The sequence below is a fragment of the Celerinatantimonas marina genome (assembly GCF_046054165.1).
In the GTDB taxonomy this organism is placed as follows: Bacteria; Pseudomonadota; Gammaproteobacteria; order Enterobacterales; family Celerinatantimonadaceae; genus Celerinatantimonas.
Window position 1 is genome coordinate 1 of sequence record NZ_JBFNXK010000002.1, and the last position, 115,343, is coordinate 115,343.

Sequence of the window (115,343 nt, forward strand, 5' to 3'; positions counted from 1 at the left end):
GCTCAAACTACAAGCCATCCTTGAAGGCTATGAACTCGCTTTGTCTCTTGAACAGGACTTGTGATCAAGAGACAGGCTTAAAAGCTGGTTTTTTAGACATTCGGTTAAACCGACAGATACATGGTACGTATTTATACTTTAAACAATGATTCGATAGAAAGCCCTTGTGCTCCTAACATGTCACGTAACCGACGCAATGCTTCAACCTGAATTTGCCGAACTCGTTCCCGGGTTAGACCAATTTCATGTCCCACATCTTCCAAGGTAGAAGCTTCATAACCTAATAATCCAAAACGGCGAGCTAACACTTCACGCTGTTTGCCATTGAGTTCTTCCAACCACCGGACAATGCTCGATTTTATATCATCATCCTGAGTTGAATCTTCTGGTCCGAATTCTTTTTCATCGGCAATAATATCCAGTAACGCCTTATCGTTATCCCCACCCAATGGGGTATCAATCGAACCAATGCGCTCATTTAAACGCAACATTTTACTGACATCATCAACCGGTTTATCCAAACGAGCCGCGATTTCTTCAGCCGTCGGTTCATGATCCAGCTCCTGAGCCAACTCCCGTGCCGTACGCAGATAAACATTGAGTTCTTTAACGATATGAATAGGTAAGCGGATTGTGCGAGTTTGATTCATAATCGCACGTTCAATGGTCTGTCGGATCCACCAAGTCGCATAAGTTGAAAAACGAAATCCCCGTTCCGGATCAAATTTTTCAACAGCTCGGATTAATCCAAGATTCCCTTCTTCAATCAAGTCAAGTAGGGCAAGACCCCGATTATTATAGCGGCGGGCAATTTTGACAACTAACCGTAGATTACTTTCAATCATGCGCTGACGAGAAGCTTCGTCACCGCGTAGTGCCCGACGGGCAAAGAGGACTTCCTCTTCAGCAGACAACAATGGAGAATAACCAATTTCTCCCAGATACATCTGCGTGGCATCCAGACTTTTAGCCTGATCCATCGCCATTAATTCATCATGCAGATCCGTATCATCTAAGTGGTTATCAACCGCAGAATCCTTTGCAGCAAATGCATAATCACTAAACTGAGCAATTGTCACATCAACAGTACTTTTAGCTTGGCTCATAGGTAACCCTCCCTGAAGCCTGACTGCCAAGCATAACCGGGCAGACAAGTTTAATGTTTCGGTAGATACCGTAATGGATCAACCGATTTACCTTTGTACCGAATTTCAAAATGAAGCCGAACACTTACGGTGCCCGTTTCACCCATATCGGCAATATGCTGTCCCGCTTTGACTGTTTGATGTTCTTTCACCAAAATCCGACTATTGTGTGCATAAGCACTCAAATAATCATCATTATGCTTTATAATAATCAAATTTCCGTAACCCCGCAGTGCATTTCCTGCATAAACCACTCGCCCGGCGGCTGCCGAATGAATAGCTTGATTACGTTTACCGGCAATATCTATACCCTTGTTGCCTGTTACTCTACTGGAAAATCCGCTGATTAAACGCCCAGTCGTCGGCCACATCCAGTGACTAATGGTCGCCCCACGACTGTTTTTTTCCAGTGTTTTCTTCTCTAGGGCTCGTTTAGCATATTCGTTTGATTTTCTAGATACAAGCCGTGATCTGTTTTTTATTTCGACTGGCTCACGCTTTTTTGTTGTTTTTACCGAAGAAGGTGGGGTCTTGATCGCAGTTTTAGATGCTGGCCAATGCAATCTAATTCGTTGCCCAGGATAGATAGTATAAGGTTTTTGAAGATGATTTATGGCAGCAACTTGCTGGATACTCAATCCGGAACGCCAGGCTATTGAATATAACGTATCCCCCCGACGGACCTTATAAAAAGTATCTTGTAATGTTCCTTTGCTATGCTCACTATAGCTTCCGGCAGTGGTAACGACGGGGACTGGACGAGGACCAAAACTACAGGCACACAGCTGCAGTAAACCAATAACTATTATGCATCCTCGTATACTCAGCATCCGCCAATAATTCGTCCATTTATCGAAGTAGTAAAAATGCAATCACTGCCGCTGCAACAATTATCCATCCTAAAATATCAATATAATCCCGGAGTTTCTCTTCCATCCGTTTGCCCCCCCAACGCATGAGAGCCGCGACCAAAAAGAAACGCATTCCCCGACCAACAATTGAAGCCAGTATGAATGGCCAGAATAACATCTGTAATAATCCAGCACTAATTGTAAATACTTTATAAGGAATCGGAGAAAATCCTGCAATAAAAATCACCCAGATCCCCCAATCGGCAAACCAGGTTTCAACAGTTTGCATTCGATGCTCATAACCAACAGCCTGAATGATCGGCTGCAACACATCATAAAAATATCGCCCTAAATAATATCCGATGACCGCCCCAGCCACCGAGAACACCGTAGCTAACAACGCAAAAAACCAAGCTTTTTTCGGGCGAGTTAACGCCATCGGGGCCAGCATGACATCCACAGGAATCGGCCAAAAAATCGATTCAATAAAACTCATAATGGCCAGATAAATCGGAGCATTTCTGTGCTGTGACCAGCGCAGCGCCCAGTCATATAACGATCTGAATATTCTCAAGCAAGTTCACCGCTGACTAATGGGACAAAACGAACCGGTTCTATACTAGACTGGACAACTTCCTGCCCCCGGCGTTCAATACAATACAAATGTTGATTTTGTTCACCTAACGGGATGATCAATTGCCCGAGATCACTCAATTGTTCAATCAGTAACTCCGGTAATGTCTGAGCCGCTGCCGTTACAATAATCGCGTCAAATGGAGCCTTGGCGGCCCATCCTTGCCAACCATCGCCATGCTTGGTAAACACATTATGTAAATCTAAATTTTTTAGTCGTCGTTTGGCCTGAAATTGTAATACCTTGATCCGTTCCACTGAATAAACTTCTTCGATCAGTTGTGCCAAAACTGCTGTCTGAAAACCGGATCCCGTGCCGATTTCCAGCACTTTTCGGACTGGTCGTCGCAGTAATAATTCTGTCATCCGAGCCACAATATAAGGCTGTGATAACGTTTGCCCTTGACCAATCGGCAGTGCTGCATTATCCCAAGCCTGATGAGCCAAAGCTTCATCAACGAACGATTCGCGAGGTATATTGGCGATGGCCATTAACACCTGTTCGTTCTGAATTCCTTGTTCCCGCAGTTGTTGACATAAATGAAGGCTCTGCGAGGTTGTCCCCAATTGCATAGCAATTAAATCTCCAACGGTTTAATCCAATCACTGACGAAAGGTAACTGTGTTTGATTCGTCATATCAACACTTAAAGGTGTCACCGAAACATAACCTTGCTCAATAGCCGAAAAATCAGTTCCGGGTCCAGCATCAGCCAGTTCCCCAGGAGGACCAATCCAATAAATGGCCTGACCCCGCGGATCCTCATCCACAATGACAGGCTCCGCATGATGACGATTGCCAAGACGCGTCACTCGAATACCTCGAATATCTTCGTAGGGACAATCGGGCACATTCACGTTCAATATCACACCGGATTCTAACGGATATTCCATCACATGCCGGACTAAATGTACGGCCACAGCCGCAGCGGTCTGATAGTGCGTTGGTTGACTTCCCACAAGGGAGAGTGCTATTGCTGGAATGCCCATCATCCGTCCTTCGGTTGCAGCAGCAACGGTTCCGGAATAGACAACGTCATCCCCCAAATTAGCCCCACGGTTAATACCACTCACCACCAATTCAGGTTGCTGTTTGAGCAGCGCGTTAATGGCTAAATGAACACAATCGGTGGGGGTACCATTGACCGAAAGGTAATCGTTTTCTAATTTCTGAACTCGTAAAGGTTGCTCTAATGTTAATGAATTACTGGCACCACTACAGTTTCTATCCGGTGCAATAGTTGTGACTTCGGCAATGGTCGCAAGAGCATCACTTAACGCCCGAATCCCCGGGGCGTGCACTCCATCATCATTACTCACAAGTATTTTCATTTACTCTCCTCAAAGGGGATATTCACTAACTCACGAAGTATGCTGGTGGCATAGCATCCCGGCGGTAAATTAAAATGCATCCACATATTATTCTCTGATTCAGTTTGCCATTGCAACTGCATCGGCCTAACTAATAGCGGGCGACGCTCCTGAGAAAGCCGAGCTTTTGCCAATCCATCAACCCAATCTGCATAAGGTTCCAACTGCTGTTTCTCAAAACTAAGCGCTTCTTTAGAACAAGTCAGATCACCATCACCCACCAGCGGGGCTGATATTTGTACATCCCCCTCGGCTAACCGCTTAGTTATTTCATCTGTAATCGGATCCGCAACAAAAAACGAATGTTTCCCCTGCAGCATCAGACAATCGCCGGTCATGAGGGTATCGGCCAATCCCGCATTAATTCGAGCACTGACTAACTGATTAAAAACAAAACTACGCGCGGCCGACAAATAAAGACTCCGCTTGCTTTTATTTTTGATCCGTTTACCAGCAAACATCGCTCGTGCTTGCTCAAGATTTTGTCCGTGATGACCAAAGCGCTGCGGTCCAAAATAATTGGGCACTCCATGTTGGGAAAGCCACTGTAAACGCTGTTCAAGAGCAGCTATATCACTAACTTGGCGAAGACGAATGCTAAATTCATTATGCGAAAGAGCTCCCCGACGTAACTTACGATTGTGGCGACTGATCTGCAGTACAGCTAGTGACTTGGGTAATGATTTGAAATCAGGTATAGGATCATTTTTAGGCTGCTGAACACTAAACCACTGTCGGGTAATACCTTGCCGATCTTTTAGCCCCGCATAACTTACAACACCCACGGCAACTTTAAACAATCGGGCTAACTGCTCCGCCACCCAAACAGTATTTTCGCCACGCTTTTCAATCTCCAGCAACCAATGCTCCCCTTCTCCCGAAGGGGAAAAAGGAAGCACTTCCACGACCTGAAAATCTTCAACCTGTTGTTTAAACAATGCAGTTACAACTGGAGTAGCGGATAAATAAGCTAATTCAGTCATACACTCTCAACCAATACCACACAATGACTGGCTATTCCTTCTTTGCGGCCAGTAAACCCGAGTGATTCCGTGGTAGTTGCCTTAATATTGACTTGATCAATAGAACATTCTAAACATTGACTAATTTGCTCACGCATGGCTTCAATATGCGGGGCCATTTTAGGCGTCTGCGCAATAATCGTCAGATCCAAATTTCCCAGAATAAAACCACACTCCCGAACCAAGCGATAAACTTGTTTTAACAACTCCCGGCTATCAGCACCAGCATAAGCGGGATCCGTATCGGGAAAATGTTGGCCGATGTCACCCAGAGCCAAAGCCCCAAGCAGTGCATCACATAGAGCATGCAAAGCCACATCTCCATCGGAATGAGCGATAAAACCAAAGGTATAAGGAACTTTAACGCCAGCGATCGTCAACGGACCTTCCCCACCAAAACAATGAACATCGAAACCATGACCAATTCGAATCATTAAGACCTCTGCTGTCGGCTAATAAGAAATTCGGCTAAAGACAGATCTTCCGGATGAGTCACCTTAATATTATCGTGACTGCCAGGGATTAACTCAACAGGATACCCAGCCCACTCCATGGCAGAAGCCTCATCGGTCATATTAACACCCGCCTTAAGCGCACCACGAATATTATTCAGCAGGATTTGACAAGCAAAACTCTGCGGAGTTTGCGCATGCCATAAATAATCTCGATTAATCGTGGTTTCAATCACTCGCTGAGCATTACTACGCTTCATCGTATCGCGTACCGGACATGCCAGAATAGCCCCTTGATCTCGTTCAGCAGCTTCAATAATAGCAACTAATTCACGCTGGCTTAAGCAAGGACGAGCCGCATCATGAACTAAAACCCAATCATCGGGAGCTATCGTTTCTAAAGCCGCCATCACCGAATGAACCCGATCCGCCCCTCCGATAACCGTTTTCACTTTAGGATGATTGGCTAATTCAAGAGTCTTAAACCAATGATCATCTGCACTTAGCGCGATGACGATCTGGTGAATACAATCGAGTGACAAAAATGGCTTTACACTGTAGGACAACATCGGTTGTCCTAAAATTTTCAGATACTGCTTGGGACAATCAGCGGCCATTCTTTGGCCTATTCCGGCCGCAGGAATTACAACAGAATAATTTTTTTTAGTCATTATGGTCTTTAGCAGGAATAAATCGATAAAAAGTTTCTCCCTGACGGATCATGCCTAATTCCATGCGCGCATGTTCTTCAATGGCCGCATCCCCGTGACGCAAATCATCAATTTCTGCTTTTAGCACTCGATTGCGTAAAACCAGCTGTTGATTCTGTTGCTGTTGGGATGTCACCTGATGCTTGACCTCAAAATAGTCGGTTAATGAGTTTTTCCCCAACCACAGATCATATTGCAGCAACGTAAACATGCCGATCAAAATCAAGGTTAACAAACGCATGGAGCCTCCTCAGAATTAGCTGTGATCATCCCATATTCCTTATTAAGACTCCACTATCTGGGGCTGTTTATCTTTAATAGCCAATTAAATCAATTTAAATGAACCTTATTTACAACTAGGGAAACCCGTACAGAAAACAAAGCTCAAAACGCTCTATTTAAACTTAAATCTTATCCAATAAAAAGCCCCGGTTTGCGTGATGCAATCCGGGGCTCCAATCAGCTATTCAGCAATAACCGTCGAAACGGTTCGCTCATTACTGACCTTGAACTTCTTTCAAACCATTGAAAGGAGCTTTTTCACCCAGAGCTTCTTCGATACGAATCAGCTGGTTGTATTTAGCGATACGGTCACTACGGCTCATAGAACCAGTTTTGATCTGGCCTGCAGCAGTACCGACAGCCAAGTCAGCAATAGTTGAATCTTCAGTTTCACCTGAACGGTGAGAGATAACCGCTGTGTAGCCTGCATCTTTCGCCATTTTAATGGCAGCCAGAGTTTCAGTCAGTGAACCGATCTGGTTGAATTTAATCAGGATTGAGTTAGCAATGCCTTTTTCAATCCCTTCTTTGAAGATTTTAGTGTTGGTTACATATAAGTCATCACCAACCAACTGGATTTTGTCGCCCAGAACTTTAGTCTGATATGCGAAACCATCCCAGTCTGATTCATCCTGACCATCTTCGATAGAAACGATAGGATATTCTTTAGTCAGTTCTTCCAGGTAATGAGTGAATTCTTCAGAAGTGAAAGTTTTACCTTCACCTTTCAATTCATATTTACCAGTTTCTTTGTTGTAGAATTCTGAAGATGCACAGTCCATAGCCAGAGTAATATCTTTACCCAGTACATAGCCAGCAGCAGCAACAGCTTCTTTGATTACAGCCAACGCTTCAGCGTTAGAAGCCAAGTTAGGAGCGAAACCACCTTCGTCACCTACAGCAGTGTTCAGACCACGGCCTTTCAATACTTTAGCCAAGTTGTGGAATACTTCTGAACCGATACGCAGAGCTTCGCGCAAAGTTTTAGCACCAACAGGTTGAATCATGAATTCTTGGATATCAACGTTGTTGTCAGCGTGTTCACCACCGTTAAGGATGTTCATCATTGGCAGAGGCATAGAATATTTGCCATGAGTGCCGTTCAGAACAGAGATATGTTCGTATAGAGGCATACCTTTAGCAGCTGCAGCAGCTTTTGCACTAGCAAGAGAAACAGCTAGGATTGCGTTAGCACCGAAGTTAGATTTGTTTTCAGTACCGTCTAAGTCGATCATGATTTTATCGATGTTAGCTTGATCTTCAGCATCTTTACCGATCAGCGCTTCAGCGATTGGGCCATTTACAGCGCCAACAGCTTTAAGAACACCTTTGCCCATGAAACGAGATTTGTCGCCATCACGCAGCTCTAAAGCTTCACGAGAACCAGTTGATGCACCAGATGGAGCAGCGGCCATACCTACAAAACCACCTTCCAAATGAACTTCTGCTTCAACTGTTGGGTTACCACGTGAGTCGATAATTTCACGACCAATGACTTTTACGATGTTAGCCATTTTGTACTTTCCTCTAGTTATAGATAACGAGTTTAGAATTTGTTTTACAATCAAGAGTTACGAATTTTATTGTAACTTCCCGCTGCTGCAACAAAGCCCTCAAACAACGGATGACCATCCCGAGGCGTTGACGTAAATTCTGGATGGAATTGCGCCGCAATAAACCACGGATGATCTGGGTTTTCAATAATTTCAACCAGCTTTTTATCTGCCGAAAGACCTGTTACTTTTAATCCGGCTGCTTCAAGCTGCGGCAACAGATTATTATTCACTTCATAACGGTGACGATGACGTTCATAAATTGTCGAACTACCATACAATTCACGAACTTTGCTGCCCTTGGTCAAATGACATAACTGAGCCCCAAGGCGCATCGTTCCACCTAAATCAGATTTTTCATCACGGACTTCAACTTTACCTTCTTCGTTGGTCCATTCAGTAATCAATCCAACAACCGGATACGGTGTCTGTGGATCAAATTCAGTCGAATGTGCATTTTCTAAACCTGCCACATTCCGAGCGAACTCAATCAATGCAACCTGCATCCCCAAACAAATCCCCAAGTATGGAATTTTGTTCTCACGGGCATACTGCGCTGCCAAAATTTTGCCTTCAATACCACGAGAACCAAACCCACCAGGGACGAGAATGGCATCTAAATCAGCAAGCAGATCCGTTCCTTTAATTTCGACATCTTGAGAATCAATATATTTAATTTTGACACTCAATCGATTTTTCAAACCGCCATGTTTCAGTGCTTCATTAACCGATTTATAAGCATCTGGCAATTCGACATATTTACCGACCATCCCGATAACAATTTCGTTAGTCGGATTGGCTTCTTCATAAATTACCTGTTCCCATTCACTCAAATCAGCTTCAGGGCAATCTAGGTTAAAGCGCTGAGTCACTAACTGATCCAACCCTTGAGATTTCAACAAGGCTGGGATTTTATAGATACTATCAACATCCCGCAGTGTAATCACCGCCCGTTCAACCACATTGGTAAACAGCGCAATTTTACTCCGTTCATGAGCTGGGACGGGATGTTCACTCCGACAAATCAGAATATCCGGTTGGATACCAATAGACCGCAGTTCTTTGACCGAATGCTGAGTCGGTTTGGTTTTCACTTCACCGGATGCAGCCAGATACGGAACCAATGTCAGATGCATAAACATGGTATTTTCACGACCCAGTTCGGTGGCTAACTGCCGAATCGCTTCTAAAAACGGTTGTGATTCGATATCACCTACAGTACCGCCGATTTCAACCAATGCGACATCGACCCCTTCCCCACCAGCAATCACCCGCTCTTTGATGGCATTCGTGATATGAGGAATGACCTGAATGGTTGCACCCAGATAATCACCACGACGCTCTTTACGCAGCACATCGGCATAAATACGACCGGTCGTGAAATTATTCCGGCGGGACATTTTAGTCCGGATAAAGCGCTCATAGTGACCTAAATCAAGATCGGTTTCCGCCCCATCTTCGGTAACGAACACTTCCCCATGCTGGATCGGACTCATTGTTCCAGGATCCACATTAATATAGGGATCCAATTTCATGATAGTGACTTTTAAACCACGGGCTTCGAGAATCGCTGCGAGCGATGCAGCAGCAATACCTTTCCCAAGCGAGGACACAACGCCCCCGGTAACAAATATATATTTAGTAGTCATGCCGAACCTGAAAATAAGGATAAAAACGGTGAATTAAGGAATTCCAAAAGACGGGACAATAGTATATCAGCGACATTGCCTCTCCACAATTCAAACCATTCAATCCGAGCGGTCTTTTTACATTTAAAAGCGCGTCCGCTATCAAAATTGGACGATCAATAATGTAACAAAGCGATTATGCCACTATCTTGTTACAAATCAATTTTTGTAATTTTCTTTCAATTTTACCTGCAAGTATTACAACAAACCCTTTTAAAACTAGTCAATAATTCCTGAACCATATCACATTTTATAAAAAAATTAGTTGTATCAGGCCACTAATATAGCTCTTTTGTTGCCTCTGAAACTCATTTTTTCATATATTTTTCAATTAATTAACTCTTGTTTATTTGTAAAATTTCATACTTTCTACTATTTGCCTGTTATTTTTTCACCAACTAGCTTTAAAGTCTCACCCTAATACATGAGTATAATAATGATTAACAAAATCAATACGCTGGGTGGATACTTTCATGAGTACCAAAAAAGTATCTCTAATCCGGAACAATTCTGGGCCCAACAAGCCGAAGAATTCTTTTGGCGCAATCACTGGACCCAAGTCACCGACTGGGATTTTTCAACCCCTAAAATTCAGTGGTTTGTCGATGCGAAGCTCAATATTACTGAAAATATATTTGAACGAAATTTATATACTCATGGTGATCAACCGGCTATCTATTGGGAGCCTAATGATCCACAACGTCCTGAGCGAGTACTAACCTATCGACAACTATTAGCGCAGGTCAACCAATTTGCAAATGCTTTAAAAGACGAAGGGATCCGCAAAGGGGATACGGTCACTATTTATATGCCGATGATCCCTGAATTAGCGATTGCCGTACTGGCTTGTGCCCGAATCGGTGCCATCCACTCGGTTGTTTTTGCTGGATTCTCAGCCAATGCGCTACAAGATCGGATTAAAAATTCAGGCTCTCGAATCGTCCTAACAGCCGATGGTGGTTTTCGGGGCCATAAAACTATTCCGCTCAAATCAATTGTGGATGAAGCACTTCAGGGACTTGATCAAGTTACAACAGTTGTGATTTTTGAACATACCCAACAACCCATAGACTGTCATCCTGAACGGGATATTTCATGGCATGATTTCATCACCGGCAAAAGCAAAGATTGCACTGCTGAAGTGATGGATAGTGAAGATCCATTGTTTATCATTTATACCTCAGGCTCTACAGGCCAACCCAAAGGCATTGTCCACTCAAGCGGTGGCTATATGGTCTATAGCGCTTATACATTCAAAAATATTTTCCAATATTGCAATGGGGATGTTTATTTTTGTACCGCTGACATTGGCTGGATCACTGGCCACTCTTATCTCATCTATGGACCACTGTTAAATGCTGCCAAAGTCGTCATGTTTGAAGGGGTTCCCAACTGGCCCGATCCAGGCCGAATGTGGGAAATTATCGAAAAATATCAGGTTAATCAATTCTATACGGCTCCAACAGCTATCCGTTCACTATTGGCATCTGGAACTGAGTTCCTCGAGGATAAAGATTTATCCTCACTAAAAGTTATCGGCACCGTTGGAGAACCCATCAACGAAGACGCCTGGCACTGGGTTCATGATCATGTTGGGCAAAACCGTTGCCCCATTGTCGATACTTGGTGGCAAACAGAAACTGGAGGTATGATGATCGCCCCTCTGGCCGGAATTACCCCCACTAAACCGTCATTTGCAACTCTGCCGGTACCAGGAATTCAGCCCGCCGTCGTCGATGCCGAAGGCAACGAACTCTCAGGCAATTCGGTGACTGGAAATTTATGTATTCGCTACCCTTGGCCGGGCATGGCCCGGAGTATTTGGGGCGATCACCAGCGTTATAAAAAAACATATTTCACACCTTTTGCCGGCTATTATTTTTCAGGGGATGGTGTTCGCCGGGATGAAGATGGCTATTACCGGATCCTTGGGCGAGTGGACGATGTGATCAATGTCTCGGGACATCGTCTCGGTACGGCTGAAATTGAAAATGCAATCAACGAACATCCACTGGTGAATGAATCGGCGATCGTCGGATATCCGCACCCGATTAAAGGCCAAGGTATTTATGCCTTTGTTGTCTGTCCACAAACTTCAACTGGAGGCGAGGAAGGGGTGAAACAAAGTATCCAACGCGGCGTGTCCAAGCGAATTGGTGCGATTGCCAAGCCCGATCTGATCCAAATTGTACCGGGATTACCCAAAACCCGGAGCGGTAAAATTATGCGACGGATTTTACGCAAAATTGCCGAAGGGGATGCCACCGATCTAGGTGACACCTCGACACTCTTAGATGAACAGGTCGTCCAACAGATTATCGATGAGGCTTTAGTTCCGGTGAAACGTTAAACTAAAGCGGAGCCCGTCGCATATTTGGGGATGCGGCGGATTTCTTTTATCACTTTCATCGCGTTTTTTAGACCAGATACGTTTTAAACCAATCCGCTTCTAGCCTTGCTTTTCTGTGAGTTTGACCTGTTTCCAAGCGGCTTCCAAGGTCTCGCTATCACATTCAGCAACCGATTTACCTTGTTGTTTGATCCCCTGTTCTAGTGCTCTAAAGCGCCGTTCAAATTTCTCATTGGCCTGACGTAGTAGGCTTTCACTATCAAACTTATGCTTGCGAGCCAAATTAACACAGCTAAACATCAGATCACCGATCTCTTCAGCCAGAGCGTCCCGACGCCCCAATTGCTGTTCAACTTTTACTTCTTCTAACTCTTCGGCTACTTTCTCGATGACCTGTTCCGCATGCTCCCAATCAAAACCGACATTGGCACAACGCTTCTGTAACTTTTGTGCCCGACTCAATGCTGGCAAACTCAGTGGCACATCATCCAGCACACTCACAGCAGCTTTTAACTGGCGTTCTTTAGCTTTTTCAGCTTCCCAGTTTGCAGTCAACGCGGCTTCAGAATGAAAAGACTGCTCACCAAAGACATGGGGATGACGGCGAATTAATTTTTCACAAATACCTTCAATGATTGAAGAAAAATCAAACAACTGTTGTTCTTTACCCAATTGCGCATAGAACACCACTTGAAACAATAAATCGCCGAGTTCCAAACGTAAATCGGCATAATCTCTCAATCGAATCGCTTCAGCGACTTCATACACTTCTTCAATCGAACAAGGCACCACCGAATCAAACGTCTGTTTGCGATCCCAAGGACAGCCCATTTCAGGGTCTCGAAGCTTTTGCATGATCGCTAGAAGTGAATCGAGGGTATAAGGAGCAGACAAGTCAGACATAACAGTTCTCAACTTTTAACCGAATAATTGCCATCCATCATCAAGCTTTATGAACTAAACCACAAAATAATCACGCATTAAAATTTAATATGAAACGGCTTTTTAAAAAAGGATGGTTATATTCAACTCTGAGGATATCTTATGCGTTTCAATCATCATACCCCGTCACCTTCATCTGAACAATGTGCCGATCCATTAAAACGAAGGTCCTTAAAAGCAGGTCTACTCGGAATTACTGGACTTGCAATTGGCTCTGCTCTTCCCAGTGTGAGTTTAGCCAAGGCCCCTGATGTCAACAGCAATACCCCATCCAAAAGTGCTGCCGGTAGTAATCTGATGCATTGGGATGAGCCCACTTACCAAGCCATTCTGAGTCGTATCAAAGCGCCTCAATTTCCCAATAAAGATTTTAATATCACCGACTACGGTGCTAAAGCCAACCAAGACATCACTAAAGCGGTGGCAAAAGCGATCCAGGCTTGTCATAACGCCGGTGGAGGTCGTGTTGTCATTCCCGCGGGGACTTATCACACAGGCGCGATTCATCTGCTCAGTAACGTCAACCTATATATCGCCAAAAACGCCACACTACTGTTCTCAACCGATCAAAAAGATTATCCAAACGTTCTGACTCGTTTCGAAGGTACAGAGTTGATTAATAGCTCTCCGCTCATTTACGCCTATAAGCAAACCAATATTGCAGTGACCGGTGAAGGCACTGTCGATGGTCAAGCCTCAACAGCCAACTGGTGGGCATGGAAAGATAAATCCAAACCCAAACCCTATGGACAAGATGCTGATGCCAATAAATTGTTGGAAATGGCCGACTCAGATGTTCCCGTAAAAGATCGGGTCTTTGGCCGTGGTCACCATCTGCGTCCCTGCTTTATCGAGCCACATACGTCCAGCAATATTCTGATTGAAGGCATTACCATTAAAAATTCGCCGATGTGGGAGATCCATCCAACCCTGTCACAAAATATCACCATCCGTAACGTCACCATCGAATCACATGGCCCAAATAACGATGGTTGCGATCCAGAATGCTGTAAAGATGTGCTGATCGAAGGCTGTAAATTCAATACTGGAGATGACTGTATCGCGATTAAATCGGGTAAAAACCATGATGGTCGCCGCGTCAACCAACCTTCCGATGGAATTATCATTCGCAACTGTAAAATGCTCGATGGCCATGGCGGCGTTGTTATGGGCAGTGAATGTTCCGGCCATATCCGACATGTATTCATCGAAGACTGTGATATGAGTAGTAAAAACCTGCAACGGGCACTACGCTTTAAAGATAATGCCGTGCGAGGAGGCCACATCGAGCATATTTATATGCGTAACACCCATGTGGGGACCGTGCTGGAATCTTTCCTAACAATTGATCTGCATTATGCGGAAGGGGCCAATGGGAAATTTATGCCCGTGATCCAAGATATTCATATAACGGGAATTCAAAGTGATAACAGCCCACGGATCATGTTCATTGTGTCATTTGAAGGTGCGGTACTCGATCAAATCCACTTTGAAGACTGCCACTTCAAAAATACCGAGTTCAGTGACGTCATCGACGTTTCCGGTGAGATCACCATGAAAAACGTGCAGGCGATCCCGAAAACAATGACCAAATCCCTCGGGACCATCTAACCGTTCTCGTCCTGTAAGCCCGCCCGTTAATGCAGTCGGCGGGCATCCAAAATACCAGGCAATTGATTGACTTTTCCCAGCACCCGAGAAAGCGTATCCAAATTATAGACTTCGACCTCAATATCCATCGTTGCAGTTTGTGTTTTAAGATCGGAGCGAGTATTCATCCCCAGCACATTTACTTTATCATTCGCTAACACAGTCGTAATATCTCGTAGCAAGCCACTGCGATCATTGGCCATGACACGAATGGTAAGCGAATATCCCCCTGAGTAATTTTCGCCCCAAATGGCGTCAATCACCCGTTCCGGAGACCGCATTTTTAGCTCTTTTAACTGCTCGCAGTTTTCGCTATGGATACTGATCCCCCGCCCTTGAGTAATAAACCCTTGGATTTTATCCCCAGGGATCGGCTGACAACAGCGAGCAATGTGGGTCAGTAAGTTGCCTACGCCTTCGACCACAATATGATCTTTGGCCTGCGCTTTTTTCGCCTGATGCTTCGCCTGAGCCGAATTTTTCTCCAACTGTTCCAGCGCCTGACGATCTTCTTCTTCCGCCGAAGGCTGATGCAACTGAGCTTGCAAATGATTAATTAGCTGATTGATACGAACGTCACCGGCACCGATCGCGGCCAACAGATCATCATGCGATTGAACATTGAAACGTTCAATACACGGATCAACATCCGCCATCTTCAAGCCATGACGAGCCAGCTCCGTATCGAGGATCTCTTTACCTGCAATAATGTTTTTATCGCGATCCTGTTTTTTAAACCACGTTGAAATCTTACTGCGAGCCCGAGATGTTTTCACATACCCTAAATTGGGGTTGAGCCAGTCACGACTCGGATTGGGTTCTTTCTGAGTAATAATTTCAATCTGTTCACCGGTTTGTAGCTGGTAAGTAAACGGTACGATTCGCCCCCCAATTTTGGCGCCAATACACCGATGTCCCACCAAACTATGAACGTAATAGGCAAAATCCAGAGGCGTGGAGCCCGCAGGCAGATCCACGATTTCCCCCTTCGGAGTAAAAACGTAGACCCGATCATCGAAGACCTGCGAGCGCAGTTCATCCATCATCGTGCCATTTTCAGTCATATCTTCCTGCCATTTCAGCAGTTTTCGCAGCCAAGCGATCTTATCTTCATAATCGTTCTTCGCTGTGCTGGTATTTCCCTCTTTATACTTCCAGTGAGCCGCGACCCCCAGTTCCGCATCATCATGCATCTTCCGAGTACGGATCTGGATCTCAACCGTTTTTCCAGCTGGACCCATCACCACGGTGTGAATAGACTGATATCCATTGGGCTTAGGGTTAGCAACGTAGTCATCAAATTCGCTCGGCAGGTGGTGCCACAAAGTATGCACAACACCTAAAGCACCATAGCAATCCTGTAGCCGTTCGGCGATAATCCGCACCGCCCGCACATCAAATAACTCATCAAACGCCAAATGCTTTTTCTGCATTTTTCGCCAGATACTATAAATATGCTTTGGACGACCATACACTTCGGCGCGGATCTCCGACGCTTTCATCTCTTTAGATAACGTCGCTACAAAATCCTCGATATATTTTTCTCGATCGAGGCGTTTTTCATCCAACTGTTTCGCTATCTGTTTATAGGTATCCGGATGCTGATAACGGAACATTAAATCTTCCAGTTCCCATTTGAGCTGCCCGATCCCAAGCCGGTTTGCCAACGGAGCATAGATATCTTGGCTCTCTTTGGCCGCGACCACTCGCACATCTTCCGGAGCATCTTTAACGCTGCGCAAATAGCAGATCCGTTCGGCAATTTTAATCACAATGGCGCGGACATCACCGACCATGGCCAACAACATCCGGCGCACATTATCGATCTGGATGGGGGACAGCTCAGCTGTTTCGCTGCGCAAATCATGGATAGCATCCATCTGCCCTACTTTACCCTGCAATTCGATCACTTCCGGACGAAACCGCTCAGCCAGTTGCTCATCATTAAACAAATGACGCTGCGCAAATGGAAACACCAGTGCCGCTTCCAGGGTCGTAATATCCATATTCAGCGTGATCAGAATTTCCACCATCTCCTTGCCTTTGTTCAGGCAATTTTGGATCGTCTGTTTATCCTCATCCAACTGACGAAACGATTCACAGATCGCCAATAAAGCCTGCCGCTCACCAAAAGCAATATTCAGCGTTTCCGCCCATTCATGCTCGTTGGTCAACAACTCTTTATTGATGTGTGTTTCGCGGATAGAAACCATAAAATACCCTTTTACTTAAGCAACCGTAAATAATACTGCTGTTTCAACATGACTGGTCTGGGCAAACATATCAATCAAAGCCCATCGCTTAAACTGATATCCTGCACTGTATAACTGTGCAATATCCCGAGCCATCGTTGCCGGATCACAAGCAATATATACTACGGCTTTCGGACGGGCCTTCGCAACCAACCCTAATGCGGTTTTTGCACCAGCTCTCGCAGGATCGAGTAGAACTTTATCAATCTGGGTCAAATGCTGCCTTAAAGCCGCCGGGTCATTTAAATCACCACTAACGGCTTCCACATTATTTAGACCATTGGCTTGAGCATTCTGTTGGACTTTGACTGCCATCGATGCCACACCTTCAATAGCGGTTACATGAGCAGCCCGTTTTGCCAAAGGCAGCGTAAAATTACCAATGCCACTATACAAATCCAGAATTCGCTCTTGCGGCTGTGGGTCCAGCCAGTCCGTCGCCAGAGCAACCAGTTGTTGATTCAGCGAGGCATTAACCTGAATAAAATCTCCCGGTTCGAACTGGAGCGACACATCATCCACCTCATAGTAACAATGCTCACCTTGTAACCACTGCCGGTTTATTCCATCATCCATAACCAAACTGATATTCTGGCTGACGGCAAAATTCACTAATTGTTCAATCAATGGTGTCGTAAGTGGATGAGTCACTCGAACCAAGACCACCCGTTTGGGTAATGCATCGATCAACTCGACATGCCCTAATCCGGCGGCACGAGGCCACTGCCGAAATAACTGTTGTAAAGGCGCAATCAGGGCACTTAAAGATTGATTTAATGTATCGCAATGTTGAACCGTCACCAGCTGTTTTGATTTGGCCATACGAAACCCCAACAACCATCCTTGTTGACGCTCATACCAAGTTGCCAGCCGACAACAACGGCGATAGTTCCAAGCTGCCTCCGTAATCAGCATCGGTTCAGGAAGATCCGTATAGCCACTCAACTGTTCAATCAATTTTTGAACTTCAGTTCGTTTAAAGCTAATTTGCTGATCTGACGTTAATATTTGTGACTGACATCCGCCACACTCCTGAAAATACTCACATCGAGGCTGAATACGCAAAGAGCCGGCCTGCAACACCTTGATTAATTGCCCCTGATGATTCGATAACGGTTTGATCCGTACGCGTTCACCGGGAAGTACCCGCTCGACAAAAAATGTATTTTGCTGATGATGAACAATGCCACATAGCTTATGATCCATACCAGAAACAACACTATCAAATACCGGCTGTGTTTTTTTAGCCGCTGTTTTTGCCTTATAAAATTGAACCATGAGATCTCTACAGATGTCGGTGCATACCAATTACTGGGCGGTTATGTCATCATATCCCAGTCGATTAAAGCTATTCTCCCATAAGATAAGATTATGACCAAATACGGACTCAGAGCACGTGTTTATATCCTGACAATTTTGCCAACACTACTTATTGGAGGGTTGCTTGCCAGCTATTTTAGCTTTAATCGGAACCAACAGTTGGAACAATTTGCCATTCAGCAAGGGATTGATGTCATCGAACCCTTGGCGATCGCCAGTGAATTTGGGCTATCCCGGCACAGCCGGGAACGAGTCAAACAAGTGATTAGTATCAGTCACCGCAAGCAATCCCCCCAAATCCATAGCATCGCTGTTTTTGATGATACCAACCAACTATTTGTCACTAGCAATTACCACAGTAATCTACGTCTGCTTCAGGTTCCCCAAGGGCGACCACTGCCGACGATTACTGAAATTATCGAACATCCTGATTATATTATTGTCCGGGCCCCTATTTGGGCTGATGGTGAAGATAGTTTCAGTAGTTATACCAATGCTCGCCCCGAACTCCTCGGCTATATTGCACTGCGACTGGATAAAGAACGGGCCCTACTTTTACAGTTCAGAGATACCACCATCGCGGTATTTATCGTCATCTTTGGCTTATTTCTCAGTGTTCTATTTTCGTATCAGCTCGTCAGGAATGTGACTCGCCCAATTGGGAATATGGTTCGGGTTGTCGATCGCATTCGTCAGGGACGACTGGATGCCCGGGTCGATAACAGTGAATACCCCGGAGAACTGGAAATGTTAAAACGGGGGATTAATGCAATGGCTAAATCCCTGGCTGAATATCATGAAGAGATGCACCAGAGTATCGATCAAGCAACCAGTGATCTGCGTGAAACCTTAGAACAGATTGAAATTCAAAATATTGATTTGGATATCGCTAAAAAAGAAGCGCAGCAAGCTGCTCGCGTCAAATCTGAATTCTTGGCCAATATGAGCCATGAACTGCGAACTCCACTCAACGGGGTATTGGGATTCGCTCGTCAGCTCCAGAAAACTCCTTTAAATCGAGAACAACGAGATTTCCTACAAACCATCGAAAACTCAGCCACCAACCTGCTCTCGATCATCAACGACATCCTTGATTTTTCAAAACTGGAAGCCGGTCAACTCAGTCTGGAACGCATTGCATTTCATCTCTTTGATACCACGACCGAAGTCGTAACACTGCTGGCACATACAGCCCATGACAAACATCTGGAGCTGGTGCTGGATATTGATCCTTCACTGCCTTCAGGGATTTACGGTGATCCACTTCGCTACCAGCAAGTCCTCACTAATCTCATCGGCAATGCACTAAAATTCACAACCAAGGGCTCAGTTGAAGTTCACCTAAGTGCACATCCCGATAGCCAAGATCGACAACTCATCCTACAAATATCCATCAAAGATACCGGGATCGGGATCCCCAAAGATCAACAAAAAATTCTGTTCCAGGCTTTCCGACAGGCGGATACCAGTATCAGTCGCCAATATGGCGGAACTGGTTTAGGACTTGTGATCACCCGCCGCTTGATCCAACAAATGGGTGGCGATATCACGCTCGAATCAGAACCGGGACAAGGTTCTGTTTTCTCATTTACTATTACTTGTGAAATTGCCGATTTAACACTCGGTGATCCATTACCGCTCGATGCTATTGCCCATCAAACGCTCTACTTGTTCGAACCTATGGAAAAAACTCGGCAGAGCTTGGAAAACATCTTCCGGCGCTGGCCACTGCAGTTAGTCAGCTTTGACAGCTTTCAGGCCTTGAAAACAACACTGCAACAGCAAAATAACCCTCATTCCATTAGTGTATTACTGGGAGCCACATTCCAACAATCACAAGAAGAGCTACAGCAACAAGTTCAGGAAGTTGCCCCCTTAACGCATAATTTATTAATCGCTGTTCTCAGCCATGATCCCCAGTTTGTCACTGCATTGCTGCAATCAGGTGCCACCCATTGTTTAGTTAAACCAATCCAATATCGTAAATTGGCCGAACAGCTCAGTAATCAAACCCAGCAGGCTGAACCCGAATTATCCGAGCGGGCTCGACCAGATTGTCATCAGCTCAACGTGCTAGCGGTCGATGACAACCCAGCGAATTTAAAATTAATTACCACGATGCTCTATGATCTGGTCACTGGCGTAGACGGTTGTATGAGCGGAACCGAAGCACTGGAGAAAATTGCTCAACATCATTACGATCTAATTTTTATGGATATTCAAATGCCGGGGATGGATGGCATCAGCACCAGCGCCGCCATTAAACAATCCTATCCAGATTTTAAAGCCCCCATTGTAGCCGTAACCGCGCATGCTAGTCCTGGAGATAAAGAACGGTTGCTCAAAGAAGGATTGGACGATTATATGTCTAAACCTATCGATGAAACCGAACTCGTTAAAGTCATCGAGCGCTGTTGCCCTGACGCGATCAAAATCAGTTCGAAAAACAGACCAAAACTCTCGCCAGAAGCGATTAAACTCGCTGAAAAAGTATTTACATCCAGCCCCGTTTATAATTGGAATTTAGCATTAGAACGCTCAGGAAAACGTCAAGCTCTCGCGGAAGAAATGCTCAAAATGCTGAAAGATTCACTCCCCGGGACCCGGCAGAAAATCGAACAAGCTTTAGCCGGAAAACTTCCCGCTGACGATTTAGAAAAAGTGATTCATAAATTTCACGGAGGGTGTGCCTATACCGGAGCGAAGCAGTTGCAAACGGTGGCAAAACAGATCGAAACAGCCTTAAGACAGGGGCAAAATTGTACTGATGTTGAACCGGAATTACTGGAATTACTGGACGAAATGCATCAACTTGAAATGTTTGATAGCACACCGCCTTGGAAACAATTTCCCATTTAAAGTGCTATCGCACGAACAAGACCATTGCAGCGCTGATCTCCAGCGATGCATATGGCAATGGAATTGCTGCTGGCATAACGCCCAGCAGCTTTATACGCAACGAATCGCTAACCGGTTACTCATATTAGACAATCGCAGATATCCGGAAATCGATGTTTTTTGGTTTATCACTTATTTATTTTGATAAGGTTCTTCTAAAAATTTGCCTGCGAGAACCAATCCCCGGTTACGGGAACAAAACCAATTGTAAAAAGGATACCCCAATAAGCCGAAGGCGCCCATGATCACCGCATTACTAAAGGGTGAAATGATAGCGGATACAATCGCCTGGCTGATAGCAATAGGCCCACCTAAAATCGCCCATACCAATGTAAAAACACCGATCACAACCCCGATCCCAAAACCGACTAACGCCAGAAGTTTCACTAAACTCATCAAATTTAACTGAACTCGATACTGAGATATCACCCGGTTACTCCATTTCGTTTAAGTTAACATGTACTTCGCTCACCAATGACCGTGGCAAGAGCATAATTTCGTTCATCACTAATCGATAAAAACCAATGATCAATGGCTTTTTCAGCAGCAATTTGAGCGGCTTTTCCGGTTAATGTTAAATACGGTTTTCCTGCCGCATCATTCCGTACAATAAAATCCTGAAACGTGACCCCCTGAGCGATACCCGTTCCTAGCGCTTTAGCGGCGGCCTCTTTCGCTGCAAACCGCTTGGCTAAAAAGCGTACAGGTTGCGGATGCGATTGCCAACAGAGAAACTCATCTTCAGCCAATATCCGCTGTGCCAAACGTACCGATGATTTTACAATACGATCAATCTGAATAATATCCGTCCCTAATCCGACTACCGCCATCCTCGCCACTCCTGATACCACACGATCCCAATCCTATGATTCATCATGATGCATCCTTCTATCCGTCATGGCTCGATGCTGCAACAACAACTCCCGGCTTTGCAATACACGCCCCGACAGTAAATCATCCAAGATTTCCCGGCACAACCGTTTTGCCCAATGACACTGCTGCTCGTCATTGGCATCAAAGTGACTCAGTTGCTGTAAAATATATCCGGGATATCCTGTAGCCGCCGCACGATTTTCAATCCACCCCTCTCCGGAAACAAAACAATAATAGGCATCGGTATGAATATCTACATCCTGAGGTAAAGCATATCCTAGAGCCGTCAATAAGCTCAATTCAAACTGCCGCAAAATAGCAGCACTCGATTGTTCACCGCGGGCCAATGCCAATAATGCTGACTGGTATTTTTGATAAAGTAAAGGGAACGCCTCGGCCTCAGGCAGCAAATGATAAAGCAGTTCATTTACATAAAAACCGCAGTAGAGTGCTTCACCTGAAAGTGGAAATGCAATCGATTCCGCTTCAACCTGAGTGAGGGTTTTTAGGGATGAACGTCCCTTTATTTCAATCAACAAAGGGACGAAAGGTTGCAGAATACCTTGGTCACTGGCTTTGACTCTAACAACGGCACTCATCTTGCCAAATTGCCAGCTTAACACCTGAATAAGCGCACTGGATTCTCGATAGGGCCGGCGATGAAGCACAAATGCGGGAGTCAGTGCCATAAGTTATAACGGATCATCTCCATAACCGAGACTACGCAACGCCCGGTCATCATCCGCCCATCCTGATTTGACTTTCACCCAGATTTCCAGAAAAACTTTATTATCGAATAAACGTTCCATATCCAATCGCGCTTCCCGGCCAATGACTTTCAGCTTTTCACCTTTATTGCCAATAATCATTTTTTTCTGACCCGAACGCTCAACTAGAATCAGCGCATTAATTTGATACACTCCATTTTCCTGCATCCGGAATTGCTCAATTTCGACCGTTGTCGAATAGGGAAGCTCCTGACCGGTAAAGCGCATCAGTTTTTCTCGGATGATTTCAGATGCCATAAACCGGGAAGAACGATCCGTAATGTAATCTTCAGGAAAGAAAAATACATTATCCGGTAATGACTGCTGCGCCCATTCAATTAATTTTTCTACATTATTGCCGTGTTTAGCACTCATGGGCAGAATTTGAAAAAAATCCGCTTTTTTAGCTAAAACCTGCAGATGAGGCAACAATACAGCATCCCGATCCACAATATTATCGACTTTATTGACCGCAAGCACGACCGGGGCTTTCACATGGCGCAGCTTATTGAGCACCATTTCATCATCCGCAGTCCAACGCGTTCCATCCACCACAAAGATCACCATCGAAACATCCGCTAACGAACTACTCGCCGCACGGTTCATTAAACGGTTAATCGCCCGCTGCTCTTCGATATGTAATCCCGGTGTATCAATGAAAATAGTCTGATATTGATCTTCGGTATGGATCCCCAGAATACGGTGCCGGGTTGTCTGCGGCTTTTTCGAGGTAATACTGACTTTTTGCCCCAATAATCGGTTCAATAGCGTTGATTTACCAACATTAGGCCGGCCAACAATCGCAACAAACCCACAGTGAGTACCATAAGTCGGGACATCATTCATGCCTTAAATTCCTCAAGTATGCGACGCGCCGCGTCTTGCTCCGCTTTTCGGCGGCTGGTTCCGGTCCCTTGAATAGGCTGATCGATCAGCTCTACTTTACAGCTTACCGTAAATTGCTGGTTATGCGCTTCACCGTGAACTTCTACGACATCATACTCCGGAAGCGGTAACTTCTGCCCTTGCAGATACTCCTGCAAACGTGTCTTCGGATCTTTTTGATCATTACCCGGTTTAATGGTCGACAAGCGACTCTCATACCATTTTAGCAGCAACGGTTGAATAACATCTCGACCACTATCTAAATAAATCGCTCCGATAATCGCCTCGACCGCATCCGCTAAGATCGATTCACGGCGAAACCCTCCACTTTTGAGTTCTCCCGGGCCTAAATAAAGATAATCCCCCAACTGAAACTCACGACCAAATTCAGCCAATGTTTTCCCTTTGACTAAGGTGGCCCGCATCCGCGACAAATCACCTTCCGGAGATTGTGGGAACTGCTGATACAACGCATCAGCAATCACCCAACTTAAAATCGCATCCCCTAAAAATTCAAGTCGCTCATTATGATGAGCATTAGCACTACGATGTGTTAGTGCCTGAGTTAACAACTGATGATTTTTAAATGTATATCCTAATGATCGTTGTAAGCGATCGATTCCTTCAACCATTAATGAATGGCTCCAATTCGATTAAAGCGTACACCCGACGGGATCCAACTAGGCAACCGCGAGTTAGGCTCATGATTAAATTCAAAACTAATCCATATAGCAACGGCTCGGCCAACTAGATTATGGGTGGGTACAAATCCCCAATAACGGCTATCCGCACTATTATCCCGATTATCCCCCATCACAAAATATTCGCCATCGGGAACAATAAATTCATCCGGTTCAGTACCAGGTTGTTGATAATAATAATTGACCCGGTCATCCAGTGCCGGATTGACTAAAATATGATGCTGTACTTTTCCTAACTGTTCCTGATAACTATCCAATGGATAAGGCCCCATATGGAAAGTACCACTACCTAAGTATTTCTCAGGAACGGGAGTCGCAGCGGGACACTCCGAAGATTCACATTTAGGCTGAATAAACAACTGCTTATTGCGATAAATCACCCGATCTCCCGGCAATCCGACCACTCGTTTAATGTAATCAACTTTCGGATTATGAGGATACTTAAACACCACAATATCCCCTCGCTTAGGATGACCCGTCGGAATGATCGTGTCATTGAAGATCGGATCTTTTAAGCCATAAGCAAATTTTTCAACCAAAATAAAATCACCCACCAGCAACGTTGGCATCATCGACCCTGAAGGGATCTGAAACGGCTCATACACAAATGATCGTAAAATCAAAACAAACGCTAAGACCGGAAACACTGAGCGACAGTTTTCAATCCACCCCGGCTGTTTAAATGCTTCCGTGGCACTTTCAGGAAGCTCTCCATCGACAGCCCCCTTAGCAAGTTTTAAAGCATCCTGCCGACGCTTTGACCAAAGGAAACGATCTAACAACCAGATCACACCGGTAAAGAGTGTGACGATCACCAAAACGATAGAGAAATAAGCAGCCATGTTTAATCCTTACCAATATGAAGAATGGCAAGGAAAGCTTCCTGAGGAACTTCAACATTGCCGACCTGTTTCATACGTTTTTTACCTTCTTTCTGTTTCGCTAATAGTTTTTTCTTACGACTCACATCGCCACCATAGCATTTGGCCAACACATTCTTACGCAGCTGTTTGACCGTACTCCGGGCAATAATATGGTTACCAATAGCGGCCTGAATCGCAATATCAAACATCTGCCGAGGAATGAGCTCTTTCATTTTTTCGACCACTTCCCGTCCCCGATATGCCGCATTGTCACGGTGAGTAATCAAGGCTAACGCATCAACCCGATCACTATTGATTAAAATATCTACCCGCACCATATCCGAGGCTTCAAAACGTTTGAAGTTATAATCGAGTGATGCATAACCACGACTGGTCGATTTAAGCCGGTCAAAGAAATCCAGGACCACTTCCGCCATCGGAATTTCATAGGTCAGTGCGACCTGATTTCCGTGATAGGCCATATTGGTTTGAAGCCCTCGTTTTTCGACGCAAAGTGTAATGACATTGCCTAAATATTCTTTCGGAACCAAAATGTTAACTTCAGCAATGGGCTCTCGAATTTCTTCAATATTATTGATCGGAGGTAACTTAGCCGGACTATCCACAAACTCGGTAGTCCCATTGGTATTCAATATCTCATAGACTACGGTCGGGGCAGTGGTAATCAAATCCAGATCATATTCACGCTCAAGGCGCTCCTGAATGATCTCCATGTGCAATAAGCCCAAGAAACCACAGCGGAAACCAAATCCTAAAGCAGCCGATGTTTCAGGCTCATAAAACAGCGAAGAATCATTTAGGCTCAATTTACCTAATGCATCCCGAAACGCTTCATAATCATCGGAACTGACTGGAAACAATCCGGCATAAACTTGAGGTTTAACCTTTTTAAATCCAGGTAAGGGTCGATCGGTTGGATTTCTAGCCAGTGTCAGCGTATCCCCCACGGGAGCTCCGTGAACTTCTTTGATCCCGGCGATAACAAATCCAACTTCACCCGCGCGCAACACCCCGGTTTCAGTCAATTTAGGGGTGAAAATCCCTACTTTATCAATAATGTGCGTTTGACCCGTCGACATCACTTTCATTTTGTCTCCAGAGCGAACGACACCATTTTTAACCCGGACTAATGAAACGACACCCTGATAATTATCAAACCAAGAATCAACGATCAGCGCCTGCAGTGGTTCATCATCGTTTCCTTGCGGAGGCGGGATCTGTTTCACGATCGCTTCCAGAACATCTTCGATACCGATGCCGGTTTTAGCAGAGCAATGCGTGGCATCCATTGCATCAATCCCAACGATATCTTCAATTTCCTGCGCTACCCGCAAAGGATCCGCTTGAGGCAAATCGATTTTATTCAGAACTGGAATGACTTCCAAATCCATATCAATTGCGGTATAGCAGTTCGCCAACGTCTGAGCTTCCACACCTTGTGCAGCATCGACCACCAACAGCGCCCCTTCACAGGCCGCTAACGAGCGCGATACTTCATAAGAGAAGTCTACATGCCCCGGGGTATCAATAAAGTTCAGTTGATAAGTCTCACCATCTTTAGCGAGGTAATTTAAAGTCACACTCTGCGCTTTAATAGTAATGCCCCGTTCACGCTCAAGATCCATCGAATCGAGCACTTGGGCTTCCATCTCACGATCTGTTAATCCTCCACAATGCTGGATTAGTCGATCCGACAAAGTCGATTTGCCATGATCAATATGGGCGATAATTGAAAAGTTACGGATGTGCTTCATATAGATTTGGGCTTTGCTCAAAGTTGACAAAATTCAAAGAATGGGAATTTTACTCGATTTAACGGGGTAAGGCTATTAATCCACTAAATTACTGGCTCACGGATAGCATCACTGGCTGATAATCATTTTTTTTCTCTAACCGTTTGGCCCAAAATCGAGCTCCCAGAAACCCGATAGCGCCACCAATCACACACCCGGACAAAGCCACGCTATCGGCAGAACCGAATAAACTGACGGCAACGGCCACCCCAAACATCATCACGACCAATGGCAATAAATAAACCAACACCGCGCTATGCACAACGCTCTGAGCCGGCAAACCGATTTCGATTCGCTGACCCGGTAACACCGGATGTTTTAACTTCACCTGAAAACGATTCGTATGAGGCTTAAATGCCTTAGCAATGGAAGAATTCCCACAATTGTCAGCAGCATGACAACTGCCGCAGGCACTACGACTAATACATTCAACAATTGCAAAATCACCTTTTACATCAATAACTTGTGCAACTTCAGTTACCATATTCTTCTGATTACTCATGGCTTTTCTCCTCAGGATTATGACCAATATCAGGCAAGATCCTGACCGATTCAGCAATCAGACTAGCCGTATGCGGCGGAATTTCACCAACAACCGTAATTTCCAAACCATCGCGTTCAATAGAATGCAGCGATGTCGCCCCCAAACGGACCAATTCACCATTCAGAGTCGTGTTTTCTGTGACAGGATTGACATACACCGAAACATCAAAAATACCATCGCTTAATTTAGCGTAATTCACAGATTGCTTGGTAATGGCAAGCTGATGTTGATCCTGTGAAACCAATGTCATTCCTTGCGGTTTCCAATCAAACTGCCAAGATACCGACGATTTAGGCGATTCACTTTGCGAAACGGGAGGAAACGTAATATTGAGCAGCTGCTTCATCCAATCGGTAGGTTGATCATAGGTCAGGATCCCGACCACCATGAGTTGTTCCACTAAATTGCCATGTCGGTCAACAGTATCAACCCGCAGGGGTAACGCCGTTTCTTGATCTTGCCACAAATACAAACCATAAAGCCCTTCATGGCGAGGAACAATCCGAATGACTTGGGCTGGACGACCCGCGATCCGACTTTTCCCAGCGACCAAAACATCGTAATTTTCTTCTAACTGGGTCAGTGAAATATCCGATAACGTTTCAAAAACACCGGGAAGATGCTTGGCCTTAATCGAATAAGGCGTTCGTCCAAACTGATAAAAAGCCACCGTATCGCCCCGACGCACCGTCTCTCTAGAGGGCCCATTCAGATAAATCCGATGAACCACTTCTTCAGATCCTATTTTGGCATGAAACAAGCGAATGGGTTCCACAGCCCCCTGCCGCACGCGGATATAGGAGAGCTCATAATTCAGGTTGTGATAAGCCACTTGCATATTCTGCATCAGTTGCATGGGATCAGGCAGTGATGATGGCTCGACAACAGGCTGTTGCTGGGAAGATGGAGAAGGACTACTAGGTGCTGATAAAGCGGTTTGGCCCATCGTGAGCAACAGACCTAAACCCGCTATCCAATAACGCATATGAACTCGATTAACTACGGTTGCTCACGCTGTTGCTGTTGATGATCCTGAAGGTAAGCAGCGATTTCTTTACGCTGATTGAGCCATTGCTCTTCAGTCATCGACTTTTCACGCGTGAGGTGAGTTTGTAAACTAACGGGTGATACTGTACCACCAACCGGAACGGTGTTAAATACAGGGAGTGGTTGCTGCGAGTCACTCTGGGAAGCTGACTGACTCTGATAAGTTTGCACCCCGATGATAGCCATCACAGCCACCGATGCAGCAATCGCATATTGCCCGACAGAATGTAACCATTTCGAACGGTGTTTGGAACGTTGAGGCAGTGCCACAACATTATTGTCTTTCACACCACTCTGGTGAGGCGCTTCAGCTTCAAGAGCCAGAGCAATGCGATCAGAAAGATCGATATCCAGTGTTTTTGCAACTTCACCACGCATCACGTCACCATACAATTGATAACGTTGCCACTGACCTCGAGCATTTCCATCACTCTTTAAAGAGTTTAGCATCGCTTCATCCGTCAATTCATTATCAATCAACGCCGAAATCTGCTCATTCCTCATCATAAAAATTCCCTATTATTCACGGTTCAGCAATGGCTGAACGCGTTTATCAATCGCATCACGAGCCCGAAAAATTCTCGAACGAACGGTTCCAACCGGACAAGCCATTACCTCTGCTATCTCATCATAGCTCATTCCTTCGATCTCGCGTAACGTAATCGCCGTACGCAACTCATCAGGTAATGACTCTATTGTCTCAAACACAACTTTCCGAATCTCGTCAGTTAGCAATAAGGCTTCTGGTGTTGAGCTTTCATGCATCACATCAGCGCCATCATAAAATTCGGCATCCTCCACATCAATATCATTGGCCGGAGGTCTGCGCCCTTGTGCAACAAGATAATTTTTGGCTGTATTGACAGCAATCCGATACAACCAGGTATAAAAAGCACTATCCCCTCTAAAACTGGGGAGTGCCCGATAAGCTTTAATAAAAGCTTCCTGACTAATATCAGCAATATCTCCAGGATTGTTCACATATTTCGCCACAAGTCCCGCGACTTTATGCTGATATTTATCCACCAGTAGATTAAACGCCTGTTTATCCCCCTGCTGAATTTTTTCAACCAATACCTGGTCGGTCCACTGTTGCTGTTTCATCCTGCGCGGCCTGCCTTCGGAAATTGTTCACCGAGACAAATCCGGCGCTTACATTTGCTAAGACTACAGTTATCCAAAAAAGTTCTCTTCTTATTGTTTAATTTATATTAAGCCGTGTCTTCTCAAAGCTTATCGAGTACACTGATCGAACCACTTGTAGACACGCTACTCTAGCATAACCATGAATTATTCTTGTGATGTTCTTGTCATCGGCAGTGGTGCTGCAGGACTAACATTGGCCCTCCACCTCGCTGATCATGCCAAAATTCACGTATTGAGCAAAGGCCCTCTCAAGGAAGGATCAACATATTACGCTCAAGGCGGCATTGCCGCAGTATATGATCAAAACGATACCATTGATTCCCATGTAAAAGATACCTTGATCGCCGGAGATGGGCTCTGTGATGAACCTACCGTCCGTTTTGTTTCTGAACATAGTAAGCAGTGCATCGACTGGTTAATTCAATCCGGTGTTCCTTTTGACCAGATTGATACCGATTCCGACGAAGTCCGCTATCATATGACCCGAGAAGGCGGACATAGCACCCGGCGGATTTTACATGCAGCCGATGCAACAGGTAAAGCGGTTGAAACCACATTAGTCAGTCAAGTACTGACGCACCCCAACATTACTTTGCACGAACATTTAAACGCCATCGATCTCATTACCCGGGATCGTAATGGACAGCGCGAGGTCATCGGCGCTTATGTCTGGAATCGAAACCGGGAACATGTTGAAACTTTTGCGGCTAAGTTTGTCGTACTGGCCACGGGTGGATCTAGTAAAGTTTATCAATATACCAGCAATCCAGATATTGCCAGTGGCGATGGGGTTGCCATGGCTTGGCGAGCCGGTTGTCGGGTTGGAAATATGGAATTCAATCAATTTCATCCGACCTGCCTTTATCATCCGCAAGCCCGTAATTTTCTGCTTACCGAAGCACTCCGGGGTGAAGGAGCACTACTCAAACGCCCTGATGGCAGTCGATTTATGCCCGATTATGATAGTCGTGGGGAACTAGCACCACGAGACGTCGTTGCCAGAGCCATTGATCACGAGATGAAACGATTAGGAGCTGATTGCATGTTCCTCGATATCAGTCATCGGGATGATAAATTTATTGAGCATCACTTCCCTACTATCTTTGAAAAACTCTTAGGCTTAGGGATTGATATTCGTAAAGAACCGATTCCCGTGGTCCCCGCCGCACACTATAGCTGTGGGGGTGTGGTTACTGATCATCATGCACGCACCGATATCAAAGCCCTCTATGCCGTTGGGGAAGTCGCTTATACCGGTTTACATGGTGCAAACCGGATGGCCAGTAATTCACTGCTGGAATGCTTGGTCTTTGGGCAGGCTGCTGCCAAAGATATTCATTCACAACTCAAGCAAAGACAAATCGTCAGCGATATTCCTCCATGGGATGAAAGCCAGGTCACAAGCTCGGATGAAGAAGTGATTATCACGCATAACTGGCATGAATTGCGGCTCTTTATGTGGGATTACGTCGGGATTGTCCGCACCACCAAACGATTGGAACGGGCCATGCACCGGATCCAGATGTTGAAACAGGAAGTTCATGACTACTACGCTAATTTCAGAGTCAGTAACAACTTACTAGAACTGCGAAACCTGTTGCAAATTGCCGAGTTGATCGTCCGCTGTGCTATGGAACGAAAAGAAAGCCGGGGACTGCATTACACCCTTGATTATCCAAATAAGCAGGAAAATCCACAACCGACAATTCTAACACCGGAACCGAAACCCAGTTTAGCGTCGACACTGCACAAGCAGGCATAATTGACGGTAATTTGGCTGGGGCAGCATATCAGACATCAGCATGAGACGTTGAACATGCTCATGGCCTGTTAGCTCCAGCCAACAAAAACCAATGCCGATCTTGGAACGAGCCCCAATCTGATAACGCTGCTGATGCCATTCTACACGCGATCCTTTGAGATACAGAGTTGGATGATGACACAAGCTCATCTGTGACAAAAACACCCAGCACATCCCCCACAAAACCCATAGAGAAATCGACGAGGCACTCAGCCACAGCATAATGGCAAATACAATGGCGGAACATTGAATTTGCAGGACAGTCCGCCAACTACGACGGCATTCAAGCCGCTGGTTGATTGTGACTAAGGATAACATGAACCATTCGGTCCAATTGTGGATCAGGACACTGACGATGCCCCATAAACCAGTTGAATAAATCGGGATCGTCACATTCTAACAAACGCTGGAATAACGACTGGTCTGTTTCACTCAGTTGCTCATAGTGTTCCTGAACAAAAGGCTGTAAGAGAACATCCAGTTCCAACATGCCCCGACGGCATGCCCATAAAAGTCGAGATTTTGACTGCATCATGATCCATGATTCCTATAATAAAGATCGCACAACGGTTAGTTTAACAGCTAAACCTATCGTCAGCGGCTGACAAATATCACAGAGCAAGATAACATCACCTAGGGCAGCGACCCAAATAAAAATCATTCAATCTGGAGTAGCAACGTGGAACTGGATAAATTATGTACGTTTCCCAATTTAGTGATCGATAACTTAAGTGAATGGTCACTCACTCGATTATCTGGTCCAGATCGGCAAACCTACTTGCAAGGGCAATATACAGCCGAAATCAATGGCCTGGCTAAAGGTCAGTCGACACTCAGTGGACATTGTGATCCAACCGGAAAGCTATGGTCCGTATTACGGATTATCAATACCGGTAGCTGGTTATGGTTATTTCAACCCGGCAGTGCGGCAACAACAGAGCTCACCGAATTAAAAAAATATAGTGTCTTCTCCAAAGTAACGATCGAAGATGAATCCGAATATCAAACTCTAGCTGTGATTGGCAAAGAAGCGGAATCATTCATCGAACAGCAGTTTGGGGCGGTTATCGCCCGACAAGGTGGATTGCTCGAAAATGGCGGCTATTGTTATCGCTATCCGAATCAGCCCATGCGTTATCTACTCATCGTCACAGTATCCGAAGCTGCTCAATTGCGACAAACTGAATCTGAACACAATGATGTCAATGCCCTTTGGGAAGGATTAAATATTGTCGCCGGGCTGCCTCATATTTCACAGGCGACAACTCATCAATTTATCCCCCAGGCACTCAATTTGCAGTTATTGGATGCGATCAGCTTTGCTAAGGGATGCTATACCGGTCAGGAGGTGGTAGCCCGAGCTAAATATCGGGGAACCAATAAGAGAGCCACACTTCGCTTTGTCGGAACCTCAACGGCGAAAATTGAAAGTGGCCAAGATTTGGAAATGCAACTCGGTGAACATTGGCGACGCTGTGGTACGATTTTGCAATGCTTCCGGCAACCAGATGGCTATACTGAAGTACTAGCTGTTGTTCGTAGTGATAGTGAGCCCGATGGTCACTATCGGCTTCAGGAACAACCTGAGAGTCAATTAACCTTGGCCCATCTGCCTTACTCAGTAGAGCTGGCAAATTTATAATCTTTTGATTCAGGAGGGAGCATGTCTATTCAATCACCTTGTATTCGTCATTGTACCCTCTCTGAACACGACATCTGCTTAGGCTGCTTTCGCAGTTTAGATGAAATATTACAGTGGCGCAGTCTCTCAGATGAGCAGCGCCAGCAAGTCCTTCAACACTGCGCTTCCCGCCAAAAAAAATATCTGGAACGAATTCTGCATTCTTCTTCGTCATGACGGTTTTTTGCCACTCGGGCAAAATAGTAGTAATGGTGATGGGAAGGATAATCAATGATAAAACGAGTTTGCTGTCTATGGGCTGTTTTAGCCTTGACCGGATGTGCAACAGTCACCGATACCGGAGAAAAGGTTTCTAACGCGGCGCAACAAAAAATTGATCAAAAAGAGCGGCAGGTCACCACAACCACCGATCAAAATTCGCCGGTCCCCAACGATCCCTATTATGCTCCGGTAGAACCATCGGCCGAAGCCCAGCATGTCATCCCAACCGGATCGGCATTTAATCCAAATCTTTCGAACAGTCTGTATAGTTCGACCACCAGCCATCAAATTGGTGATACGGTTACCATTCTTCTGACGGAAACAGCATCAGCCCAGAAATCGGCTTCAACCTCGATGTCGCATAACAACGACTATAATTTGGACCCCATCACAGTTCCCGGAGGTCAGTTGACTGTCAACGGAAATACCGTTCAATTAGGGGTGAACCAGTCACAAAATTTTGACGGTCAGGCCGATTCATCCCAAAGCCACACATTAAATGGACAGATCACCGTTTCAGTGGTTGATGTTCTGAATAACGGGAATTTGGTCGTTCGGGGTGAAAAATGGCTGGTGATTAACAACGGGAAAGAATACATCCGCTTAACCGGGATTGTTCGACCCAAAGATATTTCTCAGGGAAATACCGTCCGTTCATCGCAAGTGGCTGATGCCCGGATCGAATTTAGTGGAACAGGTGATCAGGCTAATTCTCAAACACAGGGTTGGTTATCACGGTTATTCAACGGTAGCTTATGGCCATTTTAATGATGAAGAAGACCTTATTAAAATATATCAGCTCATTGTTGCTTATTCTGCCGATACTCGCTCATGCCGTCTGGTTTCAGGGTGAAGGAAGCGCGGAAATAAACGATGGTGAAGTCGATCAGGCTCGGCATAAAGCAGTACAAAATGCATTGCTGGGATTAATGTACAAAGGCGGGGCCAGTATCCGTTCCGTGCAAGTGGTTAAATCTGGCGTCCTGGAAAGTGATAAATTAACGGTCCGGACCAATGGTGAGGTCCATGATCTTCAAGTGATGCGTGAACACCTGACCCATGATCGGATCACCGTCACCGTCCGCGCGGATATCTTTCCGATGCGGACCTGTAACCGAGATAACTATTCTAAAACCATGCTGGTCGGCCCCATCACCATCCAAAAACGGGAACAAGCTCAACTGGGCGGGATCTATGATTTAGGCAGCACACTTTCAGAACAAATATACCAGCAACTACAAATTAGTAATCGCCGTATTGATGCCCGTCATTTAATGATGACTCCAATTGCTTCGCTCTCAGATCGGCGCCATCAAAACCAAATGTTACAAGTCGCCCGTTCACTCTCATCGCAAAACGATGTTCAATATATCCTGTTCGGACATATTAATGATCTGTCCAACTACACCACAACCCAAACGTCTCAACTCACGGGTGTGGATGATATAACTCATCACCGAGGCTTTAAAATCAGTCTCTATGTCATCGATGGTATTAAAGGGCAGATCGTTTTTCAAAAAAGCTACAGCACCAACCAGAAATGGTCTTTCGATCCAACCCGAAAAGTTGACGTCGAAGGAGATGTGTTCTGGCGCTCTCGCTATGGTAAAGCGATTAACTATATTCTGCAAAATGCCATTCAGGATATACAAGTTGGATTATATTGCCAGCAAACTCTAGCGGATGTCGTCGGTATTGATGATAACCAACTGGTGATCAATCTGGGACAAGCCAATGGCGTTCAGGTTGGTGATACATTCAAACTAATGCGAACCCGTTATTTAATTTCTCAAGACGGTGCCGTATCCAGCCCGGTATTCAATAATACAGAAAGTCCAGAGTTTAAAGTCGTGAGTATCCAACCTGATCGGGCCATTCTTCAAGCTGATCGTTACTCCGATATGGCCAATATTCAAGTCAGAGATATTTTAATCTCCGCAACCCAGTTACGTGGCCATACCGAACAGATGAATTATTAGTTTTCGCAGTCAGCCCCGCAGGGGGCTGTTGCCCCCTATAACTACGCGGCTCGCTTTGGTGAAACCGTGCTCAACATTCGAGTTCAAACGCCTCACAACCATCCTTTATCTAGGTTGATTCATAGCTAACCTTGTTCAATTTATAGCAAGCGACTTTGCTTCAGCACCTAGCTAACATTTAAAAACGACAGCTACTTTGCCGCTTCTAGTGATTAAAATGTCGTTTACTGGCTCTTTATCTCCCTAAAACTACTTAGACTGGATTAATTCACCTTTTTTCAGCGGAGATTCTGATGCGTTTTTTTAAATTATGGCTCGTTATTGGGGCGATTGTAGCCACCCCTAGGGCCAGTGCAAAAGTGAATTTTGACTTTTCCAACGAATACAATCCCGCTTCGATCCATGCGGAAGGCGATCAATATTTTATCAAACAGGTTGACCGATTAACTCAGGACAGTGTCCATATTACATTGCATACTGGCGGTTCATTAGGGTTTAAATCCATCGACCATTTTTATGCGGTTTCCGATGACGCCGTGCAACTTGCCGATACTTTGGCGGCAGCCATGGTCGGGATCGATCCGATCTTCTTATTATCATCACTGCCATTTTTAGTACAAAATCCGGATCAAGCTGAATTGCTCTACCAAATTGCCAAACCTTATTATCAGAAAGTCTTCGCAGATAATAACGAAGTCTTATTGTACGCCTCCCCTTGGCCCGCCAGTGGAATTTGGTCTAAAAAACCGGTGAATAGTAAAGCCGCTTTGGCCGGTTTAAAAATTCGAACCTATGATAAAAACGGAACGCTGACCTTCAAAAATGCCGGTGCGGCCCCTGTAAACTTATCTTGGGCTGATGTGGTTCCGCAACTTTCAACAGGAGGGATTGCAGCCGTATTAACGTCAGCGGATGCGGGAGCCAGTAGCAGTTTTTGGGAGCACCTTAAAAACTACAGTGCCATACAATATGCGATTCCGCTCAATATGGTCCATATGAACAAAGATGAATTCGACTCGCTCAATGCATCACAGAAAAAAGCGCTGTTAAAAGCTGCCGAACTGACCGATAAACATAATTGGGCCACTGTGCGCACCAGAGTCCAAGAAAATTATAAACAGCTGGCGGCGCATCAAGTCACGATCCATAAAGACTTGCCCACTCCTTTTATAATGCTCTTGCAAGATGCCGCCAAGCCAACGCTGAAAGATTGGCTAAAAGAAACTGGAGATCGGGGGCAGACTATTATCGATCAATTTAATAAACGTAAGTAGCAAGGCGGGCAATATGCTGATATTCATCCGTATTTCTCGTGTTCTTAATCAGATCGCCGGTATGTTGGCGATGCTGCTGATCGTTTACATGTTCTGCCATATCATCTTGGAGATCGGGTTGCGGATGTTCGGGATGTCGACTTATGTTCTCGATGAATTTATCGGCTATGCCGTGGCCACCATGACATTTTTAGGTCTGGGATACAGTTTAGATAGAGGCGGATTGATCCGGGTGAATGTGTTGCTGGATCGCCTCCCGGAACGCTACCACTGGTTACCGGATCTAGTCGCTTCGTGGGCAGCATGCTGGCTGTTCAGCTGGTTGTCGATTTACTGGTTTCATACGGTCGAACGCAGTTTTATTCGAGGCACAACCAGTCAGTCACTGGCTGCGACACCCTTATGGATCCCTCAAGGCGCTGTTTTAGTCGGACTGGCGCTGTTGTGCCTCACGCTGGCTGTTCGCGGCTTATCTCTGTTCGTTTATCGGCGTCCTCCCATGGCATTACAGCATCAGGTGAATTGATATGGATATTATTTGGATTGCCATTGGCGTAATGGCGCTATTATTGGTCGTGTTAGGGCTCGGGGTATGGGTCTTTGCCGGTTTGGCGATGGTGGCGTTTTCATCACTCATCTGGATCGGGGATATGCCATTACACCGGGCCGGTGTTATTCTGAGCCGAATCATTTTTCGAGCTGGAAATTCGTGGGAATTAGCGGCCATTCCGCTATTTATTCTCATGGGGGAACTGATTTTTCGCTCCGATATCTCCGATCGATTGTTCCGGGGATTAGAACCTTGGACCCGGCATATTCCCGGCGGCATTCTGCATACCAATGTGTTTGGATGTGCTCTATTTGCAGCCGTGAGCGGTTCCAGCTCCGCAACGACCGCGACTATTGGCAAAATCACTACGACAGAGCTAAAACGGCGCGGTTATAATCGCCGTTTGTCGATAGGGTCCTTAGCGGGAGCCGGTAGTCTGGGATTACTGATCCCACCGTCCATTGTGATGATTGTTTACGGGATCCAAGCCGAAGTCTCGATCAGTAAACTATTCATGGCAGGCATCTTACCGGGGATCTTGATCGCGATACTCTATTCTGGATATTTGATGATCCATGCCCTTTGGGATCCGACCGTGAGCCCTCGCGAAGCTGTTTGTGAGATTGGAAAGTGGCAGAGTTTACGTTACCTGATGCCGGTGATCTTGCTCATTGGAATTGTATTAGGATCGATTTACAGCGGAATTGCCACACCTTCTGAAGCAGCCGCAGTTGGAGTATTGGGTACTCTGGTGCTCCTGTTGGTTGAACGTCAACTCAATTGGACGATGTTCCAAAAAGCACTGGTTTCGACCTTACTCAGTTCCACGATGGTGTGCAGTATTATGATCACGGCGGCATTGCTCTCGACAGCCATGGGTTATCTACATTTGCCGTCTGAACTGGCAGAATTCATCGCACAGCTCCATTTAAGCCCGATGATGTTACTGCTGGCATTAGCCTTGTTTTATGTCATTTTAGGCTTGTTTTTAGATGGTATTTCTATCACCGTCATGAGTTTGCCGATCACATTACCTATCGTCATTCAGGCAGGTTTCGATCCACTCTGGTTTGGGGTCTTTCTGGTGATCATGGTTGAACTGGGGCAAATTACCCCCCCTGTTGGATTTAATTTGTTTGTTTTGCAAGGCTTGACTGGTGAAAAAATTGGCCACGTTGCCCGAGCCTCGTTCCCATTCTTTTTACTGATGTGTATGGCGGTGTTGATTCTCTGCATAGTGCCCAGTCTGGCACTATGGCTGCCCAATATGCTGTCAGTGACGAACTAATCAAACGACCTCATCGACACCAATCATTTGGATGACCAGTTATCCGGCCTTGTTGGGGCCGGATTTTCTGGACACGTTTGACCTATTGAATCGCGCACTCCCATTCTCCCACTAAGGAAGCGAAGGAAAATAAAAGCGCAGAGGCCCCATAGGATTGGATATCTCGTCTGCTATTGATCATCATTTATCTAGGTAAAACCATAACTAATTGCAATCGCCGGGTTTTACGAATCAACCGATACGAAAGATCTCCCTGAAATTCTTTGGGGAGCACGGTCAGAAATGCCTTTTGCGGCATAGCATCAAAAGATTGGATGTGCTCGGGCTCCAGAAAGAAATCCAGCCCGGCCCGATCATTGGGGTTGGGGAAATAATCCCGGTTAACCAACAATGGCATCTGTAAATTTTGACTGAGCTGTTTCAATTCGGCCAGTTCGTTATAGCTATTCCAAGACAATTTACTGGGTGTCGCCATCACGAAGATCATATAGGCTAACCCCATGACTTTAAGCCAATTCACAAACTGAACCGTTTTCAATTTAGGAATGCTCGCAATGCCATACGCTGAGATGAAAGCCGCTATTGTATAGAATTCATATAAATAGCGTTCGGCTCGAGTCGAAATCAGATGAATGGATAGCCAACTAAATGCCGCATAAATGACCACGATCCGCAGTCCTTCGCGATCCACACTCAACTTATCACGATATAAGCGATAACAACCAAACAAGAAAAACGGAATATACATAAAGTAATCCCGGCCCATCAGATAAAGGTACTGATACAGTGGTTTCTTATCATAATTCACCACCTGTTGCCCTTCTTGTAGAGCCCCATTGAGCAAACGCGCAGCGGTTTGTTCATAAAAAAAGTGATGAATAAAGTCCGTTTTCAGCGAGATATAAACATACCACCACCCACAGACCATCAAACTCACCACCAATACAATTCCAAAATGGCCCGCAAATCGCCAATTGAGTTTATTCCGATCACCGAATACGGCATAAAGCAACATAACGGCTAGTGGAATTAACCCCAAAAAACCCTTTGAAAAGATAGCTAATCCACAACAAATCCCCAGCCATACCAGATACTTAATCCGATCACTTTTCAAATACAGCCAAAAACACACCAACGCCAACAAAATAAAGGTTGCCGTCAAACTCTCCATTCGTAGTGGTCGAGTGGCTTTATAAACAACATAGGTGGTATTTAGGCAAAAAACAGCCAAATAAGCCCAGTTATAATTTTTAAAAATACGGGCCACAAGATAAAAAAGGGACAAACTCAATGACAACGAAGTCAGAACCACGGTTACTTTAACGGCAAAAACCGTATATCCGAACATCTTCAAACATAATGCCACCAACCAAAATAGCAACGGTGGCTTATTCAGATAAACGTCATCATTCAGATGTAAAATCAGGGGTGAATGCAGACTCAAAATATTCTTGGCAATATCGGCATAAATAATACTATCGCCCCGAATATCCGAATCGGACATATTCGTCGCATACACGGCCAACGCAAAAACAATGACCCAAAGGCTCTTGAACCAGAATTCCTTATGATCGAATTTAAGACAATCCATAACTCATTAGATAGGCGGAATAATGCTACGTATTTTTCAAAGAAGGGGACTGATTGTCAATTTATATCGACTTCAAAAAGTGTCAAATTTTTGTCAATCACCCTATATTGATAGCAACCACTCAATATAATTTGCTCAGCTCGGAGATTATTGCCTCCATGCCCACTGAAACGACCTCAGCCCATTAGACTTAAACAACTTAACGAATCAAAGTAATACCTAAAAATGGCTGTTTACATCGACCCAAATCCATTCTTCCTATCGGCACCCTCATGTTATCCATGACGCTCCATCGCGTCAGCTTCGAATCGCGTTGATTCAAGCTGGATAACAAGCAAAGAGAGAGTCATTAGGCTTTTAAGACTTAAAAATATCAGAACGAAAGGTCACCGAACTACTTCAGTGGCCCCAAATTTCCAATTAATGCTTAGGCAACTGTCGGATCAAACCTTCCTGAGCCGTCGAAGCTACAAGTACCCCATCCCGGTTAAAGAATTGACCGCGAACTAACGCATGTCCTGATGATGCGACAGGACTATCAGTTACATACAATAACCAGTCATCCAAACGAAACGGATGATGGAACCACATACTATGATCGATGGTAGCGACCTGTAACGCAGGATCAAAGAATGAACGACCGTGTGGGAGTAAAGCCGTAGGCAGAAAATTATAATCCGAAGCATAAGCCAACAGATAGCGGTGAATACGGATATCATCCGGCATGATGCCATTCGCTTTCATCCACATACATCGCTTGGGTTCACGAACTTCAGGCTCCAGCGGATGAACAAACCGCACTGGACGAATGTCGATCGGTTTATCACAGATAAAACGATTACACAGTTCAGATGGAAAGTTTTCCCGCAAGCTAAACGCATGTTCCTGCTCTGACTGTAATTGCTCAGGCGCCGGAACCTCAGGCATGACATCCTGATGCTCAAACCCTTTTTCTTCATCCTGAAATGATGCTGTCATATGAAAAATAGGGCGTCCAAACTGAATCGCAGTCACTCGTCGGGTCGAAATGGATTTACCATCCCGTAAATTTTCTACTTCGTAGACGATCGCATGATCCGTATCACCAGGACGTAAAAAATAGGCATGTAATGAATGAGCCCTGCGACTCTCAGGTACTGTTTCTTTAGCGGCTGAAAGCCCCTGCCCCATCACCTGACCACCAAAAACAGCGCCCAAGCCTAAATCCTGACTTTTGCCGCGAAATAGCCCTTGCTCGATCCGCTCCAAACTGAGCAGATCGAGCAGATCTTTGAGAATTTTACTCATCGTATTGTCGGTTGCGATTTTTAAAAGCGACAAGGATGCTTAAACTCACCACGAAGATCAATAGCTAAATGAACAATTTTTATGCGGACACTTTCTCAAGTAATGTTTTCAAAATTGAAAAATCAGCGGCAAATTGCTCTGAAAGTAAGGGTAATTCAGCACGCTGCGCCAGCGCTTGGGGTAATTCCAAATCAATCTGCAAAATATCTTCAACCGATGACTTGAATTTTGCCGGATGCGCGGTACACAAAAAGATCCCCTGTTCATCAGCGCCCAGTTGCTCACTCAACTGTTTCCAAGCAATCGCCCCATGAGGTTCGCCCAGATACCCCTGCAGATAAAGTTCATGAAGAGCTGCTTTGGTCTGATCATCCGTCATCACCCCTTCACTCAGTTCTGATAACTGCCGTGATTTCACCCGGAACAGTTCTTCAATACGAGGCCAGTTATTCGGCTGACTGACATCCATTGCATTCGCTAATGTCGCCTGAGTCGGTTTCGGTTGCCATTGGCCACTGCGCAGATAACGAGGGACGGTATCATTGACATTGGTTGCAGCGATAAATCGTTTTACCGGAAGACCCAGCGTCTGAGCTAACAAACCAGCGGTTAAGTTACCGAAGTTACCACTGGGCACCGAAATGACAACCTGCGAGCGTTGCGATTTTGGCAACTGTGCCACCGCTTCAAAATAGTAACAAATCTGGGCCACCAAACGGCTGATATTGATCGAATTGGCAGAATTCAGACCAATCTGCTCCCGCAACGGTGCATCATCAAACGCCTGTTTTACCAGTGACTGGCAGGCATCGAAATCACTTTCAATCGCAACGGTTGTAATATTTTTACCCAAAGTACAGAACAGTTTTTCCTGTAGCTCACTAATTTTCCCTTGCGGATAAAGGACGACCACATTGATATTTTCGATCCCATAAAAAGCATGGGCCACAGCGGCACCTGTATCTCCGGAGGTTGCGGTTAAAATCGTGATTTTACGGTCGGCTGCAAATTTTTTCAGGCACTGCGCCATGAAGCGTGCCCCGAAATCTTTAAACGCCAGCGTGGGACCATGAAATAATTCCAGCGCATGAACTTGAGCACTCACCTCTTTGAGTGGTACCGGAAAAGTAAAGGCTGCCTGAACCATTTTCTGAACATCATCATAAGAGAGTTCATCGCCAATCAAATGATGTAAGATCTGGCTACTTCGAGTGACGAAGTCCAAATCCAACAGCGCATCCACATCGGCCAATGGTGTTAACTCAGCCGGGAAGAATAATCCCTGTTCTTTACCTAATCCAATCTGGACCGCTTCAGCAAAGCTGACCTGTTGCTCGGGACACTTGATATTATACAACTTCATAATTGATTTCCTGTAACTTGAGTGCCTTGCTCATCAATACGACAAATATGGCAAAATCCGTCTTCATTCTGAATAAAATGTTTTTCCAACCAGGATTGAATGCGCTCAGCCTGTTTCATATCCTGCACCACGGTAAATACAGTCGGTCCTGATCCTGAAATTCCACAAGCCAATGCTCCTGCCTGCATTGCATACTGACGCGCATCATCAAACCCGGGGATCAATTTCCGCCGATAAGGTTCCGCTATCACATCAGTCAAAAAGCTAGCGGCTAACTGAGGCTGCTGCGTATGACTGGCATGAATAAACCCCGCCAATTGACGCCCATAGGTCAACACATCATGACGCCGATACTGCGCCGGTAAAATCGCCCGGGCAGCCGCCGTGGAAACACTGATACCCGGATAAGCTAACACCCATAGCCAATCCTTAAAGTGGGGAATCGCTTCACTGATAATGCCCTGACTTTCAAGCATCAGCTGAATGCCGCCTAAATAGCATGGTGCCACATTATCATAATGCACACTGCCACTAATCTGGCCTTCCAGCTCCCCCATCATCGCCAACATCTGCATCTTGTCAAACGGGCATCCATAGAACTGATTCAACGATTCAAAAGCAGCCACAACCGAGCAAGCACTGGAACCTAATCCACTCCCAATAGGCAAGTTTTTCTCTAGCACCATTGCCACGGTCTGAATCGCAATCCCCCGCTGCTTTAATTGCTGATTAAAGTATTCATGGCAGCCAAATAAAATATTTTCTTTAGGGTCGCTCGGCAATTTATGAGCAAAACGTCCCCGGTTTTCAATCTGAAAACTATCGGCGGCGGTGACTAGCACCCGATCACCTAATAGCGTTCCATCAATGGGTGAAAGTGCGGCTCCGAGAACATCAAATCCAACACTCACATTACCAATGGATGCCGGAGCATAAGTAACTACAGATGACATATTAAATCTCCTGCTTCCAGTTGAGCGTTCTTAAAATATCAGCAAATACTCCGGCAGCTGTTACTGCACTGCCCGCACCATACCCGCGTAAAACCAGAGGCAATGGCTGATAGTAACGACTATAAAAAGCCAATGCATTTTCACCATCTTTAACCCGGAACAACGGTTCACTCTCCCCAACCATTTGAATACTGACCCGACATTGACCATTATCAATCTGGCCGACATAGCGCAGGACTTTTTGGGTCGCCTGAGCTTGTTTCGATAACTCCGCAAAATAAGGATCCGCGCCATCCAGTCTCGCCAAAAAATCATCGACCGAACCAGAGCAATCAAATCCAGGCGGCAACGCCGGCTCTACCACAATATCGTCCAAATCCAGCATCATCCCGGCTTCTCGAGCCAGAATCAATAATTTTCGGGCGACATCCGTCCCCGCTAAATCATCCCTTGGATCCGGCTCGGTAAAACCATTTTCCCGAGCGAGACGAGTCGCATCCGAAAAACGCATTCCTTCATCTAATTTACCAAAGATATAAGATAGAGAACCGGATAAAATACCGTTAAACTGCTGCAGTTGATCCCCAGCTTTGAGCAAATTCTGTAAATTTTCAATCACCGGCAGTCCAGCACCGACATTGGTATCATAAAGGAATTTCCGACCATGAGTCAGCGCTCGCTGACGCAGTTCCCGATAATAATTAATATCCCCGGTATTGGCCTTTTTATTAGCCGTTACCACATGGAATCCCTGCTCCAAAAACTCGGTATATTCCAGGGCAATAGCATCACTACTGGTACAATCGACAATCACAGGATTGATTAAATGACTCTGTCGAACCAAGTCCGCTACCGTTTTAATATCGAATCCACCATTTTCAGGTGTATCAGCGAGCAACTGTTGCCAATTTGATAAATCTAAGCCATCCGTATCTGTCACTAAAGTCCGACTATTTGCAATTCCACAGACCCGCAACCCAATCTGCTGTGTCAGTAAATGGCTCTGCTGGGCATGGATTTGCTCAATCAGAGCCCCACCGACGCCACCGACCCCGATGATAAACAGATCGACATAATGGCGACTGTTAAATAAATTCTGATGACAAGCCTGAACGGCTTCTTCACTTTTACTTTCAGCCACCACCGCCGAAATTGAACGTTCTGATGACCCTTGCGCAATCGCAACAATATTGACCGAGACTTGAGCCAGTGCTGTAAAGAAACGCGCTGCAACCCCTTTGCTGGAGCGCATTTGATCCCCAATCAAAGAAATAATCGCTAAATGCTCCACACTCTCGACGGGTTCCAATAACTGGTTTTTTAATTCCAGTTCAAACTCATCGCTTAAACACTGCTGTGCTCGCAGCGCATCAACACTGTGAATACAAAAGCTAATGCTATATTCCGAAGACGACTGCGTGATTAATACGACCGAGATCTGTTCACGTGCCATACAAGAAAATACTCGACCCGACATTCCAGCCATGCCTTTCATTCCCGGGCCAGATACAGTCAACATGGTTAAATGACTCAGGCTGGAAATGGCTTTGACGGATTGAGTATTCGGCTGAGCCTGATACTCATCGATGAGTGTTCCCGGTGACTGGGGTTTAAAGGTATTTTTAATCAGACATGGGATTTGATACTGCGAGATAGGTGCAATGGTTCTGGGATGTAAAACTTTGGCGCCAAAATAAGACAGTTCCATCGCCTCAGCATAACTTAAATGACTCAGCAGCTTGGCATCAGAAACCAACCTCGGATCACAGTTATAAACCCCATCGACATCGGTCCAAATTTCACAACAATCGGCATTAATACACGCAGCCAACACGGCCGCACTATAATCCGAACCGTTGCGACCTAATACAACCGCTTCTCCCTGTGCATCCCCGGCGGTAAAACCGGGCATGAGATAAATCTGCAACGGATCAAATGCGTAATTGCCAAAACGAGCTCGACTTTCAGTAATATCGACACTCGCCTCAAGTATATCGCCTTGACCGGCCAACATCAGGCATGGATCGATGATCGTCGCAGGTTGTTGGCGCACCATCAACAACGCCTGCATGCAGGCAATAGAGAGTTGCTCCCCGCTGCACAGAATCGCCGCCTGCGTTTTTTCAGGTGAACAATTCAGCATTTGCATCCCCTGACAAAATTGCTGCAATTGTAGTAATTTTTCAGTCACTAATTCCTGAACTTTCTGATATGGATAATCAGGGTAGGTTTCTTTCAACCCGGTCAATAAAGTAGTGAATATTTGCCGAATATGATTAAGCGACACTTCCGTTTGCTGGGTATCACCAACCTGTTCAATAAGTGCAACCAATGCATTAGTCACGCCAGCCGGGGCAGACAATACGACGGCGACAGGAGTCTGGCGATATGTGTTGAGAATGATATCCGCAACCCGATTAAAGCGCTCGGCATCGGCCAGCGAAGATCCCCCAAACTTTAAAACCCTCATTCTGTGCTTCTCCCTGATTTTTAACCAAAAAAAAGCCCGCTTGACGGCGGGCTTTTGTAATTTGCTGAGGTTATTACCAGCCCGATTTGCTCCCAGTCATGGTGCAAATAATGGTGGTGGTAATGGTCAAGATAACTGTTGTAATCATGAAAATCCTCGTGAATGTGTCCATACGATTAAACAAGCCATCTTAATTGTCAAGTGCAAATCAAATTTAGAGCCATATTCATACTCGATACGTCACACTGTAAAACCTAAAACCATCGAGATATACAGATTTTTATCTGGTTACATATCGAATTATCTTATGTTTATACTATAAAAAAACATAGTACAGAAATTACTGCTAAACCTTAAACAATCGTTCTCTAAGCAATTTATCGGTTCACTCAATCGATGACCAATCAACTTAAATAAGGGCTCTCCATGCCACATAGCCAGCGATGAGCCTTATCACCGCTCTTTATCTCACACCGGTTCCGAATACCAATTTGTTATCTTAATAAATTCAACCGACCATCAAACGCAATCTCCATAAAAGGCGTTAAAATATCCGTTTCAAACTATATCTAAAACTGATTTATTGCACGATTCATACGGAACATTTAGAGTTTGTTAAGCGGACAAAAAGCAAGCAATTCCACGGAGAATACGTCATAATAAAAACAGGTTGAGGGGCTCAGAAATGAATCGAATAGTTGGATGGATAATCACAGGGATCGGATTCAGTATAGGATTATCACCCGCCTATGCTGCAGACTTGTCATGGCTTAATTCGCTGACCGATAAAGATCATTGGTATCTTTATCCAAAGTCATCCACAACGACCCTACCGCCTCTGAATCAAAAATATATGGCTTCAGGTGTTCATGTATTGGGGGGATATCAAAGTAAATTACCCGCTAATCTACACTGGTTTGTCGAAGCAGGGATCCAACTCAGTGACTCGGCATCTGACTCCGATATAGCCACTCAACAAGGATTCAATCTAGCCACCGGTCTACGTTATACGCCAATCGACTCTTTAGTAATTTCGGGGCAAATATTACACCCTAAATCTAAAGATACCTTCACTGAGTTCAATGACCATAGTCTATTTAATTTGGACATGCAATTACAGGGAACTTACATCTTCCCACAACGGATTGCCATTCAGGCCAGCTACTGGTACCAAACTATTCCAGCCACTTCACTCATTGATCAGCAACTGAATATCGGACTGAATTATCATTTTTGAATCCATCAATTTAAATCACCCTGCGATCAAAAATGCCGTTTTAAATACCGACTGATACTCACCGAATAACGCCAATGTTGGCTTAGAAGGCCAAGTTTGGGCACCGCATAACGTCCCCGATTCCGAGTCATACATAAAAACAGTCGCCCCTGACGATCACAGTAATAAAAGGCTAACTGCCGAAATAATTTCGCCAGAAAACGTCCCTGTGTACAAGTTATCGGGACCAAAAAGCTATACTCCGCATGAGAATAATCAAAACTCGCCCCCCAGATGACCTGATAGGCATGACCACGGACCCGTAAGACCCGCAACAATCGCGATCGGTTAGATTGATTTTGCCATCGGGAACAATTCATCCCATAAGGATTATCTGCCGTGATAATAACGCCAGAGTGTATTTGCTGCCGAGAATCAGAAACAAATTCCAAGGTTTGATACTTCTGCCAGAGCGCTGATTCACCTAATGATTCTTTTGTCAAAATAAATCCGTAGTTTTTTTTCATAAATCCAGATTGATTTGTATCAAAATCAAGTAAAAAATTAGCTACCTTTTATGAACTCAAGTTGTTATATCTCTGTTAAGTACATAGAATAATGCTCATCTACAAAGAATATGAATGTTAACTGAATATCATTCAAAATAGTAACGCTGGCGCACATATACCACTCATCGTTGTATCCATCGCAGCTTTATTAACAAAAAAACAACATATAAACTCAGTTAACTCAAGTAACAGGCGATCTCTGACCAGCCTAAACTGCGACCGAATTTAGTTTATTTATTTTTAGTTGAGGAAGACCATGACACCAAACATCTTGATCGTCGAGGATGAACTGGTCACACGTAATACCTTAAAGAGCATATTTGAAGCCGAGGGCTATAACGTGTTGGAAGCCAATGATGGAGCAGAAATGAATACGCTGCTTGAATCAAATACGATTCATTTAATCATCATGGATATCAATCTACCAGGAAAAAATGGCTTGTTACTAGCCCGAGAACTCCGTGATAAAGAACAGATTGCATTAATGTTTTTAACGGGTCGGGATAACGAAGTTGATAAAATTCTGGGATTAGAAATCGGCGCGGATGACTACATCACCAAACCGTTCAACCCCCGTGAATTAACCATCCGGGCCCGAAATTTACTCAATCGTACGGTTCATAATCAAGCTCATGTTGAAGAAGGCCATGCGGTGGATGCCTATCATTTCAATGGATGGACTCTGGATATAAATAGCCGCTCACTGATTAGTCCCAATGGCGATGGCTACAAACTGCCTCGTAGTGAATTCCGAGCCATGTTACATTTTGTTGAAAATCCGGGACAAATTCAAACGCGTGCCGAGCTATTGAAAAAAATGACCGGACGGGAACTGAAACCTCATGACCGAACCGTTGATGTCACCATTCGACGCATTCGAAAACATTTTGAATCTGTCCCCGAGACACCGGAAATCATAGCCACCATTCATGGCGAGGGATATCGATTCTGTGGCGATCTGGAACAGCTTTAACCGTCAAACCCGCTTATAAGCGGGTTTTTTTATGATTTTATTTAACATCTACTAACCCTGAATGTCACAAATATCGAAATGAGAATAATTAAGATTAATCAACAAAATGCCAAAATTTTGATCAAGATAATACTTTATTGTAATTTTTTTACATCACCATCGAGTATTGATCCTGTATAATGGCCTCAGATTGACGACTGACATTCTCATCTGGAGAAACTTTTTCATGAAAAAAACTAAGATCGTTTGTACTATCGGACCAAAATCCGAACCTAAAGAAGTATTGAGTAAATTAGTCAATGCAGGCATGAACGTCATGCGCCTGAACTTCTCTCATGGCGATTATGAAGAACATGGTGGCCGGATTAACACGCTACGGGAAATCATGGCAGAAACCGGAAAAAGCGTTGCAATTCTTCTAGATACAAAAGGTCCAGAAATCCGGACAATGAAACTGGAAGGGGGTAATGACGTTTCTCTGGTATCCGGGCAAGAATTCACATTTACAACAGACCAAAGTGTTATCGGCAATGCCAATCGAGTTGCAGTAACCTATCCTGGTTTTGCACACGATCTACGTGTAGGTAATATGATTCTGGTAGACGACGGTCTATTAGAAATGGAAGTGACTTCAGTCACTGATGAAGAAGTTATCTGTAAAGTCCTCAATAATGGGGATTTAGGTGAAAACAAAGGGGTGAACTTACCGAGTGTAAGTGTTTCGCTCCCTGCTCTGGCAGAAAAAGATAAACGTGACCTGATTTTTGGTTGTGAACAAGGTGTTGATTTCATCGCCGCCTCATTTATCCGTAAAAAAGAAGATGTACTGGAAATCCGCGCCCTGTTAAAAGCTAACGGCGGTGAAGATATTCAAATCATCTCTAAAATTGAAAACCAGGAAGGCGTTGATAACTTCGATGAAATTCTGGCAGCATCGGATGGGATCATGGTTGCCCGTGGTGACTTAGGGGTTGAAATTCCTGTTGAAGAAGTGATCTTCGCACAGAAAATGATGATTGAGAAATGTAACCAGGCTCGTAAACTGGTTATCACAGCGACTCAAATGCTGGATTCAATGATCAAAAACCCTCGTCCAACTCGTGCCGAAGCGGGCGATGTTGCTAACGCTATTCTCGATGGTACTGATGCGGTGATGTTGTCTGGTGAATCAGCTAAAGGGAAATATCCTGTTGAAGCTGTGAAAATTATGGCAACTATCTGTGAACGTACAGACGCCGTTATGACTTCAAAATTAGATCCAGCACATGATAGTGGTCGTCTGCGGATTACTGAAGCCGTTTGTAAAGGTGCCGTTGAAACTTCAGAAAAACTGAGTGCACCGCTGATCATCGTTGCAACTCAAGGTGGTAAATCAGCTAAATCCATTCGTAAATATTTCCCTCAAGCGAATATTCTAGCGATCACCACGAATCCTAAAATTGCTAAACAGCTGTGCCTGTCCAAAGGGGTTCAATCTTATTTGGTTGATGCCATTGAAAGCACTGATAATTTCTACCATATCGGTAAAGATATTGCTCTGGAAACAGGTTTAGCGAAAAAAGGTGATATCGTGGTTATGGTTTCTGGTGCCTTGGTTCCATCAGGAACAACTAACACTGCATCAGTTCACGTTCTTTAATCAAAGCCGTGTCACACCATAGCTAATTTGTATTTTTGACTGAAAAGAGGAAGCATCAGCTTCCTCTTTTTTATGACGTATTCAAACTGCACACTCTACCTCCGCCCTTTATGTTTAATCGGCCAAGGTCTCACATAAGAAGCTTCAGTGAGCATTCCAGATCACAACAGCCCATCCACATAAATGCTCCGTTAACATAAGTTCCTGAACATGTCCAATAGGATGCATGGCGCTACAGAGCAATAAAAAAGGACCAAACAACTTTTATACGTAGGGATAGCTATGAGATTAAATGTATTGGGACGACTTTCTCCTAAAACGCATCCTATAAAATAGCGCTCATTTATATGAGGACTAATTTTTGACTTAAAAATCCATCATTTTGCGATGGCCCCCCCTCTAAACCACCCAGTTAAACGCACTATTGCTTAACATAGCTAACTATTTTCCTGCTACAGGAGGTATTTATCTAAAAAAACTACAAAATCATGTAATAAAATGTCATTTATATGGAGTATTTCCGCTTGCAGATCTCCATCGCTTATTTCATTAAACTGCCATGTTACTGTTACTTAGTTGTCACAAAATATTCGTAGTCTGAACCTACATAGATAGGAGGATGACTCTATGTTTTCTGTCGACGAAATACTGCAGCAACACTTTCCGACATTACAAACCAAACCTCGTCGCTATTCACTCTTTCGGCAGCTGTTAAAGCACCTGTTATATGAAGAAAAATTTCAAACATTTGAACAATGCCATCCACAGCTAACCGGATTAGCATTTATTGAACAAGTTTTTACCGAATTAGACTTTAGCTATCAGGTTTCGAATCGACACCGAGAGCGGATCCCTTCAGAAGGGCCCGTGATCATCGTGGCGAATCATCCGATTGGCTCATTAGACGGACTTGCGCTACTGCACTTAGTCAGCCAAATCCGCAGCGATGCCAAAATTGTGGCGAACCAAATTTTGTCGACATTAAAACCGCTCGACCCTTTATTACTTACAGTAGACAACATGAGTGGTCATAGCCGCCGAGCCCAATTAACAGCGATTCATCAGCATCTGGACCGACAAGGTGCATTAATCATCTTCCCTGCTGGCGAAGTCTCACGGATTAAAAATTTACATTTTTGTGATCGGCGCTGGCAGCGGGGAGTCGTAAAAATCGCTGATAAAAGTAAAGCCCCGATTTTACCGGTGTGTGTCAAATCCCGAAATAGCTCCCTGTTTTATCTCTGCTCAATGCTTAATAAATCATTGTCGACCTTGATGCTGGTCCGTGAACTATTCTGGCACCGGGGGCAAACGATTCAACTTGCGATCGGAGATCCAATTAACTATCAAAGTTTTAGTCATACAGACTTAGACTTAGCCACCCGTGCCCAATTGCTCCGAAAACACACCTATCGTATTGGCGCTGGGAAACCCGGTATTTTTAAAACCGAGTCTGCCATTGCCCATCCTCAATTACGCCATAAGCTGAACCAAGCCATCGCCTGCTGTGAATTGCTCGGCAATACGCCAGATGGGCAACAAATCTATCTATCATCAGCACCTCATTCAGAAAGTCTACTGGCGGAATTGGGACGACTTCGAGAATATTCATTCCGAGCGGTAGGTGAAGGAACCGGTCAACGCAGCGATACCGATCAATACGATGCTTATTACATGCACCTATTTTTATGGAATCCAACCGATCAACAGATTGTAGGGGCCTATCGTCTCACCGATAGTCAGAAAGTCATTCAACAACACGGATTGGATGGCCTTTACAGCCACAGTCTATTTGAATATCAATATCAGCAATGTGAATTTTTACAACAGGGTCTGGAATTAGGTCGCAGCTTTATCCAACCCCAATATTGGGGTCGACGCAGTCTGGATTATTTATGGCTGGGGATCGGCGCATTTCTCGCATCACGCCCCCACTATCGCTATCTTTTCGGCCCAGTCTCGATAAGTGCCAGCCTACACCCCAAAGCTCGGGATCTACTGGTCTATTTTTATCAACGTTACTTCCCAAGCCCATTTACACTGGCTAAATCTCGAAATCCATATCAATTAGAACAACGGATCCAACATAATCTTAGCCTGACATTTCAAGGGAATAATTACCTGAAAGATTTCACTTTGCTCAAAGCGGCACTGGCCAATATGGGGTGTGCTATTCCAACGCTCTACAAACAATATACGGACCTTTGTCACCCTGGAGGCGTTCAGTTTATTGACTTCAACATTGATACGGATTTCAAGCAGTGTGTCGATGGTCTGGTATTAGTTGATTTGAACCAACTTAAACCCCAAAAACGCCAGCGTTATATTGATTATCATCGAACAAATCAATCCGCTGATAACCATGAATTCGTGCAATCAATTGATCAATGAGTTGGAGCCCTGCGACGGTCATAGCGCGAGCTCTGGGGTAACGGGGAGTCAATCGATCATTCAGACAGACTCCCCACAAATAAGTACTCTGAATAAATTCATCCGCGAAGTGACGATTAATATCGAGACATCCCTGTAAACAAATATCTAAGTATGTTTGTAAGATCGGAGTCTGTTCAGTTGGCTGACGTAATTGTTCAACGACATAAACATAAACATCGCCTTCAATTTCGTGTCCATCTAAACGCTGGATATCTGTGGCCGGAATATTGAGCCGTTGGTACCCGACTTCCCGCTCATCTAGTTTAGGGAAAAAAATGGGATCAAAAGGGATAAGTACCCCATTGACGGTGGCATCGGATACAGGACAAACCACCAAAGGAGGATGCTCCGTTCCAGAAATTAATCCCCAACTCCGCTGAAAACCATATAACCGAGCGGGATAAGCTTCTTGAGAAGGAAATGTACATCGCCGGCAAATTGTATCGATTAAACTGCCATAACCAAAAATATAAACCATTGTAAGTTTGAGTACCTTCCGATTAAATGATAGCTACCTAACAAATTCAATATATTACGGAAAGAGTCACTAACACAACCCTAGAAACTCAGGGTACTATAGAAAGCATTTTCATGACTTAACTGACAGGCAGGAATTCTACACATTATGAAGACCATAGAACGAACTTTACAATCAACGAAGCGGATTGCGCTGGTTGCTCATGATAATCAAAAACCAGCCTTACTTCGGTGGTGTGATAAAAATCATGAAGCACTCAGTTTTCATACTCTTTTTGGTACCGGTACCACTGGCTCGTTACTACGCAAACAAGGCTTCGATGTCCATTGTCTGTTTAGTGGCCCTATGGGTGGCGATCAACAACTAGGTGCCATGATTGCAGAAGGGCGTATTGATATGATGATTTTCTTCTGGGATCCACTGGAGTCCATGCCCCATGATCCTGATGTCAAAGCATTGCTAAGATTGGCAACCGTATGGAATATTCCGGTGGCCAACAATGAAGCCACTGCGGATTTTATTGTCTCCAGTCCTTACTTCAATCATGAATTTACAACTACCATCCCCGACTACAGCGGTTACCTCTATGACCGGACCGGAAACGAATCCTAACCGCGCCAAGACAAAAAAGTCTGATCATTGATCAGACTTTTTTGATAGAACCGAGAATTATATCTACACTATTCATCCGATTTTTTAGACGGCTCGGAAGCTGATGGGCTATTCTCATCAATCCCATCGACTGCTTCATCCGATCCCTTCTCATCGTTATCAGCAGAAAAACGTTCATGCTTTAATTTACGCACCGCACGGATGGTATAAATAGGGCCAGAGATGGCATAAATAGAAAAAACCAAAAACAAGACTAACGGTGGGCGCAGTGCAATCACTACAATAATCAGCACCATGAGCAGCACAACCACAAAAGGAACCCGGCCTTTTAAGTCAATTCCTTTAAAACTGTGGTAGCGGAAATTGGTCACCATCAACAATCCGGAGCAAATCGTAATCAATGCTGCAATAACGTCCAAATGATGACGATCTAAAGAAAGATCCTGCCCCAACCACACCATTCCAGCAACAATGGCCGCTGCAGACGGACTCGCTAACCCCTGAAAGAAATGTTTATCCGCTTTGCCAACCTGCGTGTTAAAACGAGCCAATCGCAACGCGGCGCTCACAGCAAAGATAAAAGAAGCTAGCCAACCAAATTTGCCTAAACCACTTAATGCCCAATTATACGACACTAAAGCCGGAGCAATCCCAAACGAGACCATATCAGACAGAGAGTCATACTCAGCACCAAATGCACTTTCGGTACCGGTTAATCGAGCAATGCGTCCATCTAAACCATCAAAAATCATCGCCACAAAAATAGCGATGGCTCCAGCTTCAAAATGACCATTCATAGAAGCTACGACGGCATAAAACCCTGAGAATAATGCCGCTGTCGTGAATAAATTAGGCAGCAGATAAATTCCCCGTCGCTTTCCTGAGTCATTTGATTTGATTTCAGACATAAATTTAACCTATAAGATCTATGGGGAGTAAAAAATGAGAAGTAAAATAGCACAAACACAGTCATATTACAGCGTCAGCAAGGTGTATTTCAGATCATTTTAGAACATGGCGCTTTGAAGCGAAGCCGTCCTAACCGATTAAAAACGAGATAGAACCATGAAGAAGCACCCATTAGAAGTCATCCTGAAATTAAATGACAATCAGATCAAAAGTATTCAGGCCATAGAAACACATTATGACGAGTTGATCGACCAACTTTTTGCCAGCGACCTGACCATGCGTCAAATGATGAAACAGATGAGGCATTTCACACAAGAAAAGCATTCTAAAATTTGCGCACTATTAACCGCTCATCAGCAACAGATCTATCACGATTACAACAACAATGCGCATTCTCGCTTAAAGAAGTTATTATAAGTGCTCGCTCTCACTTGTTGAGCCTCAGAACACTCACAGACACTCAGTATCATCCGAACTATGATGCGGCCTGATGATGCTCAAGACGGTCTAATTCAGTCGCTGACGTTCCTTCCGCTCCTCTTGAATAACTGGTCCGAATACGGAATACCTTACCCGAATAAGTTCGATTCGCGTCATAATCAGGTTGTAAAAACCGAGGCCGCATTTTTTTCAACCGTTCTAATTGCTCTTCCGTCAAATTTCCGACAGGCAACGATAACACCCGATAACTTAATAACGGTCTGGCCATCAACGAAATCATACAATCAACCCGATTATGCTGATCAAGTAACTGCTGATATTCGACTAATTCCAAAACTCCATTATGCAACAAATTAGCAACTGCTGGCTCGGTCACCGGTAAACGTAAAACGCTCCGTCGGCTAATCACGAACTCACGTAAAATAGCTTTTTCGGTATGATCAAGACACTGAATTAATGCTTCAATATTTCGACGAGAAACCCGCAGTTGCCAGCGGCCACCGATAATTTTCCAGGCATAAATGAACAAACGCCCCAGAAAATAAGAAGCACAGCTTAGCATCGCACACCACAAACCCAGTAAATAAGGAACTAAATCAACACTTTCTGGGAAATAGGATCTGGGGATCAATAACAATAATCCACAGCTAAAACCTATCCAGGCCAATAAAGTTTCGAAAAACTTAAACCGGGCCAATATCTGTTTTAACCACCGCATGAATGGACACTCCATTTTGCCAATAAACTGACTCTCAGAATCAATTGAGCAAAGCGCGTGCCATAATCAGATTTTTTACAACTTGTTAATACCGATGCCCCGTTACCAAGTGTAATGCATCTAATAAAACTCGAACATCGGCATCAGGCCGATGTGCATGTTCACTTAAATAACGACGCCAGCCTCGTGCCCCGGGTAATCCTTGGAATAATCCCAGCATATGTCGGGTAATTTGCTGTAAACGGCCGCCCTCGGCCAAATGTGCCTGTACATAATCGACCATCTTGAGTACGACATCCTCTCGACTGATTATCGGCTGTTTAACCCCAAAGAACAGTGAATCCACAGAAGCTAACAGATAAGGATTATGGTATGCCGCTCGTCCCAGCATCACGCCATCCACATGTTGCAGATGTTGCTCGATCTGCTCCAATTCCGTAATACCGCCATTGAGACTGATGTTCAAATGCGGGTAGTCCTGTTTTAATTGATAAACTCTCGCATAGTTTAACTCTGGAATTTCCCGATTTTCCTTCGGGCTAAGTCCTTTCAACCAAGCTTTACGGGCATGGACCACAAAATGCTGACACCCACTTAAGGCAACCGTCTCAATAAAGTGAGTTAAAAATCCATAACTATCCTGCTCATCGATACCGATTCGAGTCTTAACCGTCATCGGGATAGCAACTTGATCTTGCATCGCTTTGACACAGTCTGCGACTAACGCCGCCTCGGCCATGAGACAAGCCCCAAACCGTCCATTCTGAACCCGGTCTGAAGGACAACCAACATTCAGATTAATCTCATCATAACCCCGTTGTTCCGCAATCAGCGCACACTGTGCCAATGCGGCCGGATCACTGCCGCCCAGCTGCAATACCAGCGGATGTTCCGCTTCGTTATACTGCAAATAATCGCCACGCCCCTGCAAAATAGCACCGGTCGTCACCATCTCGGTATACAGCTGGATCTGATCGCTTAATAACCGATGAAAGTAACGGCAATGGCGATCCGTCCAATCGAGCATGGGTGCCACGCTGAAACGAGAAGCAGGGAACATAATAGAACCTCTATTAAAATTAAATAGTTAGCTACCCATTAGACTTGATTCGACAAGATCGCTGTTAACTATTTGTCCCCAAACCTCTCTCAAAGGATTTTTGGGGATATCTAGGCCTATTGATCTTTCGTGACGATTGTTGCAGTCATCTAAGTCTGAACAATGTTGTGTTGTATCCTATTCACTTAACTCATTAAGTTTCACAGACCGCGCCTAGTTCAAGATGCGTTTCATTTGAATAAAAATTAACAATGAAAGCTCAACAGCCCCTAGAAAATGGAATAGCGTTAAGTAGGCGCGATTATACATAGCGCTATTTATGGCTTCAAATATTACCGCGCGCTCATTGCGTCACCCGCATATTGCTCGGAGCGATCCAACCGCATGATCAACAGCTGTGTTCTTTTAGCCAACGCGTGATGATTTCACGAAATTTTTCACCGGAAAATGATGGAAAATGCCCACCGTGAACGCCCCGAACAGGTAAAAGTAGTAGCCGCTCCATCGAACGAATGTAATCTTCAATATTGGAGTGATAAGAATCTTCGATCAAAGGACCATCATATACAATATCACCTGAAATCAAGATCCCTGTTTTCTCTTCCCAAAGAGCAATTCCACCGGGGCTATGTCCGGGAACATGAAGAACTTTAAACCAACGATCCCCAAGATCGATCACATCCCCATCCTCCAGCAAACGAGTCGCAGGAGCCCCTTTAATCGCATAACTAGTTGAGCTATAGGGAACATCTGGTAGTGCATCAAAGATGCCATCAGAAACATAAGCATCAGCCAACGTATTGGCACGGGTTGGATGTGCCAAAATATCCGCTTCAGCATGGTGACACAAACGGCAGTCAAATTCGTGGTGATTCCCCACATGATCGAAATGCGTATGAGAGGCTACGGCATCCAACGGGCGACCACTCACCAGGGGAACCCATTTTCTAAGGGACACGACCCCCATGCCGCTATCAACCAACATATCCCGATCTCGACCACGCACATGCCAGATATTACAGCGATAGAATGTCTGTATATAAGGTTCATCAATTCGAATAATACCGTCACCAACACTTTGTTGACGGTACCAATCTTGGGGGGGAATTCGTTTCATTAAGCTACCTCCGAGGGTAAAAGTACTGGGTTACGTACAAAAAGTTCAACTTTCGCCCCCGGCTTGAAATTTTCCCACTGAGAAAGGTATGCAACCAGAGCGCGATCAGGGACGAAGATGGGGTGAAAAACACCTGAATGCGAACCGAGGAAAGACCTTTCGGTTAGGCGCGCTTTTCCCAAGCTATAGAGACCCCTTGTTGTGCATTAATCAGCCTCCTGCTGACTCATATCGATGTTGACATCGATATTTTTTATGGTCAATATAATTTTATAGTCACTATAAGAATTTTTATGGCCACCGGATTACGACAACGAAAAAAAGCAGAAACGCGCGAAAAGATCATTTCTTGCGCCATTCAGCTGTTTAAGGAACACGGGTATGAGGCTTCACGGATCGAAGATATCGCAGAAGCAGCGAATCTATCGGCAGCGACCTTCTACAATTATTTTGGCTCTAAAGCGGACATGCTATTAGCAAGCATATTGACTGAAACGGAAATGATCATTGAGGCCGTTGATGCCTGCATCAGCAGGCCGCATACGGATTTGGAAACCGCTTTTTCGGAAATTGTCACGATTTACTTTACTAAGTCGTTTCAACTAACCTCTCGTGAAATGTGGCGCGAGGCGCTCGCTCGAACAATGCTTGATCCAGAGGCCGAATTCAGTTGCCGCTATACCGAAATTGACCAAAGGCTTCGAATACAGCTCCGGAGATTTATGAACGACATGCAAGAGCGTGGAGCCATTCTGCCTGATGTAAATTGTTCAGCCTTGGGTGATTTACTGTTCAACAATGTAAATATAAATTTCATTGAAATAATGCGCAGCAAAGACCGCCCCAGTGGCGAAGCCTGCCAAAAAGTAATGTCTGAGAGTGCCCCCGTCTTTGAACTGTGTAAGAAAATATCCGTATAAAGTTATTGGCGACAATGGCCGCCAATCTCTATTTCTGACCCGACAAAAAAGGCAAAAAGCTTAAACCTTAGCCAACAGTTCGATTTCATCCTGCCATCCATGAAGATGGAATAGCTGATGAAGCTATGTTTGGTATAGGGGAAAAGCAATGAATAAGAGGTGCCACTCGTTGAATCAAATGGCAACCTCAAATATCAATGTTTAAACATGCAAATAAGACATGTCCATGACAAAGCGATACGGGATATCTGCTTTTTCAAGGGTGACAAATGCATCATTAATTTCATCCGGGCGAATAATTTTACATTCCGGCAAAATATTTTTACGTGCGCAAAAATCTAAAACTTCCTGAGTTTCACGAATACCACCGATCGGAGAACCCGCCACACTACGCCGTCCCAGCAAAAGTGGCGCACCATCCACTTCACCCCAAGGACCGACAGCGCCCACAATCACCAATGTACCATCGATATCCAGCAAGGGGACATAAACATCCAAATCGTGTTTGACCGGGATGGTATCGATGATCAAGTCAAAGCCATTGTAGGCAGCTTTCATGGCATCCGCGTCTGTCGAAACCAGAAATGCATCAGCACCGATTTCCATAGCCACCGCTTTTTTCTTCAGTGATCGAGAAATCTGCGTAACCGAGGCACCCAAAGCCGATGCTAATTTCACCGCCATATGACCCAGCCCCCCCATTCCGATAACTGCAACTCGGCTTGATGGCCCGATATTCCAATGTCGTAGTGGAGACCACGTCGTGATCCCGGCACATAAAATAGGGGCAGTACGAGACAAATCCAATTTATCCGATAAGGTACACACAAAGTCTTCACGAACGACGATGTGTTTTGAATATCCTCCCTGAGTGATTGCCCCATCAATACGATCCGGTGAAGAATAGGTCATGGTATTGCCTTCACGACAGAACTGCTCATTCCCCTTTTTACACTGGTCACATTCCTGGCAGCTATCCACCATACAACCCACAGCGCCATTGTCTCCGACTTTAAATTTAGTCACTTGGGATCCCACTTCAATGACCCGTCCCACAATCTCATGCCCAGGAACCAGTGGATAGTGTGCAAATCCCCAGTCATTATCTCTCATGTGTATATCGGTGTGACAAATGCCACAATAGAGAATTTCCATCACCACATCATTTGGACGAGCTTGACGACGATCAAAATGCCAGGGAGCCAAATGTTCACCAGCCCCTTGAGCAGCATAACCTACTGTTTTCATGATCTACTCCATCAATATGAATGAATATAAATGCGAATTAAAGCAACGAAGTGACCCTCATTGCTTTAAATACGATAGAAAACTTGAGACTATTTATCTTTAATGGTTAAGTTTATTCAAATACATAACGCCATAACCGGTGAGGCTAATGAATGAGCAAGCAGCGCCAGCAAAACGCAACCATGAAAGGTCAACAGCCCCTAACAAAGTTAATTGCCATCTATCATAACGCTCCATACTGATTAAGATGATTTAATTTCTACTGATTTTTTGCTCAATGCTATCAAAACCCAAATCCATTCTGAATTTGCTTTAATATCGGTGATCATGGAGAGAACGAAGGTCACAAGAGAGACAAGATCGGTGTCATCAACACGCAGTTTTAACACCGATACTTAGATTTGCAGAGCGTTTTCAACGGTAATTTAAAGCGTTCCCGTATGATATTGGGCTTCACCGAAACCGAAACTCCAGTCATCCCGAGTGTTCATAAAAAATGCGATCATAAGATCGGTTCCCTGAATACCACATTTTGCTTCTAAAGCTTCGGCCAACTCTTTCATAAACTGAAGCTTTTGTTCTTCACTTCTGGGACTGGTGAACACACGCACCATAATCAAGTTATCTGAGCGTTCAAAACCTAACCCTGTATCTTCAAACACCATCTGGTAACGTTTGTGTTCATAAACAATTTGATAACGATCCCGAACGGGAACTTTAAATACATTCAGAACAACTTCATGCGCTGTATCTAGAATCGCTTGAACTTCTGATTCTGAACGCCCTTCAATCATATCAAAGTGGAGCAATGGCATTGCAATATTCCCTATAAACATAAATGATGGTTCTATACTGACCTTTTAAGTCGCCAAGAAAAAGCGCTAAACTTAAATTGATTATTCATTATTTTGAACAATAAAAATGAAAGACATCCATATTGATGCCTTATGGGAACACCTGTACTGGCTTACCATTCTAGCAGAGCAACAAAGCTTTACCCGAGCAGCGGAACGACTCGATGTCAGTAAATCATCCGTCAGCCAAAAAATTAAAGAACTGGAAAGCGTTGCCGGACTGCCTTTAGTCCAGCGAACAACTCGCAGTGTACGACTAACTGAAGCCGGAGAAGCACTGGTCAAAGAATTAAAAAATCCTTTTGCGCAGATCGCGCAGAGCTTTGCGGCGGTTAGAGATACAACAGGGCCAGTTCGGGGATTGATTCGGATGACCGCACCAGTCGCATTTGCCCGGCAGCATCTGGTCCCGGCGGTCAGTGATTTTTTAAAAGCCTATCCACAAGTTCGGATCCAACTTGAAGTCTCTGATCGACTGGTTTCTCTGTCTAGCGAAGGATTTGATCTGGCCATTCGGCATAGTCAAGTGATCCCTGAAACGTATGTTGCCCAACCTTTATGCCATACCCGAACCTTGTTGGTCGCTTCACCTAATTATTTAAATCAACAAACAATTCCAACCCATCCGTCAGAACTTGCCAATTTTGATTGTCTTTATTATCCCCGAGGGACCAAACTTCCCAGTTGGCAACTTCAGCACCGGATCCACAAAGATGAACTGATTCGAGTCAATGTCAAAGCGCTCTTTGCCACCAATAATAGTGAATCTATTCGCGATGCAGCGCTGCAAGGATTAGGTATTGCAATGCTTCCAGACTTTAGTGCAATGGCGGCGATCGATTCGGGAACCCTGATCGAAGTACTGCCGGAGTGGCAAGTGATTGATGAATTTTCCACCCATATCTGGATTATTCGTCCTTACTCAGCCAAAGTGCCCCGCGTGATCCAAGTCTTTTCCCAATGGTTACGACAACGATTTGCTTCCCAGCTTCCCCCCGAATCATAACCCATCTACAACAAATCCCTATTTTTGATGTATTTATCATCTCATTTGCTAATTTCTTAGCCATACTTACAAAATGGACAATAGTATGTGAGATAAAATGGGCCGTTGGATCCGATTTAAAAATTTTTTACGCCAATGCGATAAAACCAGACGACGCTCTACTCGCCGTTTCGAGATACTCATTTACTGGTTGCTTGGCCATATTAATCCTGCCACAGAACTACAATGGCCCCCATCGGAGATCCATTCCATATTAGTTTTGCGCAATAATAAGCGATTGGGAAATATTACTTTTTTAATCCCTTTTCTGCACGATCTCATACAACGATATCCCAAAGCCCAAATAGAACTTATCATTCCACTCCCTTGGCAACAACAGATCATTGACCATTTTGGAATTGAAGTTCACATCTCGCAAATTAGTTTCCGCCATCTCTGGAAAACGCTACGACTCATCTACCAACTTAAACATCGCACCTATGACATGATTATCATGCCATTCAGTTCATCCACGGATGCGATTCTGGCTGCCTTATTACGCAGTCGTTATAAAATCGCCTTTTATCATCCCTATCGCCACTTTATCTTCAACCATAATATCGAAACCCAACAGCGAGCCCTCCATAGTGCCTATTCGGCATTAGCGCTATGGGATAAAAATCTGTTAAAAGGAAATTATCGACTTAAATTTTCTCCAACCGAACAACAGCGGATCCAAAAATTACAATGCCAGTTGCATTCAACTCATCAATATCGCATCGGCTTTTTTCGAGGGGCCCGGGGGGAAAAGGTTATTTCTGATCCGACTTGGAAATTACTTATTGAACACGTCAATCAAAAAATTCCAACTATTCAATGGATTGAAATATTACATCCGGGCGAAAAAACCGCCCCTCTCGCGGTGAAGGGACTCCAAACCATCAAAACGTATTGTATTCGCGAACTGGCTATGCAAATGGCTGCTTTTGATCTTTTTATTAGCGGTGATACCGGTCCATTGCATCTTGCCGATGCCGCTGATGCATTTTGTCTGGGACTATTTACTCAAACCGATCCTTGTATTTATGGATGTATCGGCGAACATGGATTTAACCTCGATTTGCGTCAAGGTATTGATGAACAGAGGATTAGCCAAATCGTGATCAGCTGGCTGACGCTTCACTCTCATCATGTCGCATAAAGCCATGAGCACACTCGATACCAAGATACTTTTTACACCCTCAAGCATTATTTTCCCTGATGCTCATTTGACAATCGAGCTATAGCACCATAGGGTTATTTTTTGGCTTGTTTAATTCCAAGGGTTCGTTTGTGGTTGTCACTCTTATTCCCCTGATCTCTTTATTCGTCAGTAGCTTCATTATTATGATGGGCTTTGGACTCATTGGTATTGTATTACCGGTACGAATGAGCGTCTCAGGCATTGATACCACAAACATCGGTTTAATTCTTTCAATGTATGCCGTCGGCATGATGTTCGGTGGGATCTACAGTCGCCGCCTGATTGCTCGGGTTGGGCATATTCGCATGTTTGCCGCCTGTGCCGCCTTAGGTGCGATCAGTGTTTTAGGATTCTCATTAACCAGTAATACCTGGGTTTGGGGAATGCTACGCATGTTTCTGGGATTTTGTAGTGCCTGCGCATTTTCAGTTATTGATGGTTGGCTGAGTGATGAAGCCAGTGAAGCAAACCGAGGGCGGATCCTAGCGACTAGCCAGATAACGGCGATGTCCGCGATGTTTGTCAGTCAGTTTATGATTAACTTAGCCCCTATAGAAGAACCAACCTTATTCATTATTGGAGGATTATTTTTTTGCGCCGGCATTATTCCGTTAACGATGAGTCGTCGCTCGGGTCCTGTCGTCCAAGAAACCACAAGCATGTCATTATTGACGCTAGTACAAAAGTCTCCCTTGGGAGTTACCTGCTGCTTTGCCAGTGGCTTATTGTATAACGGAGCCATGAATATGCTCCCCATTTTTGCGAACCATCACCATATCACTGGTTTTTTACTCTCTTTATTTATGGCATCCGCTGTCATGGGTAGTTTTTTATTACAGTTCCCCATTGGAATACTTTCAGATCGATTTGACCGGCGAACTGTTTTATTCAACCTTTTAATCGTCAACATGCTAGCAACGGCCCTAGTTCCTCTCTTTGCCGGATTGAATTGGCTACCCTTGATGATGTTATTTATCGGGATTGCCAATGGCGTGTTCGCCTGCATGTACCCCATGAGTATTTCCGAAACCTTTGACCGAATCCAAAAATCCGATATGGCCGCTGCGATGGGAGGATTACTGATCGTTTATGCCCTCGGAGCTGTTGCAGGTCCTTTACTCTCGTCTTACGCTATGAAAATTTTGGGAGATAATGCGTTATTTATTTTCTTAATTATTTGTCAATTGGGACTGCTGGCGTTTGTGTTCTACCGGATGAAAACGCGAGCCGCACTTCCCATTGCTGCTCAGGAAAGTTTCGTCATGCAAACTGAAGTAGGTTCAGCCATGTATGATTTAGACCCCCGAATTCCACAAGAAGGATCCTATTCCCCCGATCATTTAGAAACTCAAGTAGCAGCAACCATTGCTGAAAACAGCCCGGCCGCAGCCGTTCGAATGGCGATTGAAATTGCTCAGACTGCACCGGAAAAGGCTGCTGAATTATGTTCTCGATTAGCACAGATTGACGATATCGAAGTCGGTCGACTCTATGTGGCCATCGTAGAAGCCGCACCGGAACTCAGCCAAGATATCGCCGATGCATTAGCCAGCAACGCTCCGGAACAAACGGCTGAATTAGTCGCTTGGATGAGTGATCATTATCCTGAAAAACTGCAAAATATCGTTTTAGCTATCGCAAATCAGTACCCAACAGATCACCAAGAAAATATACCAGATACGACAGCAGATGAGATAATGACTAATGAGGATATGCGACCCGCCGATTTGGAAGCTTATCAGGAATCAGCTGCAGAACTGGTCTCTCACTATGTTGAAAATCATCCGGAGCAAGCCATTGATATCGCCGCTGCGGTCATTGAAAATGTTCCGGAAGCAGCCTCGGATATCGTTGAATTATTACATGGTGCAGAACAAATTGATGAATCCGCCTTAAGCTCCGATATTCATGACGCACCGCCCCATACCGATTCCCAAAAAACCTCTAAAAAAGAAAGTACTTCTTCAACACCTGGAACTGATACACACTAAAATTTAGCTCTAAAACTGCTGGTATGATCAAAAAATCCGGGGCAAATATCCCCGGATTTTTAGCGACTGACTTTTACTGAAACACATTCAGTGCCAATAATTAAAGAACGTCGATTGCTTTCAAATCATTGAAGGCACGTTCCAGACGAGCAATCATTGACAGTTCGCCAGCACGTAACCAAACGCGTGGATCATAGAATTTTTTGTTAGGTTGATCTTCACCTTTAGGGTTACCAATCTGACCTTGCAGATAAGCTTCGTTTTCTTTGTAATAGTTCAGAATACCTTCCCAAGTCGCCCACTGAGTATCAGTATCGATGTTCATTTTGATAACACCATAGCTGATTGCTTCGCGGATTTCTTCCAGAGTTGAACCTGAACCACCGTGGAATACGAAGTTCAACGATTTTTCTGGCAGACCGAATTTTTCAGAAACATATTTCTGAGAATCACGCAGAATAGTTGGTTTCAGAACCACGTTACCTGGTTTGTAAACGCCATGAACGTTACCGAAAGAAGCCGCAATTGTGAAACAAGGGCTAATCGCATTCAGTTTTTCATAAGCGTAAGCAACATCTTCTGGTTGAGTATACAGTGAAGAGGCTTCCATATGGCTGTTATCAACGCCGTCTTCTTCACCACCAGTACAACCTAATTCAATTTCCAGAGTCATGCCCATTTTAGACATACGTTCCAAATATTTAGAACTGATTTCAATATTTTCTTCAAGGCTCTGTTCTGACAGATCCAACATGTGTGAACTGAACAGTGGTTTACCTGTTTCTGCAAAATGTTTTTCACCTGCATCCAACAGTCCATCAATCCAAGGCAGCAATTTTTTCGCAGCATGGTCTGTATGCAGAATAACAGGAACACCATAATGTTCAGCCATAGCATGAACGTGTTTAGCACCTGCAATCGCACCTAAAATCTGAGGTTGCTGACCTTCCAGTTTTACACCTTTACCTGCTAAGAAACCGGCACCGCCATTAGAGAACTGGATAATAACAGGTGATTTAACTTTAGCAGCAGCTTCTAATACAGCATTGATTGAATCGCTGTTAACACAGTTAACAGCAGGCAGAGCAAAACCATTTTCTTTGGCAACAGCGAATACTTTTTGTACGTCTTCGCCGGTGATTACACCTGGTTTTACCACATCAAAAATCTTAGACATATCGGCTTCCCGTCTCGTTTAAATGTAAATTTTATTTTAACAGAATATGATCAAGGTGCGATTAAAATATAGACAACACCTCTGAAGAAAGGTGTGGCCTTGGACCACACCTCATAAAACAACTTGATTACGCTTTAGCACGTTCTTCAAGCATCGCTACAGCAGGCAGTTTTTTACCTTCAACGAATTCAAGGAATGCGCCACCACCAGTAGAGATATAAGAAACTTTATCTTTGATACCGAATTTATCGATTGCAGCCAAAGTGTCACCACCCCCTGCAATTGAAAATGCATCACTTTCAGCAATCGCATTCGCAATCACTTTAGTACCTTCTGCAAACTGATCGAACTCAAATACACCAACAGGACCGTTCCACAGAATAGTTTTCGCACTTTTCAGAATGTCGGCCAACTCAGCAGAAGAATTTGGACCTAAGTCAAAGATCATATCGTCGTCTGCAACATCAGCAACCGCTTTAGTGGTTGCAACGGCAGTTTCAGAAAACTCTTTACCCACAACAACATCAGTAGCGACAGGAATAGAACCTTTGCTCATTAAACCTTTAGCAGTATCCACCAAATCGGCTTCATACAAAGATTTACCAACATTACCACCTTTAGCTGCGATGAAAGTATTCGCAATCCCACCGCCGACAACCAACTGATCCGCAATTTTAGATAGTGATTCTAAAACAGTCAGTTTAGTTGAAACTTTAGATCCACCCACGATGGCAACCATGGGGCGAGCAGGATGATCCATCGCTTTACCCAGTGCATCTAATTCAGCCGCCAACAGAGGACCAGCACAAGCAACTTCAGCAAACATACCTACACCATGAGTTGACGCCTGAGCACGGTGAGCGGTACCGAATGCATCCATGACATAAACATCACACAGCGCAGCCATTTTTTTAGCCAATGCTTCGTCGTTTTTCTTTTCGCCTTTATTGAAACGAACGTTTTCTAACACGACGACTTCACCAGCATTAACTTCAATGCCGTCTAAATAATCTTTCGCCAGACGAACAGGCACATCTAATGCGTCGTTGAGGTAATCAACAACAGGCTGGAGTGAAAATTCTTCATTATATTCACCTTCAGTTGGACGACCCAAATGAGAAGTGATCATCAATTTAGCGCCTTTTTCCAGAGCCAATTTGATCGTTGGGATAGATGCCAAAATACGGGCATCAGAAGTTACTTTACCTGCTTTCACTGGAACGTTCAGATCTTCACGAACGAGAACTCGTTTGCCATTCAGATCTAAGTCAGCCATTTTGATAATTGCCATTATCAGTCCTCTTTATGATATTAGAAGTAAGCCATTACCTTTGGTTCTACCGCCAAAGAGATTACAAATTTGCCATATACTGAGCCGTATCTAATATACGGTTGGCAAATCCCCACTCATTACCGCACCAACTCAACACTTTTACCAACGTCTTATCACTAACGTGGGTCTGACTTCCGGTCACGATGCAGGAGTAGGAATTATGGTTGAGATCAATCGAAACCAACGGCTTCTCAGTATAATTCAATATACCCTGTAATGTACCCTGTGTGGCAGCCTGTATGGCTTGATTTACATCAGAAACTGTAACTTTTTTACACACAGTTACACATAAATCCAGAGTAATTACATTTTGAGCCGGGCTCCGGAGCTCAATTGCCTCAAATTTACTCTTAAATTTGGGCAAAACTCTTTCGATTTCGCGAGATAACCCCGATTTAACCGGAATTACCGATACACCCGCCGCCTGGCTTAACTGAAAGCCATGACCCAACACCTCATTTCCTTCCGACGATTCAAAATCGGTCGAACGAATTGTAGTAATACTACCACATTTTACCCCAAAGGCTCGATCCAATACATCAATTACCGGGATCATCGCATTCGAGATACAGCTGCCACTAGATACAATCCGATCACGAGAAGTTAACATATGCTGATTAATTCCAAAAACAACAGTAGCATCAACATCAGAATCAGCAGAATGAGCATAGAGTACGCGACGGGCCCCGCCATTAATATGCCATTGCGCATGCTCCCGACGACAAAAAACAGAGCTACAATCGATGACGATATCAACTTCCAACCTTCGCCAGTTGAGCTGCTTCGGATCAGCACATGCAAATAACTCAATGACAGACGAACCTATCTGAACGCGATTATTCTGTAATGAAATGGGATGAGGCACATCGCCACGGATCGCATCATGCTGCAGTTGCCGGGCAATCGATTCAGGATTGATCAATTCGTTGATAGCAACTAATTCAAATTGCTGACGATATTTTTCTGAATATAAAGCCCGGACCAGACAATGCCCCATAGAACCGAATCCATTCAAGGCTACTTTAATTTTGCCCATTTCATCCTCTTTCCAAAAAAAAACCCCAACCGAACGTCGAGGTTTTTATGATCTAGTTAAGCATTGAGATGATTACAACGAATTTGCCTGAGCAACAACATTCTCTACAGTGAAACCAAACTCTTTAAACAGTTCACCGGCTGGAGCTGATTCACCAAAAGTGGTCATCCCGATCACTTTGCCGTCAAAGCCAACGTATTTGAACCAAAAATCAGCAATACCCGCTTCAATAGCAACGCGTTTACGTACGGCTAAAGGCAGAACTGATTCCCGATAAGCATCATCTTGTTTATCGAATATTTCGGTACATGGCATAGAAACAATACGAACCGCCTTGCCCTGCTCTGTTAATTTGGCAGCCGCAGCAACAGCCAACTCAACTTCAGATCCGGTTGCGATCAAAATCAAATCCGGAGTGCCTGCACAATCTTTTAGAACATAACCACCACGAGCCACATCTTTTAGCTGCTGCGCATCTCGAGGTTGAGGTTCTAAGCCTTGACGCGAGAAAATCAAAGCGGCCGGACCGTCAGTACGTTCAATAGCACTACGCCATGCCACAGCTGATTCGACTGTATCGCAAGGACGCCATGTATTCATATTCGGGATCAAACGCAGTGTAGAGGTTTGTTCAACCGCTTGGTGAGTCGGTCCATCTTCACCCAATCCAATGGAGTCATGGGTATAAACAAAGATCGAATGCGCTTTCATCAAAGCCGCCATACGAACCGCATTACGCGCGTATTCCATAAACATAAGGAATGTTGCACCGTAAGGCACCAAGCCACCATGCAAAGCCATACCATTCATCATGGCTGACATACCGAATTCCCGAACCCCATAATGCATGTAGTTACCACTAGCATCATCATGAGTAATCGATTTCGAACCAGACCAAATCGTGAGGTTAGAAGGCGCCAAATCAGCCGACCCCCCTAATAATTCAGGCAACTTAGGTCCAAAAGCATTCAAAACGATTTGAGAAGACTGGCGCGTAGCAACTTTTTTCTGTGTCTGTTGCAACTCGCTAATGTATTGATCCGCAAAGCTCTGCCAATCTGAAGGTAATTCACCATTCATACGACGGGTAAATTCAGCGGCCAGTTCAGGATACTGAGCTTTATAAGCTGCAAACAACTGGTTCCACTGCTGCTCAGCCTGTGATCCTTTTTCTTTGGCATCCCACTGTACATAAATATCGGCAGGGATTTCAAATGGAGGATAATTCCATCCCAACTCTTTACGAGTTGCAGCGATTTCATCATCTCCCAGAGGGGCACCATGGCAGTCATGAGATCCCGATTTATTCGGTGAACCGAAACCGATCACGGTTTTCATGCAAATCAATGTTGGTTTTGAGGTATCAGCCCGGGCCGCTTGGATCGCAGCGCTAATAGCATCACTATCATGACCATCTACAGCAGGAATGACATTCCAGCCGTACGCTTCAAACCGTTTAGGGGTATCATCTGTAAACCAACCTTCGACATCCCCATCAATTGAAATTCCGTTGTCATCATAAAATGCGATGAGTTTACCCAGACCTAAAGTTCCGGCTAATGAACAGGCTTCGTGAGAAATACCTTCCATCAAACACCCATCACCTAAAAATGCATAAGTGAAATGATCGACAATATCAAAATTATCGCGGTTAAACTGAGCCGCTAATGTTTTTTCGGCAAGTGCCATACCCACCGCATTCGTGATCCCCTGGCCTAATGGTCCAGTTGTGGTTTCAACCCCAGCGGTATAGCCATATTCGGGATGACCCGGAGTTTTCGAATGCAATTGACGGAACTGTTTCAGTTCATCAATAGGCAGATCATAACCGCTCAAATGCAATAGTGAATAAAGTAACATTGAACCATGACCATTCGATAAAACAAAACGATCTCGGTCTGCCCATTTCGGATTCTGAGGATTATGTTTTAGGTAGTCACGCCATAAAACTTCAGCAATATCAGCCATCCCCATAGGGGCACCTGGATGCCCGGATTTAGCTTTTTGCACGGCATCCATACTTAAAGCTCGAATTGCATTCGCAAGCTGTCGACGGGAAGACATTCGTTTCTCCTGAATTGATTGAGTAAGAATTGTGCTCTATATGTTTGTCTATTGTCACAAACTACCTGAATTGACTCAATATGAATATCCACAAAATGCTCGTTTTATAGCAAAAAACCTTGGATAACAGATCTCAACAGCAATAAGGCAATTTTATCCATACATCACACACGATGAAGATTTGTGTTCATCCTATAACCTTCCGACGATTACGCCAATTGATAAGTGTTATTAATTTGTTACATGAGTGACGATGCTTGTTTTCTAAGCAGCATCTTTGTATCCTAACAGCAGTGACAAACATCCTGTCTCATGGCCACGAGAATTCATTCCAGGATATAACTCCATCCTACTTGAAGTCTGTCGTTTTCATGGAAAAGTCTAAAATACGTAACCATACCGTTCCCATAATCGGTCTATGGCTGATGCGGTTTGGCTTCATAATTATGGATGGATTCGTCAGTAATATCATGACTATTTAATTGATCTTTTTATTATTAATTGATGTGTTTCCAAGTAAAAAGCTCTCGTTAAAATTTCATTCATAAAGCTGAAAAATTGTTGATGTTTGTCATAGCATAAAAGTATTGGGGCCATAAGCTATCCATCACTTTCATTGACCTAAATCACAATTCACTGTAGGTATTAAACCAAATGCCCAAGTCACCTAATTTCCGCTTTTTTCAGGGTGGACTACTCAAACATCGCGTCACGCCAAAAATATTTACCACTCAGGCAGACTATATGGTTCTGCTGTCTCTATCGGCTATTGTTGGAGCGATCGCCGGATTAGTCGTTTCTTTATTCGAGCAGGCAATTGGCTCCCTCAGTAGCTACCGAATTCACTTTTTTGATGTTTGGCATCTTCCACATGGTATCACGGCATTACTTGTGATTTTGGCCGGAGCCATCATTGCAGCAGCAGGTTTTTGGATCACCGCCCGCTTTGCTCCAGAAATTTCCGGAAGTGGGATCCCCCACATTGAAGGTGCTTTGGATGGGTTACATGATATTCGCTGGTGGCGTGTACTACCGGCTAAATTTATTGCGGGTGCTTTCACATTAAGCTCCGGAATGGTTTTAGGTCGTGAAGGTCCATCCGTTCAAATTGGTGGAGCCGTCGGCCGTATGTGTGCCAGTGCAGCAAAACGTTATCAGCACGCCACTCACGTTTTAACCGCTGCGGGTGCCGCAGCAGGCCTTGCTGCGGCATTCAATGCGCCACTGGCAGGGATCCTCTTTATCATCGAAGAGATGCGCCCTCAATTCCGTTACAACATCACTTCATTTAAATGTGTCACGTTGGCTTCGCTTATGGCGACTATTGTCCTGCGCTATTTTCATGGGCAACAAGCGGTGATGGATATTCCCAACTATAAGGTCCCACCACTGGCTTCTTTGTGGCTGTTTTTATTACTAGGGATCATCTTTGGGATTATCGGGATCAACTTCAATAATTGGGTTTTAAAATTAACCGCTTTTTTCAAACGCTACCATAAAAATAATTTAATTCGAGTCACGATCACTGGTGCTATTTTTGGAGCCTTATTTGCATTTTTCCAACTTTACGTCCCTTCACTAGCTCAAGGGGGGATTGGCCATATTACGGAATTTGTCCGTGAACCCATGGCTTGGAGCATCATGGTACTCCTATTTTTACTCCGATTAGCAGCGACACTAGGCTGCTTCTCTTCGGGTGCTCCCGGTGGAGTTTTTGCCCCAATGCTAACATTAGGAACCTTACTCGGACTCGCTTATGGGACCATCGCCGCCGGCTTGTTCCCAGGGTTAGTTTCAGAACCCGGTGTTTACGCTGTCGCCGGAATGGGGGCCTTATTTGCTGCAACCGTTCGAGCTCCGGTCACCGGAATTATCCTCGTGGTTGAGATGACCGATAACTATCAGTTAATTCTTCCCTTGATTATGACCTGTCTTGGCGCAACCTTTATTGCTCAAGCTCTAGGAGGAAGTCCTCTGTACTCCGCCTTACTTAAACAATCATTGTTAAACAAAGAAAACCGGCAACCGGCTGCCAAAGATATTGTTAAACCCGATGCCAGCGCCAATCCATCAAGCGACGCTTAAACTCAGGCATTCTCCATTAAGACCACATGCTAAAAGCTACCTGCCAAGGTAGCTTTCGCGTCATGCTTATGAAACGACATGTCGGAGAACTCCGGCTAGCTGTATAGCACAAACATCAATAAAACACTGGAAAAAAATTCCGACCTCTCCTAGAATAGACGTCCAGATGGTCATACATCTAAATCATTCTATCTTTGCTAAAAGAGAGTTTTCTATGGCTAAACACCTGTTTACATCGGAATCTGTCTCTGAAGGTCATCCTGATAAAATTGCGGATCAAATTTCAGATGCAGTTCTTGACGCTATCCTGACTCAGGATCCAATGGCACGAGTCGCTTGTGAGACGTTTGTCAAAACGGGCATGGTTTTAGTAGGTGGTGAAATCACCACATCGGCCTGGGTTGATATTGAAGAATTAGTTCGACATACAGTGAAAGAGATCGGCTATGTGGGCTCTGACATGGGATTCGATGCAGATTCGTGTGCCGTATTAAACGCGATCGGGAAACAATCACCCGATATTAATCAAGGGGTTGATCGCGCCGATCCTAAAGAACAAGGGGCTGGTGATCAGGGGTTAATGTTCGGTTATGCTACGGATGAAACCGATGTCTTAATGCCTGCGCCCATCACCTATGCACATCGCTTAGTCCAGCGGCAATCTCAAGTACGCCGGGATAAAACACTTCCTTGGTTACGTCCGGATGCTAAAAGTCAGATCACTTTTGCCTATGAAGATGGCAAAATTGCCGGAATTGATGCTGTTGTCCTATCCACACAACACAGTGAAGCTGTCAGTCAGGAAGAATTACGCGAAGCCGTGATGGAAACCATTATCAAACCGGTTCTTCCTGAAGAATGGTTAAACAAAAATACTAAATTCTTCATTAACCCAACCGGGCGTTTCGTGATCGGTGGACCCATGGGTGACTGTGGATTGACCGGCCGGAAAATCATTGTCGATACCTATGGTGGTATGGCTCGTCACGGTGGTGGCGCGTTCTCCGGTAAAGATCCATCGAAAGTGGATCGTAGTGCTGCTTACGCCGCTCGTTATGTTGCGAAAAATATTGTGGCCGCAGGACTTGCAAATCGTTGTGAAATTCAAGTTTCTTATGCCATTGGCGTTGCCGAACCCACATCCATCAGTGTTGATACCTTTGGCACCGGGAAAATCGCCGACGAACAACTGGTACAGCTAGTACGCCAGCATTTTGATCTTCGTCCATATGGTCTGATTGAAATGTTGGATTTAAAACGGCCTATCTATCAGCCGACAGCGGCTTATGGCCACTTTGGTCGAGAAGAATTTCCTTGGGAAAAAACAGATAAAGCCGAATTGTTACGCGATGCGGCCAAACTATAATCATACGCTCTGATTTCTGACTAAAGGGCATACAAAACCATTTAGTCAGAATTTCTTCACTAGCGCTGCAAGCCAAATGACTCTTATTATCATTTGGCTATGTCATATATTATAGCTATAATCCCACTGTATTCTTCTATGCTAGAATCCAACGAGTCCTTGATATTCTTTGTAAACAAAAGATGACGACCTATCAAAGCCAACGCAGTTTAGAACCTGAAGATAGGTGTCATAAAACAGTTAAACTAAGCGATGACTGGCTGGTGAACATAACATCATCATCCAATGATCACCCCGTCGCAGTGCTTGAACATTCATAATGCTCACACTGAGCCTTGAATCGCGTTCAAGCATCGAAAGGGACTCACTCTAAATTATAATTAATATTTTAATTTTACCATTAGTGACATGCATATATATGATATATCTAGATGATTCTTTACTCATTGGTAAAGGCTCTGAGCGAGCTTGCTATATCGATCCAACTTGTTCGAGCCGATGCATCAAAATTTCTCACTCTCAGAGCAAAGACGATCAAAATAAAAATGATTTCCGATACTATCACCATCTGGAAAAAAGAGGGGTCCCTTGGGAACATATTCCCCGCTGTTTCGGATGGGTTCAAACTAATCTAGGCCGAGGACTTACCTTTAAATTACTCCAAAACCAACAAGGCCACCCCTTGCCGTCCATTGCCAATTTATTGGAACGGGGAGAAACAACACTCGAAGATTTAACACCTAGTTTGTATCAACTTCGGGACTATTTAGCCAATAATTTTATTTTTGCTTCCGACCTAAGAGACTCCAACATCGCCTGTCAACAACAGGAGAATGGAAGCTATCATCTTTATCTAATGGATGGCCTTGGATACCGACAGTTCATCAAACTAGCCATGCACTGGCGATGGTTAGGATTGCGGAAAATTCATGACCAATGGGATCATTTCTATAATTATCGTATGCGACGATGGCATAAATAAGTCTATAACGGGATGCACTGATGTTACATCAGTATTCAAAATCACGACGTAACATCACACAATTCTGTGGACGGTGAATACCATGCAAGAGCTTTTAGCCGCTTGTTTAAACTACCTCAAACAAGCTGAACAGTATTTGAAATGCGATTTAACCATCCCAGACATTCGTCTAGATTTACGGGGAAAAGCGGCGGGACAGGCTCATCTTCAGCGATCACAACTACGTTTTAATCCAGTTTTATACCATGAAAATCATGAACATTTTCTAATTCATACCACAGCGCATGAGATCGCCCATTGGGCCGTCTATCAACATTATGGTCATGTTCGACCTCACGGAAAGGAGTGGCAGGATTTAATGGCGAATGGATTCCATCTTCCGGCATCCAGACTTCATCACTATGATATTGCCACCGTCAGCGGCCCAACATTTTGTTATCACTGTCGTTGTCGGACTTACCAACTCAGTATTCGTAGACATCGAGCCATACAACGTGGACGGCAATACCAGTGCCGTGATTGTCATCAGCTGCTCACACCGTTGCACTCTTCTTAATCCGATTGTTCTGACTTTCGAAATTACGTATGCTGCTCGCATCATGAAGGAGATATTTATGCGAGTTCCAAGAATCTTTCACCCGGAACCACTTTTAGAACACCAACTAATAGAACTGTCTGACGATGCAGCCAACCATGTAGGTCGCGTATTGCGTCTGGAAGAACAACATCCTTTAGTTCTATTTTGTGGTGATGGTTATAACTACGATGCCCAAATTCAACAACTACAAAAGAAAAAAGTCATCGTACAAATCGGTGTAAAACAATCCAATACTGCAGTGGAATCCCCCCTATCTATTCACCTCGGACAAGTCATTTCCCGCGGTGATAAGATGGATTTTACACTGCAAAAATCCGTTGAATTAGGCGTGAATGAAATCACCCCGTTATTCAGTAAACGATGTGGCGTAAAACTCAATGCAGAACGCCTTGAAAAAAAACAAATTCAGTGGCAAAAAATTGTTATTAGTGCTTGCGAGCAGTGTGGCCGTTCAATCGTACCCAAAGTGAATGCGGTTATGCCTCTGGAACAGTGGATCGAACAAGCAACTTTAGAAATGAAGTTGAATTTACACCCTTTGGCCCCATATACCATAAAGAGTATGCCGAAACCCGAACACGGTATTCGATTACTGATAGGCCCCGAAGGCGGACTGAGTGCTGAAGAAATTAGCCAGTGTAGTCTGCATGATTTTTCAGAAATTCAACTGGGCCCCCGAATACTACGTACCGAGACAGCAGCACTAACCGCAATTACCGCTTTGCAGTGTCAATTTGGAGATTTAGCCTAATGAGCATCAAACTCGGTATAGTGATGGATCCCATTCAAACCATCAATACCAAAAAAGATACCAGTCTAGCCATGCTACTTGCCGCCCAAAGTCGTGGCTATGAATTGTATTACATGGAAATGGCTGATCTATATTTAGAAAACGGAACTGCATTTGGTCATATGGCTAAATTGACGGTGGCTGACGACCCTGAGCAATGGTATCAACTTGCCCCGGCTCAGGATCAACCGTTACATGAACTAGATGTCATCTTAATGCGCAAAGATCCGCCTTTTGATACGGAATATATCTATGCGACCTATATGTTACAACGAGCTGAAGATCAGGGAACTTTAATTGTCAACAAGCCCCAAAGCTTGCGAGATGCCAACGAAAAATTATTTACAGCGTGGTTCAGTGAATTCACCCCGCCGACATTAGTCACCCGAAGTGCTGAACGCTTAAAAGCGTTCTACCATAAACACCATGATGTCATCATGAAACCGCTTGATGGCATGGGTGGTGCATCCATTTTCAGACTTAAACCTGATGATGCTAATGTATCCGTAGTCATTGAAACATTGACCCATCAGCAGACTCAATATTGCATGGTTCAAACCTATCTTCCCGAAATTAAAGACGGGGATAAACGTATTTTAATCGTCGATGGTGAACCCATGCCCTATTGTCTGGCGCGGATCCCCCCTGAAGGCGAAACCCGAGGGAATCTGGCCGCTGGAGGACGAGGTGAAGCTCGGCCGTTAAGTGCATCAGACTGGGAAATAGCGCGAGCGATTGGCCCTGTATTAAAAGAAAAAGGCCTGATTTTTGTTGGGCTTGATATTATTGGTAATAAAGTAACAGAAATTAATGTGACCAGCCCGACTTGTATCCGAGAGATCCAAAAGGCTTATCACTTTGATATTGCTGAACAATTAATGTTAGCGATTGAAAATCGTCTAGCTAAAATTTAGCAAGCGTAAAATATAAAAGGAGTAGCAATGGAAAATTTACAAAACCAGTTTTTGATTGCGATGCCTGGATTTACCGATCCGTTTTTTAAACAAGCGGTCGTCTATGTCTGTGAGCACAATCAAGACGGAGCAATGGGACTTATCGTCAATATTCCAGTTGATCTGACGATTGATTCACTACTGACTCAAATTGATCTCATGGATGCCAGCCAGGACTTAAAAACCTTGGCTGGGCACCACGTTTATCAAGGGGGGCCTGTCGCACAGGAACGCGGATTCGTACTGCATACCCCGAAAACGGGATTCAACAGCAGTCTGTCTCTTTCAGACCAGTTGATGATCACAACCTCTAAAGATGTGCTCTCATCTTTAGGGACCGAAAAACAACCTGAACATTATTTGGTCACATTAGGTTACGCCGGATGGTCAGCCGGGCAATTGGAGCAGGAAATTGCCGCCAATGCATGGCTTAATATTCCAGCTGATCCCGATATTATTTTTAATACACCCACTCATCAGCGATGGGATGCTGCTGCGCGTCAACTAGGATTTGAGCCATGGCAACTCGCAACTGAAGTAGGCCATGCTTAGGAAACTTATGGAATCAGTTCTCGGCTTTGATTTTGGAACGCGTTCAATCGGAGTGGCAATTGGAAATCCGATTACTGGCAGTGCCAGTGCCCTCTCCGCAATAAAAGCCAAAGATGGGATCCCTCATTGGGAAACCATCCAAAGGCTTATCGAACAATGGCAACCTGAACGATTAATTATCGGATTACCTCTGAATATGGATGGCAGTGAACAACCGTTAACGTTACGAGCTAAAAAATTCGGAAATCGATTACATGGTCGTTTTGGGTTACCCATTGAATTTCAGGATGAACGATTGACCAGTGTTGAAGCCCGTTCGGACCTTTTTGCCAGAGGCGGTTACGCCGCATTAAATAAAGGAGCTGTCGATAGTAAAAGTGCCGTCATTATCGTCGAATCATGGTATGCATCTCAGACTTAAACATCATTGCTTTCACCGATAATCAAAACTATCGGTAGACCCGATCTACCCGTATCTATTCTATCAAAGTAGTTTGCTTGAACCTTCAGTTAACGCAATCCTGATAATATGGTAGGGTATCTCGTACGTTTAATAACTCTCCTCGTTGAAATGTAAATTTACAAATATCATCCTCATAGAGGGAACTTATTTTCGTCAGGATGACTCGATATATAAATTAGATGTAATTACACGACAGGTATCTGAATGTTTCGTTCTTTTTTTCTACAAAAGCAATGGCTGCATTGGTCCTTGCTCGGTTCGATTTTGATTTTATCCGTGACATGGTACAAAGTCGAAATTGATGTCCGGGTCAATGAATGGTTTGGCAGCTTTTACAATTTAGTACAAAAAGCTCTTTCTAAACCCAATGCAGTCACTTTCCATGATTTTTTAGCTGGATGTATTCAATTCTTCAACATCGTCTCCGTCTACATCATCATTGCTGTATTACTAGATTTCTTTGTCCGGCATTATGTCTTTCGTTGGCGAACAGCCATGAATGATTACTATATGCAATATTGGACACAGATTCGCCATATAGAAGGAGCTTCCCAACGTATTCAAGAAGATACCATGCGTTTTGCCCGGATTGTCGAAGGCTTAGGTTCCAGCTTCATGCAATCTTTGATGACTCTCATTGCCTTTTTACCAATTCTATGGGAGCTTTCCAAACATGTAACCCAGTTGCCCTGGATTGGGCCTATTCCTCACTCCTTAATTTACCTAGCGATTCTTTCTGCACTATTTGGTACCGTGTTACTTGCGGCTGTCGGAATGCGCCTTCCAGGGCTAGAATTCAAAAATCAAAAAGTTGAAGCAGCTTACCGAAAAGAACTAGTTTTTGGTGAAGATCATGAGGAAAGAGCTCAACCAGAAACCACAAAAGAGCTCTTTACCCATATTCGTAAAAATTACTTCACGCTCTATAAGCACTATCTCTATTTTGATATTGCCAAATGGTCTTATCTCCAATACACCACTATTCTTCCTTATATTTTTATGGGGCCAACCATTGTTGCGGGTGCCATTACCCTAGGTATTTTGCAGCAAATTCTAAGGGCCTTTGGCAAAGTTGAAGAATCATTTCAATTTTTGGTGTATTCATGGACAACGATCGTTGAACTAATGTCTATTTATAAGCGATTGAAAGCTTTTGAAAAACAAATCCAAAAAATGATTAGCGAACCTTCTTCTGAACAACCACTTTAATGAAATAAAGCGCTTTTCTAAGCGCTTTCCCCATCCTGATAAGTTCTAATCCAAATAAAATCATTTCTTATCACCATCTATCACACCACCAATGGCCGATGCTAACCAGAAATTTATTTTCTTCGCTTTTATGAAAAATAATACACTGGATTATTTTCATACAATCCCATCATTCCAGAAGAATATATTGATATATAAATAACCAAATAAATTCATACTTTATTATCGATGCTATTTATACAGCCATATTGGATGAATTCACCCTTAGAAAAAATAATCCATTGTAAAGAAATTGCAAAAGAATCGTTTTACTTTAAATAGGTCTATGGTAAGAAATGACTGTCAATCACCTGGAGGGGATGCTCTATGGAACGTTTAGACTTCGATGATTTAGTGATCAGTGAACCAGTGAAAACCTCTAAAAATGGTAAAAAACGTCGCTGGAGAGAAATTGAAACAATTAAAGAACGCATGAGATTAAAACAGGAGTTACAATCGATCGATTCTAGTTTTGAATTCAATGACGATTTTGATTATTAACTAATAGACGCTATACACTTGATTGATAAAATACCGGTCTTACCGGTATTTTCATATGAAAATTCTGCTCATCAGCTTTGTATCGTTCATTCATTGCATAAAAAATGGAGCCTATGCTCCATTTTTTAACTTCAATCAGAGGGTTGTCAGCTCAGGAGACTCATACTCACTCGAAACTTCTTCTGGAGTTGAAAGTTCTTCTGAACTGAACTCTACTTCTTTACATTCGTTTTTTTGTGCATATCGGTGCCTAATTTAGGCAAGGCACTTTTAGATTTACCAGTAGGTGAACAAGGTCGAACAGCGACTGACACTCCAGAAGCCCCCCGGAAACATGATTTAGGCATAGTTATCTCCAACGCAAAGCAACGCTAACAACAGCACTGTCCTGCAATATTTTTGCCATATTAGACAGAGACTGATTGAAGTATTTAAATAAGGGTATAAACAAACGATTAACAACTCACGGAACAGATTTTAGCTATTTTTAATGACAAAAAGCCATAGGGGAAAGCCTATAATTTTAACTTTAAAATACATTCCCCGAGCTTTTTAGAGAATATAGTTATAATAAAATATTAATTATAACTTATAGTTTTTTTCTCGTTTGTAGTAAATAAAACCAATGGCAATCAATACGATAAAAATACCGACAATTCCGATCCCTTCATAATGGTGCAAATGCACTAAAAATAACTCTAATGCATGTCCACACCAATAACCAAGTAAACCGACAACAACGGCCCATGTTGCCGCACCCAGCAAATTTAAAGGAACATATTTAGCCGGTTTGATGCCGGCGGCACCTAAAACAAAGGGAGTAATCGTTCGGATCCCATAAAGAAACCGAAACCCAAGGATTAATAAAATTTGATGCCGTTTGAGTAATTTGAAAATTCGCTCGGACTTACGCTGCCATTTTTCTCGTCGACGGATGAAATCCAGACCTTTTCGGTAACCGATATAGTAGTAAAGCTGATCACCGACCAATGTTCCCACAAATGCAGCACCAATCGCTTCAGGCAGCCCTAAATAGCCTTGATGGGCTAATGCCCCAGCGATAATTAGAATTGTTTCCCCTTCGAAGAAGGTACCTATTACAATCGCCAGATACCCATAATGGGCAATCAAATCTTGCCAGTTCACAGATATTCCTCAATACAGAAACCAAATCGATGAATTCTATGTTTTAAATAACCCAAAACATAGTAAATTTTTAATATAATGAGACGGATAGATACTTCCTTCAGTTTGATGGTACCTATCTCAAGTTATTTTACATCAAAGAGAGCGCCATGAAATATTTAGTCACAGGAGCTGCCGGTTTTATTGGGGCCCAAGTTAGCCAAAAGTTAGTTCAACAGGGCCATCAGGTCATTGGTATTGATAATCTGAATGACTATTATGATGTTGAGCTTAAAAAATCCAGATTAAAACAACTGGCCAATCAATCTCTGTTTACCTTTAAAAAACTAGATCTGGCAGATCGAAAAGCGATTGCTGAGTTATTCCAAAATGAACAGTTTAACCGGGTGATCCATCTCGCCGCACAAGCGGGTGTGCGCTATTCTTTGGAAAATCCTCTGGCCTATGCCGATAGTAATCTCATCGGATTTTTAACCATCCTAGAAGGGTGTCGCCAGCAGCATATTGAACACCTGATTTATGCCTCATCCAGCTCCGTTTACGGTCTGAATCAGCAAATGCCATTTTCGACTCAGGATCCGGTTGACCATCCGGTATCACTTTATGCCGCAACCAAAAAATCCAATGAACTGATGGCTCATTGCTATTCGCACCTCTATCAGATCCCAACTACTGGATTGCGCTTTTTTACCGTTTATGGTCCGTGGGGACGCCCGGATATGGCATTATTTAAATTCACCAAAGCGATTCTGGCTAATCAACCCATTGATGTATACAACCACGGGAAACTCAGTCGAGATTTTACCTATATCGATGATATTGTCGAAGGGATCCTTCGAGTCCAATCGCATATTCCAGGCATTTCCACCGACTCATCTCGCCTAAACAGTCCTGCAACGAGCACCGCTCCCTATCAAATCTTTAATATTGGAAACGGCAGCCCTGTAGAATTAATGGAATTTATTCAAGCTCTAGAGCAAGCACTAGGAATACCCGCACAGAAAAATATGCTGCCGATGCAACCAGGTGATGTTTATTCAACATGGGCTGATACAGAAGATCTATTTAAAGCCGTTGGCTATCACCCTCAAGTTTCAGTTCAACAAGGGGTTCAAAACTTTGTAGAGTGGTATCAAAATTACTATAGCCACTGCTGATTTAGGTGAGCATTAAAAAACTCCCGTTATAGTTAATACCAATAACAACGGGAGTTTTAACCGGCTACAGACTCATCGAGATAACAAATCTAATGTGCTTTCATATGATACTGAACAATCTGTTCGGGCTGTGCACATTGCGGTTGCATCGCCTGCTCACCGACGAGCAGCCAAGTCCGCCGATATCCATGCCCCAACAACGTTGCCTGAGACAGGTCAAAACACGTTGCAGGACCATCCGGAATAAGCACAAAACGATTTGTTTTAGCTTTCATCCACAACCAAGCATTACGCTCTTGATCATCACGACTGGCTAAATAACTAAATTGGGTGAGATCAACTGGCGATGCCAACAAAAATTGCTCTTTGAAATCCACCAAAGCTAATTCACCCGTCGGGCCAATCGCTTCAGCCGCTTTTTCCATAATCGGATTCGCCGCCGTCCGAATAGGATCCAAAACAGGATATCCTACCAAACCAAACAACAACCATCCCCAAACTGAAATAACAGAGAGTCGTAACAAGGTAGAGTATCGACGAAAACTTATCAGAGCCCCCAGAGCAACCCCACCACCAATCAATGCCATCCAGCCAAAAGAAGTTACAAAATCATTTAACTGTTCAGGTTCGAGACTCTGTTTCGCGGCAAGTTTCACAATAGCCGGAATATGTAACAGCGCTAAGACTCCCAAAATCACCATAAGCACTGAAACGAACCCCATCAAACCATTCACTAACCAGCGCAGCCATTGAGTCATTGGATTAGTCGCCAACGAATAAGCCACCGCAACAGCTAACATCGGTAGTGCCGGTAGAATATAAACTTCTCGTTTACCGGGTGAACAACTGAAGAACCCAATCACACAAACAACCCATATCAAGAGAGTGACAATACGAGGGTCCAATGATTTCCAAAAAGATTTACTGAGTAATAACCAAGGCAATGGGAACCAGAGCAATGGGAATCGCAGAATAAAATAATACCAAGGTTGGAGATGTGTCCACGAGTCTGCATAACGCTTCATGGTTTGCCGGAATAAAATATCATTCTTATAAGCCATCAGATCGGCATTGCCGCTATGATTGGCAATATAGACCATCGGAACCAACCAACATCCAATCACAACCAACATGGCTAGTGGACCTAACCATAACTTCCAGTCAATGGCCTTACCAAAAGAATAACGCCGAGAGAAATGTAACCCGAGAACCGGAATAAACACAAAAATAGGCAAAAAACCAACCCCTTTGGTAATAATGCCTAACCCCATCATCCCCCAAGCAACAAAATACCAAGACCAAGACGGTTTAATAAAAAAATGTCGCATAAAGCCATACATGGCGATGGTAATCCAAGCGGTCACCATCGCATCTATCTGTGCGGATTTGGCTTGGAGCATAAACTGGGGAGCAATCAACAGCGCAATAGCAGCATATCGAGCGACTCGGACATTCCAGAACCTAGCCGCTAAATCAAATACACACCAAAACGTGACCAATGAAATGAGTATATTCGGTAACATAAATGCTATTTTCATGTTTCCGAACAGCGCGTAAAACAACGCGATAGACCACATAAAGACGGGCGGTTTATCCGGATAAAGTTCACCCCCTCTTAAAGGGAAAAACCAGTGTCCGGAAGTCACCATTTCCCGAGCCGCTTCAGCGAAGCGAGGCTCATCCGCAGGCCAGGGCGAGCGAAAACCCACCCCCGCAAGCATCACGATTGCAAACAGGAATAACAACCAAAAAAAAGACTGCCGATAATCATCACTCAGGAATGCCTCTCGGATGGACTTAACACGCATGATCATTTATTCCTTTATCATCGATTCAACACGTCGTTGAAGGTGACTCCGGTAAAGCAAAATCCCAACAGCAAAACTAATTGCCCCCAGAGCAACACTCACAATCAATTGGTAACGACTCGCATTACCGACACCCGCGCCAGCCAAAGCAAAAATGATAGTTTGAGGCAAATACCCCAAAAGGCTACCTAATAGAAAAGGGATGAACCGAACAGCCACACATCCGGATAATAAATTGGTGATAATGTTACTACCGACCGGTAATAACCGGATCATCAGAATTTTTAAAAATGGCTGATGCTCCACTAATCGCTGGAATTTTTCAAGTTTGCGACCAAAACGCTTTTGCAGCGTATTAAACAAGACAAAACGAGAGACACTATAAGCCAAGGTGGCACCGGAGAGACTACAGCACAAACTGGCCGCAATCCCGCCAACCGCTCCAAAAAGAAACCCAAATAAAGCAGCCAATAACTGACGTGGTCCACCAATGCCCGTAAAGACAATTCCAAAAATCAGTAATGATCCCCGAGCCAGCCAACCTTCCTGAGAAAGATAATCGGCGATCCAGTGACGATCCGCAATGTGATGCCATAAAGGGCTATCCATCTCAACGAAAATGAGCCCTAACAAAGCAACTAATATCAGGCTCTTAAGCCCACGTTTCCAATTCATATTTAATTAGACGATTGAACCGTTTTAACCTGGGGATGCTTCGCCCGACGAATCAGCCACATAACCCCGCGAATATCTGAAATTCCGACCCACATCCGATTCCAGGCATTATATTTAGAAACACCCATTTGCCGATCTCGATGATTAACTTCATGAACAACAATTTCACCATCGATACGGCGAATGAGAGCCGGAAGGAAACGATGCATATGATCAAAATAAGGTAACTGCCGGAAAGTAGCCCGAGGGAATACTTTCAACCCACACCCTGAATCAGGAACCCCATCGTGCAACAATCGCTGCCGCACCCGATTAGCCAGTCGAGACTGGAATCGCTTCCAGGCCGTATCTTTACGATTTTTACGATAGCCAGCAATACAGAAATGCGGATTATCAATTTTTCCGGCCTGTTCCAACATTGCGGGTAAATCAGCCGGATCATTCTGTCCATCCGCATCTAATGTCGCAATCCATTCGCCCTGACTATAATTCACCGCACTACACAAAGCCGTACTTTGTCCACAACTTTGAACATGACTGACCACATGCAAAGCACAACCTAGCTGAGTTGCTGTTGTCAGTGCTTCATTTACCGTATCATCATCACTACCATCATCAGTCAGTACAATTTCAAATTGATACCGCCCGACTAATGCTGCGTGAATCTCTTTTATTAGAGGACCAATGTTACCTTGTTCATTTTTAGCCGGTATAGCCACTGATACTTGTACAGTCATGAGCTTCTCTTAAAAAATACAATACTCTATAAAGTCGAGTATTCATTAAATGCATATAAAATAGTTGCTTTAACTTTTTACTAAAAAATTGGCGATATCATACACGTAATTATCAGACTCTTCGAAAAAAAGATGCCTTTAGGAGAGTATAAAATAAAGATGCTCTAAATTAAATGACACAACCATTTCAATAAAAGTTTTTAGGCAATATAAACTATCAGATTAAATAATTATCATTATCATTATCATTCTATTAATCTATATAGATATCCTGCCTCTGTAATTTATAGATTGCTAAATATTAGCAACTATTTCTAGCCACCGTTATGAACCTCTAATAATTATTTATAAAAATCAATAGATAATATCCAAATGAGAAAAGTCATTCTATTTATATGTCAAAAATAAATTCAACGTTCTATAAAAAGAATCCTCGTTTTTTGCGGCTGAATCAGATGAGGTGTATCGATTTATATATGGGACAAAGTAACTTTAATTGAGGATTTTCCAACAAACTTGAGCAAGATCTGAGCACAACTTATCCAATATCAGATACAACTGTCATATAGCTATACAATTGCGTGCCTGAGCTCAATTAGGCTCAGATCCAAAGTCGCCAGTAAAGGCAAAATATCTAAGCCGTTATTGAATTTTCTACATCACAACCCGCTAACGCCTTTTCTTTCTGTAAAACGGGGTTGGCATACATGTTCAATAACTGGCTTTTTTCAGCCTCATTCAACCCTTCCAGACGGGCCCGAATATGCGCTAAAGCATCAGCATTAATCGCTGAGTCAGCTTTTCCTTCCAACAAAGCAGCCGCCGCATAATTTGTATCATGCAATTGATACAAACGATGTAATTGTTTATCGATTGTTAACGCCATTTCAGAAGCATCTTCACAAAATACAGATAATGGCTTCCCAAATGCCACATGTACTTTCCCTTTTTGCCCCATAATCCCCGTGACAATACTACTGGTATCTTCTCCGGGAGCCTTCGTGTATTCGCCCGTTTCAGCTTTGACCGATAATTCATGGGCTTTCATCGAATCACACGGATCATACTGATAAGACACCGCCACCGGAACAATATTCAAGTTATGCATGGCCTCAGCAAATGATTTTGTTTCACTCCGCTGGCCTAACTGCAACATTTTCAACACAGCCGAATCAGTCTGATCAATTCCATCTTTAGAACGGCCTTCGCGATGAGCAATCCAGATCGAGCAACCTTCCTTCACCGAACTGGATATATACTGACTTAGTTTAGTCAGTGCCGCTAATTTCTCCCGCCGATTACTAATCGAACGTTTCACAATAAACGTTTTATTCAACCGCATCAGATCGCCGATATATTGCTCCGACAATAAATTGTCTCCCGCAGCAATACGTGCGGTCGGAAACCCTTCCAAATGCAAAGCATAATTCACAAAAGTGGGATCCATAACGATATCACGGTGATTAGAAATAAACAGATATGACTGGCTCGCATCAAGCTGACCAAGCCCTTCATAAGTAAATGAATCCGTTGTCGTTTCAATCGTTCGTCGGATATAAGAAGTCAACCGAAGCTGAACATCATTCACATCTTTCACCTGTTTAACGTACTGATTCAGGTAATGACGGATCACATAACGTGTCAATCCTGGAACAAAACGATATAAACGAGGAAATTTAAATTGAGCTAATGCACAGATCAAACGCTGATTATTAGCTAGCCGCTTCAGTACTGCCGGGACTTCTTGATCATGGTACGGACGAATATCTTTAAATATATCGTCATTCGCAACTACTGTTGTCATAATTATTGAATAATCCGAAATATGAAATGTAAAGGCGGCTTAAACCGCCTTTACTTTTACAGCGCAGAAATGGTGGCGTGCTGTTGACGAAGCTTCTCAACTGTAATTTCCAGTTCAGCTTGTTTCGCCCGCTCTTTATCAATCACCTGTGCTGGAGCTTTACCTACAAAATTCTCATTACTCAATTTGCTGCTCACCAGAGCTAAATCTTTTGATGCTTTATCCAACTGTTTTTGTAAACGCGATAACTCGGCATCTTTATCAATTAAGCCTGCCATTGGAATCAGAATCTCCATCTCACCTAACAGTGCGGTTGCACTGAGCGGTGTATCTTGTTGATCCTGTAGCACCTGTATAGATTCTAGTTTAGCCAATGAAGACAAGAATGACTGATTATCCTGTAACCGACGCAAGTCTTCCGCACTGGCATATCGAAGCAATACCGATAATGGTTTATTCGGGCTAATATCCATCTCACCACGAATATTACGAATTGCCAAAATAAACTGTTTCAGCCATTCCAGATCCGCCATTGCCATTTCATCCACCTGACTGGCATCAAACTCTGGATAAGCTTTAAGCATAATGGTTTCACCAGACTGACCTGCCACTAATGGTGCAACCCGCTGCCAAATCGTTTCTGTGATATAAGGAGTAATTGGGTGCATCAATCGCAGTAAACTTTCTAAAACTGTGACTAAGGTATAACGCGTCCCACGCTGCTCCGCTTCACTTCCTTTGAATAAAATCGGTTTGGTTAATTCCAAATACCAGTCACAAAACTGATTCCAAGTGAATTCATAGATCGTCTGGGCTGCAATATCAAACCGATAACTATCTAAAGCATCCCGGAAAGCTTCGATCGTTTTCTGATACTGGCCCACGATCCAACGATCTGCCAATGAAAACACCATCTCCCCGCCATCTTTACCACAATCTTGTTCTTCAGCCTGCATCAACACATAACGACTAGCATTCCACAATTTGTTACAGAAATTACGGTAGCCTTCCAAACGGTGCATATCCCAATTGATATCACGACCGGTTGAAGCCATTGCAGCGAGAGTAAAGCGCAGCGCATCCGTCCCATGCGGTTCAATGCCATCCGGGAAAGTTTTCCGGGTATTTTTCTCAATTTTCTTCGCTTTTTGTGGCTGCATCATGTTGGCCGTACGTTTAACCACCAGCGATTCTAAATCGATACCATCCACCATATCGAGTGGGTCCAGTACGTTCCCTTTCGATTTTGACATTTTGTCACCGTTTTCATCCCGGATCAGTCCGGTGACATAAACGGTTTTAAATGGAACCTGCGGTTTCCCCTGCTCATCCTTCATAAAGTGCATGGTCATCATGATCATCCGAGCGACCCAGAAGAAGATGATATCAAAACCAGTCACCAGCAGATTACTGGGATGGAAAGTTGCCAAATCCGGCGTTTTTTCCGGCCAGCCTTGTGTTCCGAAGGTCCAGAGACCCGATGAGAACCAGGTATCCAAAACATCATCGTCCTGACGCAGTGCGATGCTGCCATCCAAGTTATTTTGGCTGCGAACTTCGTCTTCGCTACGGCCGACATACACGTTTCCGGCTTCATCATACCAAGCTGGGATCCGGTGTCCCCACCACAGCTGACGCGAAATACACCAGTCCTGAATGTCTCGCATCCACGAGAAATACATGTTTTCATACTGTTTAGGAACGAACTGAATATCGCCGTCTTCAACCGCACGAATCGCTTCTTCAGCCAGTGGTTTAGTTCGCACATACCATTGGTCAGTCAGCATAGGTTCAATCACCACGCCGCCCCGGTCGCCGTAAGGGATGGTGTTTGGATGTTCTTCAATTTTAACCAGCAGGCCCGCTTCATCGAAGGCTTTAACGATCGCATCGCGAGCGGCGAAACGTTCCATGCCCCGATACGGCTCAGGAATCGTATTGTCGTAAACATCTGAAGGTTCCCCCATAAAGGTGAAGACTTCCGCTTCATCACGAATATCAGCATTCAATGTCAGTACATTGATCATCGGCAGCTGGTGACGTTTACCCACTTCATAGTCGTTAAAGTCATGAGCCGGTGTGATTTTCACACAACCGGTGCCTTTTTCCATATCGGCGTGTTCATCACCGAGAATTGGAATGCGACGATTCACCAATGGCAAAATAATTTCTTTACCGATTAAATCTTTATACCGCGGATCTTCCGGATTAACGGCAACCCCTGTATCCCCTAGCATCGTTTCTGGACGCGTCGTCGCCACAACTAAATAATCAAGACCTTCAGCCGTTTTAACCCCATCCGCCAATGGATAACGCAGATGCCACATATGACCGATCTGTTCTCTATTTTCGACTTCCAGATCTGAAATAGCCGTATGTAATTTAGGATCCCAGTTAACGAGGCGCTTGCCCCGGTAGATCAAACCTTCTTCATATAACCGGACAAATACTTCCTGCACTGCCGCAGAAAAGCCTTTATCCATTGTAAAACGTTCCCGATCCCAATCGACCGACGCCCCTAAGCGCCGCAACTGACGGGTAATATTGCCACCAGATTCAGCTTTCCATTCCCAAATTTTGTCGATAAACGCATCGCGGCCATAGTCGTGTTTAGTTTTACCTTCTTCGGCATCGATCTTACGCTCCACCAACATCTGAGTCGCAATACCTGCATGATCCGTCCCGACCTGCCATAACGTATTTTTTCCCTGCATCCGCTGATAACGGATGACGATATCCATGATGGTATCCTGAAACGCGTGGCCCATGTGCAAACTACCAGTCACATTAGGCGGTGGGATCATAATACTGAAGGATTCTTTGCTGGTATCCCCATGAGGTTTAAAATACCCCTGCCCTTCCCAGTGTTGGTAGAGCGCTTGTTCGATTGACTGTGGATTGTAGGTCTTTTCCATTAGATAATTGACTCAAATGTTACTGGTTGCAGCCGCTCACGAAGGATCAGCCACATCATCTTGATAAGGTTCAGTCTGAGGTGTCAGACCCAACCGTCGATATACTTTATAACGTTCCCGAGCTTGTTGCTTTCCTGCTTCATCCGCAGGAACAAAATCAACAACATGCTGATAATTTTGTAAATTTGGAGCAACCGCTTGTTGTAAATGAATCAGCGTTGTTCGACGATTCATACTTGGCTGCCACCCAATTTCAACCGGAGCGCCTCCCCGAGGACCTTCGCCCACCAGGTTATGTGCGATAAACTCATCCGGATCCATCTGCCAAAGCAACTCATCGATCGCTTCAGCCTGAAGCTGATCTTCAGCCAAAACAAAAACCCGCTCTTTTAAATGATAATGGCGGGCAATAATCTGGCAAACAGCCTGAAGAAATAACGAATTCTCCAGTGCTGTAGAATCCGGCATAATATAAAATTTTATCGTATTCATATAGTCAAGGAGCCTAAAAGCGCTCTTATTCTACACACAGGAGCATTAATCTTCGAGTTCAATCCCTGCTTTATTCAGCAGAAATTGCGTCAACAAAGGCACCGGACGCCCAGTAGCCCCTTTTGCACGTCCCGATTGCCAAGCCGTTCCCGCGATATCCAAATGCGCCCAAGTGTATTTCTTGGTAAAATGGGACAGAAAACATCCCGCTGTAATCGACCCTGCCGGACGACCGCCTACATTGGCGAAATCAGCAAAATTACTCTGCAGTTGCTCATCATATTCATCGCCCAAAGGCAGACGCCAAGTTTTATCACCACTTTGTTCTGCCGCACTTAGAATTTCATGCGCTAATGGATTATGAGGCGTCATCAATCCCGAAGTCTGGTGACCGAGAGCAATAATACAAGCCCCCGTCAAAGTGGCTATATCAATGACCACATCCGGTTCATATCGTTCCACATACGTCAGTGCATCACACAAAACCAAACGCCCTTCCGCATCGGTATTCAACACCTCTACAGTCTGTCCCGACATCGTCGTCAACACATCCCCGGGCCGATACGCATGCCCGGAGGGCATATTTTCACAACCCGCTAAGACGCCAATAACATGTAATGGGAGCTCTAACTGAATTAATGCCTGCATGGTTCCAAAGACACTGGCTGCACCGCCCATGTCATATTTCATTTCATCCATTCCGGCACTCGGTTTAATTGAAATACCGCCGGAATCAAACGTGAGCCCTTTGCCGACCAACACGATCGGCGGCTGCGATTCCAGCCCCGGTGGACAATATTCAACCACACTCATGACCGATTCATTAGCACTGCCTCGGCCGACAGCCAAATAAGAATTCATGCCCAACTGCTGCATTTGAGCTTCATCGACTTTCGAGAATTTAACATGTGGATGCTCAGCCAAGGTTTCAGCCTGCTCGGCCAAATAAACCGGATTACAGATATTCGCCGGTAAATTGGCTAAATCCTTGGCATACTGAACCCCGGTTGAAATTGCGACACCATGAGCAATGGCTTTTTCACCTAATGCCAGTTCACGACGGGTTGACACATTAAACACCAATCGTCGCAGAGGCCGACGAACTTCCGATGGATTACTTTTCAACTGATTAAAGGTGTATAACGAATCCAGTGTCGTCTCAACTGCCTGACGCACTTTCCAATAGGTTCCCCGAGCTTTGACATGTAATTCAGGGAGAAAACAAACCGCTTCCATTGAACCCGTATCGTTAAGCGTTGCAATGGTCTTTTCAATAATCTGGCGATATTGACGTTCATCCAGATCACGTTCTTTACCACATCCAACCAGTAATACCCGTTCACTTAAAACATTCGGAACATGATGGAGCAATAATACCTGACCTGGTTTTCCCTCAAGATCTCCGCGCCGCAGCAACGCACTAATATAACCTTCGCTAATTTTATCTAACTGTTCGGCAACCGGTGAAAGACGGCGAGGTTCGTAAACTCCGGCAACGATGCAAGCGCTGCGCTGTTTTTCCGGACTACCACTTTTGACGCTGAACTCCATGAAGACTCCTACTATCAGATAAACTGCGTTAATATAGCGGACTTGCTAGAATGGTCTTGTTAATATGTCGGATTGAATCTGGACTATTATTCCAATCGAAAAGCAAAATTCGCAAAACAAAGAGTTTATCGTAATCGTTAACTCTTTCCAGTAAAAAACTATGATTTGAAGTGGGCCACAGGTGCTAATTTTTCGATATTTATTCAAAGAGACCATCAAAACCCAGGTTGCTGTAATGGTCGTACTGATGTTAATTTTCATCAGCCAAAAGTTTGTGAGGATCTTAGGGGATGCCGCAGATGGACACATTCCGGGCGCACTAGTTGCCAAACTGTTGCTCCTGAATATTCCTGATTTGGCGGTATTGATCCTTCCAATTAGTTTCTTTATCGGAGTTCTGTTCGCTCACGGACGCTTATACGCTGAAAGTGAAATGTCCGTTTTATTCGCCTGTGGATACAGCCCCAATAAAGTACTGGGGATCACAGCGGCTATCGGAGCGGTCACGCTGGTGCTATCTGCCGGGAACTCACTGTTCTTGACGCCTTATGTGAATTACCTGGAACAACAGGTTATGGCTAATGTCAAAGCAGATAGTGGGATCTCCAGTATTACACCGGGACGATTTGTCGAATTAAATAATCAAGCGGTAGCCTTCGTTGAAAAAATGTCCTCGGAAGGCACCCATATGGAAAAAGTTTTTGTGGCCCATAGTCCAGCTAAAATCGGCCAGCGCCCTTCAGTCGTCATGTCTCAAGCAGGCAATTTAGAAGATGATAGCGATGGCTCTCAGTGGCTGGATTTGACCAAAGGAACCCGCTATGAGGGGGATCTCAATCGACTTGATTTTAGGGTACTCCATTTTGGTCACTATAAAGTCCAATTACGGGATCGCACTGAAGCCGTTGCTCGAGGAAAAATCCGCTCTCTTCCCACTCGGGAACTTATCGGCAGCCACGATAATGACCGTATTGCTGAGTTACAGTGGCGACTCGCAATGCCCATTTCGATCATTATGTTAATTCTATTGGTGGTTCCATTAGCCAGCGTCAATCCAAGGCAAGGCCGTTATGCCAAACTATTCCCCGCGATCATGCTCTATTTGAGTTACTACCTATTAATGAGTGCCGCACGCTCTTCCATTGAAGATGGACATTTGCCTTGGTATGTTGCCATGTGGCTGGTCCATCTACTCATGCTGGCCATCGGTGGTGGCTTTTATTTCGTTAAAAGTGAAAAGTTCTTATTCATCAAAGCTGTCATGAAGGGAGATCGCCGTGTTTCGGATTATTGATTGGTATGTTGGTCGTACAATTTTGATGACCAGCATGTTGGTGCTGATCACATTGCAAGGATTAAGCGCCATTATCAAATTCGTCGATCAACTGGGCGATGTCGGCAAAGGCAACTATCAAATCCTCGATGCTTTATGGTATGTCATTTTATCGATCCCGAAAGAGCTGGAACTTTTCTTCCCAATGGCGGCCCTGTTGGGTTCTCTCATTGGGTTAGGAAATTTAGCCACCAGCAGTGAACTCGTGATCATGCAATCGGTAGGTTTATCTAAAGGGAATATCGCCAATGCCGTGATTAAAACAGCAGTTCCCATGATGATCATTATGATGCTATTAGGAGAATTCATCGCACCGAAAGCCGAAATGATGGCGACATCCATGCGCACAGCCAAAAAATCAGGCGAAGCCATGATCGCTGTACAAAATAGTGTCTGGGCTAAAGATAAAGGCAGTTTCGTAAATATAGGTCAGGTACGTAATGGCAGCGAATTAAGAAATGTAACCGTCTATTATTTCGATCAAAATAACAGTCTCTATCAAGTATTACAGGCACCGCTGGCACACTATGATAACGGCAGTTGGATGATGACCGATGCCAATATGACACTATTTAGTGATGCGAAAATACAACGTCAGGAACTCGGGCAATACCGCTGGTATTCATCACTGACCCCTGACAAATTAGGCGTGGTTGTGGTTTCACCACTCAACCTCCCGATTTCCGGGCTTTATTCATATATCAATTATCTAAAACAAAACCATCAAGATCCATCCCCTTATCAGCTAGCTATGTGGCGAAAAATCATGATGCCATTTACAGTCGTCATTATGATGCTCTTAGCCCTATCCTATATTTTTGGCCCTTTACGAAGCGTCAGTATGGGAGCACGACTCATCATGGGGATCATCACCGGCTTTGGATTCTACGTTCTCAACCAAGTGCTGGCATCACTCAGTCTGGTTTATAAACTCCCCCCAGTGATTGGGGCCGTTGGACCCAGTATTTTATTCTTTATCCTAGCCCTCTATATGATTAACCGACGACGGAGCTAGGGGCTGTTGTTCCTTTGTGGCTAATTTTTATTCAAATTAAACGCATTTTGAACGGTATCGCGCCCCGTTCAGAATGCTCTATTTGACCCCGCAGGGCAGCCTCTGAGCTTGATTTATTCAGCGTTAAGCGTCATTTGTCGAAAATGACTACTCGGCACAACGCCTGCCTTACCTCAATCAAACTTAGATTGCTGTAAACTAATCACAAAAGTTCAACATTTTCTAAGATCAATCACCTCACATTTGGCCCAGTGATCTTGGAATGCCAGATGCTGGGCCGGATCAAAGAGTACCGTAAAATTTCCCAAGCCAAATATGGATGTAAATAACCGAATTAATGCCTGTGTGATCGAAATATTAGAACCATCAACATTCTGGACGCGCATCTTCAACCAACGCATCGCCAGTGTTTGCCCGCGATAACTCCAACCATAAACAAAATAAACAATCAGGATCGCCCAAACCAAGAGCTGATAAATAGATTGCTCTGTGACATATTGTTCCAGAGACGATTCAATATGCAGTATCCCCAGTTGATTCAAGATCCAAGCACCGCCAAAAACAATCGCTGAAAATATCAGCTCCAACGCAATGACCAATAAAGTGTCTGCAATAAAGGCCAATATCCGCCGCATAAAACCGACTCGATCAGGCAACTCAGGAATTGCGTTTTTCATATGTAATCCATGTTCATTTTTCAAAAGAAGGCCATTTTAAGGATGAATTGATGAAGAAGAAACCATGAATGAACATATCTTAATCAAACGAATAAAAAATTACGCTTTTCCGACAATTTTTACTTGCTTATCGATAATTGCTCCTTATAATTCACCCCACTTAACCACTTCGGTGGTTGGTAACAAGATGTGCCAGTGTGGTGAAATTGGTAGACACGACGGATTCAAAATCCGTTGCCTTTGCGGGCGTGGCGGTTCAAGTCCGCCCACTGGTACCATTTATAGAACCGACATTCGTCGGTTTTTTGTATCTAAATATCCCATCCTCACCATCGCATCCTACCGGTTTAAGCAAAAGCTAAAACGGTCCTAATCCTTTAGCTCTATCCACCGCCTTAGGCAAAACCCGCTTAATCATGAAGCGAGTCTGACAACTACGTCATGTCACATGCCAAGCGCGTTTTATTTGCAAAAATTCAGCGATCAAAGCTCGATACAACGCTTACTAATGGATCACCCACAGTTTAATGACAATCAGCGCTATAAACGCTGTTGGCAAGGTTAAAAACGTTAATCCAGCCACCGCATTGACCGGACCTTTATAACGCGTAGCAAAAATATAATTCAACACAGCAACCGGCATCGAACAGGCGATCATCAAATTAGCGGTATGCAGCGCCGATAAATGAAGTAACCAGGCGGCAGTCCATCCCATTCCCAAACCGATAGCAGGACGATATATCGCCAATACCATTAACTGGCCCCAACGCGCTTCGCGCACCTTCATATGAGCCAAAGATCGCCCCAGCATCAACAGCATAATCGGAACGGTAATCGCCCCCAACAGCTCAAAGGCCTGTAATAGAAAGTCGGGGATTGGCACATGCAAGCCCAGTAACAATCCTCCACACAACAACGCCAATACCGGTGGATTGGCAAACAATCGTTTCGGAGCCAAACTGCCGGACATCAGACCAATCCCCAGCGTAAAATGGCTAATTTCAATAATAGAGGAAATAATCACCGCACCAGCCAAACCTTGCTCACCTAACAGCGAATAAGCGATCGGGATCCCTAAATTTCCCGTATTAGGATTCACCAAAACCGGCAAATAGAAACGGACATTCAGCCGCATCACTTTAATGACGATCACCGAAACGCCGATCATAGCCACCAGCGTTAGCGCACTAGCAGCAATGAGTTTTCCCATTCCCATAAAATCCAGATGCTCCCCCAGCATCGAATGCAACAACAGGCAGGGCATACCGACATTCACAATTAAGCGGGGTAAATTCGGATCCTCTAGATAGTGAGTTCGCTGACTTAAAAATGCCCCCAATATCGCAATGAGAAAAACGGGCATAATGGCAGAGATGAAAGCAATAAACATAATATCCTTTCAAATAGAGAGTGTTAGGAAAGTAAAAGCCCAACGAATGAGCGACTACGATGCATGTCCGTCCCAATCAGACCGGAAGGATATAACAGGATCGGCGCCTGCCATATTAGGTATAAATGCCGTTGAATTCTATAGACTATTGAGCTTTGTCTGTTATTTTTCAGTCCTCTTGGTGTCGAGGCGTGTTTAGGATTAAATTAAATAAGAAAACAAATAGCTATACGCTCCATAGTTAAAAAAAATTAAACAGACTTACTAAAAACTCTCGACATACAAACCCTGCATAAAGTGGCAAGCTAAACGCAATCAAACGAACAAGAATTCACGAAAGGAGAAATATCATGATTGCAATTACAGGTGCTACAGGTCAACTGGGACAATTCGTCATTAAACATCTTCTAAAACGTACGAGCGCACATAATATCGTTGCCTTAGCACGTAACGTAGATAAAGCCGCCGCATTTACAGCTCAAGGCATTGAAGTCCGTCAGGCCGATTATACACAACCACAAACATTAGTCACCGCGCTCCAAGGCGTCACCAAACTACTGCTCATCTCTTCAAGTGAAGTTGGCAAACGGGCCATTCAACATAAAAATGTCATTGATGCAGCCAAAGAAGCAGGAGTTGAACTGATTGCCTACACCAGCTTGTTAAAAGCCGATAGTTCACCACTGGCATTAGCTGAAGAACATATTGAAACTGAAGCTTATTTAAAACAAGTGAATATCCCTTACGTGTTACTGCGTAATGGTTGGTACACCGAAAACTATCTGGCCAGTATGGCTCCAGCAATTGAAACTGGTCAATTTATCGGTGCGGCTCAAGATGGCAAAATCAGTTCTTCGGCCCGAGAAGACTATGCAGAAGCCGCCGCTGCGGTACTCACCAGTACCGCGCCTCAGGCCGGGAAAGTTTATGAGCTAGCCGGAGATGAAAGCTATACCTTAACCGAATTAGCCGCACTGATTAGCGAAGCTTCAGGAAAACCAGTGACATATCATAATCTAGCGGAAGCTGATTTTATTAAAGCACTTGAAGGGGCCGGCTTACCAACCCCCCTAGCAGCCATGCTCGCCAATTCAGACAACGGAGCCTCTCAAGGGGGATTATTCGACGATAGCCATACTCTGAGCGCTCTAATCGGTCACCCGACCACACCGCTTAAAGAACTGGTATTCAAGCACTAACTATCTGACCAAAATTTAAGCGTATTTCATCCGATAATCGTGATTCCTATTGTATCGATACCGCGATTATCGGATTTTAAATACAATTCAACTTAAGAGAAACAACACCGCTTCGCTAAAAAGATACGGCCATCACACTGTCTTTTATCGATGGGTTAGGCCAAAATATTTAACAACCAAACGCATCATTTGCCAGAGCGATAACGTTAATGATAGGTTCTTCACCAGAGTGAACCCGTTTGATCGCTTTCACCGCATCAGCCACCCGATCCCCCTGACAACGGACATCGATCCGAACCTCATGGGAAAAATTAATCTGATTTTTCTCACCATTGACCGGATGAGCATGTTCATTAGGACGACAAAAACAAGAAACCTTTGCAACGGCAATCACACTATCATAATTGCCTACAATACCCGCCCCCACAAAATTTAAAGCATCCCGAATCGCAATCACTTCAGTCTCTGGCGCATAAATTTCTAATTTATATTCCATAAATTCTCTGAATACCTCTTTTTGCAAGTCAACTCTAACCGCCATCAAGCCGCATAAAAAACAACGCTTAACGCATTCAATCGGTCAAATGTACATAGTGTACAGCTTACGATTGTCAACTTTTGTTTGAAAAAAACAAGAACGGATCTCCAAATGAACCATCACATCAAATCTGTCTGGAGCCGTTTTATACGATTCAAGCGTTGAATCACAACATTACATGTTCCAGCCCCCACGACTCAGTATCAGAATACGGAAATTTCCCGAACCATATTCAGATGATGCCAAACCAACGCCGTGGAGATACCCTACGAAAACCACCCGACGCTAGGAGCTGTTGACCTTCCATAGTTGAATTTTGTTCAAATTAAATCCATTTTGAACAAGACGCGGTCGGTGACGCTGAATAAGTTAAGCGAACAGTCTGCAACAATTCCGCTCTCACAAATAGATATGAATCAATCAAAACAGAAAGTCATCAAAACTATCGACCCACTAAACACCCAAATAAACCGAAAATAATCGTTATCGCCGACTTATCTATGATCAAAAAAACTAGATTTCCATATCATGATCTATGTTTTAGATTCATGCATAAAAACCAACATTTCAAAATATAATCACAGCTTCACATGATAAATATATCTTAAAAAATACGGATTCCTGATTATTCCCATAAATTGTAAATGTGATCAAACTATCGTGTTAACAGTACGTTATGTTCATCACTCCAAGCTAATTTCCAGCAACCAATCAATAAAACAATACTCGAATATGCATTGACAGCATTCTAAATACGCGTATAAATTGAACAATTCGCTATATATAAAAAAATATAACGCATGAGACATTCATCATCATCTAACCGCTATGATCACCATTAATATCCAGAAACAATTAGGAACAGCTCATATTCAGGCTGATATGCAGATCCCTGAACACAGCATTACGGCCATATATGGTCATTCTGGAGCTGGGAAAACTAGCATCATTAATATGTTGGCCGGTTTACTCAAGCCAGATTTAGGATCTATTGTGATGCAACAGCGGACACTGTTTGATTCCGAAAAACGGATTAATTTACCTCCGGAACAACGTCAAATCGGCTATATTTTTCAGGATAAGCGTCTTTTCAATTTTATGTCGGTCAAACGAAATCTGCTCTTTTCAGGGAAGACCAGCTACCACTCCCCCCAGTTTAATAATATCGTCGAGTTATTAGGATTAAGTAAACTACTCAACCGCGCTCCTGGCTCACTTTCAGGCGGGGAAGCCCAGCGCGTAGCCATCGGCCGGGCCCTGTTATCGAATCCTAAACTATTACTGCTCGATGAACCGATGTCGTTTCTAGATGCACAGCGAAAACAAGAACTCATGGCTCATCTGGAACGTATCCCTCAATTACTCAACGTTAGCCTAATTTTAGTGACTCACGCCGCCGATGAAATCGAGCGACTCGCCTCTCAAATTTATCTGATCGAGAACGGCAAAGTGAGCCCCAGCGAAACGTTACCCATGTATGCCTAATTATCTCATTCCACTTTTTCAGCTAAGGACACAGCGATGAAAATTCGGTTATTATCATTACTTCTAGCCCCTATTTTGCTCTGGCTCAATGAGTCGGCCAGCGCGGCCCAAATCACATTAACCGCCGGAGCTGGGTACCGACAACTCGTCATGGATATTGCTCAAACTTGTAAACGTCAGGATAACTTGGATATTCAAACTTCGTTTGGCAATTTCGGCCAAATGAAAGCCCAAATTCAAACTACTGGGCAAATTCAGGCCGTGATTTCAGCCAAAAGCTTTTTTACCGGCCATCATATTGCCGTTGCCAACTATGATCCTCTGGGGCGAGGAACCTTAGTACTGGCTTGGCGAAAAGGATTATCGCTCTCACAGCCTAAAGATATTTTGCAGCCAGCCATCAAACGAATCGCCATTCCGCATCTTAAAAAAGCACTCTATGGCCGTGCCGGATGGCAATATCTACAAAGTGTTCATATGGAATCAGTGAAAAATAAACTGTATATGGTTTCGACTGTACCCCAGGTCACCTCCTATCTTGTCACTGGAGAAGTCGATGCTGGTTTTTCAAATCAGACCGATATTCAGAAAGTTAAGGATAAAATCGGTGGCTATATTCCCCTCACTTCAGGCTATCGCCCCATTGAAATCGTATCCGCCATTTTGCAAGGACAACCCCAAACCGAAGCGATCCGACTCTATCGGCATTGCATTCAATCGGATGCGGTGAAAGCCATTGTGAAAAAACACGGATTATAATGCTGACTCTAAGTGACCTCTTCAACGATCCAAGCCTTATCAAGCCTATCATCTTGACGGCCAAAACCTGTGTCGTCGCTTTGATATTGCTTTGTATTTTTGGTGTCACCCTCAGCTACCTACTCGCCACTCGCAAAAATCTAATGACCGGAATACTTGATTTTATCATCACCCTCCCTCTGGTTTTTCCACCCATTGGGACCGGTTTTATTCTACTGGTCGTCTTGGGACGAAATGGCTTACTCGGCCAAATAGGACTCCATCCGGATATTATTTTTACTGAAAAGGCCGTCTTTCTGGCGGCTTTTATTGCTGGACTGCCCCTTGTTATTAAACCCTTGCAATCAGCCATGGAACGGGACGTATTTAAATTAGCAGAAGCCTCTCGAACACTTGGCAAGAACGAATTTAAAACATTTTTGCTGGTCATTATCCCATCCGTAAAACGACCACTGGGAGCCGGACTCATTCTGGCAGCGGCTCGTTCCTTGGGAGAAGTGGGGATCACACTCATTATTGGAGGTAATTTACAGGGACGGACCAATACTATCTCATTAGAAATTTATAATGCGGTCATGGATGCTGATTTTCATCGGGCTTCTATTCTTTGTTTGATACTGGGTGTTATCTCATTAGTTATTTTTTTACTATTGAGAAAAATGTCGGCCATAAGTTCATGATGGGCAAACAGATTGAATGAAACAGCCAAGCGCTTAAAACCTCGAAGACCATAATTCAATATTTATAACGCACGATATCTGTCAATGATAAGTACAAAAGCTGCCATAACAGATCCTCTGCGATTAGGAACAAAAGGTAACAATATGTTTATTTCAAATACACTGATTGACCAACTCATCCGTGAGGACATGCCTTACAGTGATTTAACAACTGATGTCATGGGCATTGCCAATGAGCCAGCCATGATGGAATTTAGTGCCAGATATGCATGTACGCTGGCAGGGTTGGATGAAGCTACGGCGATACTGCGCCAACTGGGCGCAACCGTTGAATGTTTGGCCGATAATGGGATGACCGTCGCCGCTGGTACCCCAATTTTGCAAGCCTTTGGATCGGCCGGTGTTTTACATGCAGGTTGGAAAGTGGCTCAAAACCTAATGGAACACGCCGTAGGTATTGCAACCCGAACCCATGAAATGGTCAGCCGAGGCCGCCAAATCAATCCTAACTTAGTCATTGCCTGTACCCGTAAATGTGTTCCGGGGGCTAAAACGCTCAGTATGAATGCCGTACAAGCCGGAGGAGGAACACCTCATCGGTTGGGCCTTTCTGAAAGCTTTTTACTTTTTGAAAATCATTCCACTTTCTTCAATGATGAAGCTTCGCTGTTTAAAGCATTGAAATCAGCCGTGGATATGCAGCCAGAACGCAAATTAGTAGTCGAATGTGAAGATTTGGCCTATGCCATTAAAGTGGCAGAATGCGGAGTGGGAGTCATCCAGTTTGACAAAATCTCTCCGGCTCAATTGCAGGATTGGGTACCTCAGCTCAAAGCCCGCTTTCCCCATTTAGCAATTGCAGCAGCCGGTGGGATCAATATCGAATCCATCTCCAAATATGCCGCCACAGGAATCGATGTGGCTGTCACCTCATTTGTCTATACCGGAAATCCGATGGATATTGCCGTAAAAATCAAACGCCGTAACTAACGAATAGCTCGACGTCATGCCCTTCTAATCCCACACAGATGCGTCTATTCATGAGATCAGACGCATCGATTACAAGTCTCACTTAAGTTGACTTGCGCCGCCTATAAATCACGCCTAAACGATATCAGCCATGAACTATTCCCAGCACAATCATAGATAAAAGACTTATCACGATGATCCCTGAGAGTATCGTTCCTAATATTGGGAAAATCTTTTTTCGATCTCGCTGGAGCAGACCAGCAATCCCCAGCCCTAAAGCAACTAAATTCATCAATAATGGGACAATAGATAAAAAACTGATCAATAAAATACCAGTAGATAGTGCACTGCGATGTGCAGCAACCGCAGTGGTCATGATCCCTAGAAGAAACATTAAAAAAAAGATAAATAACAGCGATATAATACTAATAACAAAAGCAGCGATCCCAACGCCAGAGTGTTTTTGTACAGTCATGGTTAATCTTTAATCATCCCAATTAAAATATTCATATCTACCCCTTATGTTTGAGGCTATGTGCTATCGCACTTAAGGCCCAAAATCATTCAGCAACATGCGCCCAGCCCTCTCTAAATAGGCAACGTGCATATCTAATAACAAGTGACTATCCGATTAAAGCCAGTAACATGGTAATCAACAGTGCGACCACAGAAAAAACGGTTCCGAGAATCGCAAAAATTTTATTTCGATCTCGTTGACACAATCCAGCGATTCCCAGCCCCAACGCGACTAACTCTGAAAAAATAAAAATAATCACAAATAAACCAATCAGTATCAGTGCGCCTGAATGCCTATCTAATCCCCCTGGAACTAATGTACTTACAACACCGGCAATTAGAATAAATAAAAATGAAAAAACAGCCGTAACGATACTAATAATAAATGAAGCAATCCCGACTCCAGAATGTTTCTGATCTGACATATGGACCTTAATTTGAATCAATTAAATTATTTTTGAACAATAGCATGAAAAGATAATTTTTATCTATTATGACTAACAATCGTTCATGACATGTTTTTTTCATAATGATGACGTGACCACGACTAAATAGCTCCCTGAGCTTTAACCATAAACATCACCGAAGTTAAGATTTCAACATCACATACATACCTATTTCATAGCGATCTGTGGCATAAGGAATTTCATCAATAATTTCGAACTGATAGCGCTGATAAAATCTCTGTGCCGATTGGTTTGATTTTAATACATCCAACCAAATATAGGGGCTTTCCAGCTCAGCGGCTAATTGTAGTACTCGCTCCATCAACGCAGCTCCGAGTCGCTGACCGGTTCCAGATTTTCGAAGGTAAATTTTTTGTAACTCAATTCCGGAGTCGACGTGAGGGGCTAAAAGGGTATTTAGATTTAATTTTACAAACCCCATGAGAACTTGATCTTGAAACGCTAAAAGATAACGATGTTTTTCTGGAGAGTTAATATCTTGAATGACTTGTTCTTGGGTAAAGTCTGCATCTAGAAAAACATCGATATTATTCCAGAGTTCACCGAAATGTTCTTTATAGGTTTGCCGACCTAATAACAAAATATTTTGAACATCTTGCAACGTTGCAGAGCGAATTTTAGGGCCCATAACTTAACTCTCACTCAGAAGTGATCGGATATGACAAAAAATTTGCAAATAAGCAGACTCAATTCAGTATGTTTTAAACCCAACCCATGGGATGAAGCGTCGTAAATAAAACAATTGTTTCCCTATTTAATAAACAAAATAAATAGGGAAACATGAACGAAATAACAGTCTTATTCAGCCGCAAATGATTGGAGTGCTTCGCCACTCAAACGATAAATAATCCATTCGTCCTGAGGTTTTGCACCAATCGATTTATAAAAATCGATCGCCGGTTCATTCCAGTCTAAAACACACCATTCAAATCGTCCGCAACCCCGAGCGACCGCAATCTGAGCCAGATGCTTTAAAATAGCCTTACCGGCACCAATCTTCCGATACTCAGGAGCGACGTATAGATCTTCTAAATACAATCCATTTTTACCCAGCCATGTTGAATAATTATAAAAATAAACCCCATAACCCACCGATTCACCATCGACCAGACACATCACAGCATGAGCTGTAGCATCATCACCAAACAGACTCTGTTCTATGTCTTCTACACTCGCTTTCACTTCATGTGGCAATTTTTCGTAAAGCGCCAAATCTGAAATAAATCTTAAAATGGTAGGGGCATCGGCTATTGTCGCCGCTCTGAGCTGAATATTCATCGAAATCCTGTTGCCGTATCAATTGGTTGGCTATCATATCGTAATTAGCAACTTATTGAATAGACTTAACCCAAGTATTGTCTTTTTCGGGATCTGAAAGAGAGATAACTCACATTTATGCAGCCATCCAATACCACAATGCAATAAAAAGGCTCTGTGGCGATCATTCTCTCGCACACAGAGCCTTTATCGATTCTGTTGTTTTAAAAATGCTTATTTCGTATCAAATACCGCGAGTTGCTGTCCATCTTTCACCAGCAGTTTTGCGGCTCGCTGCACAACGGCGTCCAGCGGACACAGCGTTCCAACCTCGGTTTGTTCACACCCTTTAAAATTAAAATCTTGATAAAGCAGCGGATGTTGCTTATCTAAAGGGGTAAGCTTGCGCCATTGATCTAAACTACGCGTTTCAAAACGAACCCGAACATATTCTTTCGCACTCTGGCTATTGTGGAAACGCGCCAAGCTCAATGTTCCTCCGGGGGGGATATCATTACTCGGATAACCGTTTAAGCTCCAACTGAATCCTAACATGGTCTGTATCTCAGCAATATTGGAGTCATGACCAAAGAACATCACCAAAGGTCGCTGCAACCTAGCATCGCCGGGATAACGACTATGTAAAGGCGTATTGGCCGTCAGCGCCGATAAAATCTGCCGCATCAGTAATGATCCCGCGTGCGCGGCAAATTCGGGGGTATCTAAAACCAAATTATATTCGGCCGCATGTAACCCCATCAAACTTTTCACGGCATCGGCATCCACGCCATGCCCAAACGCCACATCTTTTATCGCTAAGTTATCGCTATACTGAAGCCGGACCGTCTCGCCAATGGTTGCCCCGACCTTACCCGGCCCTTTCAGCTGCGGTTTCCCGGTGGCTTTAAAGCTGACGCCCCATGGTTTATCTAAAAATTTACAGCTTCCGGGAGCACAAACCGCTTTGCGAATCCGTTCGACATCAGCCTGATAACGTGCTTTCGCCTGTTCAGGTGATCCTATACGCGCCATAATTTGCTGACGCATCACCGCTTTATCGGGATGCATCTGATGCAAATGATATAGTTCAAATAACGGGCCATACTCCGCCTTAACCGAAGGTGGAATAATGCCACACCCCGGGAACATTCCATCAGCCATCGCTTTGGCGGTTGCTTTAATGCGCTGAGATGGACTGGACCAGAAAAAGTATTGATCCGGTTTTGGACAGGAGTCGTTGGAAACAGCCAATCCCTGCTGTTGCCACTGGGATAATAAATACTGCCCCTGTTGCCACATGCCGGTATATCCATGCCCAGTCAAATGGCCATCCGCCACGATAAAATGAGGCCACTGCAACCCCGTTGCCTTGTCTAATTTTTCGGTATCCGTTTGAGGCCGAACCCCATGCCGGCTTAAACTCACAACTTTATCTAACTGCCATGTTGCGCTAGTTTGAGCATAAGCCCCTGGGATCAGCAACCCCAATAAAATCGCGCCGACTTTAAACCTATTTATACGATAATTCATGATCAAACTACCCGCTTAAAATTTATAAGTAAAACCGACTTTATATTCGGTTTGTCGTTTATCCGTATGTTTACTCACAGATACATCTTCAAACACAATATAAGGTGTAAAGGACTTCATGATTTTATATGAGAACTTCAGTTTATTTTCATAATCCTGCTCTTTATTATCAAATAATGTTGCATTGCTATCAAAATAAACAAATGTATAGCCTACTTTAAATTTACCAAATTTCTGGCTGACACCTAAGTCAATACGATGGGTCTTCTTAGTATCTTTATCGGTGGTATAGTCGGTTATTTCATAACGATAACGCCCCGACAGTGATGTACCGCTATCAAAAGAATACCCCAATGTTAAAAATGGCTTATATTTGTACTCATCCCGAGCCCGATCGAGCTTAGTTCCGGGTTCTAAAGAAAAATGCTTTGTGACATCGAATGGATAACTTAAGCCAACTTCGGTTTCATCCCAGCGATCATCCTTAAAGGCAGAACCGGCATCTCCATTACTTTTTTCATGCGGAACAAATGCTAATTTTAATGCTGCTTTTAACCCGAACTTAAATTGGTGAGTAATTTCAAGTTCATCTTTATTCGATTGTTCAACATCTTTATATTTGTGATCATAATTTAATGTTGTTGCGTTAGCATAACTCAAACTGCCTAAGCCAACGACTGCCATAGCGACTAATAGAGATAGTTTCATCATTATTCCTTTAATTGTTAATTAACTAATCAATTGCATGGTAATAACTGCATTAAATGATATTTTAATTAAATTGAATTCAAATTTAGGGCAAACGAAGTCCTCAAAAATAAATTCGACAAAAATAAGTTTATTCTGATTTATTTATATTTTAATTATTGAATACGCTCTAATCTCTCTATATCAAGTTCCTCAATGAATAAAATGAAAAGTCATGCTCCGGAGCGAACCGTTTTTCGCCATACCGGAGGTGCCAGAAACAAATTCTGCTCACCGTGATGCGCATCGCCATCCTTATCCAGTAATTTTGCAATTGCATCCACCATCTGCTCCAGTGGCTGAGCAAAAGTCGTCAACTGATAACCGCCCCAACTCGCTTGTTCAATGTCATCAAAACCAATCACACATAAATCACGAGGGATCGCTAGGCCAAATTCATGACGAGCCACATCAATAAAACCACAGGCCACCAAATCCGTGACACAAAACACACCGTCGGGGCGATGACTTCCCGCGAGTAATTCACGGGCTATCGCAGCCCCTGTCTGATAGGTGGTGGGTCCCGGGCGCAACAGCTGACATTGATTTCCGCTAAGCTCAGCCGCTTCTAAAAATTTACGCTCCCGCAGCACCATACTGGGTGATTGCTCCGATGAAGAAACGACCGTGATCCGCTGACAACCCGCTCGGGTCAACATATGATAAGCATCTGCCATCGTGGTCGTATAATCGATGCCGATATGATCCGCACCTTCAAACTGCCCCATCCGGTTGATCAAAATTACCTGCTGACCACTTTCGAGACATTTTTCCACCAGCGACGCTTGTGGTGTTCCCGAAAGCACAATAGTCGCGGCGGCTCGATAATTCATCGTCTGTTTCAGTGCCGCATCCGCACTTTGCTCACCGCCCGCGGTATTAATGACCATCACTGCTCGCTGCGCCAATTGTAATTTTTGCGTCAGCTGATCGAGTAAACTCGCCTGATAGGGGGCATTTAATTTTCCCCCCAGAATACAAATCGGGCGGCTGGCTTCTTTAGATAAACCACGTGCCAGCATATTCACGTGGTAATTCAGTTGCTCAGCGGCAGCCAAAACTTTGTTCCGAGTCACCGCTGACACACTACTGCCCGGCGTAAATGTCCGGGACACAGCCGAGCGAGAGACCCCGGCTAATTTAGCCACCTCAGCTGCTGTAGCCACTCGCGGCGTTTGATCAGAATGAGCCACCGTGACTCCTTGGGGGCAATTCATCTACCGGGATAGCTTTTAACGCTGAACGCTGTAACGTGCGATGCATCGTTATGGCATTCTGAGCCAATTGGATCAACTCCGGTTTAGGAGTTTCGAACCATTCATCGGGATGCAATTGCCGCTGCTGCCGAACTCGAGCAATCGCAGCATCCAGCGTCGGATAACGTGCCGGACATTCCAGATGAAGAAACAGCGCCACTAAGATAACCGAACGGCTGCGCCCACCCCGACAGTTCACCAACACATTCCCGCGATCCCGGTTCCGATAAGAGGGTTTATCCGGCATCTGCGACAACAAAGCCGAACGCATCAGCTGATAACCGGCATACAGAATTTCTGGTGTATTTCCCGGGCCATCAATTAATCCCAATTTGTAATAACGCACGGCTCCACTGCCATGACGTAGCAAATGCGGTGCAGAGTCTTTACCGCTCTCACTCACCCAATCGATATCGAGATTCACCGCACAGTTAATCACTGTTTTAATCTGATGTTGTGCCAGTAACGCTAAATCTGTCGCTCCCGTCGATCCCCCGATATAAATATCGAGATCCCACCCGGGCAAATCGGATTCAATCAAACTAATCGCCGGACGAGGATAGCCCGCTTTAACCGGTTTTTCTGATAGAGTGAGCGGTTCATTCATCAGCTGAATGGCACTGATCTGCGACAAGGTGCGCGCCAATTTCGGTGCTGCCGCCAACACGGGGCCACCCTCGAAAATCGCATTTGTGTTCTGCGGATAGGTTCCGGTAACTCCTCCGGCTTCTCGAACCAACAATAAACCAGCCAGACAATCCCAGGCATGCATATGCAATTCGATATAACCATCACTGCGCCCTTCGGCGACCCAAGCCAGAGCCAAAGCACCCGAAGCACTACGTCGAACATTCGCACCAGCCTCCAACATCGATTCCATCACCTGCAGATAACGAGTCCGAGGGAGCCGGTTGGACCAACCTAGCTCAAAACTGGCACAATCTAGTCTTTCCGTTGATGCCGCCTGCAACAGTTGGCCGTTTTTATGGGCGTAACCCCCTCTTCGGGCCAAATACAACTCTTGACTCACCGGGTTATAAATTGCCCCCAATTCGGTGACACCATTGAAAACGACTGCAATCGAGATACAAAAATGAGCAATTCCCCGAGCAAAATTAGCGGTACCGTCAATTGGATCAATGACCCATAAAAAATCCGAATGAGTAGTACTAGTCCCACGCTCCTCACCCAATAACTGGTCATTACTAAACTGCTCCGTAATGGCCTGACGGATCTGCTGCTCAACTAGACCATCGGCTTCGGTTAAAAAATCCTGTTTTCCTTTTAAGGTAAAGCTCCCCGCAGGTCGAGATTCAAAGTGCTGCAAGGCACTCTCACCGGCGGCCAAAATAATGGCTTTTAATGCGACTTCGCGCTGTGCTATCTGATAATCGTTCAAGTTTAATTCCTATCGAACTTTATTCATTTCAAAGTTACTGCATGTAACTTAAATTCCAGAGATCTTGCCAGTCCTGACGTTGCTGCCAGTCCGAGCTCGCCGTATCCATATGAAACGGCATCAACTGATTACGGTAGCGGCCGATCCCTGAGGCTTCTTTTGCAGGTAATGAAATATCCGGATTCGTCGACATTTTACCGTCTACCGTTTGTGGCGCGATCCCCTGCTGGGTTAATAAATAATGGATAAACAATTTAGCGGCGGCCGGATGTGCAGAACCTTTAGCAATCACGCCCAGACTTGGATATTTCCAGCCCATAAACGGTTTTAAGCCTGCGCACAATCCGAGTTTCATTCCATCTTTATTTTTACGAAATTTAGCGGTTGATATGAATCCGACAAAATCCTGTTTTGCATCCGGAGCACCAATTGCCGCGGCTGCATTGGTATCAGAATGAGTCAATAACGGCCGGTTCGCTGCCAGTCGCTTCACAAATTCCGCCATGGCACTGTGCTCATGTGTCACGAGTTTCTGACCAAACTGCTGCTGATAAGCATCCCGCATCTGCTGATCATAGTGCGTCGCCATCTGATTAAACCAATCAGTATAAGCCGGTTTACCGGTCGGATCCTGCATCGCAACATGTCCTTTCCATTTAGGCAGCGTCAGTTGCCATAGATTTGTAATCGGACACTGTTGGTGATGCGCCGTGTTATAACTGACTACATTTGGAGCCAGCACGACGGCCAGCGGCTGCTGATAACGCAGTGGGATTTTATGTTGCATATCGGCCGGAACATAACTGACCACGGCACCGGGATTCAGTAGCTGCGTGATCGCCGCTGGCGTATCTTCAAGCAAAGCCACATCGGTCTTCACATTATGCGCTTTGGCTTCTCGACTCATGATCTCAATAATCTGTGGCGCTTTCGCTTTCACACCGACGGCCTTAATCCCATATTTCTCGCTGAATTCTCGAGCCTGTTTCACGATCTTACCGGTCGAGGCATAAACGGTCAGCGCACCTTCCTGTCGGGCTTGCGTTATCAATGTCTGTAAATCATCGCTCGCTCCGTGTGCCGCCGAGCTTCCAAGCAAGACAGCCGTAGCCAGCGTACCTAAACAGAAGTGTCGAGATAAATTCATAGCTTGTTCCTTTTGCTCCAATCATTAAAGAGATGAACGCATCTGATGCGCATGTGGGACGGGTCTGGGAGGTAAAGCGACCACCGCATTGGGGCTCGCTTTCCGGTTTCCCTGATCATCAAAAAAATGCAGTTCCGAAGTCGGTAATCGGCTATAAACTCCCATTCCCACCTGCCACTGCGGGGGTTTACTGGTCGTCATATGCAGCTGATCTTCACCGCTTGTCAGCTCAATAATCCAACTTCCTCCGGTGGGAATGACCGCGGTGACTGTCATGGCAAGCGCATCGCTGCTTGGGGTCTCGGTCAGTTCGATTGCTTCGGGGCGAATCGCGGCCATGGCCGCATCTAATTGGCAAAAGCGCTGATGTAGATGCTGAGTGATCGCCGAACCAGTTTGATCCAACTCGATGGTATTCATCCGGGGATGGCCAATAAATTCAGCAACAAATCGATTCGCGGGTTGCTCATAAATTTCGTTAGGTGTTCCGACCTGCTGCAACTGGCCTTCACTCATCACCGCAATCGTGGTGGCTAACGTCATCGCTTCCCACTGATCATGGCTGACAAAAACGATGGTGGTGCCAAATGTTTCATGAATGCGTCGCAGTTCTGAGCGCATTTCCAAACGCAGTGCCGCATCCAGATTAGATAAGGGTTCATCCAGCAATAAAACCGCCGGATTAATCGCCAACATTCGGGCTAGTGCCACTCGCTGTTGCTGACCACCGGAAAGTTGCGCGGGATAGCGATCTGCATATTGAGCGATACGCAGTTTTTCCATCACTTCCTGACAACGACGCTGCCGCTCGGCCGTCGCTATCTTTTGAATTTTTAAGCCAAACTCAACATTCTGAGCCACACTCATATGTGGCCAAAGTGCATAACTTTGGAAAACTAAGCCAATATGTCGTTTTTCCGGAGGAACAAAGCAGCCTTGAGCAACCGAATCGACCACTTGATCGCCAATAGAAATTTCTCCGCCGCTGATCGATTCGATCCCAGCGATCATGCGCAGAATCGTACTCTTACCACATCCGGAAGGCCCCAACAGACATAAAAACTCACCATCATCAACTTGTAAACTCAACGGTTTTACCGCTGGCTGAGCCGCTCCGGCATAGGTTTTCGTCAATTGATTTAAAGTAATAGAAGGCATGTTAATTCTCCAAACCGTCGGCCAGACCGTTGCCGGAAATTTTGCCAATAAGCAGGGTGCCACCCCATGCCAGCAAGGCAATCATCAGCACGACCGCATTGGCAGCTTGATCATAGTTGTAATCGATAAGGCGTAGTGAATAGGTGGTCAGTACATCGGTGGCCGGAATGGCCAACACAATGAATAAACTCACCCCTTTAATCCCGGAGATAAACGGCAGTAAAATGCCGGTCATCAGAGGACCTATCTGGATAGGGATCACAATGCGGATCATCCGGGTCAACCAATTAGCCCCGCTAATCCGAGCCGCTTCTTCACTTTCCTTACCCAATTGAGTCATCGCGACAATTCCGGAACGACTGGCATAAGGCATCTTTTCAGCAATCAGTGCAATCACCAGCAGGATCGGCGTTCCATACAGTGCCGGAACCGGGCCATGTGCCGTTGCAAACAGCGACAGAAAAGCTGCGGCAAAAGCAATCCCCGGGACCAGATAAGGCATAAACGTCACTTGGCGGATAAATGTAGCGACCATTGGGAAAGCACTGCGAGTGACCGCATATCCCACCAGCAAGCCTAAAATACCGGCCGTAATCGACGCAGATCCCACAATGAGCAATGTATTCCAAAGCGCTCGCCAAAAGTCCGGCGTTAACAAAATCCCCGAGTGTATCGCCACCGTTTGGAGGTGATGGCCAATCCAATAATCGAAGGTAAAGTTTGCGGCATTAAAACGGCCCGGCAAAATCATGATGGTCGATAGGAACAGCGTTATCAGCGGGATCACCACTCCGACACTAATGAATCCGGCAGGAAGCAGTGCCGCCACATAACGCCAGCGGCCTAAAGGTTGATGTCGGTTTAGACTCCCTTTTCCCCCAACGGTGATAAAACGTTTCGATTCTCGCATCAGCTTCAGATCAAGCAGCAATGTGATCACCCCCATCAGCATAATCACCACTGCGATCACCGCAGCCACACCGTTCTGACGAGAGTCCAGAGCCCGATAAAGTTGAGTCGAGAGGGTATTAAAATGAACCGGTAATCCCAGAATATACGGAATGGCAAACTCACCGATGCAATCCGCAAAAATAAGCAGTGAAGCCGACATCAATGCCGGGCGCATCAGTGGCAAAATCACCCGCATCGTAATCGTAAATCGAGAAGCCCCCAGCACTCGAGCGCAATCCTCCAGCTGGCTATCAAAGCGTTTTAGTGCATTGCCGACGATTAAAAACACCAGCGGCGTAAAGTGCAGGATTAAGATGATCACCAGAGGCAAGTAGCCATAAGCTAACCAGTTGGGCGTTTCGATCCCAAATCCGGAGAGCCAACTGGGCTGTCCCCCGACCAATGAGTTTTTAAATATCGTTTTCCAGGCCAGCGCAAAGGTCCATGAAGGCAGCATAAACGGTACCACCAGCGCACTGACAAACCATTTGCGGCCAGCAATATTGGTTCGATTGACTAGCCAGGCCAAACTAACCCCGAGGACTAATGTTCCGCAGACCGTCGCCAGCGCAACCGCCAGCGTATTCATCAGAGGCGTCCACAGCAATAGCTGCGACATCCGGGAGATTAACGTACGCCCCAGATAATACCCGGTCCAGCTTCCAGTATCGGCCTGGGTCCGCAAAGCATCGCCACTGTGCACAATGACCGCATCAGATAAAATGGAAATGACAGGTGCTAAGATCAGATAGGCGAACAGCAATACTAATAAGAAGCCCAATAAATTGGCAGGCTCATAGCGCATTCTTGCAAGCGTGTGCTTCAGCCGACTCCATTTACCCGCTTTCGGGGGATAGGTTAAGAATGTCTGCAAAATCGCGTCCTGTGTTCATGATCTAAATTGATTTGATGGACGCATCATAAGAGCCGTTTATGACATTCATATTTCAGATTGCACATATGTGCAAAAATATTTTATGACATTTTTTTAAACCCAATTAACTGATAAAACACATGATTAAATCCAAATGAGCATAAATGGACCTTTCTCAAGTTTAATGAATACTGACAGTCGCCTTTGATACTCTAAAGCACGCCCAGCTAGTATTGATATTTAACTCATTTTAGATATTGATACATATATGCCTCATTGCCAAGAGCCACGTGATCGGAATTTCACTCAAATAATTGAGGTATCAATGAGTTATAGAAAAATAGATTGGAGTCATAACATTGCCGGAACGTCAGGCTCTGACGATTGGCGTTTACCCCTAACTGCATAACTCATATTTATATATCGATTAATTCAGGTAAAATGAATCATGCTACAAGCACTAAAATTATTATGGACTCTTACGGGTACTGTTTATGGGCAAATTTCAGGAATGAAAGATGCTGAAAGAGCCTATGAAGGAATTGTACCATTAGCGAAAAAGGCCCTCCAAAATGGAGCAAGTTTTAATGATCCAGACATTCAGCGAGCCATCCAAGAATTGGAAACATTGCCTCCTTTTGGAGCAAGACGAAACAATTTTCGCAAAGAATATCTCAAAAATAAAAGCGATTTTCTCTCTTTACCAGATGATCCTAGACAGTTAAATATTGGAGTGTGGTGGTGATAAAACCTCGTAACATACGAATAGTTCTATGGGTAATTATAGTATTACTCATGATCAGTATTTCAATTTCATTTAATGAAATAAGAAACACTTTTTCATGGAAGGATGTATATTCAACAATATCTGATATTCTTATATTGTTAACGCTATATTCATATGGATATGAAAAACATTTATTCTCGCCTAGTATTCTGA

General features: G+C 44.3%; 107 protein-coding genes, 1 tRNA gene and 1 pseudogene. 42 read left to right on the plus strand and 67 right to left on the minus strand.

Features of this window, described 5'->3' with window-relative positions; genetic code table 11:
* Window positions 1-131: 131 nt before the first annotated feature.
* From rpoS to pyrG, 11 genes are all read right to left on the minus strand, one after another.
* Complete coding sequence (gene rpoS, locus ABUE20_RS02395) at window positions 132-1,106, minus strand: RNA polymerase sigma factor RpoS (RefSeq protein WP_408618230.1); 975 nt, start codon at window positions 1,104-1,106, stop codon at window positions 132-134.
* A gap of 50 nt (window positions 1,107-1,156) precedes the next feature.
* Entirely contained in the window at window positions 1,157-1,783 is a 627-nt protein-coding gene (locus ABUE20_RS02400) for a peptidoglycan DD-metalloendopeptidase family protein (protein ID WP_408618231.1), read from the minus strand.
* Window positions 1,784-1,994: 211 nt separating this feature from the next.
* Window positions 1,995-2,570, minus strand: a complete 576-nt coding sequence (locus ABUE20_RS02405) for a YqaA family protein (RefSeq protein WP_408618232.1) — start codon at window positions 2,568-2,570, stop codon at window positions 1,995-1,997.
* Window positions 2,567-3,202, minus strand: coding sequence for a protein-L-isoaspartate(D-aspartate) O-methyltransferase (locus ABUE20_RS02410; RefSeq protein WP_408618233.1), 636 nt, complete (start codon window positions 3,200-3,202; stop codon window positions 2,567-2,569). The genes ABUE20_RS02405 and ABUE20_RS02410 overlap by 4 nt, the downstream gene beginning before the upstream one ends.
* A 5-nt stretch (window positions 3,203-3,207) precedes the next feature.
* Window positions 3,208-3,960 (minus strand): 5'/3'-nucleotidase SurE, encoded by a 753-nt coding sequence (surE, locus tag ABUE20_RS02415; RefSeq protein WP_408618234.1) that lies wholly within the window; start codon window positions 3,958-3,960, stop codon window positions 3,208-3,210.
* Window positions 3,957-4,982, minus strand: a complete 1,026-nt coding sequence (gene truD / locus ABUE20_RS02420) for a tRNA pseudouridine(13) synthase TruD (protein WP_408618235.1) — start codon at window positions 4,980-4,982, stop codon at window positions 3,957-3,959. The genes surE and truD overlap by 4 nt, the downstream gene beginning before the upstream one ends.
* Window positions 4,979-5,455, minus strand: coding sequence for a 2-C-methyl-D-erythritol 2,4-cyclodiphosphate synthase (gene ispF / locus ABUE20_RS02425; RefSeq protein WP_408618236.1), 477 nt, complete (start codon window positions 5,453-5,455; stop codon window positions 4,979-4,981). The genes truD and ispF overlap by 4 nt, the downstream gene beginning before the upstream one ends.
* Entirely contained in the window at window positions 5,455-6,144 is a 690-nt protein-coding gene (gene ispD / locus ABUE20_RS02430) for a 2-C-methyl-D-erythritol 4-phosphate cytidylyltransferase (RefSeq protein WP_408618237.1), read from the minus strand. Before ispD ends, ispF begins: the two co-directional genes overlap by 1 nt.
* The gene (ftsB, locus tag ABUE20_RS02435; RefSeq protein WP_408618238.1) at window positions 6,137-6,424 is read right to left on the minus strand and encodes a cell division protein FtsB; all 288 of its coding nucleotides are present in this window, start codon (window positions 6,422-6,424) and stop codon (window positions 6,137-6,139) included. The genes ispD and ftsB overlap by 8 nt, the downstream gene beginning before the upstream one ends.
* A 256-nt stretch (window positions 6,425-6,680) precedes the next feature.
* Window positions 6,681-7,979 carry a phosphopyruvate hydratase gene (gene eno / locus ABUE20_RS02440; protein WP_408618239.1) on the minus strand — a complete coding sequence of 433 codons (1,299 nt, stop codon included), beginning with the start codon at window positions 7,977-7,979 and terminating at the stop codon, window positions 6,681-6,683.
* Between the two features lie 50 nt (window positions 7,980-8,029).
* Window positions 8,030-9,667, minus strand: coding sequence for a CTP synthase (gene pyrG / locus ABUE20_RS02445; protein ID WP_408618240.1), 1,638 nt, complete (start codon window positions 9,665-9,667; stop codon window positions 8,030-8,032).
* A gap of 475 nt (window positions 9,668-10,142) precedes the next feature.
* Here pyrG and acs point away from each other — a divergent pair, with 475 nt between their 5' ends.
* Window positions 10,143-12,056, plus strand: a complete 1,914-nt coding sequence (gene acs / locus ABUE20_RS02450) for an acetate--CoA ligase (protein WP_408618241.1) — start codon at window positions 10,143-10,145, stop codon at window positions 12,054-12,056.
* A gap of 99 nt (window positions 12,057-12,155) precedes the next feature.
* Here the strand turns inward: acs and mazG are convergent, their stop codons facing one another.
* Window positions 12,156-12,950, minus strand: coding sequence for a nucleoside triphosphate pyrophosphohydrolase (gene mazG / locus ABUE20_RS02455; protein ID WP_408618518.1), 795 nt, complete (start codon window positions 12,948-12,950; stop codon window positions 12,156-12,158).
* Window positions 12,951-13,100: 150 nt separating this feature from the next.
* Between mazG and ABUE20_RS02460 the strand changes: the two genes are divergently transcribed.
* Window positions 13,101-14,609 carry a glycoside hydrolase family 28 protein gene (locus tag ABUE20_RS02460; protein ID WP_408618242.1) on the plus strand — a complete coding sequence of 503 codons (1,509 nt, stop codon included), beginning with the start codon at window positions 13,101-13,103 and terminating at the stop codon, window positions 14,607-14,609.
* Window positions 14,610-14,635: 26 nt separating this feature from the next.
* On the opposite strand, the gene relA is transcribed toward ABUE20_RS02460, so the two are convergent.
* Window positions 14,636-16,861 carry a GTP diphosphokinase gene (gene relA / locus ABUE20_RS02465; RefSeq protein WP_408618243.1) on the minus strand — a complete coding sequence of 742 codons (2,226 nt, stop codon included), beginning with the start codon at window positions 16,859-16,861 and terminating at the stop codon, window positions 14,636-14,638.
* Window positions 16,862-16,876: 15 nt separating this feature from the next.
* Window positions 16,877-18,178 carry a 23S rRNA (uracil(1939)-C(5))-methyltransferase RlmD gene (gene rlmD, locus ABUE20_RS02470; protein WP_408618244.1) on the minus strand — a complete coding sequence of 434 codons (1,302 nt, stop codon included), beginning with the start codon at window positions 18,176-18,178 and terminating at the stop codon, window positions 16,877-16,879.
* Window positions 18,179-18,271: 93 nt separating this feature from the next.
* On the opposite strand from rlmD, the gene barA reads away from it, so the two are divergent.
* Entirely contained in the window at window positions 18,272-21,079 is a 2,808-nt protein-coding gene (gene barA / locus ABUE20_RS02475; protein ID WP_408618245.1) for a two-component sensor histidine kinase BarA, read from the plus strand.
* A 171-nt stretch (window positions 21,080-21,250) separates the two neighbouring features.
* Here barA and ABUE20_RS02480 read toward each other — a convergent pair whose 3' ends face one another.
* The 11 genes from ABUE20_RS02480 to rpoE all read right to left on the minus strand — a co-directional run bounded on the left by ABUE20_RS02480 (window position 21,251) and on the right by rpoE (window position 29,716).
* On the minus strand, window positions 21,251-21,547 hold the full coding sequence (locus tag ABUE20_RS02480; protein ID WP_408618246.1) for a hypothetical protein: 297 nt from the start codon (window positions 21,545-21,547) through the stop codon (window positions 21,251-21,253).
* 23 nt (window positions 21,548-21,570) lie between these two features.
* Complete coding sequence (gene acpS, locus ABUE20_RS02485) at window positions 21,571-21,948, minus strand: holo-ACP synthase (RefSeq protein WP_408618247.1); 378 nt, start codon at window positions 21,946-21,948, stop codon at window positions 21,571-21,573.
* Between the two features lie 33 nt (window positions 21,949-21,981).
* Window positions 21,982-22,680: a DNA repair protein RecO gene (recO, locus tag ABUE20_RS02490; protein WP_408618248.1), complete on the minus strand. Its 699-nt coding sequence runs from the start codon at window positions 22,678-22,680 to the stop codon at window positions 21,982-21,984.
* Window positions 22,681-22,683: 3 nt separating this feature from the next.
* Window positions 22,684-23,604 carry a GTPase Era gene (gene era / locus ABUE20_RS02495; protein ID WP_408618249.1) on the minus strand — a complete coding sequence of 307 codons (921 nt, stop codon included), beginning with the start codon at window positions 23,602-23,604 and terminating at the stop codon, window positions 22,684-22,686.
* Window positions 23,601-24,275, minus strand: a complete 675-nt coding sequence (gene rnc / locus ABUE20_RS02500) for a ribonuclease III (protein ID WP_408618250.1) — start codon at window positions 24,273-24,275, stop codon at window positions 23,601-23,603. The genes era and rnc overlap by 4 nt, the downstream gene beginning before the upstream one ends.
* Window positions 24,275-25,186: a signal peptidase I gene (gene lepB / locus ABUE20_RS02505; protein WP_408618251.1), complete on the minus strand. Its 912-nt coding sequence runs from the start codon at window positions 25,184-25,186 to the stop codon at window positions 24,275-24,277. The genes rnc and lepB overlap by 1 nt, the downstream gene beginning before the upstream one ends.
* A gap of 2 nt (window positions 25,187-25,188) precedes the next feature.
* Window positions 25,189-26,982 (minus strand): translation elongation factor 4, encoded by a 1,794-nt coding sequence (gene lepA / locus ABUE20_RS02510; protein ID WP_408618252.1) that lies wholly within the window; start codon window positions 26,980-26,982, stop codon window positions 25,189-25,191.
* An 88-nt stretch (window positions 26,983-27,070) separates the two neighbouring features.
* Entirely contained in the window at window positions 27,071-27,523 is a 453-nt protein-coding gene (locus ABUE20_RS02515; RefSeq protein ID WP_408618253.1) for a SoxR reducing system RseC family protein, read from the minus strand.
* Window positions 27,516-28,550 (minus strand): MucB/RseB C-terminal domain-containing protein, encoded by a 1,035-nt coding sequence (locus tag ABUE20_RS02520; RefSeq protein ID WP_408618254.1) that lies wholly within the window; start codon window positions 28,548-28,550, stop codon window positions 27,516-27,518. The genes ABUE20_RS02515 and ABUE20_RS02520 overlap by 8 nt, the downstream gene beginning before the upstream one ends.
* Before the next feature lie 14 nt (window positions 28,551-28,564).
* Entirely contained in the window at window positions 28,565-29,119 is a 555-nt protein-coding gene (locus tag ABUE20_RS02525) for a sigma-E factor negative regulatory protein (RefSeq protein ID WP_408618255.1), read from the minus strand.
* Window positions 29,120-29,131: 12 nt separating this feature from the next.
* Complete coding sequence (rpoE, locus tag ABUE20_RS02530) at window positions 29,132-29,716, minus strand: RNA polymerase sigma factor RpoE (RefSeq protein WP_408618256.1); 585 nt, start codon at window positions 29,714-29,716, stop codon at window positions 29,132-29,134.
* 181 nt (window positions 29,717-29,897) lie between these two features.
* Here rpoE and nadB point away from each other — a divergent pair, with 181 nt between their 5' ends.
* A complete protein-coding gene (gene nadB, locus ABUE20_RS02535; RefSeq protein ID WP_408618257.1) occupies window positions 29,898-31,520 on the plus strand; it encodes an L-aspartate oxidase in 1,623 nt (540 codons plus the stop codon).
* Here nadB and ABUE20_RS02540 read toward each other — a convergent pair.
* Together ABUE20_RS02540 and ABUE20_RS02545 are read right to left on the minus strand one after the other, a co-directional pair.
* Complete coding sequence (locus ABUE20_RS02540) at window positions 31,491-31,877, minus strand: protein YgfX (RefSeq protein ID WP_408618258.1); 387 nt, start codon at window positions 31,875-31,877, stop codon at window positions 31,491-31,493. The two genes, nadB and ABUE20_RS02540, sit on opposite strands and share 30 nt — an antisense overlap.
* Window positions 31,843-32,094, minus strand: coding sequence for an FAD assembly factor SdhE (locus ABUE20_RS02545; RefSeq protein WP_408618259.1), 252 nt, complete (start codon window positions 32,092-32,094; stop codon window positions 31,843-31,845). Before ABUE20_RS02545 ends, ABUE20_RS02540 begins: the two co-directional genes overlap by 35 nt.
* A 144-nt stretch (window positions 32,095-32,238) precedes the next feature.
* Here ABUE20_RS02545 and ygfZ point away from each other — a divergent pair, with 144 nt between their 5' ends.
* The 7 genes from ygfZ (at window position 32,239) to ABUE20_RS02580 (ending at window position 38,553) form a co-directional block, all read left to right on the plus strand.
* Window positions 32,239-33,201, plus strand: a complete 963-nt coding sequence (gene ygfZ, locus ABUE20_RS02550) for a tRNA-modifying protein YgfZ (protein WP_408618260.1) — start codon at window positions 32,239-32,241, stop codon at window positions 33,199-33,201.
* A 21-nt stretch (window positions 33,202-33,222) separates the two neighbouring features.
* On the plus strand, window positions 33,223-33,417 hold the full coding sequence (locus ABUE20_RS02555; protein WP_408618261.1) for a DUF1289 domain-containing protein: 195 nt from the start codon (window positions 33,223-33,225) through the stop codon (window positions 33,415-33,417).
* A gap of 54 nt (window positions 33,418-33,471) precedes the next feature.
* Window positions 33,472-34,230 (plus strand): flagellar basal body L-ring protein FlgH, encoded by a 759-nt coding sequence (locus ABUE20_RS02560; RefSeq protein ID WP_408618263.1) that lies wholly within the window; start codon window positions 33,472-33,474, stop codon window positions 34,228-34,230.
* Window positions 34,230-35,441 (plus strand): flagellar assembly protein T N-terminal domain-containing protein, encoded by a 1,212-nt coding sequence (locus ABUE20_RS02565; RefSeq protein WP_408618265.1) that lies wholly within the window; start codon window positions 34,230-34,232, stop codon window positions 35,439-35,441. Before ABUE20_RS02560 ends, ABUE20_RS02565 begins: the two co-directional genes overlap by 1 nt.
* Before the next feature lie 293 nt (window positions 35,442-35,734).
* Window positions 35,735-36,715 (plus strand): TRAP transporter substrate-binding protein, encoded by a 981-nt coding sequence (locus ABUE20_RS02570; RefSeq protein ID WP_408618267.1) that lies wholly within the window; start codon window positions 35,735-35,737, stop codon window positions 36,713-36,715.
* Window positions 36,716-36,728: 13 nt separating this feature from the next.
* Window positions 36,729-37,241 (plus strand): TRAP transporter small permease subunit, encoded by a 513-nt coding sequence (locus ABUE20_RS02575; protein WP_408618268.1) that lies wholly within the window; start codon window positions 36,729-36,731, stop codon window positions 37,239-37,241.
* A gap of 1 nt (window position 37,242) precedes the next feature.
* Entirely contained in the window at window positions 37,243-38,553 is a 1,311-nt protein-coding gene (locus ABUE20_RS02580) for a TRAP transporter large permease (protein ID WP_408618269.1), read from the plus strand.
* A 184-nt stretch (window positions 38,554-38,737) separates the two neighbouring features.
* Here the strand turns inward: ABUE20_RS02580 and ABUE20_RS02585 are convergent, their stop codons facing one another.
* The 5 genes from ABUE20_RS02585 to thrA form a co-directional block, all read right to left on the minus strand.
* A complete protein-coding gene (locus ABUE20_RS02585) occupies window positions 38,738-40,144 on the minus strand; it encodes an ArnT family glycosyltransferase (RefSeq protein WP_408618270.1) in 1,407 nt (468 codons plus the stop codon).
* A 420-nt stretch (window positions 40,145-40,564) separates the two neighbouring features.
* Window positions 40,565-41,431: an acyl-CoA thioesterase II gene (gene tesB / locus ABUE20_RS02590; RefSeq protein ID WP_408618271.1), complete on the minus strand. Its 867-nt coding sequence runs from the start codon at window positions 41,429-41,431 to the stop codon at window positions 40,565-40,567.
* Window positions 41,432-41,510: 79 nt separating this feature from the next.
* Window positions 41,511-42,794 carry a threonine synthase gene (gene thrC / locus ABUE20_RS02595; RefSeq protein ID WP_408618272.1) on the minus strand — a complete coding sequence of 428 codons (1,284 nt, stop codon included), beginning with the start codon at window positions 42,792-42,794 and terminating at the stop codon, window positions 41,511-41,513.
* A complete protein-coding gene (gene thrB, locus ABUE20_RS02600; RefSeq protein ID WP_408618273.1) occupies window positions 42,791-43,747 on the minus strand; it encodes a homoserine kinase in 957 nt (318 codons plus the stop codon). The genes thrC and thrB overlap by 4 nt, the downstream gene beginning before the upstream one ends.
* A 1-nt stretch (window position 43,748) precedes the next feature.
* On the minus strand, window positions 43,749-46,217 hold the full coding sequence (gene thrA, locus ABUE20_RS02605) for a bifunctional aspartate kinase/homoserine dehydrogenase I (protein WP_408618274.1): 2,469 nt from the start codon (window positions 46,215-46,217) through the stop codon (window positions 43,749-43,751).
* A 685-nt stretch (window positions 46,218-46,902) separates the two neighbouring features.
* On the opposite strand from thrA, the gene ABUE20_RS02610 reads away from it, so the two are divergent.
* Complete coding sequence (locus ABUE20_RS02610) at window positions 46,903-47,454, plus strand: hypothetical protein (RefSeq protein WP_408618275.1); 552 nt, start codon at window positions 46,903-46,905, stop codon at window positions 47,452-47,454.
* 26 nt (window positions 47,455-47,480) lie between these two features.
* On the opposite strand, the gene ABUE20_RS02615 is transcribed toward ABUE20_RS02610, so the two are convergent.
* Window positions 47,481-47,936: a DUF3293 domain-containing protein gene (locus ABUE20_RS02615; protein ID WP_408618276.1), complete on the minus strand. Its 456-nt coding sequence runs from the start codon at window positions 47,934-47,936 to the stop codon at window positions 47,481-47,483.
* Window positions 47,937-48,258: 322 nt separating this feature from the next.
* Between ABUE20_RS02615 and arcA the strand changes: the two genes are divergently transcribed.
* The 3 genes from arcA to olsF all read left to right on the plus strand — a co-directional run bounded on the left by arcA (window position 48,259) and on the right by olsF (window position 53,005).
* A complete protein-coding gene (gene arcA / locus ABUE20_RS02620; protein WP_408618277.1) occupies window positions 48,259-48,975 on the plus strand; it encodes a two-component system response regulator ArcA in 717 nt (238 codons plus the stop codon).
* Between the two features lie 226 nt (window positions 48,976-49,201).
* Window positions 49,202-50,614, plus strand: a complete 1,413-nt coding sequence (gene pykF, locus ABUE20_RS02625) for a pyruvate kinase PykF (RefSeq protein WP_408618278.1) — start codon at window positions 49,202-49,204, stop codon at window positions 50,612-50,614.
* 627 nt (window positions 50,615-51,241) lie between these two features.
* On the plus strand, window positions 51,242-53,005 hold the full coding sequence (gene olsF / locus ABUE20_RS02630) for a bifunctional ornithine lipid synthase OlsF (protein ID WP_408618279.1): 1,764 nt from the start codon (window positions 51,242-51,244) through the stop codon (window positions 53,003-53,005).
* Here the strand turns inward: olsF and ABUE20_RS02635 are convergent.
* A complete protein-coding gene (locus ABUE20_RS02635; RefSeq protein ID WP_408618280.1) occupies window positions 52,914-53,525 on the minus strand; it encodes a gamma-glutamylcyclotransferase family protein in 612 nt (203 codons plus the stop codon). The two genes, olsF and ABUE20_RS02635, sit on opposite strands and share 92 nt — an antisense overlap.
* 147 nt (window positions 53,526-53,672) lie before the next feature.
* Here ABUE20_RS02635 and ABUE20_RS02640 point away from each other — a divergent pair, with 147 nt between their 5' ends.
* Window positions 53,673-54,137, plus strand: coding sequence for a methylglyoxal synthase (locus ABUE20_RS02640; protein WP_408618281.1), 465 nt, complete (start codon window positions 53,673-53,675; stop codon window positions 54,135-54,137).
* Between the two features lie 68 nt (window positions 54,138-54,205).
* Here the strand turns inward: ABUE20_RS02640 and pssA are convergent, their stop codons facing one another.
* On the minus strand, window positions 54,206-55,045 hold the full coding sequence (pssA, locus tag ABUE20_RS02645; protein ID WP_408618282.1) for a CDP-diacylglycerol--serine O-phosphatidyltransferase: 840 nt from the start codon (window positions 55,043-55,045) through the stop codon (window positions 54,206-54,208).
* Between the two features lie 157 nt (window positions 55,046-55,202).
* Between pssA and ABUE20_RS02650 the strand changes: the two genes are divergently transcribed.
* Complete coding sequence (locus ABUE20_RS02650) at window positions 55,203-55,463, plus strand: hypothetical protein (RefSeq protein WP_408618283.1); 261 nt, start codon at window positions 55,203-55,205, stop codon at window positions 55,461-55,463.
* A 58-nt stretch (window positions 55,464-55,521) separates the two neighbouring features.
* Here the strand turns inward: ABUE20_RS02650 and ABUE20_RS02655 are convergent, their stop codons facing one another.
* The 3 genes from ABUE20_RS02655 to ABUE20_RS02665 all read right to left on the minus strand — a co-directional run bounded on the left by ABUE20_RS02655 (window position 55,522) and on the right by ABUE20_RS02665 (window position 58,382).
* Window positions 55,522-56,205, minus strand: a complete 684-nt coding sequence (locus ABUE20_RS02655; protein ID WP_408618284.1) for a super-infection exclusion protein B — start codon at window positions 56,203-56,205, stop codon at window positions 55,522-55,524.
* An 85-nt stretch (window positions 56,206-56,290) separates the two neighbouring features.
* The gene (gene dusA, locus ABUE20_RS02660; RefSeq protein WP_408618285.1) at window positions 56,291-57,265 is read right to left on the minus strand and encodes a tRNA dihydrouridine(20/20a) synthase DusA; all 975 of its coding nucleotides are present in this window, start codon (window positions 57,263-57,265) and stop codon (window positions 56,291-56,293) included.
* Window positions 57,266-57,653: 388 nt separating this feature from the next.
* Complete coding sequence (locus ABUE20_RS02665) at window positions 57,654-58,382, minus strand: MBL fold metallo-hydrolase (RefSeq protein ID WP_408618286.1); 729 nt, start codon at window positions 58,380-58,382, stop codon at window positions 57,654-57,656.
* A gap of 293 nt (window positions 58,383-58,675) precedes the next feature.
* On the opposite strand from ABUE20_RS02665, the gene ABUE20_RS02670 reads away from it, so the two are divergent.
* The gene (locus ABUE20_RS02670; protein ID WP_408618287.1) at window positions 58,676-59,302 is read left to right on the plus strand and encodes a TetR/AcrR family transcriptional regulator; all 627 of its coding nucleotides are present in this window, start codon (window positions 58,676-58,678) and stop codon (window positions 59,300-59,302) included.
* Window positions 59,303-59,503: 201 nt separating this feature from the next.
* On the opposite strand, the gene ABUE20_RS02675 is transcribed toward ABUE20_RS02670, so the two are convergent.
* Complete coding sequence (locus ABUE20_RS02675; protein WP_408618288.1) at window positions 59,504-60,550, minus strand: NAD(P)-dependent alcohol dehydrogenase; 1,047 nt, start codon at window positions 60,548-60,550, stop codon at window positions 59,504-59,506.
* A gap of 425 nt (window positions 60,551-60,975) precedes the next feature.
* A complete protein-coding gene (locus ABUE20_RS02680) occupies window positions 60,976-61,365 on the minus strand; it encodes a tautomerase family protein (RefSeq protein ID WP_408618289.1) in 390 nt (129 codons plus the stop codon).
* Window positions 61,366-61,471: 106 nt separating this feature from the next.
* Here ABUE20_RS02680 and ABUE20_RS02685 point away from each other — a divergent pair, with 106 nt between their 5' ends.
* The 3 genes from ABUE20_RS02685 (at window position 61,472) to ABUE20_RS02695 (ending at window position 65,623) form a co-directional block, all read left to right on the plus strand.
* Window positions 61,472-62,410, plus strand: coding sequence for a LysR family transcriptional regulator (locus ABUE20_RS02685; RefSeq protein ID WP_408618290.1), 939 nt, complete (start codon window positions 61,472-61,474; stop codon window positions 62,408-62,410).
* 97 nt (window positions 62,411-62,507) lie between these two features.
* Complete coding sequence (locus ABUE20_RS02690) at window positions 62,508-63,590, plus strand: glycosyltransferase family 9 protein (RefSeq protein ID WP_408618291.1); 1,083 nt, start codon at window positions 62,508-62,510, stop codon at window positions 63,588-63,590.
* A gap of 131 nt (window positions 63,591-63,721) precedes the next feature.
* Entirely contained in the window at window positions 63,722-65,623 is a 1,902-nt protein-coding gene (locus ABUE20_RS02695; RefSeq protein ID WP_408618292.1) for an MFS transporter, read from the plus strand.
* A 100-nt stretch (window positions 65,624-65,723) separates the two neighbouring features.
* Here ABUE20_RS02695 and fbaA read toward each other — a convergent pair whose 3' ends face one another.
* The 4 genes from fbaA to tkt form a co-directional block, all read right to left on the minus strand.
* A complete protein-coding gene (gene fbaA / locus ABUE20_RS02700; protein ID WP_408618293.1) occupies window positions 65,724-66,800 on the minus strand; it encodes a class II fructose-bisphosphate aldolase in 1,077 nt (358 codons plus the stop codon).
* Between the two features lie 127 nt (window positions 66,801-66,927).
* A complete protein-coding gene (locus ABUE20_RS02705; protein WP_408618294.1) occupies window positions 66,928-68,091 on the minus strand; it encodes a phosphoglycerate kinase in 1,164 nt (387 codons plus the stop codon).
* Window positions 68,092-68,152: 61 nt separating this feature from the next.
* On the minus strand, window positions 68,153-69,169 hold the full coding sequence (locus ABUE20_RS02710; RefSeq protein WP_408618295.1) for a glyceraldehyde 3-phosphate dehydrogenase NAD-binding domain-containing protein: 1,017 nt from the start codon (window positions 69,167-69,169) through the stop codon (window positions 68,153-68,155).
* Window positions 69,170-69,241: 72 nt separating this feature from the next.
* On the minus strand, window positions 69,242-71,233 hold the full coding sequence (gene tkt / locus ABUE20_RS02715) for a transketolase (protein ID WP_408618296.1): 1,992 nt from the start codon (window positions 71,231-71,233) through the stop codon (window positions 69,242-69,244).
* Between the two features lie 654 nt (window positions 71,234-71,887).
* Between tkt and clcA the strand changes: the two genes are divergently transcribed.
* From clcA to ABUE20_RS02765, 10 genes are all read left to right on the plus strand, one after another.
* Window positions 71,888-73,318 carry a H(+)/Cl(-) exchange transporter ClcA gene (clcA, locus tag ABUE20_RS02720; RefSeq protein ID WP_408618297.1) on the plus strand — a complete coding sequence of 477 codons (1,431 nt, stop codon included), beginning with the start codon at window positions 71,888-71,890 and terminating at the stop codon, window positions 73,316-73,318.
* 214 nt (window positions 73,319-73,532) lie between these two features.
* Entirely contained in the window at window positions 73,533-74,684 is a 1,152-nt protein-coding gene (gene metK, locus ABUE20_RS02725; RefSeq protein ID WP_408618298.1) for a methionine adenosyltransferase, read from the plus strand.
* Window positions 74,685-75,102: 418 nt separating this feature from the next.
* Complete coding sequence (locus tag ABUE20_RS02730; RefSeq protein ID WP_408618299.1) at window positions 75,103-75,666, plus strand: YrbL family protein; 564 nt, start codon at window positions 75,103-75,105, stop codon at window positions 75,664-75,666.
* Window positions 75,667-75,748: 82 nt separating this feature from the next.
* Window positions 75,749-76,222 (plus strand): SprT family zinc-dependent metalloprotease, encoded by a 474-nt coding sequence (locus tag ABUE20_RS02735; protein WP_408618300.1) that lies wholly within the window; start codon window positions 75,749-75,751, stop codon window positions 76,220-76,222.
* A 58-nt stretch (window positions 76,223-76,280) separates the two neighbouring features.
* A complete protein-coding gene (gene rsmE, locus ABUE20_RS02740) occupies window positions 76,281-77,015 on the plus strand; it encodes a 16S rRNA (uracil(1498)-N(3))-methyltransferase (RefSeq protein ID WP_408618301.1) in 735 nt (244 codons plus the stop codon).
* On the plus strand, window positions 77,015-77,968 hold the full coding sequence (gshB, locus tag ABUE20_RS02745) for a glutathione synthase (protein WP_408618302.1): 954 nt from the start codon (window positions 77,015-77,017) through the stop codon (window positions 77,966-77,968). The genes rsmE and gshB overlap by 1 nt, the downstream gene beginning before the upstream one ends.
* Before the next feature lie 27 nt (window positions 77,969-77,995).
* Window positions 77,996-78,559: a YqgE/AlgH family protein gene (locus ABUE20_RS02750; protein WP_408618303.1), complete on the plus strand. Its 564-nt coding sequence runs from the start codon at window positions 77,996-77,998 to the stop codon at window positions 78,557-78,559.
* Window positions 78,560-78,566: 7 nt separating this feature from the next.
* Window positions 78,567-78,980, plus strand: coding sequence for a Holliday junction resolvase RuvX (gene ruvX / locus ABUE20_RS02755; RefSeq protein WP_408618304.1), 414 nt, complete (start codon window positions 78,567-78,569; stop codon window positions 78,978-78,980).
* 246 nt (window positions 78,981-79,226) lie between these two features.
* Window positions 79,227-80,231, plus strand: a complete 1,005-nt coding sequence (gene sbmA / locus ABUE20_RS02760; RefSeq protein WP_408618305.1) for a peptide antibiotic transporter SbmA — start codon at window positions 79,227-79,229, stop codon at window positions 80,229-80,231.
* A 366-nt stretch (window positions 80,232-80,597) separates the two neighbouring features.
* The gene (locus tag ABUE20_RS02765; RefSeq protein ID WP_408618306.1) at window positions 80,598-80,771 is read left to right on the plus strand and encodes a DUF3545 family protein; all 174 of its coding nucleotides are present in this window, start codon (window positions 80,598-80,600) and stop codon (window positions 80,769-80,771) included.
* A gap of 212 nt (window positions 80,772-80,983) precedes the next feature.
* On the opposite strand, the gene ABUE20_RS02770 is transcribed toward ABUE20_RS02765, so the two are convergent.
* Window positions 80,984-81,118: a hypothetical protein gene (locus ABUE20_RS02770; protein ID WP_408618307.1), complete on the minus strand. Its 135-nt coding sequence runs from the start codon at window positions 81,116-81,118 to the stop codon at window positions 80,984-80,986.
* A 235-nt stretch (window positions 81,119-81,353) separates the two neighbouring features.
* Window positions 81,354-81,917: a DedA family protein gene (locus tag ABUE20_RS02775; RefSeq protein ID WP_408618308.1), complete on the minus strand. Its 564-nt coding sequence runs from the start codon at window positions 81,915-81,917 to the stop codon at window positions 81,354-81,356.
* A gap of 149 nt (window positions 81,918-82,066) precedes the next feature.
* On the opposite strand from ABUE20_RS02775, the gene ABUE20_RS02780 reads away from it, so the two are divergent.
* The gene (locus ABUE20_RS02780; protein ID WP_408618309.1) at window positions 82,067-83,074 is read left to right on the plus strand and encodes an NAD-dependent epimerase; all 1,008 of its coding nucleotides are present in this window, start codon (window positions 82,067-82,069) and stop codon (window positions 83,072-83,074) included.
* An 89-nt stretch (window positions 83,075-83,163) separates the two neighbouring features.
* Here ABUE20_RS02780 and ABUE20_RS02785 read toward each other — a convergent pair whose 3' ends face one another.
* The 7 genes from ABUE20_RS02785 to pepA form a co-directional block, all read right to left on the minus strand.
* Complete coding sequence (locus ABUE20_RS02785; protein ID WP_408618310.1) at window positions 83,164-84,882, minus strand: ArnT family glycosyltransferase; 1,719 nt, start codon at window positions 84,880-84,882, stop codon at window positions 83,164-83,166.
* 6 nt (window positions 84,883-84,888) lie between these two features.
* Complete coding sequence (locus tag ABUE20_RS02790; RefSeq protein ID WP_408618311.1) at window positions 84,889-85,557, minus strand: TVP38/TMEM64 family protein; 669 nt, start codon at window positions 85,555-85,557, stop codon at window positions 84,889-84,891.
* A gap of 2 nt (window positions 85,558-85,559) precedes the next feature.
* A complete protein-coding gene (locus ABUE20_RS02795) occupies window positions 85,560-86,294 on the minus strand; it encodes a glycosyltransferase family 2 protein (protein ID WP_408618312.1) in 735 nt (244 codons plus the stop codon).
* 634 nt (window positions 86,295-86,928) lie between these two features.
* On the minus strand, window positions 86,929-88,098 hold the full coding sequence (locus tag ABUE20_RS02800) for a 1-acyl-sn-glycerol-3-phosphate acyltransferase (RefSeq protein ID WP_408618313.1): 1,170 nt from the start codon (window positions 88,096-88,098) through the stop codon (window positions 86,929-86,931).
* A 56-nt stretch (window positions 88,099-88,154) separates the two neighbouring features.
* Window positions 88,155-91,013 (minus strand): valine--tRNA ligase, encoded by a 2,859-nt coding sequence (locus tag ABUE20_RS02805; protein ID WP_408618314.1) that lies wholly within the window; start codon window positions 91,011-91,013, stop codon window positions 88,155-88,157.
* 36 nt (window positions 91,014-91,049) lie between these two features.
* The gene (locus tag ABUE20_RS02810; RefSeq protein ID WP_408618315.1) at window positions 91,050-91,505 is read right to left on the minus strand and encodes a DNA polymerase III subunit chi; all 456 of its coding nucleotides are present in this window, start codon (window positions 91,503-91,505) and stop codon (window positions 91,050-91,052) included.
* Between the two features lie 45 nt (window positions 91,506-91,550).
* Window positions 91,551-93,056, minus strand: a complete 1,506-nt coding sequence (pepA, locus tag ABUE20_RS02815; RefSeq protein ID WP_408618316.1) for a leucyl aminopeptidase — start codon at window positions 93,054-93,056, stop codon at window positions 91,551-91,553.
* 181 nt (window positions 93,057-93,237) lie between these two features.
* Between pepA and lptF the strand changes: the two genes are divergently transcribed.
* Together lptF and lptG are read left to right on the plus strand one after the other, a co-directional pair.
* Window positions 93,238-94,350, plus strand: a complete 1,113-nt coding sequence (lptF, locus tag ABUE20_RS02820) for an LPS export ABC transporter permease LptF (RefSeq protein WP_408618317.1) — start codon at window positions 93,238-93,240, stop codon at window positions 94,348-94,350.
* Entirely contained in the window at window positions 94,334-95,404 is a 1,071-nt protein-coding gene (gene lptG / locus ABUE20_RS02825) for an LPS export ABC transporter permease LptG (protein WP_408618318.1), read from the plus strand. Before lptF ends, lptG begins: the two co-directional genes overlap by 17 nt.
* 212 nt (window positions 95,405-95,616) lie before the next feature.
* Here lptG and ABUE20_RS02830 read toward each other — a convergent pair whose 3' ends face one another.
* Window positions 95,617-96,081, minus strand: a complete 465-nt coding sequence (locus ABUE20_RS02830) for an RDD family protein (protein WP_408618319.1) — start codon at window positions 96,079-96,081, stop codon at window positions 95,617-95,619.
* 191 nt (window positions 96,082-96,272) lie between these two features.
* Between ABUE20_RS02830 and ABUE20_RS02835 the strand changes: the two genes are divergently transcribed.
* Window positions 96,273-96,359 (plus strand) — tRNA-Leu (locus ABUE20_RS02835).
* A 227-nt stretch (window positions 96,360-96,586) separates the two neighbouring features.
* Here the strand turns inward: ABUE20_RS02835 and ABUE20_RS02840 are convergent.
* Window positions 96,587-97,471, minus strand: coding sequence for an AEC family transporter (locus ABUE20_RS02840; RefSeq protein ID WP_408618320.1), 885 nt, complete (start codon window positions 97,469-97,471; stop codon window positions 96,587-96,589).
* A 350-nt stretch (window positions 97,472-97,821) separates the two neighbouring features.
* Between ABUE20_RS02840 and ABUE20_RS02845 the strand changes: the two genes are divergently transcribed.
* Window positions 97,822-98,670: an SDR family oxidoreductase gene (locus ABUE20_RS02845; protein WP_408618321.1), complete on the plus strand. Its 849-nt coding sequence runs from the start codon at window positions 97,822-97,824 to the stop codon at window positions 98,668-98,670.
* Between the two features lie 169 nt (window positions 98,671-98,839).
* On the opposite strand, the gene ABUE20_RS02850 is transcribed toward ABUE20_RS02845, so the two are convergent.
* Window positions 98,840-99,166, minus strand: a complete 327-nt coding sequence (locus tag ABUE20_RS02850; protein ID WP_408618322.1) for a YqfO family protein — start codon at window positions 99,164-99,166, stop codon at window positions 98,840-98,842.
* Window positions 99,167-100,036: 870 nt separating this feature from the next.
* Here ABUE20_RS02850 and ABUE20_RS02855 point away from each other — a divergent pair.
* From ABUE20_RS02855 to modD, 4 genes are all read left to right on the plus strand, one after another.
* On the plus strand, window positions 100,037-100,693 hold the full coding sequence (locus ABUE20_RS02855) for an ATP-binding cassette domain-containing protein (RefSeq protein ID WP_408618323.1): 657 nt from the start codon (window positions 100,037-100,039) through the stop codon (window positions 100,691-100,693).
* 36 nt (window positions 100,694-100,729) lie between these two features.
* Entirely contained in the window at window positions 100,730-101,452 is a 723-nt protein-coding gene (modA, locus tag ABUE20_RS02860) for a molybdate ABC transporter substrate-binding protein (RefSeq protein ID WP_408618324.1), read from the plus strand.
* Window positions 101,452-102,132, plus strand: coding sequence for a molybdate ABC transporter permease subunit (locus ABUE20_RS02865; RefSeq protein WP_408618325.1), 681 nt, complete (start codon window positions 101,452-101,454; stop codon window positions 102,130-102,132). Before modA ends, ABUE20_RS02865 begins: the two co-directional genes overlap by 1 nt.
* 144 nt (window positions 102,133-102,276) lie before the next feature.
* A complete protein-coding gene (gene modD / locus ABUE20_RS02870; protein WP_408618326.1) occupies window positions 102,277-103,122 on the plus strand; it encodes a ModD protein in 846 nt (281 codons plus the stop codon).
* Window positions 103,123-103,246: 124 nt separating this feature from the next.
* Here modD and ABUE20_RS02875 read toward each other — a convergent pair whose 3' ends face one another.
* The 11 genes from ABUE20_RS02875 to ABUE20_RS02925 form a co-directional block, all read right to left on the minus strand.
* Window positions 103,247-103,576 carry a hypothetical protein gene (locus ABUE20_RS02875; protein ID WP_408618327.1) on the minus strand — a complete coding sequence of 110 codons (330 nt, stop codon included), beginning with the start codon at window positions 103,574-103,576 and terminating at the stop codon, window positions 103,247-103,249.
* A 148-nt stretch (window positions 103,577-103,724) separates the two neighbouring features.
* Window positions 103,725-104,042 (minus strand): hypothetical protein, encoded by a 318-nt coding sequence (locus ABUE20_RS02880; RefSeq protein ID WP_408618328.1) that lies wholly within the window; start codon window positions 104,040-104,042, stop codon window positions 103,725-103,727.
* Between the two features lie 163 nt (window positions 104,043-104,205).
* Window positions 104,206-104,712 carry a GNAT family N-acetyltransferase gene (locus tag ABUE20_RS02885; RefSeq protein ID WP_408618329.1) on the minus strand — a complete coding sequence of 169 codons (507 nt, stop codon included), beginning with the start codon at window positions 104,710-104,712 and terminating at the stop codon, window positions 104,206-104,208.
* Between the two features lie 170 nt (window positions 104,713-104,882).
* Window positions 104,883-105,362: a GNAT family N-acetyltransferase gene (locus tag ABUE20_RS02890; RefSeq protein ID WP_408618330.1), complete on the minus strand. Its 480-nt coding sequence runs from the start codon at window positions 105,360-105,362 to the stop codon at window positions 104,883-104,885.
* A gap of 213 nt (window positions 105,363-105,575) precedes the next feature.
* Window positions 105,576-106,871, minus strand: a complete 1,296-nt coding sequence (locus ABUE20_RS02895; RefSeq protein WP_408618331.1) for a histidine-type phosphatase — start codon at window positions 106,869-106,871, stop codon at window positions 105,576-105,578.
* Between the two features lie 15 nt (window positions 106,872-106,886).
* The gene (locus ABUE20_RS02900) at window positions 106,887-107,582 is read right to left on the minus strand and encodes a porin (RefSeq protein ID WP_408618332.1); all 696 of its coding nucleotides are present in this window, start codon (window positions 107,580-107,582) and stop codon (window positions 106,887-106,889) included.
* A gap of 209 nt (window positions 107,583-107,791) precedes the next feature.
* Window positions 107,792-108,835, minus strand: coding sequence for a LacI family DNA-binding transcriptional regulator (locus tag ABUE20_RS02905; RefSeq protein WP_408618333.1), 1,044 nt, complete (start codon window positions 108,833-108,835; stop codon window positions 107,792-107,794).
* Window positions 108,798-110,273 (minus strand): inositol monophosphatase family protein, encoded by a 1,476-nt coding sequence (locus ABUE20_RS02910; protein WP_408618334.1) that lies wholly within the window; start codon window positions 110,271-110,273, stop codon window positions 108,798-108,800. The genes ABUE20_RS02905 and ABUE20_RS02910 overlap by 38 nt, the downstream gene beginning before the upstream one ends.
* Before the next feature lie 34 nt (window positions 110,274-110,307).
* Window positions 110,308-111,420 carry an ABC transporter substrate-binding protein gene (locus tag ABUE20_RS02915; RefSeq protein ID WP_408618335.1) on the minus strand — a complete coding sequence of 371 codons (1,113 nt, stop codon included), beginning with the start codon at window positions 111,418-111,420 and terminating at the stop codon, window positions 110,308-110,310.
* 24 nt (window positions 111,421-111,444) lie between these two features.
* Window positions 111,445-112,578 carry an ABC transporter ATP-binding protein gene (locus ABUE20_RS02920; protein WP_408618336.1) on the minus strand — a complete coding sequence of 378 codons (1,134 nt, stop codon included), beginning with the start codon at window positions 112,576-112,578 and terminating at the stop codon, window positions 111,445-111,447.
* Window position 112,579: 1 nt separating this feature from the next.
* Window positions 112,580-114,334 (minus strand): ABC transporter permease, encoded by a 1,755-nt coding sequence (locus tag ABUE20_RS02925; protein ID WP_408618519.1) that lies wholly within the window; start codon window positions 114,332-114,334, stop codon window positions 112,580-112,582.
* Window positions 114,335-114,650: 316 nt separating this feature from the next.
* Between ABUE20_RS02925 and ABUE20_RS02930 the strand changes: the two are divergent.
* Window positions 114,651-114,812, plus strand: a pseudogene (locus tag ABUE20_RS02930) (type VI secretion system tube protein Hcp); the annotation flags it as partial.
* Between the two features lie 39 nt (window positions 114,813-114,851).
* Window positions 114,852-115,148, plus strand: coding sequence for a hypothetical protein (locus ABUE20_RS02935; protein WP_408618337.1), 297 nt, complete (start codon window positions 114,852-114,854; stop codon window positions 115,146-115,148).
* Window positions 115,149-115,343: the final 195 nt, after the last annotated feature.

What these genes read in the sequence shown, in the direction of transcription:
- ABUE20_RS02780 (WP_408618309.1), top strand. Translation starts at nt 82,067, where the DNA reads ATGAAATATTTAGTCACAGGAGCTGCCGGTTTTATTGGGGCCCAAGTT.
- ABUE20_RS02585 (WP_408618270.1), bottom strand. Translation starts at nt 40,144, where the DNA reads ATGGATTGTCTTAAATTCGATCATAAGGAATTCTGGTTCAAGAGCCTT.
- ABUE20_RS02560 (WP_408618263.1), top strand. Translation starts at nt 33,472, where the DNA reads ATGATAAAACGAGTTTGCTGTCTATGGGCTGTTTTAGCCTTGACCGGA.
- ABUE20_RS02855 (WP_408618323.1), top strand. Translation starts at nt 100,037, where the DNA reads ATGATCACCATTAATATCCAGAAACAATTAGGAACAGCTCATATTCAG.
- ABUE20_RS02410 (WP_408618233.1), bottom strand. Translation starts at nt 3,202, where the DNA reads ATGCAATTGGGGACAACCTCGCAGAGCCTTCATTTATGTCAACAACTG.
- ABUE20_RS02640 (WP_408618281.1), top strand. Translation starts at nt 53,673, where the DNA reads ATGAAGACCATAGAACGAACTTTACAATCAACGAAGCGGATTGCGCTG.
- nadB (WP_408618257.1), top strand. Translation starts at nt 29,898, where the DNA reads ATGAATTATTCTTGTGATGTTCTTGTCATCGGCAGTGGTGCTGCAGGA.
- ABUE20_RS02565 (WP_408618265.1), top strand. Translation starts at nt 34,230, where the DNA reads ATGATGAAGAAGACCTTATTAAAATATATCAGCTCATTGTTGCTTATT.
- barA (WP_408618245.1), top strand. Translation starts at nt 18,272, where the DNA reads ATGACCAAATACGGACTCAGAGCACGTGTTTATATCCTGACAATTTTG.
- tkt (WP_408618296.1), bottom strand. Translation starts at nt 71,233, where the DNA reads ATGTCTTCCCGTCGACAGCTTGCGAATGCAATTCGAGCTTTAAGTATG.
- ABUE20_RS02900 (WP_408618332.1), bottom strand. Translation starts at nt 107,582, where the DNA reads ATGATGAAACTATCTCTATTAGTCGCTATGGCAGTCGTTGGCTTAGGC.
- ABUE20_RS02665 (WP_408618286.1), bottom strand. Translation starts at nt 58,382, where the DNA reads ATGAAACGAATTCCCCCCCAAGATTGGTACCGTCAACAAAGTGTTGGT.
- ABUE20_RS02935 (WP_408618337.1), top strand. Translation starts at nt 114,852, where the DNA reads ATGCTACAAGCACTAAAATTATTATGGACTCTTACGGGTACTGTTTAT.
- ABUE20_RS02545 (WP_408618259.1), bottom strand. Translation starts at nt 32,094, where the DNA reads ATGATGCAGTCAAAATCTCGACTTTTATGGGCATGCCGTCGGGGCATG.
- ABUE20_RS02880 (WP_408618328.1), bottom strand. Translation starts at nt 104,042, where the DNA reads ATGTCAGATCAGAAACATTCTGGAGTCGGGATTGCTTCATTTATTATT.
- ABUE20_RS02520 (WP_408618254.1), bottom strand. Translation starts at nt 28,550, where the DNA reads ATGCGTTATTGGATAGCGGGTTTAGGTCTGTTGCTCACGATGGGCCAA.
- ABUE20_RS02635 (WP_408618280.1), bottom strand. Translation starts at nt 53,525, where the DNA reads ATGGTTTATATTTTTGGTTATGGCAGTTTAATCGATACAATTTGCCGG.
- ABUE20_RS02850 (WP_408618322.1), bottom strand. Translation starts at nt 99,166, where the DNA reads ATGGAATATAAATTAGAAATTTATGCGCCAGAGACTGAAGTGATTGCG.
- era (WP_408618249.1), bottom strand. Translation starts at nt 23,604, where the DNA reads ATGAATGATGTCCCGACTTATGGTACTCACTGTGGGTTTGTTGCGATT.
- ABUE20_RS02650 (WP_408618283.1), top strand. Translation starts at nt 55,203, where the DNA reads ATGAAGAAGCACCCATTAGAAGTCATCCTGAAATTAAATGACAATCAG.
- olsF (WP_408618279.1), top strand. Translation starts at nt 51,242, where the DNA reads ATGTTTTCTGTCGACGAAATACTGCAGCAACACTTTCCGACATTACAA.
- eno (WP_408618239.1), bottom strand. Translation starts at nt 7,979, where the DNA reads ATGGCTAACATCGTAAAAGTCATTGGTCGTGAAATTATCGACTCACGT.
- ABUE20_RS02685 (WP_408618290.1), top strand. Translation starts at nt 61,472, where the DNA reads ATGAAAGACATCCATATTGATGCCTTATGGGAACACCTGTACTGGCTT.
- ABUE20_RS02865 (WP_408618325.1), top strand. Translation starts at nt 101,452, where the DNA reads ATGCTGACTCTAAGTGACCTCTTCAACGATCCAAGCCTTATCAAGCCT.
- ABUE20_RS02915 (WP_408618335.1), bottom strand. Translation starts at nt 111,420, where the DNA reads ATGAATTTATCTCGACACTTCTGTTTAGGTACGCTGGCTACGGCTGTC.
- pssA (WP_408618282.1), bottom strand. Translation starts at nt 55,045, where the DNA reads ATGTCTGAAATCAAATCAAATGACTCAGGAAAGCGACGGGGAATTTAT.
- ruvX (WP_408618304.1), top strand. Translation starts at nt 78,567, where the DNA reads ATGGAATCAGTTCTCGGCTTTGATTTTGGAACGCGTTCAATCGGAGTG.
- ABUE20_RS02515 (WP_408618253.1), bottom strand. Translation starts at nt 27,523, where the DNA reads ATGAGTAATCAGAAGAATATGGTAACTGAAGTTGCACAAGTTATTGAT.
- gshB (WP_408618302.1), top strand. Translation starts at nt 77,015, where the DNA reads ATGAGCATCAAACTCGGTATAGTGATGGATCCCATTCAAACCATCAAT.
- ABUE20_RS02680 (WP_408618289.1), bottom strand. Translation starts at nt 61,365, where the DNA reads ATGCCATTGCTCCACTTTGATATGATTGAAGGGCGTTCAGAATCAGAA.
- rnc (WP_408618250.1), bottom strand. Translation starts at nt 24,275, where the DNA reads ATGGTTGAAGGAATCGATCGCTTACAACGATCATTAGGATATACATTT.
- ABUE20_RS02750 (WP_408618303.1), top strand. Translation starts at nt 77,996, where the DNA reads ATGGAAAATTTACAAAACCAGTTTTTGATTGCGATGCCTGGATTTACC.
- truD (WP_408618235.1), bottom strand. Translation starts at nt 4,982, where the DNA reads ATGACTGAATTAGCTTATTTATCCGCTACTCCAGTTGTAACTGCATTG.
- clcA (WP_408618297.1), top strand. Translation starts at nt 71,888, where the DNA reads ATGCCCAAGTCACCTAATTTCCGCTTTTTTCAGGGTGGACTACTCAAA.
- ABUE20_RS02905 (WP_408618333.1), bottom strand. Translation starts at nt 108,835, where the DNA reads ATGAATTGCCCCCAAGGAGTCACGGTGGCTCATTCTGATCAAACGCCG.
- surE (WP_408618234.1), bottom strand. Translation starts at nt 3,960, where the DNA reads ATGAAAATACTTGTGAGTAATGATGATGGAGTGCACGCCCCGGGGATT.
- ABUE20_RS02785 (WP_408618310.1), bottom strand. Translation starts at nt 84,882, where the DNA reads ATGCGTGTTAAGTCCATCCGAGAGGCATTCCTGAGTGATGATTATCGG.
- ABUE20_RS02555 (WP_408618261.1), top strand. Translation starts at nt 33,223, where the DNA reads ATGTCTATTCAATCACCTTGTATTCGTCATTGTACCCTCTCTGAACAC.
- ABUE20_RS02460 (WP_408618242.1), top strand. Translation starts at nt 13,101, where the DNA reads ATGCGTTTCAATCATCATACCCCGTCACCTTCATCTGAACAATGTGCC.
- ABUE20_RS02610 (WP_408618275.1), top strand. Translation starts at nt 46,903, where the DNA reads ATGAATCGAATAGTTGGATGGATAATCACAGGGATCGGATTCAGTATA.
- acpS (WP_408618247.1), bottom strand. Translation starts at nt 21,948, where the DNA reads ATGGCGGTAGTCGGATTAGGGACGGATATTATTCAGATTGATCGTATT.
- lepA (WP_408618252.1), bottom strand. Translation starts at nt 26,982, where the DNA reads ATGAAGCACATCCGTAACTTTTCAATTATCGCCCATATTGATCATGGC.
- ABUE20_RS02795 (WP_408618312.1), bottom strand. Translation starts at nt 86,294, where the DNA reads ATGACTGTACAAGTATCAGTGGCTATACCGGCTAAAAATGAACAAGGT.
- ABUE20_RS02690 (WP_408618291.1), top strand. Translation starts at nt 62,508, where the DNA reads ATGGGCCGTTGGATCCGATTTAAAAATTTTTTACGCCAATGCGATAAA.
- recO (WP_408618248.1), bottom strand. Translation starts at nt 22,680, where the DNA reads ATGGCACTGACTCCCGCATTTGTGCTTCATCGCCGGCCCTATCGAGAA.
- ABUE20_RS02890 (WP_408618330.1), bottom strand. Translation starts at nt 105,362, where the DNA reads ATGAATATTCAGCTCAGAGCGGCGACAATAGCCGATGCCCCTACCATT.
- ABUE20_RS02675 (WP_408618288.1), bottom strand. Translation starts at nt 60,550, where the DNA reads ATGAAAACAGTAGGTTATGCTGCTCAAGGGGCTGGTGAACATTTGGCT.
- ABUE20_RS02655 (WP_408618284.1), bottom strand. Translation starts at nt 56,205, where the DNA reads ATGCGGTGGTTAAAACAGATATTGGCCCGGTTTAAGTTTTTCGAAACT.
- thrA (WP_408618274.1), bottom strand. Translation starts at nt 46,217, where the DNA reads ATGAGGGTTTTAAAGTTTGGGGGATCTTCGCTGGCCGATGCCGAGCGC.
- ABUE20_RS02920 (WP_408618336.1), bottom strand. Translation starts at nt 112,578, where the DNA reads ATGCCTTCTATTACTTTAAATCAATTGACGAAAACCTATGCCGGAGCG.
- ABUE20_RS02575 (WP_408618268.1), top strand. Translation starts at nt 36,729, where the DNA reads ATGCTGATATTCATCCGTATTTCTCGTGTTCTTAATCAGATCGCCGGT.
- rpoE (WP_408618256.1), bottom strand. Translation starts at nt 29,716, where the DNA reads ATGAAACAGCAACAGTGGACCGACCAGGTATTGGTTGAAAAAATTCAG.
- ABUE20_RS02770 (WP_408618307.1), bottom strand. Translation starts at nt 81,118, where the DNA reads ATGCCTAAATCATGTTTCCGGGGGGCTTCTGGAGTGTCAGTCGCTGTT.
- relA (WP_408618243.1), bottom strand. Translation starts at nt 16,861, where the DNA reads ATGGTTTCTATCCGCGAAACACACATCAATAAAGAGTTGTTGACCAAC.
- ABUE20_RS02790 (WP_408618311.1), bottom strand. Translation starts at nt 85,557, where the DNA reads ATGAATTGGAAACGTGGGCTTAAGAGCCTGATATTAGTTGCTTTGTTA.
- sbmA (WP_408618305.1), top strand. Translation starts at nt 79,227, where the DNA reads ATGTTTCGTTCTTTTTTTCTACAAAAGCAATGGCTGCATTGGTCCTTG.
- metK (WP_408618298.1), top strand. Translation starts at nt 73,533, where the DNA reads ATGGCTAAACACCTGTTTACATCGGAATCTGTCTCTGAAGGTCATCCT.
- ispD (WP_408618237.1), bottom strand. Translation starts at nt 6,144, where the DNA reads ATGACTAAAAAAAATTATTCTGTTGTAATTCCTGCGGCCGGAATAGGC.
- acs (WP_408618241.1), top strand. Translation starts at nt 10,143, where the DNA reads ATGATTAACAAAATCAATACGCTGGGTGGATACTTTCATGAGTACCAA.
- ABUE20_RS02840 (WP_408618320.1), bottom strand. Translation starts at nt 97,471, where the DNA reads ATGTTTATTGCTTTCATCTCTGCCATTATGCCCGTTTTTCTCATTGCG.
- arcA (WP_408618277.1), top strand. Translation starts at nt 48,259, where the DNA reads ATGACACCAAACATCTTGATCGTCGAGGATGAACTGGTCACACGTAAT.
- ABUE20_RS02730 (WP_408618299.1), top strand. Translation starts at nt 75,103, where the DNA reads ATGATATATCTAGATGATTCTTTACTCATTGGTAAAGGCTCTGAGCGA.
- ABUE20_RS02670 (WP_408618287.1), top strand. Translation starts at nt 58,676, where the DNA reads ATGGCCACCGGATTACGACAACGAAAAAAAGCAGAAACGCGCGAAAAG.
- ABUE20_RS02895 (WP_408618331.1), bottom strand. Translation starts at nt 106,871, where the DNA reads ATGAATTATCGTATAAATAGGTTTAAAGTCGGCGCGATTTTATTGGGG.
- thrB (WP_408618273.1), bottom strand. Translation starts at nt 43,747, where the DNA reads ATGTCATCTGTAGTTACTTATGCTCCGGCATCCATTGGTAATGTGAGT.
- ispF (WP_408618236.1), bottom strand. Translation starts at nt 5,455, where the DNA reads ATGATTCGAATTGGTCATGGTTTCGATGTTCATTGTTTTGGTGGGGAA.
- lepB (WP_408618251.1), bottom strand. Translation starts at nt 25,186, where the DNA reads ATGGCTGCTTATTTCTCTATCGTTTTGGTGATCGTCACACTCTTTACC.
- ABUE20_RS02810 (WP_408618315.1), bottom strand. Translation starts at nt 91,505, where the DNA reads ATGAATACGATAAAATTTTATATTATGCCGGATTCTACAGCACTGGAG.
- ABUE20_RS02800 (WP_408618313.1), bottom strand. Translation starts at nt 88,098, where the DNA reads ATGACAACAGTAGTTGCGAATGACGATATATTTAAAGATATTCGTCCG.
- tesB (WP_408618271.1), bottom strand. Translation starts at nt 41,431, where the DNA reads ATGAGTAAAATTCTCAAAGATCTGCTCGATCTGCTCAGTTTGGAGCGG.
- pepA (WP_408618316.1), bottom strand. Translation starts at nt 93,056, where the DNA reads ATGGAGTTCAGCGTCAAAAGTGGTAGTCCGGAAAAACAGCGCAGCGCT.
- fbaA (WP_408618293.1), bottom strand. Translation starts at nt 66,800, where the DNA reads ATGTCTAAGATTTTTGATGTGGTAAAACCAGGTGTAATCACCGGCGAA.
- ABUE20_RS02875 (WP_408618327.1), bottom strand. Translation starts at nt 103,576, where the DNA reads ATGACTGTACAAAAACACTCTGGCGTTGGGATCGCTGCTTTTGTTATT.
- ABUE20_RS02925 (WP_408618519.1), bottom strand. Translation starts at nt 114,334, where the DNA reads ATGCGCTATGAGCCTGCCAATTTATTGGGCTTCTTATTAGTATTGCTG.
- ABUE20_RS02735 (WP_408618300.1), top strand. Translation starts at nt 75,749, where the DNA reads ATGCAAGAGCTTTTAGCCGCTTGTTTAAACTACCTCAAACAAGCTGAA.
- pyrG (WP_408618240.1), bottom strand. Translation starts at nt 9,667, where the DNA reads ATGACTACTAAATATATATTTGTTACCGGGGGCGTTGTGTCCTCGCTT.
- ABUE20_RS02580 (WP_408618269.1), top strand. Translation starts at nt 37,243, where the DNA reads ATGGATATTATTTGGATTGCCATTGGCGTAATGGCGCTATTATTGGTC.
- ABUE20_RS02805 (WP_408618314.1), bottom strand. Translation starts at nt 91,013, where the DNA reads ATGGAAAAGACCTACAATCCACAGTCAATCGAACAAGCGCTCTACCAA.
- ABUE20_RS02765 (WP_408618306.1), top strand. Translation starts at nt 80,598, where the DNA reads ATGGAACGTTTAGACTTCGATGATTTAGTGATCAGTGAACCAGTGAAA.
- rsmE (WP_408618301.1), top strand. Translation starts at nt 76,281, where the DNA reads ATGCGAGTTCCAAGAATCTTTCACCCGGAACCACTTTTAGAACACCAA.
- ABUE20_RS02845 (WP_408618321.1), top strand. Translation starts at nt 97,822, where the DNA reads ATGATTGCAATTACAGGTGCTACAGGTCAACTGGGACAATTCGTCATT.
- ABUE20_RS02570 (WP_408618267.1), top strand. Translation starts at nt 35,735, where the DNA reads ATGCGTTTTTTTAAATTATGGCTCGTTATTGGGGCGATTGTAGCCACC.
- modD (WP_408618326.1), top strand. Translation starts at nt 102,277, where the DNA reads ATGTTTATTTCAAATACACTGATTGACCAACTCATCCGTGAGGACATG.
- ABUE20_RS02830 (WP_408618319.1), bottom strand. Translation starts at nt 96,081, where the DNA reads ATGAAAAACGCAATTCCTGAGTTGCCTGATCGAGTCGGTTTTATGCGG.
- ABUE20_RS02885 (WP_408618329.1), bottom strand. Translation starts at nt 104,712, where the DNA reads ATGGGCCCTAAAATTCGCTCTGCAACGTTGCAAGATGTTCAAAATATT.
- ABUE20_RS02525 (WP_408618255.1), bottom strand. Translation starts at nt 29,119, where the DNA reads ATGATGAGGAATGAGCAGATTTCGGCGTTGATTGATAATGAATTGACG.
- rlmD (WP_408618244.1), bottom strand. Translation starts at nt 18,178, where the DNA reads ATGGTTCAATTTTATAAGGCAAAAACAGCGGCTAAAAAAACACAGCCG.
- modA (WP_408618324.1), top strand. Translation starts at nt 100,730, where the DNA reads ATGAAAATTCGGTTATTATCATTACTTCTAGCCCCTATTTTGCTCTGG.
- ABUE20_RS02705 (WP_408618294.1), bottom strand. Translation starts at nt 68,091, where the DNA reads ATGGCAATTATCAAAATGGCTGACTTAGATCTGAATGGCAAACGAGTT.
- ftsB (WP_408618238.1), bottom strand. Translation starts at nt 6,424, where the DNA reads ATGCGTTTGTTAACCTTGATTTTGATCGGCATGTTTACGTTGCTGCAA.
- dusA (WP_408618285.1), bottom strand. Translation starts at nt 57,265, where the DNA reads ATGTTCCCTGCTTCTCGTTTCAGCGTGGCACCCATGCTCGATTGGACG.
- ABUE20_RS02540 (WP_408618258.1), bottom strand. Translation starts at nt 31,877, where the DNA reads ATGTTATCCTTAGTCACAATCAACCAGCGGCTTGAATGCCGTCGTAGT.
- ABUE20_RS02710 (WP_408618295.1), bottom strand. Translation starts at nt 69,169, where the DNA reads ATGGGCAAAATTAAAGTAGCCTTGAATGGATTCGGTTCTATGGGGCAT.
- rpoS (WP_408618230.1), bottom strand. Translation starts at nt 1,106, where the DNA reads ATGAGCCAAGCTAAAAGTACTGTTGATGTGACAATTGCTCAGTTTAGT.
- thrC (WP_408618272.1), bottom strand. Translation starts at nt 42,794, where the DNA reads ATGAAGTTGTATAATATCAAGTGTCCCGAGCAACAGGTCAGCTTTGCT.
- pykF (WP_408618278.1), top strand. Translation starts at nt 49,202, where the DNA reads ATGAAAAAAACTAAGATCGTTTGTACTATCGGACCAAAATCCGAACCT.